This window comes from Actinomadura geliboluensis, assembly GCF_043197915.1.
In the GTDB taxonomy this organism is placed as follows: Bacteria; Actinomycetota; Actinomycetes; order Streptosporangiales; family Streptosporangiaceae; genus Spirillospora; species Spirillospora geliboluensis.
In genome coordinates this window covers 1-112938 of sequence record NZ_JBICUA010000010.1, presented here as the reverse complement: position 1 = coordinate 112938, position 112938 = coordinate 1, and the positions used below count along the sequence as shown (strand labels likewise).

The following is a 112938-nucleotide window of genomic DNA, read 5'->3' as shown; positions in this document are numbered from 1 at the left end:
TAGCGGTAACGGCAACCGGAACGGTGGACACCGGGCCACGCCGCGCCCCCTGCGCCCCGAGGTGATCGCGCACATGGCCGTCTACCCGGACACCGACTTCACGCCGGGTGAGATCGCGCGAGTGCTGGAGCGGTCATCCGGTGCGGTCGCCAACGCCCTGGCCACCATGGCCGAGCGGGGCGAGGCGGTCATGACGTTTGAGAAGCCTGTCCGCTACCGGGCCGCCGCCCCGGCGGTCCAGGATCGGGGTCAGGCCAGTGACGTGACCGCCTGACACGCCCGTCGGGTCGGTGAGCCCGACGATGGGTAGGCGACGGTGGCGTTCCCCTGATTGCGGGGCGAACGCCACCGTCGTCTTGTGCCCACAGGCGCGCCCCGTGACGAACCCCGCAACGGTGGCCACCAACCCGGCGTGCGTCGACGGAAGGTCAGGGCCGTCCCGGACGGCCGTGGGACGGGTCCCTGGACCGGGCGGCCGTCGTGCGGCCGGTAGGGGCCATCGTGCGGACGGCCGCCCGTCCCCACGGTGGCCACCGCGAACGGGCTGGGCAGGTGGCGGTCACACGGTGAACTCCCACGCGTCCGCCAACGTGGCGAGCCGTTGACGTGGACCGGTGATTCCGGCGGGAAGCCATACGATTCCGGCGGGGCCTTCGCGCGATGTGGCGGGCGTTTGAACGGCAGTGGCGACCGGGACGCCCGGAACGCTGAGGAGTCGGCGGAGGTTCGCCTCGCGAGCGGCACTCGGTAGCCAGAACAGAACGGGCCTGCTTGATCCCGTCTCACGGGCGAGTGTGGTGTAACCGTTGAGCTTGGCGGCGACGCGAGCGAGACGTTCGGTGCCAGTGTCGTGTTCAAGGAAGAACGCGACCTCAGCCGGTGACCCCTGCCTACCGGATTCCGACCATCGGCCGAAGGCATCGGGGCGAGCATGATCGCCCCAATGAGTGATACATCGTCGCTCCGACCACCACTGGTTCAGGCCGGTACCGTCGTCGCGGTTGCGGGCGTACGCGCGCAGGCGGACGAAGAAGTCATTGACGCCGACCTGATGACCGAGCCGTGGTGAGACGGCGATGCCCATCGCGGTCTCATGGCGGTAGCCAAGTTCCCGGAGACTGATCCCCTGCTCCACGGCCAGGACGTGGGCGCCTGCGGGACCGAGCACCCAGTGCTTGGCGGCCGTCCCGTTCGGGACCCACGGCCGGAACGACGACAGCGCGTGAAGCTCGTGGAGCTGGCGGAGCCGCTGGTGGGTGCGTTCGGAGGTGCGGAAGAACAGGGCGGTGATCTGCTCACTGGTCAGGACGCGGTGTTCCCAGAGCAGCGAGAGGAGAGCACGGTCCCGGTTGGTGAGCCGATGCGCCAACTCAGCGATCAGCGCGACGGTCACGCGGGGAGGGCGGGCTTCCCGTTCGCGTAGCCGGTGGATGGGCCTTCTCGGCTTGGTCATTCGTCGACCTCCCAGGCACGGTCCGTCCCAAAGACGTCCAGGTCGTCATCGTCGGCCGACTCTGAGCGGACGAGGGGCGGCTCGGCGAGTGCCCTTGGCCGGACGGTGGGTGCTGGCCTGTGATCGGCGGGCGTGAACGCCTCCCGAGATGCTTGCCTGATCGCCTCGGCACGCCCCGGAATGGGCGCGGGCAGCGGGCGGGTGCGCACGGTGAACGCAGGGACGGGCGAGCTGTTGTGGATGATGCGTGCGGTGGCCTGGAACGCACCCAGGTGGGACAGGCCGTGTTCGGTGACGTACGGCGCGGTGTGCTGTGTCAGCGCGTGGGCGTCCTCTGGTGAGACGGCGAAGTACATCTTGTTGCGCGCGTCGGCGGACACCGCGTCACGTAGGTCTCGAGGAAGCTGGGACAGGTGCTGATGAGCGATCATCAGCGAGAAGCGGTAGGCGCGGGCCTCGGCAAGGATGTCGGAGACAGAGCCAGGCAGGTTGAGGAAGTTGTGCGCCTCGTCGATGTAGGCGCTGGCGTCACGACGAGCGTGTTCGGGCAGGTGGGCACGGGGCGTGATGGCCTGCCACGTGTGCGCCAGCAGGAGCGAGCCCAGCAAGCGCGATGCGTCCTCGCCGAGCATCCCCTTGGCGGCGCGGGCGAGGATGAGACCACCGTCGTTGAGGATCTCGCCCAGGTCGACGGTGGAGACCGCCCCTGACAGCGCGTCGCGGACGAACGGGCGCATGAGCACGGCTCGCAGCTTGTTCATGATCGGTCCGGTCAGAGCGGCGCGTCCGCCGGATGAGAGCTCGTTGTAGTCGTTCCAGAACCCCTGTAGCAGTGCGTCGTGACCGAGCCTGGCGACGGTGCGGGCACGGTAGGCCGGATCGGAGAGCAGAGTCGGGACGTCGGAAAGGCTGGCGTTCGGCCCGTACACCTTGACCAGGGTCATGCAGGCCGACCGGAGCAGGTCGTCCATACGTGGCCCCCAGTTGGCGGCGAAACAGCGCCGGAAGGTCGTCACGATGGCCTCGACCGCGAACTCCGGGTCGGACCCGGCGAGCACATTGATGCACGGAGGCCGCCCCTCCTGCGCGGGATCGAACACCGCTGTCTTGCCGATGACCCGCTCGGGCAGCCGCTCCAGCAGATCGCTGATCAGGTCGCCTTTAGGATCGATGACCAGCGCGCCGCGCCCGGCATGGGCGTCGGCGAGGATCTGCCCCGCGAGGAAGGACGACTTGCCGGTGCCGGTCTGGCCGAGAACGTGCATGTGCTGCCGCGCGCCGGCGATGGTGAGCGCAAGGGGACGAGGCGTCCCGGCGTCGGAGTCCCCGAGAATCCTCACGGCCTGGGTGTGCTCATCACCGGAGAGCACGGCTGGCGAGGGCAGGGACGGTCGTGCTCCGGCGCGGGTGACTCCCGGTGCGTCCAGGTCCTGCGGGAGATGGGCGAGTGCGGCCAACTCGTCCACGGCCAGCAGGTAGCCGCGCCCGAAGTGCCGAGTGGCCATGTGCTGGGCCGGTGCGAGCAGGCGCCGGGTGCGCAGGTGCTGGTTCCCGGAGGAGTACAGGGCGAAGGTCGCGTAGATCTCGCGGGCGCGACTGCGGAGCTTGCCGCGCACATTGCGCTGGGCGTTCAGTTCGGCGATGCGTGCATCGGCGCCGGGAGCCCTGTGGAGCCGCACTCGATGAGTCGTCGCGGCGGCATACCTGATCTGAACCTCGAACCGCGGTTTTTCCGCCTTGGCGAGGAGGTCCTTCACCTGTCGGGCGCGCTCGGGGTACAACTGTGCGATCTCGCTGGGCGAGGGGCGGCCGTGACTATGCGGAGCACCGGGCGTGATGAAGTCGAAGAAGGCGCCCTGCAAGGTCTTGGACCGGCCGCCTCGTAGGTGAGCGGCGGTGCGGTTGGCTCGGCGGATACGACGGCCGGTGCACGGACGAGCGAGGATCTGCACGGCCGCATAGTCGCCTTTCCGTAGTCCCGCCATTGCGCCGAGCAACGGACGCAGCGGGTCGGCATCGTGGTCGTGATCGAGCGGCATGTGCTCGATGTTGCTCAGCACGAGACGTCCTCCGGCGGCCTCTGCATGGAGCGGAATCGGTGGTGCGGCGGGACGCGTGGTGATGGTGCTGCCTGGCCAGGCCGCCTGAACGGACTTTTCGATGACGCCGGACGCGATGGTTCCGGGAACCCACACCTGGAAGCGGGTGCCGTTCTCGTCGGCGACGTACTCGAACGCCAGATGCGGTTGCCCGTAGACCTGCCGTTTCCAGAAGGGACTGAGCTGGCCGGCCTGGTGCTTCCACCAGGCCTCGGCGCTGTCGCGCTCCACGGTCGGCGGTACGGCGATCTCGATCAGCCGCGTATTGCGTGAATGATGCAGATTGCGCCACCTCCTCACCGCCGTACGCGTACTGGCGACGGCCGCGTAGACGGTGATGACGAGGCCGAGGACCTCCAACCCGTGGCGGGCGATGAGGCCGAGCAGCAGCGTGGGCAGTTCCGGCAGCAGATGGACGTGTTCTTCGAGCCAGTCGACGATCGGGTCGGTCGGCAGGCTCGGTTCGGGCACCTCGGACATGTTCAGATTGATCTCCTCCAGGAGTGCGGACGGCGATGCCAGGCGGCCGTGGACTCTCAGCCATAAAGCACCGGCGGAGAGCGCGAGATTCACCCAGGGCTCGAAAAATTCGCCGAGAACTGATCGAACCCCTGTGCCTCTCTCACTAAGTAACTGGACTGCTCCAGGGGCATTTTTGGACGCCTCCCGCTCGTCTTTGCAACGATTTTTACTAGGAGCCGTTTTCTGTCGGTTCCGAGGGTTCAATGCCGATGAAGGTGGGGGCTGAGAGATCTGTGATGGTTTCGCTTCAAGTTCGGGAGCTTTGGTCGCCTCTTGACGTGCCCAGACGTCCAAAACCAGGGTCTCTCCGGTCCTTTATCAGGTGAGAGGGGGGAACGGGCGCCTGCCGATCCAGGCGAACCCGGCGCATGACCACGGACCAGCCCGATTCCACGAACAGTCGCTCGCGAAGGTCTTCGCGCCCACGTGGCCGATCGCCGGCCACGCGAAGGAGATCGCCTCGCCACTCGTCCCGGCGCGTCTATCGCCGTCCACCAGGTGCGGACTTGAACTCGGCCGACGAGTCGAGCGTTGATGACCACCGGTCCGCCACCGGGGCGGACCGCCCGTCATCCCGCACCCAGCCGGACAACGAGGGAACGGCAAGCGCGGAACCCGGCCGGTTGCGGCTGATCGCACCGGCCGAGCCGCCACGCCTCACGCCCTACGCGGCCCGCGCGCTCTTGAGTCTCATGCTCGAAGTCCGTGCGGGCCGCGCCGCCGATCACAGCGACGAGGAGACCGACCGGTGATCCCGCAGCGTTCCGGGGCACAGAAGCCCCCGCGATTCGCCTTCTACGGGCGAGTGTCCACGGAAGACAAGCAGGACCCGACCGCATCCAAGGCATGGCAACTCCGCCGAGCGGAGACGCTGATCGAGAGCAACGGCGGCTGCATCGTCGTCGAGTACTTCGACGTCGACCGCTCCCGCTCGATCCCGTGGGTACGGCGCCCGGAGGCCAGTCGGCTACTGGATGCGCTCAAGGACCCGATCCGGGGCTTCGACGCGGTCGTCATCGGGGAGCCGCACCGTGCCTTCTACGGAGGGCAGTACGGTCTGACGTTCCCCTTGTTCGACCACTACGGCGTACCGCTGTGGGTTCCGGAGATCGGCGGGGCGATCGATCCCGTCAACGAAGCCCACGACATGATCATGTCGATGTTCGGTGGCCTGTCCAAGGGTGAGCGCAACCGCGTCCGGACCCGAGTCCGCAGCAGTATGGCCGCCATCGCCGCCACCGAAGGCCGCTACCTCGGCGGTCGTCCTCCGTACGGCTACAGATTGGTGGACGGCGGGCCGCACCCGCACCCGGGAAAGGCGGCCGACGGCAAGCGCCTGTTCAAGCTGGACATCGACCCTGACTCGGCACCGGTCGTCCGACGCATCTACTGCGAGTACCTCGGCCTCGACGGCTCGCCAGAGAAGGGACTGTTCGCCATCGCCGAAGGACTGACACGAGACGGCATCCCCTGTCCATCGGCCCACGACCGGGCGCGGAACCGGCACCGGGAGGGACTGGCCTGGGCCAAGAGCGCCGTGAAGACCATCCTGACCAACCCGCGCTACACCGGCCACCAGGTCTGGAACCGCCAACGCAAGGACGAGGTCCTCATCGACGTCAACGACGTCTCCCTCGGTCACATCACCAAACTGCGCTGGAACGACCGCGACCAGTGGGTCTACTCCCAGAAGGTCGTCCACCCGGTCATCATCGACAAGAACATCTTCGACCGCATCGAGGGCAAGCTCGCCGCCCGCCGCTGCCAGACCGGTGGGACCAAGTCCCGTACGCAGACCAAGCGCGCCTACTCGCTACGCGGCGTCATGTACTGCGGCCTGTGCGACCGCAAGATGCAGGCCCACACTTACAAGGACTACGTCTACTTCCGGTGCCGCTACCCCGAGGAGTACGCGCTGGCCAACAAGGTCAAGCACCCGCGCAACATCTTCGTCCGCGAACACCAGGTCACGGCGCTGGTCGACCCCTGGCTCGCCAAGGTCCTGGCGCCGCACCGCATCAAGCAGACGATCGCCGACATCCACAGCGCGCAGGAGCCGCCGACCAACACCGCCGCGATACGCGCCAAGGCCCAAATCGCCGACTGCGAGACCAAACTCGCACGCCACCGCGCCGCTCTTGAGGCCGGGGCCAACCCGGCGACGATCGCCCAGTGGATGGCCGAGACCGAAGCCCACCTCACCGCGGCCCGGGCAGAACTTCGCACGGCCGACGTGCAACGCCCTCGGATCTTGACCGTCCGGCAGATCGACGAACTCATCGCCGGACTGGGTGATCTCGTGCGGGTGCTCAGGGACGCGAGTCCGGAGGCCCGTCAGGCCGTCTACCAGGCGCTCGGCGTCCGGCTCGTCTACCATCCGGACAAACAAGAAATCCGGGTCGAGGCTGACCTCGACCCGGATCGCGTCGTGACGTCCACGACCCCGAATTTGGGGAAACGGTACGTGTCCGAGGGGGGACTTGAACCCCCATGCCCCGTAAAGGGCACTAGCACCTCAAGCTAGCGCGTCTGCCTATTCCGCCACCCGGACCTGGTGTGCAGGCCGCAGCGGGGCTGCGGCGGGCTTCACTGTACCAAAGGAGACGAGTCGCGGCGAAGTCGATCGGCGGGCACCATGGGACGGGTACGCGAGGACGCGAGGTGATCACTGTGGTTCGGCAGCCGACCGCTGAGGACGAGGTCGTCCGGCTCTGCCAGGAGCTGATCCGGATCGACACCAGCAACCCGGGCGATCATTCGGGGCCGGGGGAGCGGGTGGCGGCGGAGTACGTCGCGGAGAAGCTCGGGGAGGTCGGCCTGGAGGCGCGGATCTTCGAGTCGCATCCGGGGCGGGCGAGCGTCGTGGCGCGGGTCGAGGGGGAGGATCCCGGGCGGGACGCGCTGTTGCTGCACGGGCATCTCGACGTGGTGCCGGCGCGCCGGGAGGACTGGACGCGGGACCCGTTCGGCGGCGAGATCGCCGACGGGTGCGTCTGGGGGCGCGGCGCCGTCGACATGAAGGACATGGACGCGATGATCCTCGCGGTGGTGCGGCAGCGCCTGCGGGAGGGGCGCAGGCCGCCCCGGGACGTCGTGCTGGCCTTCCTGGCCGACGAGGAGGCCGGCGGGACGTGGGGCGCGCAGTGGCTGGTGCGGGAGCATCCGGAGCTGTTCGAGGGGTGCACCGAGGCCGTGGGGGAGGTCGGCGGGTTCAGCCTGACGGTGCCCGGGGACCGGCGGATGTACCTGATCGAGACGGCGGAGAAGGGCATCGCGTGGATGAACCTGACCGCGCGGGGCACGGCCGGGCACGGGTCGATGGTGCATCCGGACAACGCGGTCACGGCGGTGGCGGCGGCGGTCGCGCGGCTGGGGTCGCACGAGTTCCCGGTGCGGCTCACGAAGTCCGTGCGGGCCTTCCTGGAGCGGGCGTGCATGGCGTACGGGGTGGAATTCGATCCGGAACGTCCGGAAAAGTGCCTTGATGAGATCGGGCCGCTGGCGCGGATGATCGGTGCGACGCTCCGCAACACGCTCAATCCGACGCGGCTGGACGCCGGGTACAAGACGAATGTCATTCCGCAGAGTGCCACGGCTCAGGTCGACGGGCGCTTTCTGCCCGGGCACGAGGCAGAGTTCTTCGCGGTCGTGGACGAACTTCTCGGACCGGACGTGCAGCGCGATTTCGTCCACCATGACCAGGCGGTCGAGACCGACTACGAGGGGGCGCTCGTCGCGGCCATGGAGGCGGCCCTGACCTCGGAGGACCCGGGAGCGCTGCCGGTGCCGTACTGCCTGAGCGGCGGGACGGACGCCAAGTCGTTCGCGCGGCTCGGCATGCGCTGCTTCGGCTTCGCGCCGCTGAAATTGCCCCCAGAGTTGGACTTTTCCGGAATGTTCCATGGGGTCGACGAGCGCGTTCCGGTGGACGGGCTCCGCTTCGGCGCCAGGGTCCTCGACAAATTCCTTGATCGCTCCTGAATTTGCCAACACCAATGCGTTCCGTGGTGCTAACGTCACTATTCGTTGAGGGTGGTTCGGGTGCAACGGAGGGTGTTCGGTGGCAGGGGATGCGGCACGGGTCGGGGCGGTCTCCGTCCGGCTGCGCCGCTTCCCCACCGGACGGGCCGTCCGGCGGCTGCTCGTCCTCGGCGGGCTGCTGATCGCGGGCTGGCTGCTCGGATGCGCGGCGCAGTCCGCGCACGCCGACAAGCTCCCGCCACCGGCGGCGCACCTCGTCGCCAAGGCCCCCGTGCTGGAGCGGGCGGCCGCGATCGTCCACGAGCACGAGCCGGTGAAACGGGCCGTGGCGCCCTTAACCGCGGACGTGCCGCCGGCGGCGGTCCCGGAGCTCCCGCCTCCGGTGCGGCAGGCACCGGTCCGGCCGGACGCGCGGCGCCCCGATGCGGTGCGGTCGAGCACCTCGGCCGTCCGGGTGGCGACGCGCCCACGGCCTGACGTGCACCTGCCCGCGCGGGGCCACCGCGCCCCCGCCGTCTCGAAGGTCGCGCACACACTGCCCGCCATCGCGCAGGCGCCCCGGCACGCCGTCCAGCACCCGGCGCCGCCCGCCCCCGAGCGGCACGGCGATCACTCGGACGCGGCCGGTATCGGCGGCGGCGTGACCGCAGGCTGCCCCGACACCTGGGTCCCGCCCCCGCCGCGCGCGCCGCTCGCGCGCGTCTCCGGCGCGCTTCCCCCGGCAGTCCGCACCGCCGCGGACGAGCCGTCCTTCGCGCCCGACTGACCCCTGCTCACAGGCTCCGGACGCGTGCCCGTGCGGCTCGGGCGCGCCGGTCCGGTCATCCGCCGTGCCCCCGGCGCGGCATGTCATCCCCCACGAGACCCACGGCACACGTGCGTCTCCACACATCCCCTGAACGGAGCATCATGCGAACGCGGGCAAAGGGCACATCGCGTGCCGCGGTGCTCGCCGCGGGCTTTGTCGCCCTCGGCGTCACCGTCCTCCCGTCCCACGCCTTCGCCGACGTCACGAGCGGCGACGGCGGAGTCCTGAGCGGCAACCAGATCGACGCGCCGGTCTCCGCGCCGGTCGACGTCAGCGGCAACAACGTCGCCGTGGCCGGCATCGGCGACGCCACCTCCCACGGCGGCGCCAAGGTCCACAAGCGGCACGCGGACGGACAGCGGACGTCCGGCGCGCACGGCATCGCGTCCGGCAACCAGGTCAACGCCCCCGTCTCGGCGCCGGTGAACGTCTGCGGCAACAGCGCCGCGGTCGTCGGCACGGCGGACGCCGGCTGCAAGGGCGGCGCCAAGGTCAACGGCGGCGGCGCCCACGGCGGGCAGACCACCGACGGGTCGGGCGGCGCCCTCGCGGGCAACCAGCTGAACGCGCCGATCTCCACACCCGTCAACGTGTGCGGCAACACCGCCGCGGTCGCCGGCATCGCGTCCGCCCATTGCCAGGACGGCAACGGCGGATACCCCGGCTATTCCTCGTCGCCCCGCCCGCTCGACCTCCTGCCCCGGACCGGGAGCCACCCCGTCCTCCCCAGGGTCGCGAACGACCTTCCTTCTGTGACCGACCTGCCGGGCCAGACGAACGTCCCTAGTTCCTACAGCCGGGCACAGAGCGGCACCCCCTCACCGGCCACTCTGCTCGACATGGCCGGAACGCCCAGCGCCAACAACCTGCTCCAGCCGCGCGAACTGCCCCAGACCCTGGGACGCCCGGCGGCGGACGGCCAGCGCACCAAGAACGGCCTGCCCGGCACGGAGGGCCTCCTTGGGGCGATCGGGCTGACCCAGGTCAATGATCTGGTGGTGCCGGTTGGCGTTGGGCAGCGGGCGCAGGGCGGTGTGTCCGGCGCGGAGGGTCTGCTCGGGGCGATCGGGCTCACCCAGGTCAACGGCCTCGTGCTGCCGGCTGCTGGGCAGCGTGTGCAGGGCGGTGTGCCGGGTGCGGAGGGTCTGCTCGGGGCGATCGGGCTCACTCAGGTCAACGGCCTCGTGCTGCCGGCTGCTGGGCAGCGTGTGCAGGGCGGTCTGCCGGGTGCGGAGGGCCTGCCTGGGGTGAATGGGTTGGCCCAGGTCAACGATCTCGTCGTGCCGGTGGCGGCTGGGCACCGGACGCAGGGCGGTCTGCCGGGTACGGACGGTGTTCCAGTGGGCGGTGAGCTGACCGAGGTGGGTGATCTCGTTCAGGCGGGCGGGCTGCCTGGGGTGTCGGTGGTGGGCACGCGGCGGGCCGGGGTGCCCGTTGCGGACGGGCTTCTGCCGGTGGACGCTCCGCTCGGGACGCTCGGACGGCCCGGGCTGAGCGGCGGCCTGCCCAGCATGGGCTTCTCCAAGCTGGTCAAGCCGCAGGGCGAGCGGGCGGAGGCCGTGCGGCCGGGGCTGCTCGACGTCGTCCTCCGGCAGGATCCGCTGGCCGCGGTGACCGGGCTCGTGACGGTCAACCCGCCGGTGCCGCTCGCCGGGGCGGGCGGCGGTGCCGTCCAGCAGCGGGCGGGCGCGGGGCAGGAGGGGCCGGTCGCGGTCTCCGTGCTCGACACGCGGGCCCTGCAGGACGGTACGGGCGAGCTCGGGGCCGTGCGGAACGTCGCGGCGGACGGGCCGATCATCGAGGACGGTGCCGGGTCGCTGTGGGCGCTCGGCGCGAGCGCGGTGCTGGGCGCCGTCGCCGGGGTGCTGGCGCTGGCGCGCCGGATGCTGCCGGGCGGGCGCCGCTGACCTGCGCGCACAGATCTTCGCCCGTCCCGGAGGCGCGGTCCGGGGCGGGCGAAGCCATGTTTTCGGGCAACGGTGCGTCAACGGAGTGCTACGCTCCGCCGAGGGCGGTGGGTCAGAAGGTGCGGACGGCGCGGATGACCTTGCGGCGAAGTTGAATACGGCGGCGGCCGTCCGGGTAGAGGCGCAACCGATCGATTTCCCAGCCGCCGCGTTCCGCGTGCTCGGTCAGGATCTGCCGGGCGGTATCCCGCGTGGTGCCGCGCGGCAGTGAGAGGACGAGGTAGGTGTACTCCGCCATTGCGACCATTATTACTTGGTCTACCGTGCGTCCGGCACCCTACGGTGGGGCGTCCCGGTCCGCGCGGCGTCCGGCGGCATGTCATCCTGTCGGAGGCGCGGGGCTACTGCACCGCAGGGGCGGCACGATGGTCGGGGAGCGCGCGGGCATGAACGCGCCGTCCTGCGACGTTGTATGAAGCCGGTAAGAAAGAGCCTGTGTTAGAGGACCAAGACAGCGAGGTTGGAGCGACTGTGCCAGCCAAGAACGGCACCGCGAGCAGTGGCCGGGGGAACGGCGCGGGGACGCGCCTGGTGATCGTCGAGTCGCCGGCGAAGGCGAAGACGATCGCGGGGTACCTGGGCCGCGGCTACATCGTGGAGTCCAGTATCGGCCACATCCGGGACCTGCCCGGGAGCGCCTCGGAGGTGCCGGCCAAGTACAAGGGCGAGCCGTGGGCGAAGCTCGGCGTGAACGTCGAGCGCGAGTTCGAGCCGCTGTACGTGGTCAACTCCGACAAGCGGCAGCAGGTCCAGAAGCTGAAGAAGCTGCTGGCCGAGGCCGACGAGCTCTACCTCGCGACGGACGAGGACCGGGAGGGCGAGGCGATCGCCTGGCACCTCCAGGAGGTCCTGAAGCCGAAGGTGCCGGTGCACCGGATGGTCTTCAACGAGATCACCAAGGACGCGATCCAGCGCGCCGCCGCGAACCCGCGCGAGCTGAACATGCCGCTGGTGGACGCGCAGGAGACGCGCCGCGTCCTGGACCGCCTCTACGGGTACGAGGTCAGCCCCGTCCTGTGGAAGAAGGTCATGCCGAAGCTGTCGGCGGGCCGGGTGCAGTCGGTGGCGACGCGGCTGGTGGTCGAGCGGGAGCGGGAGCGGATCGCGTTCGTCCCCGCCCACTACTGGGACATCGCGGGCCAGTTCGACACCGGGAAGGACGAGGAGCCGAAGGTCTTCAAGGCCGGGCTCGTCAGCGTCGACGGCAAGCGGGTGGCGCAGGGCCGCGACTTCGCGTCCGACGGCACCCTGAAGACGCGGGACGCGCTGCACCTGGACGAGACCGCGGCGCGTGCGCTGGCGGATCGGCTGCGCGGCAGGCCGTACGAGGTCAAGTCCGTCGAGCGGAAGCCGTACACGCGCAAGCCGTACCCCCCGTTCCGGACGACGACCCTCCAGCAGGAGGCCAGCCGCAAGCTGAACTTCTCCGCGAAGTACACGATGTCGGTGGCGCAGAAGCTGTACGAGAACGGCTTCATCACCTACATGCGAACCGACTCGATCACGCTGTCGGAGACGGCGATCACGGCGGCCCGGCGGCAGGCCGCGTCGCTGTTCGGCGGCGAGTACGTGCCGGACAAGCCGCGCGTCTACGCGTCCAAGGTCAAGAACGCGCAGGAGGCGCACGAGGCGATCCGCCCGGCGGGCGACACGTTCCGCACCCCGGCGGAGACGGGCCTCAGCGGCGACCAGTTCCGGCTGTACGAGCTGATCTGGAAGCGGACGATCGCGTCCCAGATGAAGGACGCGGCGGGCCAGTCGGTGTCGATCCGGGTGACCGGGCTGTCGACCGAGAACGAGCGCGCGGAGTTCGGCGCGACCGGTAAGACGATCACGTTCCACGGGTTCCTGAAGGCGTACGTGGAGAGCGCGGACGACCCGTCCACCGACCGGGACGACCAGGAGCGGCGGCTGCCGAACCTGGCGGAGGGCGACGCGCTGACCGCGAACGCGGTGGACGCCGAGGGCCACTCGACCCGCCCGCCGGCCCGCTACACCGAGGCCAGCCTGGTCAAGGAGCTGGAGGAGCGGGAGATCGGGCGGCCGTCGACGTACGCCTCGATCATCGGGACGATCCTGGCGCGCGAGTACGTGTTCAAGAAGGGCACGGCGCTGGTCCCGTCGTTCCTGGCGTTCGCCGTGACGAACCTGCTGGAGCAGCACTTCGGCAACCTGGTCGACTACGACTTCACGGCGCACATGGAGGACGGCCTCGACGAGATCGCGCGCGGCGACGCCGAGCGGGTCCCGTGGCTGAACCGGTTCTACTACGGCGACAACGGCGAGGAGGGCCTGCGGGAGCTGGTCGGTGACATCGGCGACATCGACGCCAAGGGCATCAGCTCGTTCCCGATCAAAGGCTCCGACATCGTGGTGCGGGTCGGCCGGTACGGCTCCTACCTGGACCGGGACGGCGAGCGGGTCAACATCCCCGACGACATCGCGCCGGACGAGCTGACCGCCGAGAAGGCGGAGGAGCTGCTCGCGCAGCCGTCCGGCGACCGGGAGCTCGGCACCGATCCGGCGACGGGGCACACGATCGTCGCGAAGTCGGGGCGGTTCGGCCCGTACGTCACGGAGATCCTGCCGGAGCCGGCGCCGCCCGCCGAGGGCGAGAAGAAGAAGCGGACGAAGAAGGCGGACGCCCCGAAGCCGCGCACCGGGTCGCTGTTCAAGTCGATGTCGCTGGACACGATCACCCTGGACGACGCGCTGAAGCTGCTGTCGCTGCCGCGCACGCTGGGCGAGCTGGACGGCGAGCCGGTGACCGCGCAGAACGGCCGGTTCGGCCCCTACATCAAGCGGGGGACGGACAGCCGGTCGCTCGGCTCCGAGGAGGAGCTGTTCACCGTCACGCTGGAGCAGGCGAAGGAGCTGTTCGCCCAGCCGAAGCAGCGCGGCCGCCGGGCGGCCGCCGCGGCGCCGCTGCGCGAGCTGGGCAAGGACCCGGCGAGCGAGAAGCCGGTGGTGGTGAAGGAGGGGCGGTTCGGCCCGTACGTGACCGACGGCGAGACGAACGCGAGCCTCCGCAAGGGGGACGAGGTGGAGTCGATCACGATCCAGCGGGCGGCGGAGCTGCTCGCGGAGCGCCGCGAGAAGGTCGCCGCGGGCGGCGGCAAGAAGAAGGCGGCGCCCCGCCGCCGAACCTCCGCGAAGTCCGGCTCCTAGGGACATCTACGCCGATACCCTGACCGACATGACCAGAACGGGCGCACCCCGGCCGCACCCCGCCGCGTCACAGCCGCCGGGCGTTTCGTCGCTTCCGCCGATCGGGCCGTTCCGGCGGCTCCGGACCGCGTTGTCGTTGTCCAGCCTCGCGCAGTGGCTCAGTGTCCCCGCACTGACCGCCATGGCCGCGCTGCTGACCCGCGACGACGACGTGTCCGTCCAGGCGCAGGCGGTCGGCGGCACGCTGGTGCTGATGCTGCTGCCGGCGGTGCTGCTCGCGCCGCTCGGCGGGATGCTCGCCGCGCGCGTCGACCGCCGCCTCATGCTGCTGATCGCGGACGTGCTGCGGCTGGTCGTCGTCGTGACGGTGCCGCTCGTCGGCATGCTCGCGTGGACGCTCGCCGCGGCGTTCCTCGTGTCGTGCCTGAGCCTGCTGTGGGTCGCGGCGGCGCGCGCGTCGCTGTCCGCCGCGCTGCCGGACGAGGAGCAGCCCCGCGCCGCCCGCGCCGCGACCCGCGTGAACTACGGCCCGGCGCCGGTCGCCGCCGTGCTGTTCGCCGTCCTCGCGCTGATCGCGGACGGGACGTTCGGCCGCGACTCGCGCGCCGACCTCGCGCTCTACGTGACGGCCGGGGTGTTCGCCGTCGCGACCGCCGCGGTCGCGCTGATCCGGGAGATCCCGGTCACGGCGATGCATCCGGTCCCGGCGCCGCTGAAGCTGCTGTTCCAGGGCCCCGGGACGGCCGCCGCGCGCGGGCTCGGGCTCGCGGTCGCCGGGGCGTCCCTCACGGCGGGCGCGGTCGTCGCCGTCGCCCGCGTCCACACGGCCGCGCTCGGCGGAGGGAACGCCGGGTACGGCACCGTCCTCGCCGGGCTGGCGGTCGGGCTCGGGTTCGGGGCGTTCCTCGGGCCGCGCGTCCTGGTGCCGTTCAGCCGCCGCCGGCTGCTCGGCCTCGCGCTGATCGCCGCCGCGCTGACGCTGGTGGGGCTGGCGCTCGTCCAGAACCTCGTCGTCGTGGTGTTCCTGGCGGCGTTCCTCGGGGTGTTCGCCGGGGCCGCGTGGTCGACGGCCGCGGGCGCGGTGACCGACCCCGACGCCCCGGAGGACGCCCGTCCCACCGCCTACCTGCGCTCCGTGGCGCTCGTCGCCGCGCTGGTCGCGTTCGTCGCGGTCCCGCTGATCGCGGGGGCGCTGGGCGAGCACCGGATCGATCTCGGCGGCGGCGTCTACGACTTCACCGGCTCCGGCGGCGGGCTGCTGGTCGCGGCGGTCGTGGCGCTGGTCGCCGCGCTCCCGGCGTACCGGCGGCTGGACGACCGGCGCGGCATCCCGCTGGTCCCCGACCTGCGCGCCGCCCTGCGCGGCGAGATCTACACGCCGCCGCAGCAGGCCCCCGACGTGCCGCAGCCCGCGCACCGCGAACGCGGCGTGTTCATCGCGTTCGAGGGCGGCGAGGGCGCCGGCAAGACCACCCAGTCGCGGCTCGCCGCGATCTGGCTGCGCGACCACGGCTACGACGTCGTCACCACGCACGAGCCCGGCGCCACCAAGATCGGCATGCGGCTGCGCGCGATGCTGCTCGACCGCGACACGACCGGCCTGTCCGACCGCGCCGAGACGCTGCTGTACGCGGCCGACCGCGCCGACCACGTGGCCAACGTGATCAAGCCGGCGGTGGAGCGCGGCGCGATCGTCGTCACCGACCGGTACGTCGACTCGTCCCTCGCCTACCAGGGGTTCGGGCGGCAGCAGGCGGTCGAGGACATCGTGCGCGTCAACGCCTGGGCGACCGGCGGTCTCGTCCCGGACCTGACCGTCCTGCTGGAGATCCCGCCGGAGGCGGGGCTGCGCCGGCTGCCCGCGCCCGCCGACCGCATCGAGTCCGAGCCGCAGGACTTCCACGAGCGCGTCCGCGCCGGGTTCCGCGCGCTCGCCGAGGCCGACCCCGACCGGTACCTGATCCTGGACGCGAGCCGCCCGCAGGGCGAGCTGAGCCGGGAGATCCAGTACCGCATCCGGGAGATCCTCCCCGACCCCGTCCCGGCGGGCACGGAGGACGCCACGAGCACCTTCCCGGCCATCCGCGACTTCTGATCCGCCCGGCCGGTTAGCCTCTATCCCATGAGCGTGTGGGATGACCTGGTCGGGCAGGAGCCCGTCGTCGCGCAGCTGTCGTCGGCCGCGGAGGGCAAGAGCGGCCTGGCGCACGCGTGGCTGTTCACCGGGCCTCCCGGGGCGGGACGGTCGGCGGCGGCGCGGGCGTTCGCGGCGGCGCTGCAGTGCGAGGAGGCGCCGCGCGGCTGCGGGCACTGCGCGTCCTGCCACCAGGTGCTCCAGGGCACGCACGCGGACGTGGAGGTCGTCCGGCCGCAGGGCCTGTCGTACGGGGTGAAGGAGGCGCGCGCGCTGGTGCTGCGGGCGTCGTCGTCCCCGACGGGCGGGCGCTGGCAGGTCGTGCTGTTCGAGGACGCCGACCGGGCGACGGAGGCGGCGGCGAACGCGCTGCTGAAGGCGATCGAGGAGCCCCCGGCCCGGACGGTGTGGCTGCTGTGCACGCCGTCCCCGGACGACCTGCTGGTGACGATCAGGTCGCGGTGCCGGCTGGTGACGTTGCGGACGCCGCCGATCAGCGCCGTCGCGGACGTCCTCGCCCTGCGCGACGGCGTCGACCGGGAGACGGCGGACGTCGTGGCGCGGGCCGCGCAGGGGCACATCAGCCGGGCGCGGCGCCTGGCGACGGACCCGCAGGCGCGGCGGCGGCGGGCCGAGGTGCTGGCGGTTCCGCGCCGGCTGTCGTCGGTGGGCCCGGCCGTGGCGGCGGCGGAGTCGCTGGTCGCGGCGGCGAAGGCGGAGGCGAAGGCGCAGACGGAGGAGCTGAACGAGTCGGAGACGTCCGCGCTGCGGCAGGCCCTCGGGGAGAGCGCGAAGGGCAGGATGCCGCGGGGCACGGCCGGCGCGCTGAAGGAGCTGGAGGCCCGGCAGAAGTCGCGCGCGACGCGGCTGGAGCGCGACGCCCTCGACCGGACGCTGCTCGACCTCGCGTCGTACTACCGGGACGTCCTGACGCTGCAGCTCGGGGCGGGCACGGAGCTGGTCAACACCGAGCTCGGGCCGGAGCTGCGGACGGCCGCGGCGCAGGGCCGTCCCGAGGACACGCTGAAGCGCCTCGACGCGATCATGGCGTGCCGGGAGCGGCTGGAGGCGAACGTCAACCCGCTGCTGGCCGTGGAGGCGCTCACGCTGGCGCTCCGCACCGGGTGATGACGTCTTACAAGGAATCTCCCTTTTCGTTACATAAACGTACGCAACTCTCAACAGCCGCACGCGTACCTTCGCCTGGTTTACCCCCAAATACCCGGGCTAGCTCCCCACGGCCAGGAGGTCAGCTTTGCGGCGAGCCTTGATTTCCGCCGCGTGCGCCGTCGCCACCATGGCGGCTCTCGCGGTCCCAGCGTCAGCGGAACCCACACCAGCGCAGGCGAAGGGTGAGGTGTCGGAGTACGTCGTCCTCTACAAGGAACGCGTATCCCCCGGACAGGCCCACCAGGCGGTGCGGGCGGCCGGCGGCAAGATCGTCCACGAGAACCGCGATGTGGGCGTCGCGACGGTCCGGTCCGACAACCCCGAGTTCATCCGCGCGGTGATGCGCCAGCGCGCCCTGGAGGGCGTCGCGCACAACCGGATCATCGGGCAGGCCCCGAAGGCCAAGAAGGCGGCCAAGAAGGTCGAGCGGATGACCGGCACCAAGAGCACGGTGTCGCTGAAGGGCGCCCCGTCCAAGGACGCCGAGCCGCTCGCGGACCTGCAGTGGGACATGAAGCAGATCCACGCGACGGCTGACGGCTCGTACAAGAAGGAGCCGGGCGACAAGCGCGTGTTGGTCGGCGTCCTCGACACCGGTGTGGACGGCGACCACCCGGACATCAAGCCGAACTTCAACCGCCAGCTGAGCCGCAACTTCACCACCGACATCCCGACGGACGCCAACGGCAACGAGGTCGACGGCCCCTGCGAGTTCAAGTCGTGCGTCGACCCCAACGACTGGGACGACAACGACCACGGCACGCACGTCGCGTCCACGATCGCCTCGCCCCGCAACGGGCTCGGCATGGCGGGCGTCGCGCCGAACGTGTCGATCGTGAACCTGCGCGTCGGCCAGGACTCCGGCTACTTCTTCCTGCAGCCGACCGTCGACGGCCTCACCTACGCGGCCAAGCACGGCATCGACGTGGTCAACATGTCGTACTACATCGACCCGTGGCTGTGGAACTGCGGCAACAACCCCGCCGACAGCCCCGAGGACCAGCTCGAGCAGCGCACCATCATCAAGGCCGCGCAGCGCGCCCTGGACTTCGCGCACGACCGCGGCGTCACGCTGATCTCGGCGGCGGGCAACGACCTCGTCGACTACACGAAGACCAACAAGGACGACTCCAGCCCCGACTTCCCGTCCACGCCGGGCGAGGAGCCGCACGACCGGACGGTCCCGGCGAGCTGCGTGTCGATGCCGTCCGAGGGCGAGCACGTCATCCCGGTCTCGGCGACCGGCCCGTCCACCCGCAAGTCGTACTACAGCAGCTTCGGCAACGGCTACGTCGCCGTGGCGGCGCCCGGCGGCGACAAGGTCGACAACGCCGAGCAGCGTCCGGACGACAAGGGCGGCATCTGGGCCGCCTACCCCGAGCGGCTCGCGAAGGAGCGCGGCGAGCTGAACGCGGACGGCACGCCGAAGGTGCCGTACATCATCCGCAGCTGCAAGGGCGACGACTGCGCCTACTACCAGTCGATCCAGGGCACCTCGATGGCGTCGCCGCACGCCGTCGGCGTCGCCGCGCTCATCGTCAGCCGGTACGGGCACCGGGACACCCGGAACGGCGGCCTGACGCTGAGCCCGAACACGGTCGAGCGCGTGCTGCGCGGCACGGCGACCGCCAAGGAATGCCCGAGCCCGCGGACCGTCGAGTACGTCTGGTACACCTCGGCGGGCAAGCAGACCTCGACGCAGACCTGTGAGGGCTCGAAGGAGCAGAACGGGTTCTTCGGCAACGGCATCGTGGACGCGCTGAACGCCGTCCGCAGCTGACGCCGCCGCTCGACCCACCCCAGGACGCGACCCCCGGCCCCCCGGCCGGGGGTCGTGTTCTGTCCGGGGGCGGTACGCGTTCGAGGACGGTGCGCGGGTGCCGCATATCCCCGACAATGGACGCCCCAGGACCGCAGCCGCACCGCACTGGAGGACGAACGGTGAGCGAACCCGGCGAACCCCGCCCGGACGCACCGCACAGCGGCGGGGGCGAGGGCGGCTTACCGCCGGTCCCGGCGGTCCCGCCGCGCCCGAGCGGGGCGTCCGCGCGCCCGGTCCTGGTCGTGGCCGCGGCGGCGGTGGCGCTTCTCCTGATCGTCGGCGCGGGTGTCGGCGGATGGTTCGTGATGCGCGACGACCCCGCGAAGGACGCCGCGCCCGCCGGCCAGGAGCGCGACGTGGCGGTGTTCCTCTGCGTCGTGACCTCCAGCAACCCCACCTGCGGCCACCAGGACGCCGAACAGGCCGAGAAGGACGCGCTCAAGCAGCGCCTCCAGGAGATGAACGGCGTCCTGAGTATCAAGTACGAGTCGAAGGAGCAGGCGTACGAGAACTTCAAGAAGGTGTTCGCGGACCGCAAGGACATGCTCAACGGCGTCTCCCCCGGCGACATCCCAGACTCCTTTCGCGTGCGCGTCGCCGACATCGGGGCGGCCAACGCGGTGAAGACGCGGTTCGAGGGCGCTCCCGGCGTGGACACCATCGTCATCCAGCCGCTCGGCAGGGCGTGAGCGGCGCCGCGACGCGTCCGGCGGTGAAGAATCCCGCGCGCCGGAGCAACCTCGGACGCGCGGCGGCGTCTCTGGGACATGACAGCTGAGAAGGCGCTCGCCGAAAGGGAGCTCCCGGCGGACGAGACTCCACCGGACAACGCGGCACGGGGCGACGCGTCACCAGGCGACGCCACAGCGGCGGTCACCGACCTGTACCGAGGGCACGCGCTCGGACTGACGCGGCTCGCCCTGCTGATGGTCGGGGACCGGGGGACCGCGGAGGACGTCGTCCAGGACGCGTTCGCGGGCCTGTACCGGCGGTGGCCGCGGCTGCGCGACCGCGAGCGCGCGCTCACGTACGTGCGCTCCGCCGTCCTCAACGGGTCGCGGACGGCGCTGCGGCGGCGCAGGCGGCCGTTCCGGGCGGTCCATGAGGCGCCCGTGTGGTCCGCCGAGGCGGAGGCGATGGTCGGGGAGGACCGGCGCGAGGTCATGGAGGCCCTGCACCGGCTCCCCGCCCGGCAGCGGGAGGCGCTGGTGCTGCGCTATTTCTGCGACCTCTCCGTGGAGGAGATCGCCGCCGCCATGGGGGTCGGCACCGGAACCGTCAAGTCGACCACGTCCCGGGCGGTCGCCGCGCTGGGCCGGATCCTGGGGAGCGAGCGGTGAACGCGACCGAAGAGCGTCTGAGGGACGCGTTGAAGACCGTCGGCGACACGATCGGCCCGGAGGACATGCCGGAGCCGCGGCTCGCCGCGGGGCGCCGGAGAGCGCGGCGCATCGCGCCGGCGGTGGTCGCCGTCGCCGCGTGCGCGGCGGTGGTCGCGGGAGGCGCGGTGGTCGGCGGTGCGCTCTCGTCCGGCGGAACGGTGCGCCCGCTGACCTCGATGTCGGCCTCGCCGTCCACCGCGCCGACGACCTTGGTCACGGTGTTCCTCTGCACGAAGGCGTCGCCCAATCCGTCCTGCCTCCACGAGAAGGCGACCGAGCCGCAGAAGCAGGCGCTCCGGCAGGGGCTGGAGGCGCTGCCCGGGGTGAGCGGCGTGGAGTACGAGAGCGACGGGCAGGCGTACGAGCGCCTCAAGCGGCGCTTCCCGGACTCCGAGCTGTTCCGCCGGTCGGTGGAGGTCGGCGACGTCCCCGATTCCTTCAGGGTCGTCGTGGGCACCCGCGCGGAGGCGAACTTCGTGCAGAGGTCCGTGCTGGGCTCCCCCGGGGTGGACACCGTCATCGTTGAAGGGCGCTGACCTCGGGCATGATGGGGTCATGCCGTACCGCGTCACGTTCGTCTGCACGGGTAACATCTGCCGCTCCCCGATGGCCGAGTGGGTCCTGCGCCACCACGTCGAGCAGGAGGGCCTGGACGTCGAGGTCGACAGCTCCGGCACCGGCAGCTGGCATGTGGGCGACGGGGCCGACGAGCGGACGGTCGCCACGCTGGAACGGGCCGGCTACCGGTCGGCGCACGTCGCGCGGCAGTTCGAGCCGTCCTGGTTCGGCCGGTACGACCTGATCCTGGCCCTCGACGAGGGGCACCTGCGGGCGCTGCGCTCGATGGCGCCGGACGAGGAGGCGCGCGGCAAGACCAGGCTGCTGCGCGAGTTCGACCCGGATGCGGCCGGCGACCTGGACGTCCCCGACCCGTACTACGGGAGGCCCGCCGACTTCGACCTGGTCATGGAGCAGGTCGAGGCGGCGATGCCCGGCCTCCTGGAGGAGATCCGCGCCGCGCTCAAGGAGCGCTGAGTGCGCGCCCGGCTGGAGCGCCTCCTCGGCACGGGGGTCGCGGACGTGCGCGGCCTCGGCTCCAGCCACTCCTGGACGCTGCACCGGGCATCCCTCGCCGACGGCCGCGAGGTGTTCGTGAAGGCCGCCGCCGACCGGGCCGGGGTGTTCGCGGCGGAGGCGGCGGGGCTCCGGTGGCTGGGCGAGGCGGGGCCGGGGACGCCCGTCCCGGAGGTGCTCGCGGCGGACGACCGCATGCTCGTCCTGCCGTGGCTGCCGTCGGCGTCGCCGTCCCGTGACGCCGCCGAGCGGCTCGGCCGGGAGTTGGCCGCGCTGCACACCGGGAATCGCCCGGACGCCTACGGTGCGCCCTGGGACGGCTTCATCGCCGACCTCCCGCTCGACAACACCCCGGACGGCGACGGATGGCCGCGCTGGTACGCCGAGCGCCGCCTGGAGCCGTTCCTCCGCCTCGGCGCCCGGCACCTGTCGGACGACGACGTCCGGCTGATCGAGCGCGTGATGGCGGAGATCGAGGAGCTGGCCGGGCCGCCGGAGCCGCCGAGCCGGATCCACGGCGACCTGTGGTCCGGGAACGTCCAGTGGACGGACGGCCGCGCGCTGCTCATCGACCCGGCCGCCCACGGCGGGCACCGGGAGACCGACCTCGCGATGATGGCGCTCTTCGGGACGCCGCACCTCGACACCGTCCTGGCCGCCTATGACGAGGCGGCGCCACTGGCGGACGGCTGGCGCGCCCGTGTCCCGCTGCACCAGCTGCATCCGCTGCTCGTCCATGTGGCGCTGTTCGGCGGCTCGTACCGGGCGTCGCTCGTGGACGCCGCACGCGCGTCTCTCGGCTGAGTAAGAAAGAACTCTCTGTAACCGTGTTGGCCATGCTGGTTACGCTTCGTGATGACGTTGCTCCGGAGAGGTGAGAGGAGGTCCGCCGCGCCCGCGCCGTCGTCCTGTAGCGCCGCGCTCTCCGGCGCCGCCGCGCACCCTTCGTTGTGCGTCGATGTGGTAACTCCCGCTTCATGGGTTTTTGTAGGCCCGTAGATGAGATAGAAACGACGCGGTAACCCATGCGTGGAGAGGCAGGTGCACGGCGTACCCATGGACGACGGCAGGCGCGACGACTCGGGGATGCGGCTCGGCTCATGGAAGAGCCTGGCTCCGCTCGCCGCGGCCGCGGCCGCGGCGCTGTTCATCGGCGGCGGTGTCGACCTGGTGCACAACCGCCAGGACGCCCCGGACGAGGAGCGCGAGGCCAAGCCCGCCGCCGCCGCGAAGGCCGACCGGAACGACCCCCGCTTCGTCGTCGGCGTCACCGCGGAGGGGACGGCGCTGCTCGTCCGCGACGTGCGCACCGGCGCGAACGTGGGCCTGCCGGTGGCCCCGCCGCCGGGCCGCGTCTTCCACCGCGTCGCCGCCGCGAAGGACGGCTCGTACATCGTCGCGTCCTACGGCGACCGCACCGTCACCTTCCAGCGCCTCCACCTGAACGACGACGGGCACCCGCACGACCTGAAGGACATCCCGAAGGCCACCGTCTCCGGCACCTCCACCGCCTGGTCGGACATCGCCGTCTCCGGCGACCACGTCGCCTACGTCACCTACACGGGCAAGCGGAGCCGCGTGACGGTGCTGTCCCTGAGCAGCGGCACCAGCAAGACCTGGACGACGAAGTCGCCTGGGCGCGTCGACAGCCTCTCCTGGTCCGGCGCCGGGCTGTCCTTTGTCTGGACGCCCGTCGGCTCTGCCAAGAGCCAACTCCGCATGCTCGACACCAAGGGCGCCGACGGCAACCTGAAGGTCAGCAAGGCCGTCATGACGCTGCCCAAGGGCAGCTCCAACGCCGTCGTCCACGGCAAGACCATCGTCGCCGGGACGGTCGCCAAGTCGCAGCTGACCGTCCAGTCGTTCACCCTGGCGGGCAAGCCGGTGAAGGTGCTGTGGCGGCAGAAGGTGGCGGGCCCGCTGACCGACATCGACCCGGCCGTCCCCGGCGGGACGATCATGGTCACCGCCGGCGACCTGTACGTGCTGGGCAGCCCCGCCGTCCCCGCGAAGGACCTCGCCGACGCCACCTGGTGAGCCGCGGCGCCATCTGCTGAGCCGGCGCCATCTGGTGAGCCGGCGCCATCTGGTGACGCACGCGCCCGGACGGCTAACGTGGAGCAACGGAACCGGGCGAACGGAGCGAAACCGTGGGCATGGTGATGGCCGTCAGCTTCACCCGTTACGGCCGCCTGTACTACCTCGACCCGGGCCCGCACACCCCGAAGGTCGGCGACAAGGTGCTCGTCCCGACCGACTCGGGCCCGGAGGTCGCCGAGTGCGTGTGGGCGCCCCAGTGGGTGTCCGACGACATCGACGGCCTGCCCGAGTGCGCGGGCCCCGCCACCGAGGAGCACCTCGCCCGCGACGAGACCAACCGCCGCCGCCGCGCCGAGGGCCGCTCGATCGCCAAGCGCCTCATCCGCAAGCACGAGCTGCCGATGAAGGTCATCGGCGTCGACTTCCTCGACCACGACAACGTCTTCAAGATCTACTTCACCGCGCCGCACCGCGTCGACTTCCGGGCCCTCGTCCGCGACCTGGCCCGCGGCATCAAGGCCCGCGTCGAGCTCCGCCAGGTCGGCCCCCGCGACGAGGCCCGCCTCCAGGGCGGCATCGGCCCCTGCGGCCGCGACCTGTGCTGCGCCACCTTCCTCAAGGACTTCGAACCCGTCTCCGTCCGCATGGCGAAGGAGCAGGACCTCCCCGTCAACCCGCTCCGCATAGCCGGCGCCTGCGGCCGCCTCATGTGCTGCCTCAAGTACGAGCACCCGCTCTACATGGAGTTCAAGGAGAAGGCGCCGCGGCTGGGGTCGCGCGTCAGTACTCCCGAGGGCGAGGGGCAGGTCATCGGGTACAACGTGCCCGGCGACCGCGTGACGGTGAAGGTGGGCTCGCGGCGGTGCTCCTGCCCGTCCGCGTCGGTGTGCTCGCCGCGCCAGCAGCACGACGCCATGTACAACGCCGACGAGGAGTCAGGAGCGTAGGGCGATGGCCTTGCGGGCCGTCTTGACGGCCGCGGAGAGGGCCGTGATGTCGTAGGCGCCGGTGTGGCGGCGGCCGTTGACGAAGAACGTCGGGGTGCCGGAGACGCCGCTCAGGTCGGCGGAGTCGACGTCCTCGGCGATGCGGTCGGTGCCCACGTTCGCGCGCAGGTCGGCGCGGAACCGGTCGACGTCGAGGCCCAGTTCGGCGGCGTAGCGGACGAGGTCCTTCGGCTGCAGCGCGTCCTGGCGGTCCAGGAGAAGGTCGTGCATCTCCCAGAACGCGTCCTGCTCGGCCGCCGCCTCCGCCGCCTGCGCCGCGAGCTGCGCCTGCGGGTGGACGTCGGTGAGCGGCAGGTGCCGCCACACGTACCGGACGTCCCCGTAGTCGGCGAGCAGCTCCCGGATGACGTCCTCGGCCTGCCCGCAGTACGGGCATTCGAAGTCGCCGTACTCGACCACGGTGACCGGGGCGCGGGCCGGGCCCCGGATGTGGTCGCGCTCGGAGTCGACGGGCGCGGCCAGGTCGATGATCGTCTCCGCCGTGCCGAGCAGGGCCCGCAGCCGCCAGACCGGCGGCAGCAGCCATGTCGCGCGGACGACGGCCCAGGTGAGGACCGTGGCGACCAGCGCCGCCGACAGGATGCCGATCTTCGCCTCCTCCAGCCGCGGCCCGGTGAAGGTGAGCGCCGCGATCAGCAGCGCCACGGTGAACCCGACGCCGGCGACGGTGCCGCCGCCGCCGACCGCCGCCCAGCCGACCGGCGGCCGCAGCCGGCCCCGGCTGAGCCGCGTCACCAGCCAGGAGAAGCCGAGGATGCCGACCGGCTTCCCCGCGACGTAGCCGACCAGGACGCCCAGCGTGACCGGGGACGTGAACGCGCGGCCGAGGAAGTCGCCGCTGATGGAGATCCCCGCGTTGGCCAGCGCGAACAGCGGGACGATCACGTAGCTCGTCCACGGGTGGATCAGCAGTTGCAGGCGGTCGTTCGGCGAGATCGCCGCCGCCACGTTCGTCTGCGCCGACCGCGCGTACTCCGGCGTCGGCTGCTCCCGGAACAGCCGGAAGACCTCCGACGCGCGCTCCAGGTCGCTGCGCGCGGCCGGATGCGCGTACGTCAGCAGGCCCATGGCCAGCCCGATGACCACCGGCTCCACCCCGGACGACTCCAGCGCCGCCCACGCGCCCACGCCCAGCAGCACGTACACGCCGAACTGCCGGACGCCGGCGGCGCGGATCGCGACGATGACCGCGAACACGCCGAGCGCCGCCAGCAGCGCCGGGGTGTGCACGTCCTCGCTGTAGTAGATCCCGATGACCGCGAGCGCGACGACGTCGTCCACCACGGTCGCCGTCAGCAGGTAGGCGCGCAGCCGGGCCGGGAAGCGCCGCCCGACCAGCGCCAGCACGCCGAGCGCGAACGCCGTGTCGGTCGACATCGCGATGCCCCAGCCGTGCGCGGTCGGCTGCCCCGCGTTGAACGCCAGGTAGATCGCGATCGGCGCCATCATGCCGCCGAGCCCGGCGGCCAGCGGCAGCGCGAGCCGCCGCCGGTCGCGCAGCTCGCCGACGTCGAACTCGCGGCGCGCCTCCAGCCCGACGACGAAGAAGAACACCGTCATCAGGCCGCCGTTGACCCAGTCGCGCAGGTCCTGCGAGATGCCGGTGCCGCCGAACGTGACGGACGCCTCCGTGCCCCACAACCGCTCGTACGAGCCTGCGTCCGCGTTCGCCCAGATGAGCGCGGCGAGCGTCGCGGCCAGCAGCACCGTCGCGCCGCCGGTCTCGGTGCGCAGGAACTGCCGCAGCGGGGTGCGCAGGCTGCGCGCCCAGGCGGTCCGCCCGGCGAACGGCCCGGACTCGTCCCGACTTTCGGTCATCCTGGAAGTCTCACCCGCCCCGGTTCCCGTCCGTCCCATGGAACGGTCTGGAGAACCCCCGCAGGGTCGCGGTCATTCCAAGACCGCCCTCCCACCTGGGGTGATCGTGATTCTGATATACGGCCCCCGCGAACCTTGGCACCTTCGTCCCCTTGCCGTGGCGGCCGGTCCTACGCACTATTCCGGGGAGTCGCCATCCTGGGCTCCCACAGGAGGTACGTGATGCGCCGCATCTTCACGCTGGCCGTGGTCGCCGCCGTTCTGGGCGTCCTCGCACCCGCCGCACCCGCCGCCCACGCCGCGCCCGCCGCCGCGCCGAGCGGGGAAGGCGGGCAGGCGGTCTACGGGGCCAACGGCGTCCGCTGCACGCTCGGCTTCAACGTCCGCCAGAACGGCACCTACTACTTCCTCACGGCGGGCGGCTGCGCGCAGGTCGGGCTGATCCTGTACGCCGACCCGGCGCTGACCACGGAACTCGGGACCGTCGTCGCGGTCAGCAATGTCGCCGTCGCGCTCGTCCGGTACGTCGAGCCGCAGGTGGAGCGGCCGGGCAGCGTGCGCCTCTACCCCGGCTCCCAGGACATCACGTCCGCGGGCAGCCCGGTCGTCGGCCAGCGTGTGTGCCGCAGCGGCCCCACCACCGGCGTCCGGTGCGGCAGCGTGACGGCGATCAACGTCACCGTCCGCTTCCCCGAGGGGACGATCACCGGCCTGGCCAGGACGACGCTCTGCACCGAACCGGGCGACACCCCGGGCGCGCCGTACTTCTCGGGCACCACCGCGGTCGGCCTGGGCATCGGCGGCATCGGCGACTGCGCCAGCGGCGGCACGTCCTTCTTCCAGCCGATCAGCCCGATCCTCTCCGCCTACGGCGTCTCCGTGTACTGAAGCCCATGACGCCGGTAAATCGGTTGTGGGGGCCGCTCGGGCCGATCTAGCGTCCGCCCATGGACGGGACTGTGCGGTTGCTAGGGATCGATGAGCTCGGGGCCTGCCAGCGGCTCGCGGCCGATCGCGAGTGGGGGCCGGAGGACCGCAAGTGGCGGTTCCTGTTCTCGGTGGGGGACGTCTACGGGATCGACGACGGCGAGGGAGGGCTCGCCGGGACGGTGGTGTCGACTCCCTACGGCAAGGACGTCGCGGCCATCAGCATGGTGCTGGTCGCCAAGCGTTTCGAGCGGCGCGGCCTGGGCGGGCGGCTGATGCGCCACGCGATGGACAACTCGGGCACGGCGAGCCTGTGCCTGACTGCCACGGAGTACGGGCGTCCTCTATATGAGCGTCTTGGGTTCCGTTCTGTGGGCGTGTGCACGACGTACAAGGGCGAGTGGGGAGGGACGTCCGGGCAGGGCGTGTCCGTCCCACTGGAGGCGGACGACCTGCCCGGTGTGCACCAGCTCGACACTGAGGTGTTCGGTGCCGACCGGTCGCAGTTGGTCGAGGGCCTGCCGGAGTTCTGCGAGACGCTACGGGTCGTCCGGGACGAGACCGGTGTAGTCGGCTACGGCGGCGCGTGGTGGAACGACGACCAGGCCGTCATCGGCCCCGTCATCGCGCAGGACGCCGAAACAGCGCTCGCGCTGGTGGAGGAGGTCGCTCCCAAGGGCCCGATACGGCTCGACATCGACCACCGGCACCCGGAACTGATCGCGTGGGCGGAGGACCACGGCCTCCGCCCCGCGTTCACCACCACGGTCATGGAGTACGGCGCCCCGATCGCGAACGACCCGTCCCGCCTCCACCTGCCGGTCGCCCAAGCCCTGGGCTGACGCCCGGACTCCGTCCCCGGCCTTGTTCGGACCTGGCCGTGTTCAGACCTTGGCCGGGGCGGGCCGCCCGCCGGGGAGGGCGTAGCGGAAGATTTTCTTCCAGGTGCTCGTGACCTGCTTCGACAGCGAGCCCGTGTGGTACGGCAGGTCGTACTTGTCGCACAGGGCGCGGATGCGCGGGGCGACCTCGGCGTAGCGGTTGCTCGGCATGTCGGGGAACAGGTGGTGCTCGATCTGGTGGCTGAGGTTCCCGGTCATCAGGTGGAACAGCGGCCCGCCGGTGATGTTGGCCGAGCCGCACAGCTGCCGGACGTACCACTCGCCCCTCGTCTCGCCGTCGAGGCGCTCCTCCTCGAAGACGTCGACGTCGCCGGGGAAGTGCCCGCAGAAGATGATCATGTGCGCCCAGACGTTGCGGGCGACGTTGGCGGTGAAGTTCGCGGCCAGCGTGGACAGGAACTGCGGGCCACTGAGCAGCGGGAACGCCAGGTAGTCCTTGCCCCACTGGCGGGCGATCTTGCGGCCGATCTGGCGCAGCTTCTCCCGGGTGGCCGCCGGGTCGGCCGTCCCCGCCCGGATCTTGTCGATCTCCAGGTCGTGCACCGCCACCCCGTACTCGAAGAACATCGCGAGCAGCAGGTTGTAGAGGGGCTGCGGGAGGTGCGCCGGGCTCCACCGCTGCTCGGGCGCGACGCGCAGGATGCCGTAGCCGACGTCGTTGTCCTTGCCGAGGACGTTCGTGAACGTGTGGTGGACGAAGTTGTGCGAGTGCTTCCACTGCTCGGCGGGCGAGACGTTGTCCCACTCCCAGGTCGTCGAGTGGATCTTCGGGTCGCGCATCCAGTCCCACTGGCCGTGCATGACGTTGTGCCCGATCTCCATGTTCTCCAGGATCTTCGCGACGGCGAGCGTCGCGGTCCCGGCGACCCAGGCGGGCGGCAGCGAGGACGCCAGCAGCAGCGCCCGCCCGGTGATCTCCAGGCCGCGCTGCCAGCGGATCACCCGGTGGATGTAGGACGCGTCGCGCTCGCCCAGCGCCGCCATGACCTCCTCGCGGAGGGCGTCCAGTTCGGCGGCGATCGTGTCGTAGTCCGCGGTCGTCAGATGGTCGGTCATGGTGGGTCCCCCAGAGCCTCAGAGGTCGATTTCCACGGGGCCGGCGGCGGCCGAGACGCAGGTCTGGACGATCTCGCCCTCCTCGCCGTGCACCCGGCCGGTGCGCAGGTCCCGGACCTTGCCGGAGCGCAGCGCGCCGACGCAGCCGTGGCAGATGCCCATCCGGCAGCCGCTCGGCAGCAGCGCGCCCGCATCCTCGCCGGCGACCAGGAGCGGCGTGCTCCCGTCGGCGTCCGCCTCGACGCCGCTCCTGGTGAACGTGACGCGTCCGCCCTCACCGCCGCCGTGCAGGACGGTCCGGAAGCGTTCGACGCGGAGCCGGTCGGCGATCCCGGCGGCGTCCCAGTGCGCGGCGAGATCGTCCAGCATCGCGCCGGGCCCGCAGGCCCAGGTGTCGCGTTCCGCCCAGTCGGGGCAGACGTCCGGTAGCTCGGACGGCTTGAGCCTGCCCTCGGCGGACGTGTGCCGCTCGTGCAGGGTCATGCCGGTCATCGCGCGGAGTTCGGCGCCGAAGATGACGTCTCCGGCCGTCCTATCGGAGTGCAGGACGACGATGTCGGCGCCGTCTCCGGCGTGGGCGCGGAGCATCGCCATGACCGGGGTGATCCCGCTGCCGGCCGTGATGAAGAGCAGCTTGCGGGGGAGCGGCGAGGGCAGCACGAACTCGCCGTCCGCCGGTGCCAGGTGGACGAGCGCGCCGGGCCGGATCTCGTTGACGAGGTGCGCGGAGACGAACCCGTCGCGGGCGGCCTTGACGGTGACGGTGATCCGCCCGTCCGGCCGGGGCGGGGACGACAGCGAGAACGTCCGCCAGTGCCGGACGCCGCCGATGTCCGCGCCGATCCTGACCCACTGGCCCGGCCGGTGCCCCCGCCACGCCCGGCCGGGCCTGATCACGAGCGTCGCGGCGGACGGTGCCTCGTGGCGGACGGCGTCGACGCGTCCGCGCAGGTCGGTGGCCGACCACAGCGGGTTGACCAGGCCGAGGTAGTCCTCGGGCAGGAGCGGGGTCGTGAGGACCCGGGCCGCCTCCGCGACCCGTCGCCGTCTGCGGGTGCCTGCCTTGGTGTCCGGGCGTGACCGCGCCGCACTGATCACCTTGCCTCCCTGCCGACCGGTAACTTACGTTTGCGTAACCTACGGTCGCGTAGGGAGGCGCGACCTTTCAAGGCGTCCAGCGCCAAAGCGACAGGCATCACACCATCGCAGGATGTTCCATTCGTTGGTGTAAAGACAGATGACAAAGACGGCGGCGGAGGTTGTCGCCGCCCGCCAACGCCGCGGACCCCCGGCGCCTCTCTCATCCGTTTCTCACTCACGGCTCACGAGAGCCACATGCGCGGCCAAGAGCATCACCTCCATGAATCGGCCGTTTCAGCGCCGGACGCTGCTCGTCAACGGCGCGCTCGGCGTGCTGCTCGTCGCGGGCGCCGGCGCCGCATACCTCACGCTCGGCGACGGGGGTGACGGCGCCGCCGCGTCCACCCGGGTCTCGCGCGTGGCGCGGGGGACCGTGGAGTCGTCGGTGTCGGCGTCCGGCTCGGTGGCGAGCGCCCGGAGCCGCGCCCTGTCGTTCGGCGCGTCCGGCACGGTCGCCAAGATCTACGTCAAGGCGGGCGAGAAGGTCTCGGGAGGCGAGGTCCTCGCCCGCCTCGACCAGACCGAGGCGCTGGAGAACGTCAACGCCGCCAAGGCGAACCTGGCCGTCGCCGCCCAGGGCGACACGTCGTCGGAGAAGGGCTACGCCGGCTACGTCCAGGCGAAGAACGCCTACAACTCCGCTCTGCGCGCCTATCAGGGCACTGTCTTGAAGGCCCCGTTCGCCGGGACGGTCACCGCCGTCAACGGGACGGTCGGCGGCAGCTCCAGCGGCTCTGGCTCCACCTCGGGCACTGGGGCGAGCTCCGGCGGGGGATCTTCGCCGGGGGGTTCGTCCACGTCCTCGTCTTCGTCGTCGTCCTCCTCCGGGGCGGGCTTCATCGAGATCGCCGACACCAAGCACCTGCAGATCGAGGGCAATTTCACCGAGGCGGACACGACCAAGCTGAAGGTCGGCCAGGCCGCGACGATCTCGTTCGACGCGCTGACCGGCACGACCGCCACCGGCAAGATCACCGCGATCGGGGTGTCGCCGACGACCACCGACAACGTGGTGAAATTCCCCGCCACGATCTCGCTGGGGGACGTCCCGTCCGGGGTCCGGCTCGGCCAGACCGCGACCGTCGAGATCACCGTGGCCAAGGCGGAGGACGTCCTCTACGTCCCGAGCGCGGCGGTCAGGACGGCCGGCGGGCAGAGCATGGTGACCGTCGTCCGCGACGGCGTGCAGAGCACCCTCACGGTCGAGATCGGCGTCAAGGGCGACCAGGGCACCGAGATCAAATCCGGTCTGGAGGAGGGCGACCAGGTCGTCGTCACGTCCTCCACGAGCGGCTCCGGGACGTCCGGCACCACCGGACGCCAGGGGTTCCCAGCCGGCGGGCCCGGAATGGGCGGCGGGGGCGGTCCCGGCGGGGGAGGCCGCCGATGACGCCCGCGGCCCCCGTGCTCGACCTCCGCGACGTGACGAAGGTGTACGGGACGGGCGAAACGGCCGTCCACGCGCTGCAAGGCGTCTCGCTGACCGTGGAACGCGGCGACTACGTGGCGGTCATGGGCGCGTCCGGCTCCGGCAAGTCCACGCTGATGAACATCATCGGCTGCCTGGACACGCCGAGCGGCGGCCGCTACCTCCTCGACGGCCGGGACGTCGCCGGGCTGGGCGAGCGGAGCCTCGCCATCCTGCGCAACCGCCGCATCGGGTTCGTCTTCCAGTCCTTCAACCTCATCCCGCGGATGACCGCGCAGGCCAACGTCGAACTCCCGCTCGCCTACGGCGGCGTCAAGGGACCCGACCGGCGGCGGCGCGCCCTCGCCGCGCTCCGCGAGGTCGGGCTCGCCGACCGGACCCGGCACGAGCCGAACGCGCTGTCCGGCGGACAGCAGCAACGCGTCGCCGTCGCCCGCGCCCTCGTCACCGCGCCCGCGCTGCTCCTCGCCGACGAGCCGACCGGCGCGCTCGACAGCGCCTCCACCGCCGACGTCCTCGGCGTCTTCGACCGGCTCGCCCTCGCCGGCCGCACCATCATCGTGATCACCCACGAGGACGACGTCGCCGCGCACGCCAAACGCGTCGTCCGCCTCGTGGACGGCCGGATCGTCGAGGACGCGCGCCGCGCCCCCGTCACCGGCCCGCCGCCCGGCGCCGCCTGGACGACGCCTGCGGGAGGCGCGCGTTGAGCGTCCTCGACATCCTGCGGTTCGCCGTGCGCGGGCTGTCGGCCAACAAGCTGCGCAGCTCCCTCACCACGCTGGGCATCCTGATCGGCGTCGCCGCGGTGATCCTGCTCGTCGCGGTCGGGAACGGCTCGTCCGAGCAGATCAAGAAGAGCATCCAGCGGCTCGGCGCCGACTCGCTGACCGTCAGCCCGTCCACGACCGGCCGCGGCGGCGGTTTCGGCGGCCCCGGCGGTTTCGGCGGTTTTGGCGGCGGTCCCGGCCAGAGCACCGACACCGGCCCGCGCACCCAGGCCCACGACCTCACCACGGCCGACGCGCAGGCCCTCGCCAAGGCGACGTCGGTGAAGAGCGCGTCCCCGGTCGTGACCAGCCAGTCGGTCACCGCCGGCTACGAGGGGACGAGCGTGACCATCGGCCAGTTCGTCGGCACCACACCGACCTACTTCGGCGCCGCGAACAAGACCGTCGCGTCCGGCGCCCTGTTCACCGACGGGGACGTGACCGCCGCGCGCAAGACCGTCGTGCTCGGCAGCACGGTCGCGTCCGACCTGTTCGGACGGGTGGACCCGCTCGGCAAGAAGATCGACGTCGGCGGGATCCGGTTCACTGTCGCCGGCGTCCTGAAGGCGACGGGCTCGTCCTCGTCCTCCTTCTCCGACCCGGACAGCATCGCCGTCGCGCCGCTGCCCGCCGTCCAGGAGACCCTCACCGGTTACGGCGGCCTCGACCAGATCATCGTCCAGGCGACCGGCAGCGACGCCGTCGACGCCGCCCAGGCCGAGATCACGATCCTGCTGGACCAGCGGCACGGCACCACGGACTTCACCGTGTCGAGCCAGGCCAGCGTCCAGTCGGCGGTCAGCGAGTCGAGCCGCACGTTCACCGTCCTGCTCGGCGCCGTCGCCGCGATCAGCCTGCTCGTCGGCGGCATCGGCATCACCAACATCATGCTGGTCACCGTCACCGAGCGGACCCGCGAGATCGGCATCCGCAAGGCCATCGGCGCGCCGCGCGGCGCCATCCTCGGCCAGTTCGTCGCGGAGGCCACCGTCCTCAGCCTGCTCGGCGGCCTCCTCGGCGTCCTGACCGGCGTTGTCGGCAGCCGCTTCACGATCGCGGGCGTCGAACCCGTCCTGGTGCCGTCGTCGATCGTCCTCGCCCTGGGCGTCTCCGTCGCGATCGGCCTGTTCTTCGGCGGCTACCCCGCCTCCCGCGCCGCCCGGCTCCGTCCCATCGAGGCGCTCCGCCATGACTGACGACCGAAGGAGAACCGTGAGCCCCGAACCGCCCGGCAAGCGCGTTGCCGGCCCGCGCGCACCCTCGGACGACGCGGAACTGCTGTCCAGCCCCCCGTTCGCCGACGACCTGGACGCCACGCTGGCGGCACGCCCGCAACGCCGCTCCCTGCCCGGACCGACGCTGTACCTCGCCGCCGGGATCATCCTGGTCGCGGGCTTCCTGGGCGGCGTCCAGGCGCAGAAGTGGTCATCGGACGGCTCCGAGCGCTCGGCCGGAGGCTTCACCGCCGGACGCCCCCAAGGCGGCTACGGCGGCATGCCCGGGGCGCAGCCACCCGGCAACGCCCCGGGCCCGGGCCCCGGAGGCTTCGCAGGGGGCGGCGACACCACGACAGGCACGGTCGTGAAGGTCACCGGCAACACGCTCTACCTGCGCACGACGTCCGGCCAGACGGTGAAGGTCGCGACCAGCGAGGAGACCAGGGTCCGCATCACCAAGGACGGCGACCTGAAGAACCTCGCCTCGGGCGCGAACGTCACCGTCCGGGGGACCAAGGCCGCGGACGGCACGCTCACCGCGACCACCGTGAACCAGGGCGTGGCCCGCTGACCCGAGGACTGAGGAGACCCATGAGACCGACCTACGCGCTGGGCGCAGCCTTGCTGCTGTTCACCGCCGCTTGCGGAGGCGGAGAGTCGGACAAGCCCGGCGCCGCCGACCCGATGGCCTCATTCCGCGCCTGCCTGGAGAAACAGGGCGTCAACCTCCCAGAAGGAGGCCGCCCCACCGACAGACCGACCACCCGCCCAACCAACGCACCGCCCACCCGTCCGAGCGGTGCACCCTCCAACCGTCCAACCCGATCGGCGGAGGAACAGAAGGCCATGCAGGCATGCGCATCCCTGGCTCCGCAACGTCCCGGCGATGGCCGAGGAGGACGACCACCCGGCAGCGGCCCAGAGGGACCGCCCGGCGGCGGCCCGGGTTAGAAACGTCCGGTCGGCCGCTCGGCCCGAACGACCGCCCGGACGCGCCGTGCCCGACCCCGCGGGGCATGGCGCACGGACGGGGCCCGCGCCGCGCCACGCGGGCCCCGTCTCGGCCCTATGGTGGCCCTTTGCCGCCGCGCCGACGTAGCGTAGGCGGCGGCGTACGTGCCGCTATGACGAGACGGGGACCAGGGTGCAGGCAGCGAGGTTCATCAGTGCGGCCACCGTGCTGGTACTGGCGATGGCCACCGGATGCAGCAGTAGCAGCAGCGACGCCGACGGCGAGAAGAAGACGGTGCCGGCCAGCGTCCCTGCGGACCTCAAGTCCTTCTACGGCCAGAAACCGTCCTGGAAGGCCTGCGACAACGGCTTCGAGTGCGCGACCGTCCAGGTGCCGCTGAACTACTCCGACCCGACCGGCGCGAAGATCGGCATCTCCGTGATCCGGCTCCCGGCCGAGGACAAATCAAAACGGATCGGCTCGCTCCTCACCAACCCGGGCGGGCCGGGCGGTTCCGGGGTCGACTTCGTCCGCCAGGCCGCCCGCACGTTCGGGGACGACCTGCGCCGCCGCTTCGACATCGTCGGCTTCGACCCCCGCGGCGTCGCCGCCAGCGATCCCGTCCGCTGCAACACGGGCCCCGAACTCGACAAGTTCTTCGCCACCGACGCGTCCCCGGACGACCAGCGGGAGACGAACGCCCTCGGCGTCCAGAGCGAGGAGTTCGCCCAGCGCTGCAGGACCAAGGACGCCTCGAAACTGCCCTACGTCGGCACCGCCAACGCCGCCCGCGACATGGACGTCCTCCGCGCCGCCCTCGGCGACGAGAAGCTCACCTACTACGGCGCCTCGTACGGCACCTACCTGGGAGCCTTCTACGCCGAGCAGTTCCCGAAGAACGTCCGCGCCCTCGTCCTGGACGGCGCCGTCGACCCCCGGCTCTCCTCGACCGACCTCCTGATCGAGCAGGCCAAGGGCTTCGAGACAGCCCTCCGCGCCTTCGCCGACAACTGCGTCAAGTCCGGCAACTGCCCGCTCGGCACCACCTCCGACGCCGTCATCGCGAAGATCGAGTCCTTCCTCGCCGCCACCGACAAGAAGCCGCTCAGCAACACCCGCGACTCCCGCAAGGTCACCGAGTCCCTGGCCGTGATGGGCATCGCCAGGGCGCTCTACGTCAAGGAGTACTGGCCCGTCCTCCGCCAGGCGCTCGTCCAGGCGCTGAGCGGCGACGGCACCGTCCTCCTGGCCCTCGCGGACGAGATGGTCGAACGCAAGCCCAACGGCACCTACAGCAACCAGACCGACGCCAACATGGCCGTCAACTGCATAGACAAGCCCAACCCGTCCAACCTCGCCGCCTACAAGAAGTCCGCCGACGAGGCCCAGAAGGTCGCCCCCCGCTTCGGCCCCTTCGTCGTCTGGGGCGGCCTCCCCTGCGTCTACTGGCCCTTCCAGACCAACCAGCAGCCGAAACCCATCACCGCCAAGGGCGCGGCCCCCATCGTCGTCATCGGAACCGTCCGCGACCCCGCCACGCCCTACAAGTGGGCACAGAACCTCTCCAGCCAGCTCTCCAGCGGCGTCCTCCTCACCTTCAACGGCGACGGCCACACCGCCTACCTCCAGGGCAACCCGTGCATCACCAAGGCCACCGACAACTACCTGATCACCACCGACCCGCCCAAGTCCGGAACCACCTGCGGCTGAAACCCGTGCACACCCACCCCTCGACACCCGGTAGACTTCATCCCGCCGTGCCCCGCACGGCACGCCGCCTTAGCTCAGTCGGCAGAGCGATTCACTCGTAATGAATAGGTCATCGGTTCGATTCCGATAGGCGGCTCCACCTCAAAGGCCCCTTCCGATCTTGGAAGGGGCCGTTTTGCCAACGGGCTTGCTAACAGCAGCGCTGTGGCCGCGTAGCGTGTGGCCCATGTCCAGTTCTGACGAGTTGATCCGGCTCTCACCGGATGAGGCTTTCGTGCTGTACGACTTCGCTCACCGCCTGGTCCTCGACATCAGCGCCAAGGAGGTCGAGGCGATTTTTGAGGACCGTGGCGAGTGGATGGCACTGTCAAGCGTGCTCGGCCAGCTGGAGACACGTCTGCCCCCAGATCTTCATGCCGGACTACCGCGAACGGCTTCATGCGGCGCGCGTGCGCCTGCGGCCTTTGGATGACCAGGCCGACGAGGAGCACGGCGCGGACGAGGGTCGCTAACGGCGGGGCTGGACGAGCCTGGACGGCGATGGGACCCACGGGCGTCCAGGAGGGCTGTCTAGCAGGTCGGCGGACGGGGCAGGTGACCGGCGGGATTTGTGTGTCTATCAACGGGTGCGTCGGAGGGCGAGGATGCCGGTGATCTCGGCGACGGCTTCGTCGCCGGGACGGGTGTAGCGCATGGCGCTGCGGGGGTTCTTGCGCCGGGTCTTGGCCGTGATGAGCTGCAGTGGCACTTTCTGCTCGCCGAGGTGGGTGGCGGCCGAGTGGCGAAGCTGGTGGGGCCGAGGCCGAGGCCGAGGTGGGTGTCCATCAGGACGCGGAGGCGGTCGTAGCCGAGGCGGGGCGAGGTGCTCGGCCTCGCCACCGCAGGCGTCCGTCTCGCCTGACCTCCTGAGCGTCAGTCCGGCAGCCAGTTCAGCTCGTGCGCCAGGGTTCTGGCGACGGTACGGATGCGGCGGTGCAGCGGCGACTGCTCGCGTGGGAGGACCAGGTGGATCGTCAGGCTGGGCGCGCCCCGCAGCGGTCGCCAGGTGAGGCCGGCCGGTTGTGCTGTGACCGCGGCTTCTCCGGCCGGGGCGAGGGTGACCCCGTCGAGCAGGTCGCGCTGAGACATGTCGAAAGAGACTGCCGGCGTGTGGAATCGGGGGCGTGGTCGGGTGTCTTGGAACAGTGCGGACAGCTGATCGTGAACCACGGGGTTGGCCGCACGGTCGGTGAGTCGCAGGGGATACGCGGCCGCGTCGGCGATCTCGATCTCCGGGTGTTCGGCCAGCGGATGGTGCTGCGCCAACTGAACCCCGATGCGCTCACGCCGCAGCAAGAACCGGCGCACGCCGCGGCCGGGCTGTTCACCGCGGGTGATCCCGGCATCGATGCGGCCGTCGGCCACCGCGGGGGAGATCTCCGGTGTCGCCATCGGGACCGCGCCGACCTCGAGTCCGCTGTTGCCGCGAATCAGCCTGTCCACCAGGGCCGGTGCCGTCTCGGCCCCGGTGCTGAGGCTGTATCCGATGCGCAGCGTGCCCAGTTCACCGGCCGCCGCGCTCCGGGCGGTGTCCCAGGCCCGGTCCAGCGCCGCCAGCGCGGGCGGCGCGGACTCCGCCAAAGCCGCACCGGCTGCGGTCAATACGACGCTACGCGTGTTGCGGACTAGCAGGGCCGTGCCGAGTTCCGCCTCCAATCGGCGCATCCGGGCGCTGAGCGCGGGCTGTGCGATACCAATCCGTGCGGCCGCGCGGGTGAAGTTCAACTCCTGCGCCAGCACCAGGAAGTACCGCAGGCTCACCGTATCCGGCGCCACGTGCCCTCCCCGTCGATTGATAACGATCCGTTCTGAGTCTATCCCGTAATGGTCTTTCCCTCGACCGCACATCGAGTCCTAACCTGCGCATATGACGATTCAGCCGACCGCAGTACCGGTCGCCGGGATCGATCGATCTGAGTGTCAATTCGAAGTCGGACGTGTCCGGCCGAACACTGGAGGTTTCCATGGCTAAGGGCTACTGGGTCAGTGTCTACCCCGCCATTTCCGACCTTGAGAGGCTGGCTGCCTACGACAAGCTGGCCGGTCCGGCTGTCCAGGCTGGGGGCGGGCGCAACCTGGCCCTCCTCCCGTCCCGTGGCGGTCGAGTCGTCGCCCACGAGGCCGGAATCACGCAACGCGTCGTCCTGATCGAGTTCGACAGCTTTGAACAGGCCGTCGCGGCATACGAGAGCGAGGCATACCAGAGGGCGCTGGTCGCCCTCCCCGACGGCGTCGAGCGCGACTTCCGCATCGTCGAAGGCATCGACTGACCAGCGGCACCGCCTCGGCGGCCGTGCGGGCTCGCCCATCGTGCCGGGTGTGGGCGTGCGGGAGGGGGGCGACGCTGGTCAGGAGGGATGTGAGGACGCTCCTGGGCGGACTGATCTCGTCGCACACCAGGAGGGCGGAGGTCTGAAGCCCTCTGACTGCCAGATGCGAGGTGGTTTAGCATCTCAAAATGACGGAGGCCCCCGAAGATCTGACGCTGCCCATCGCTCTGGCCGAAGTGGCCAAGGTGGGCTTCGAGTGGGAATGGGACGAAGAAACCGACGAGGCTCACGGCTGTGATTTCGAGCTGTATGAACGGTTCGAAGCGCCTGCGGAGACCGCGTGGTGGTTTCGCCTGTGGACCGGCAACGAAGAGGTCGATGGCAGCGAGTTCCGCTTCTTCGGCGCCACCGGGACCGGCGACTATGTCGGTTTCTGGCTTGCTCGGCCCGGTGCGCCCATCGTCGAGCAGCCTGTCGTCTACCTCGGTTCCGAGGGCGAGTGCGGCGTGATGGCCCGCGACCTCGGCGACCTGCTTTGGTTGTTCGCGGCAGGCTCGGGGCCGCATGAGGCGATCACGGATCCAGGTCGTAAAACGGAGCCGAGCGAGGTCTTTCGCGCGATCGCGGAGCAGTACGCGCCGGGTGGGCGCCGTTCCACGGCGGAGATCGTGGAAGCGGCGCGAGCGGAATTCCCGAACTTCACAGACCTGATCGACGCGATGTGCCGGTGAGTACAGGGCGCGGACGACGGCACCACGTTCGACGCCGCCGGCGTTCTTCCTCGACGCAGACGTGCTCAAGGTTGGCGGCTATGTCAGCGGGTGGTTGCGGTTGGGGTCAGGTTTGGCCTAGCTGCTGGCGGATGGTGTCTGCCTCCTGTTTCACGGCTTCCGCGTCGGTATGGCGGTTCAGCCTCTTCAAGGTGTTGCCGAGGTTGCTCAGGGATTGGGCGAGGCCAGGGCGGTAGCGGTCAGGGTTGGCGGTCGCCAAACGTCGGCGGATGGCGACTGCCTCCTGCTCCACAGTCAGCTCCTCGGCGAGACGGTCCAGTTTCCACAGCGTGAGGCCGAGGTTGTGGAGCGATAGGGCGAGGTCGGGGCGGTAGCGCTCTGGGTCGGCTTCGGCCAGCTGTCGGCGGATGGAGACCGCCTCTTGCTCTACAGCCAGCTCTTCGGTGAAGCGCTGTAGTTTCCACAGTGTGTTGCCGAGCTCGTGCAGCGATACGGCGAGGTCGGGGCGGTAACGGTCTGGCTCGGCTTCCGCCAACCGCCGGTAGAGGGCGATCGCCTCCTGCCTTACGGGGACCGCCTCGGCATGGCGGTCCAGTTTCCCCATGGTGAAGCTGAGGTTTTGGAGCGATAGGGCAAGGTTGGCGCGGTAGCGGTCTGGGTCAGTTTCGGCCAACTGTCGGCGGATGGCGACCGCCTCTTGTTCCACGGGCAGCTCTTCGGCGTAGCGCTGTAGTTTCCACAGCGTGTTGCCGAGCTCGTGGAGCGATTGAGCGAGGTTGGGGCGGTAGCGGTCTGGGTCGGCTTCGGCCAACTGCCGGTAGAGGGCGACCGCTTGCTGCTGCATGGGTGCCGCCTCGGCATGCCGGTCCAGCCGCTTCAGGGTGAAGCTGAGGTTGCGCAGAGTCTGGGCAAGGCTGGGGCGGTAGCGGCTTGGGTCGGCCTCCGCCAACTCCCGGCGGATGGCGACTGCCTCCTGCTCTACAGTCAGCTCCTCGGCGAGACGGTCCAGTTTCCACAGTGTGAGGCCGAGGTTGTGGAGCGTTAGGGCGAGGTCGGGGCGGTAGGGCTCAGGGTTGGTTTCTGCCAGCTGTCGGCGGATGGAGACTGCCTCTTGCTCTACAGCCAGCTCTTCGGTGAAGCGCTGTAGTTTCCACAGTGTGTTGCCGAGCTCGTGCAGCGATACGGCGAGGTCGGGGCGGTAACGGCTGGGTTCGGCCTCGGCGAGCTCCCGGTAGATGGCGATCGCCTGCTGCTGCATGGGTACCGCCTCGGCATGGCGGTCCAGTTTCCCCAAGGTGAAGCCGAGGTTGTGCAGCGCCAGGGCGAGGCTGGGGCGGTAGCGGCCGGGGTTGGCTTCGGCCAACCGCCGGTAGAGGGCGACCGTCTCCTGCCTGACGGTCGCCGCCTCGGCATGGCGGTTCAGCTTCTTCAGGGCGTTGCCGAGCTGCCTCAGAGATCGGGCGAGGTCGGGACGGTAGCGGCCTGGGTCGGCCTCGGCCAGCTCCCGGTACTTGGCGACCTCTGCATGCTCGGGCAGATCCTTGGCAGCACGGGCTGGCTGGGACCGTCCTTTGTCTTCTGGGGAGGATATGGGGCCACGGAGGAGCGTCACGTCGTCCGTAAAGCTGCGGGTGGGCGCGGATTTCTGGTCAGCAGATCGGCGGGACTGGGTGCCGGGCTCGGTGACGGTGGTGAGCAGGTCGCGGACCTGTGCGACGGATAGCCGGTCGGCGGGGTTCTTGCGCAGTAGCCCGTTCAGGACTTGCGCGAGTGGCCCGCCGCATTCGGGCGGTACGGGGTCCTGGGTGGCGATGGCGACGAACAGTGCCCCGAACGTGGGGGCGGCGAACGGTGGGCGCCCCTCCACCGCCGCGTACAAGGTCGCGGCGAGTGACCACAGGTCCGAGGCGGGAGTGACGGTCTGGCCGGCCACCTGCTCGGGGGACATATAGGTGGGAGTGCCCAGCGCGGCGCCAGGACGGGTGAGGGTGGCATCGCCCTCCACCGCGGCGATGCCGAAGTCGGTGAGGACGATCCGATCGCCCTCCAGCAGCACGTTGGCCGGTTTGACGTCGCGGTGCACGATCCGGTGCGCGTGCGCGGCCGACAGCGCCTCCAGCACCGCCAACCCGATCACGGCGACCTGCTGCTTGGGGAGGACTTGCCGTTCGGCCAGCAGGTGATCCAAGGACTGCCCCCGGATCAGCTCCATCACGATCCACGGACGGCCGTCCTCGCCCATCACCCGGTCGTAGACAGTGACGATCCCCGGGTGCCTCAGCCGGGCGGCGGCCCGGGCCTCCCGGCCCATTCGCGCGTACCACACGCGCCGTTCCTGCTCGCTGACCTGCTCGGGAACCCGCAGTTCCTTGATGGCCACCTCGCGTTCCAAATCGGTGTCATAAGCGCGCCACACCGCGCCCATCCCGCCCTGCCCGATCGGCCCGAGTTTCCGGTACCGGCCCGCCAGCACACCCTCGCTATCCCAACCCACGATCGGAAGATACCGTCGTCATCGCGAACGCCCTGCCTCTTAGGACGCTCAGGACCGGCCCGACCGCCTGCTTCAGCTCCGTGACCAGGTCTTCAACCGCCTGCCGGGCTCTGGGCACTTCCTGTGGTTAGCAAGACCGTCGGGAGCCCTCGACGGCCCGCCCCGCCAATCGAACGACCGGACCACCACCGCCGGCCAGGCTCGTCTGAGCGTCGCGGCTGAGGTTCTTTCCAGTGAACACTGGCATCTTTTTGGTGCAGACCGCATGATGTCGGGATGAGATCATTCCGCGTCCGGTTGGCCGCTGTGGCTGTTGCGGTCGTTGCGTTGGCTCCTGTGTCCGCCGTCCATGCCGAGACCCAGCCCGCCGCGCTGAGGGACGTCCCGCTGCCGTTCCTGTGGCCCAGGGCAGGGGTGCACAGCGTTGCCGCCGTTTCTGACACCGAGGCATGGGTTGCCGGACGGCAGGGGCAGGTCGGTGACAGCGTCGGCAACCCGGTGGTACGTCGCCGGATGGGCTCGCAGTGGAAGGAGTACCCGCTCAACGGCTGGTCCGGGAACGGGGGTATTTCGGAAGTCGTCGCGTACGGCGGGGAAGTCTGGGCCTGGGGCGTCCAGGGCGGGGAAAAGGTCTATCTGGCGCGGTTCGACGGCAGAGCGTTCCAGCCCGTCGCCCTGCCGGCCGATGCAACATACGCGTACGACACCCGTCTGTGGGCCGGTCCGGCCGGGGTGTGGCTTCAGATCACCGTGCGCGGCCCGAGCGAGCACCATTTCCTGCGCGCGCTGTACCGCCGCGTGGGCGATGTGTGGCAGGCCGACCCCGGTGCCAGTTCGTTGCCGGAAGGACTGGCGGACTTCCAAGCGCGCAGCGCCACCGAGGCATGGGCCGGTGGCTGCCGCTACAACGCCGCCGTCCAAAGCCAGGAATCGGTTGCCCTGCGCTGGAATGGCACTGCCTGGACGACGCTGCCCCCGCTCCCCACGCAGTATTGCGTCGCCAGCGTCGCGCCCGCTGCCGACGGAACGGTCTGGGCGCTCACCTGGGACACCCTGTACCGCTGGAACGGCCAGACGTGGACGGCGGCCCCCGCCGGTGCCTTTGACGGCTACGGCAAGAAGGTGCGGCTGGACGAGGATGGCAATCCGCTCGTGGTCCTTAGCCGCGCCTTCCTGTACGGCCCCGCGCCGCTGCTGCGATACGCGGGCGGTGCCTGGCAGACGTTCACCACTCCGATTGAGGCGTGGGCGCACGACGTCTCCGTCGCGCCGAGTGGACAGATCTGGGTGGCCGGCAACACGCAGATCAATTCGCCTCTCGTGCTTACGTCTCCCTGATGATTGGGTTCCGGTCGAGTTGGTGCGCTTGGCAGGGTCCTGAATGACCGTCTGCGGGTCATTGTGAGTAAGTAGCGCTGTGTCGCAAGGTGCGCTGCCTGGACGATCCTGGGCGGTGATCTTGTTCGGGTAGGGTGAGTGCATGCGTTGACGCCTGCCCGATGCTCGGGCACCTCCGTTGTCTCCTTCGTTCATCGCCTCTGGCTCTCATATGACGAAGGAGATTTCCGTGACCAGGTCGATTCATGTTCCGGACGCGTTCGCCGCGTCCTATGGTGCGCACGGCGCTGAGGAGCGTGCGTGGGTCGCCGAGCTGCCGCGACTGGGCGGTGAGTTCCTGGAGCGCTGGGACCTGCGGCTCGATGGTCCGTCCGCCTACGGCATGGCTTCATTGGTCCTGCCGGTGGTCCGATCGGACGGTACTCCGGCTGCGCTGAAGCTCCAGCAGCTTCGGGACGAGACCGCCGGTACTGCCGTTGGGCTTCGGGCATGGGACGGCAACGGGGTCGTGCGCCTGCTCGACCACGACGACGCGAGCGCCACGCAGTTGCTGGAGCGGCTGGACGCGGCTCGTCCCCTGTCCACGGTGGCCGACGACGTCGCGGCGGTGCAGATCCTGGCCGAGTTGATGGCCCGGCTGACCTCGGTGCCCGCTCCGAAGGGGCTGCGGCGGCTTTCCGACGTCGCTTCGGAGATGCTCGACCAGGTGCCGCATGCAGTGCCGCTACTGCGCGACCCTGACGATCGGCGGCTGGTGCGCACGTGCGCGGGGGCTGTGGCCGAGCTGGTCGGTGAGCCCGGCGACCGGCTGCTGCACTGGGACCTGCACTACGACAACGTCCTCGCCGGAGAGCGGGAACCATGGTTGGCGATCGACCCGGAACCGCTCGCGGGCGATCCGGGGTTCGAGCTGCTGCCCGCCCTGGACAACCGGTGGGACGAGGTGGAGGCCACCGGCAATGTGGCTCGGGCGGTCCTCCGGCGCTTCGACCTGCTGACCGAGGTCCTCGAACTCGACCGCCGCCGAGCGACCGGCTGGACGCTCGGCCGCGTCCTGCAGAACGCCCTGTGGGACATCGAGGACGGTAAGACGGCGCTGGAACCCGCCCAGGTCGCCATTGCCACGGCCCTGCTGAACCACCGGTAGGGGAATGAAGGAATGGCCGCTCCGGTGCTCGCCTCCTCGGAAGACATTCACCGCTACCTCGTTGAGAGGCTCAATTTCGCCTTGCGCAGGCCCGAAGTGCTGGGCGGGGAGTTGGGCATCCGCATGGTGCTCGACCATCTGTTGTTCCTGGAGCGGCAGCCGGACGGGCTTCTTGAGGAACAGCACCGGCTGGCAGAACGCGGGGCGTGGACGTCACGCGGAGTGATGGGTGCGTTCGACGGGGTGCTTCCGGGGAAAGACGCCAAGGCCGTGGCCTCTGTCTACGCGGAATTCGCGCATCGCAGGGGCTGGCTCAAAAGCGACCGCGTGCTGACCGGGTTCGAATACGACGCCCTGCGCGAGAGGGCGGGGCATTGGGCCGGTCGAGACCGCTTGTGGAGTGATGTCGTCGCCGAGTTCGGCCCGCCGTCGGTGTTGCTCGGCAGCACGAATCCTTGGTACGAGAAGACTCTCGGCTATCTCGGTGAGGACGCGGACGAGCCGATGGTGTTCTTCCATCTGTGGAACGGCGCCGACCCGGGGGACGAGTCGCGGTGGCCGGCTCACGACGAGCCTGTTCTCCTGGCGGTCCGGTGCGGCGGCGATGGGCCGTTCGCCGAAGCCTTCGTCTTCACCCCGAGTGGCAGGCGTTGGCGGGATACGCCCGCCACCTGAGGCTTCGACATCCCGCGTGGGTCAGGCTTGGGTGGTGGTTATCGGCTTGTGGAGGGCGCTGCCTTCGGTCCACTTGGGGAAGGAGAGCTGCCAGTAGCCCCAGCCGTTCGTCCACTGGAGGCTGCGCTCGGTGCCGGTGATCCTGACGATGTCGCCGCGGTAGGACCAGTGGAAGAACCACTGGGCGTCGGCGGCGGGGGAGCGGACGCAGCCGTGGCTGCAGTTGCGCTTGCCGAGGCAGGTCGGGTCGTCCATGTTCTGGTGGATGTACTCGCCGCTGTTGGAGATGCGGGTCGCCCACGGGACCTTCTCGTCGTACCAGCCGGGGTCGCCCTTCTTCTTGCCCGGCGGGCGCATGCGCTCCAGGCGGACGTGGTCCATGGTGAGGTGGACGCCGCTGGTGGTGAGCAGGTGGTCGACGCCGTCGCGCTGGACGTCGCCGCCGGCGCCGAGGCTGACGCCCCAGGTGCGGACGGTGCGGCCGTTCTTCTTGACGGCGAGCCGGTGCGTCCTGGCGTTGATGCTGATGACGTGGGAGTCGCCGACCTTGAAGGTGCGGGTGACGTCCCGGTCGCCGAACACGTCGTCGCCGATCTTCAGGCCGGCGTAGTGGACCTTGACGGTGACGCGCTGGCGGGGCTTCCACGGGTGCTTCGGGCGGAACACCATCGAGGGGAGGCCGTTGAAGGACTCGCCGGCGCTGAGCCAGCGCCAGGCGCCCTCGGTGGGGGTGGTCGAGGAGATCTCGGTGGCGCGCTCGATGGCGGGCTTGGCCTTCTCCGGGACGGCCTTGTTGAACTGGACGAAGACCGGCATGCCGGTGCCGACGGTCTCGTTCTCGCTGGGCACGACGTTGTTGACGCGGGTGGCGGCGGTGGCGCGGCTGGCGCGGAAGGCGCTGGTCGCGGTGGTGGACTTGCCCTTGGCGGACGTCGCCGTCGCCGACACCTGGTAGCGGCCGCCGGGCTGGAGCGTCCAGGTGGAGCGCCAGGTCGTCTTGTCGGGGGAGAGCTTGCCGGGGACGTCGGCGCCCTTCAGCTTGACCGAGACCGTGCCGAGCGTGCCGCCGGCGGCCTTCACCGTGACGCCCTGGTCGGGGCGGGCCTTGCCGTCGCCGTTCGCCGGGCTGATCGTCACCTGCGGCGAACCGTCGTCGCCGCCCTTCGCGGTCGCGCCGCCGGTCTGCCCGTCACCGCCGCCGCACGCGGTCGCCAGTCCCAGGACCAGCGCCAACACCAAGGCCTTACCTCGCACCGTGCTCCTTCATCCGGCCCGCCCGCGCGCCGCGGGACGGCAACAAGATCGCTTACGGAACGGCCCTTATTCCCGCCTCGCCCGCGGGGCGCGGCGGCCAGGTGGCGGCGTCCGATCAGTTAGGACGTCCATGGTCCCCCGAAGGTTCGCCTCCGGGGGCGCATTCGGCGGATCTTTCGTGTCCGCTGACGCTCGGGGCGCTCGGTCGATCTTCTCTTCAAGAGTGTGGTGCGGCCGGTTAAAAGCGGCGATCCGCGCCCTGACCAGTTGCGATGCTGAGCGTGGCCGCCCGCGACGGCCCCCGCAAAGTCACCTCCCGGTGAGTTCTTGTCTGGTGAAGGGACGTGCGATGAGCGCCCAGGGGCTGAGTCCGTCCATCGAATCGGGCGCCGGCCCCGCGGATCTCGCGCCGGCGGACCTCGCCGCGTTCGCCCCGTCGGGGCGCGGCGGCCGGACGCTGTCCGGGGTGGGGCCGGCGTGCGTCGCCGTGGTGGACGGTTGGGCGATGGCCGTCGGCGTCTCCATGACGCGGGGCGGCCTCGTGGCGGCGCTCGCCGCGCTGGCGGTCGTCGGGGCGAACGCGACCGGCGGCCTGTACCGGACGCGCCGCAGTCCGTCGCTGCTGGCCGACGGCCCGCCGCTGCTCGCCCGGATCCTCGCGGTCGGCGCCGTCGTGGCGGTGCTGCTGCCGCATCCGGTGGCGGCGCTGCTGTGGGCGGTGGCGGTGGCGGCGACGATGTCGCTCGGTTTCCGCGCGTTCGTGAACGCCGCTGTACGGACGTACCGGTGCCGCAGGGCGCGGCCGCGTCCGGCGCTCGTCGTCGGGACGGGCCCGACGGCCGCGCACCTGGTCGACATCCTGGGGGAGCGCGGCGAACTGGGTCTGGCGGCGGTCGGGCAGGTGGCGGCGGGGCGTCCCGCGGCGGCGCCGGTGCTCGGGGAGATCGCCGACCTGCCGGCGCTCGTCCAGGCGTACCGGGTCGGGACGCTGGTCGTCGTCGCCGAGGACGTCCACCCCGACCATCTCGGCGCGGTGCTGCGCGTCTCGTTCGGGCTGCCGTGCGAGACGCTGCTCGTCCGGCCCTCGTCGGACGTGGTGCCGGTGGCGGCGGCGCGGCGCGAGTACCTCGCCGGGCTGCCGTGCGCGCGGGTCGACTGGGGGCTGCGGGACCCGGCGGCGCGGCGCGCGAAGCGGGCGCTGGACGTCGTGCTGGGGTCGCTGCTGCTGGTCGTGGCGGCGCCGGTGCTCGCGGTGTGCGCGGTCGCCGTGCGGGTCGAGGGCGGTCCCGGGGTGCTGTTCCGGCAGCGGCGGATCGGGCTCGGCGGCGAGGAGTTCGTGCTGCTGAAGTTCCGGACGCTGAAGCCGGCGGACGAGACGGAGGCCGACACCCGCTGGACGGTCAAGAACGACGAGCGGATGGGGCGGGTCGGCCGGTTCCTGCGCAACACGTCGCTGGACGAGCTCCCGCAGCTGTGGAACGTGGTGCGCGGCGACATGAGCCTCGTCGGGCCGCGCCCGGAACGGCCCCACTTCGTGGAGCAGTTCGCCCGCACCTGCCCCGGCTACATGCTGCGGCACCGCGTCCCGGTCGGGATGACGGGCTGGGCTCAGGTCCACGGGTTCCGCGGCGACACCTCCATCGAACTGCGGGCGCGGCTCGACAACCACTACATCGACCACTGGTCGTTCGCCGGCGACCTGAAGATCCTGCTGCTGACGGCCCGCGCGATGCTCTGCCGGGACTCCGGATGACCGTCCTCGCCGCGCCGTTCCCGGCGACGTGGCCGCCCCGCCGGCCGAGCTGGCTGATCGCGGCGACGGTGGGGTGCGTCGGGATCCCGCCGGGCGTGCGGGGGGCGGGGGCCGACGTCCAGGTCACCGTGGGGGACGTGGCGAGCGGCGCCCTGGTGCTGGTCGCGGTGTTCCTGCTGGTCACGGGCCGGGTGGAGCTGCCGCGCGCGGCGTTCGCCGCGTTCGCGCCGCTGGTCGCGGCGCTCGGCATCAGCACCGTCCACTCCGCGGACATCGAGACCAGCATGGTCGGGTTCGTCCGCGACCTCCAGGTCTTCGCGCTGGTGCCGCTGGCGGTCGTGCTGCTCGTCCGGGACCGCCGCGACCTCGTGATCGTCCTGTCGGCGCTGGTCGGGCTCGGGCTGGCGGAGGCCGGGTACGGGATCTGGCAGTCGGCCACCGGCAACGGCGCGTCGATGGACGGGCGGAACATCCGGGCCGTCGGCACGTTCGGCGCGCTCGACGTGATGGCGATGTCGATCGTCGCCGGGTTCGCGTTCCTCATCCTGACCGCGTTCGCGCTGACCGCCCCTGGCCGCGCCCCGGTGCGGGTGCGCGGCCTCGCCGTCCCGGCCGCGCTGGCCGGGCTCGGCGTGCTGGCCGCCGCGCTCGCGCTCGCGCTGAGCCGCGGCACCTGGATCGCGCTCGGCGCCGCCGCCGTCCTCACCCTGGTGGTCTTCGACCGGTGGACGGCGGTCAAGGTGCTGACCTGCTGTGGCGCCCTCATGGTCGTGCTCGCGCTGGCGGGCGGCGGCGGGCAGGCCGTCGTCGAGCGGTCCAAGTCGATGGCCGCGTCGGTCACCCAGCCCGACCAGTCGGTGGACGACCGGTACAACCTGTGGGCCGCGGCCGTCCGGATCTGGGAGGACCACCCGGTCACCGGCGTCGGTGTGAAGAACTTCCCGGCCTACCGCGACGCCTACGCCGGCATCGAACTTTCGTCCGGGAGCGAGACCGCCGACCCGGTGAACGGCTACGTGCGGCAGCCGCTGCTGTCGCCGCACAACCAGTACCTGCTGTTCCTGTCCGAGCAGGGCGCGCTGGGCCTCGCCGGGTTCGGCGCGCTGCTCGCCGTGCTCGTCGCCGGGCTGTGGAGGCGCCGCGACGTCCGCGACCCGTGCTGGCTCGCGGGCACCGCGCTGCTGGCGTTCCTCCTGATCAACTTCGTGTACGCGGACATGGGCGGGCCGACGTGCGCGCTCACCGCCATCGTCGTCGGCGCCGTCGCCGCGCGCTCCCTCGGGACGGTCCGGGCATGACGGCGGGGGCCGGCTCCGTCGGACGCGCCGCCGCGCTGTCGGGCGTGCTCATCGGCGCGGGCACCGCGCTCGGGTTCGTCCGCGACCTGGTGATGGCGCACATGTTCGGCGCGAGCGGCAGCACCGACGCGTTCCTCGTCGCGTGGACGATCCCGGAGACGGTGTCGCCGCTGCTCATCGAGGACGCGATGGCGCTGCTCATGGTCCCCGTCGTCACCCGCCTGCTGGCGCGCGGCGACGGGCTGCGCCCCCTCGTCGGCTCGGCGCTGCCGCGGATCGTGCTCTGCCTCGCGCTGGTCACGCTGACGCTCGTGGTCGCGGCCCCGGTCGTGGTGGACGTCCTGGCGCCCGGCCTGGCCGAGGACGGGTCCGCCGTGATGTGCGTGCGGCTGACGGCGATCACCGTCGTGACGTTCGGCGTGGCGGGGTTCATGAGCGCCACCCTGCGCGCCCACCACCGGTTCGGCCCGCCCGCCGCGATCTACGCCGCGTACAACGTCGGCATCCTCGCGCTGATCGCGGGCCTGTCCGGGCTCGTCGGGATCACCAGCGCGGCCGTCGGCGTCGCCTGCGGCAGCCTGCTGATGATCGCGGTCCAGGCACCGGCCTTCGCGCGCTGCCTCCGCGACAGCCCCGCCGTCCCCGCCCCCATGGGCGGCGTCGAGTGGCGGCTCGGGGCCGCGGCGGTGGCGCCGGTCGTCGTCTACACGGTGACGCGGCAGGCGCAGGTGTTCGTCGAGCGGTTCCTCGGCTCCGAGCTGTCCGCCGGGTCGATCTCGCAGCTGAACTACGCGCAGAAGGTCGCGCAGGTGCCGATGGTCCTGTCGCTGCTGATCGTGACGGTGACGTTCCCGAGGCTGGCGCGGGCCTCCGCGGCCGGCGACACCCGGCGGGTCGCCCGCCGCATCCGGCAGGACCTCGTGGTCGCGAGCTCGATGGTGCTGGCGGCGACCGCGTTCCTCGTGGCGTTCGCGCCCACGGTCGTCCGGGTGCTGTTCGAGCACGGCGAGTTCACCGCCGCGGACACGGCGGGCACCGCGTCGATCATGCGGGTGTACGCGCTCGGCCTGTGGGGGCAGTCGGCGGTCGGCCTCGCGGCCCGCGCGTTCTTCGCGCAGCGGCGGCCGACGTGGCGGCCCGCCCGGGTGCTCGCGCTGGGCCTCGCCGTCACCGCCGCCGTCGGGAGCGCGTTCGCGGCGTCCGCCGGGACGCTCGCGCTCGCCGCCGCCAACGCCACCGGGATCACGCTCGCCGCCGTCCTGCTGCTCGGCGGGCTGCGGCGCGGCATCGCGCCGCTCGCGCCGCGCCGGATCGCCGCCGACGTGTCCCGGCTGATGCTCGCCGCCGCCGGGGCCTGCGCGGCGGGCGCGCTCGCCGCCCGCGGCCTCGCCGGGGCGCCGGCGCTCGTCCAGCTCGCCGCCGGCGGTGCCGTGGTCACCGCCGCGTTCGCGGTCCTGACCGTCCTGGCGGGACCCGACCTCGTTGCTCCATGGATCGCTTTGCGGTCGCGCCGCGGCGTGCGCGGCCGGACCGAATCGGGGGAGACCAGTGAGCCAGCCGACCGAACCAGCGAGACTGACCGGACCGGAGCGGCCGCCGGAGGTGATCAGGCCGGTACCGCTGGTGCTGATGTACCACTCGGTCGACCACTTCGATGAGGACCCGCACCTGGTCACGGTGTCGCCGGCCCGGTTCGAGCGCCAGCTCGCCTGGCTGCGCGCCCGCGGCCTGCGCGGCGTCGCGATGGCGGAGCTGCTGGACGCGCACGCCGCCGGCCGGTCCCGCGGCCTCGTCGGGCTGACCTTCGACGACGGCTACGCCGACTTCGCGACCCGGGCCGTCCCGGCGCTGCTGCGGTACGGGTTCGGCGCGACCGTGTACGTCGTGTCCGGCCGGATCGGCACCTACAACGCGTGGGACGACGGCCCCCGCAAGCCGCTGATGACGGCCGACCAGATCCGCACCGTGGCGGGCGCCGGCATGGAGGTCGCCTCGCACGGCCGCCACCACGTCTCCCTCCCCGGGACGGACGACACCGAGCTGCGCGAGGAGCTGGAGGAGAGCCGCGCCGCCCTGGAGGAGATCATCGAGGCGCCGGTCACCGGTTTCGCCTACCCCTACGGGCACGCCACCGCCCGCGAGGTCGAGGCGGTGCGCGCCGCCGGGTACGACCACGCGTGCGACATCCGGCCCGAGGAGCCGTCGCGGCACGCGCTGCCCCGCACCTACATCGGCGACCGGGACGGGCCGCTGCGGCTGCGGGTCAAGCTCGTCCGGCACGAGCTGCGCCGCCGGAGCCACGTGTGACCCGCGTGCTGCACGTCATCACCGGGCTGGAGCACGGCGGCGCGGAGCGCCAGCTCGCGCTGCTGCTGCGGTACCTGCCGGTCGCCTGCGAGGTCGCGACGCTCACCCGGACCGGGACGCTCGGCGCGGAGATCCGCCGCACCGGCGTGCCCGTCCACGAGATCGGGATGCGCGGCAACCGGGACCTCGCGGCGCTGCCCCGGCTCGCGCGGCTGATCCGGCGCGGCCGGTACGACGTCGTCCACACGCACCTGTACCGGGCGTGCGTCTACGGCCGCATCGCGGCGCGGCTCGCCGGGACGGCCCGCGTCATCGCCACCGAGCACTCGCTCGGCGACGGCCACATCGAGGGACGCCCGACGACGCGCGGCGTCCGGGCCCTGTACCGGGCGACGGAGCGGCTCGGGTCGGTGACCGTCGCGGTGTCGCCGACCGTCGCCGACCGGCTGCGCGGCTGGGGCGTGCGGCCCGGCCGGATCGTCGTGGTCCCGAACGGCATCGACGCCGCCGCGTTCGCGTTCGACGCGGCCCGCCGCGCCGCGACCCGCCGCCGCCTCGGCATCCTCCCGGACGAGCCCGTCGTCGGCGCCGTCGGGCGGCTCGTCCCGACCAAGCGGTTCGACCTGCTGGTCGACGCGGTCGCCCGGCTGGAGGGCGTCCGGCTGCTGCTCGTCGGTGCCGGGCCCGAGCGGGCCGCGCTGGAGCGCCGCGCCCGCGACCTGCGCGTCCCCGTCGTCTTCACCGGCGGGACGTCGGACGTGGCGGGCGCCCTCGCCGCGATGGACGTGCTCGCCGCGCCGTCCGCGCAGGAGACCTTCGGGCTCGGCGTGCTGGAGGCCCTCGCCGCCGGGCTGCCCGTCCGCTACACGGCCTGCCCCGCCCTCGACGACCTCCCGCCCGGTGACGCCCCCGGCGCGCGCCGCCTCCCCGCCGTCGCCCGCGCCGGGAGCTGGAGCGCGGAACTGCGCCGCGCCCTGCACGCGCACGCGGACCGGACGCGCGTGCCGCCCGCCGTCGCCCGCTACGCCGTCGCCGAGCAGGCCGCCGAGATCGCCCGGCTGTACCTGCCCGAGCCGTCCGCCCGCGGGGTCGTTCCGATACGAGAAAGGGCTCATGATGCCGCCACGTGACGCCAGGAGGCGGCCACTCGGCCGCCGGGAGACGCGAGCCGGCCGGAGCGGCGCGCTCGACGCCGCCGTCCGGCGGCTGCGCGGACCGCTCACCGCCGTCCTGCACCGGTTCGGCCTGTCGCTCGCGCTCGTGCTCGCCGGGTTCCTCGGCGGGCTCGGCTACGCGCTGCTCGCGCCGACCACCTACACCGCGACGGCGTTCGTCCTCGTCGTGAACGCCGGGGACGGCGACTCCGGCCCGGCGGCGGTCAGCTTCGCGCAGGCGTACGGCCGGCTCGCGCCGCTGCCGGAGACCCTCGAGTACTCCGCGCGCCCGCTGCCGCGGCACGCGCCGGGCGGCACCCGCGAGCACATCCAGGCGTCCACGTCGCCGGACACGCCGCTGATCAAGCTCGCGGGCAGCGCCCGCACGGCCCGCGACGCGGCCGCGTTCGCCAACGCCGCCGCCGACGCGCTCGTCCGGTACGGGACGTCGCACCGCGCCGACACCGGCGTCCGCGTCGCGCTGATGACGCTCGCGGAGCCGCCGGCGGCGCCGTCCTCGCCGAACCTGCCGCTGGGCGTCGCCGCCGGCACCGCGACCGGCGTGCTGCTCGCCGGGCTCACCGCCGCCGTCATGGCCGGCCGGCGCGGCGCCCGGCGCGGCGCGGCGCTCCCGCCCGCCGCCGTGCCCGCCCCCGCCGCCGCCGACCGCATGGAGGTGTCCTCATGACCGCCGTCGCACCCGTCCGGTCCGCCACCCCGGCCGTCGAATGGTCCGCGGAGGTGCACCGGGACGAGCAGGCGCTCGTCTCCTTCGCGGACGAGCTGCGCGACCTGTACGACCGCAGCCCCGCCGCGACGCCGTTCCAGACCTACGAGTGGCTGAAGTCGTGGTGGGGCTGGTACGGGACGCGGGGGCGGCTGCGGCTCGTCCTCGTCCGCTGCCGGGGCCGGCTCGTCGCGGCGGCGCCGCTGATGGCGGACACGCGGTACGGGTTCCCGGTGCTGGTCCCGCTGGCCTCCGGGCAGAGCGACTTCACCGACTTCCTCCTCGACCCCGTGTACGGCGACGGCGCCGTCCGGCACCTCACCCGGGCGCTGCTGGACGAGCGCGGCTGGTGCGCGATCGACCTGCGGGAGGTCCGCCCCGGGTCGGCGGCGCACGCGGTCGCCGCGCGGTGGCCGCGCCGGACGTGGCGGGCGCCGGCGTCGGTGTGCCTCGAACTCCCGGCCGCCGGCATGGACGACGTCCTCGCCCGGCTGCCGGGCCGCACCGCCGGGAAGATGCGCGCCAAGCTCCGCAAGATCGACGTGCGCGGCATCACGGCCGAGAGCGTCCCCGCCGAGCAGGCGGCGGAGGCCGTGCACGCCCTGCTGGACCTGCACGTCCGGCAGTGGCGGGGCCGCCCGATCAACCCCGAGCACACCCGGGAGCGGTTCCGCCGGCACCTGGCCGAGGCCGCGAGCGGGATGGTCCGGGACGGGCGCGCCGCCGTGCTGCGGTACCGGTGGGACGGCCGGCTCGTCGCCGGCGACCTCGTCCTCATCGGGCACCGGTACGTCGGCGCCTACCTGTACGGCGCGATCCCGGAGCTGCGCGACCGCGTGGACGTCTCGCTGATGATGCTGCGCGAGGACCTCGCCATCGCCCGGGACCGCCACCGCCAGGGCGTCAACCTGCTCCGCGGCGACGAGCCGTACAAGCTGAAGTGGCGGCCGACGCCGGTGCGGAACGAGCAGATCATCCTGGCGCGGACGGCCTCGGCCGCCGCGTTCGCCGGGGTCGTCCGGGCCCGCGCGCACCTGGCGTCCCGGCGGCACGCGAGCAGGCGGCGGGGAAGCGGGCAGGGCTCCCATGACTGAGCCGGAGTCGCCGCGCGTCCTGCACGTCAGCCAGCCCAACGCCGGCGGCGTCGCCGTCTACGTCGGGCAGGCCGCGTGCGACCAGCGCAGGCGCGGATGGGACGTGGCGGTGGCGTGCCCGGTGGGCGGCGACCTGCCGGAGCGCTGCATGGCGGCCGGGGTGCCGTGGCTGCGCTGGGACGCCGGGCGCGGCCCCGGGCCGGGGGTGCTGCGGGAGGCGCTGCGCCTGCGCGGGATCGTCCGGACGTTCGCGCCCGACGTCGTCCACCTGCACTCCTCGAAGGCGGGCCTGGCCGGGCGGCTGCTGCGCCGGCCCGGCGGCACGCCGACGATGTTCCAGCCGCACGGCTGGTCGTGGCTCGCCGCGACCGGGCGGCAGGCCGCCGTCAGCCGCCGCTGGGAGCGGTTCGCCGCCCGCTGGAGCGACGCCCTCGTCTGCGTCGGCGCGGGCGAGCTGAGCCACGGCGTGGACGCCGGCGTGCGCGGCCCGTACCGGCTCGTCCGCAACGGCGTCGACCTGCGCCGGTTCCTCCCGGCCGACGACACCGCGCGGCTCGCCGCGCGCATCCGGCTGGGCCTGCCGAGCGGCGCGCCGCTCGTCGTCTGCGTCGGCCGGGTGACCCGGCAGAAGGGGCAGGACGTCCTGGTCGACGCGTGGCCGGCCGTCGTCGAGCGGTGCCCGTCCGCGCTGCTCGCGATCGTCGGCGCCGGCGGCGACCCGGTGCGGACGCGGCGGGGCCGGACGCACGGCGTCCGGTTCGTCCCGGCGGTGGAGGACCCGCGCGACTGGCTGGCCGCGGCGAACGTCGTCGCCATGCCGTCCCGGTGGGAGGGGCTGCCGCTGATCGCGCTGGAGGCCCTCGCCATGGGGCGCCCCGTCGTCGGGACGGACATCCCGGGCATCACGGAGATCCTCCGGCCGGGGCTCGGCGCGCTGGTGCCCGCGGAGGACCCCGGCGCGCTCGCCGCGCAGCTCGCGATCCGGCTCCAGTGCCCGGAGCTCGCCGAACGGGAGGGGCGCGCGGGCGCCGAGGCGTCGGCCGCCTACGACGTCTCGGAGACGATGGCGTCGCTCGCCGCCGTCACCCGCGAGGTGGCGGCCGGGCTCGGTGGCGCACCCGACGAGGCGCCGCGCGAGGACGCCTGCGGCGAGAGGCGCGCGGTGGCGGGCGCGCTCGGCCGCACCGGCCTCGCCGGGACCGAGGTCTTCGGGCTCGCGGCGCCGGTGGGCTCGGCGGGCGCGGCCGGCGGGGTGAACGGCGCGTTCGACGGCGACGGCGGCGGTGCCGTCACCCCGCCGAACAGCTCCCGGTAGGCGGCGGACGAGCGGGGGTTGCCGCCGCACGACCACACCCCGTGCGGGCAGTAGTCGGTGATCGACTGGTAAACGACGTCGTGCGACATGATCCAGTTGTGCATTCCCCGCACATAATCGGGGTTGTCGGAATTGCGGAACAAGCCCCATTCGGGGAACGACAGCGGCTTGCCGTGCGCGGCCGCGAATTCGGCCTGCGCGCGCAGCCCGTACGGCTCTTCCACGAATTCGGCGAACGACTTGCCGGCGGGCTGGTCGTAGCTGTCGGAGCCGATGATGTCGACCGCGTCGTCCCCCGGATAGCACTCCGTCCACGGGATCGCGTCCCGGCCCCGCGTCGGGGCGAAATCGAACCGGAAACTCTGGCCCGGCACCGCGCGCATGGCCGCGACGATCCGCCGCCAGTACGCCTTCCACGCGGCGGGGTCGGGCGCGCACCGGCCGCCGTAGGACTCCCCGTTCATCTCCCAGCCGAGCACGATGACCGTGTCGCCGGCGCCCACCGAGACCAGCCGCCGGGCCAGCACCCGGTAGTGGCCGTCGAACGCGCCGGCCGCGCCGCCGCGCAGCAGCGAGCGCAGCACCGGCACCGGGAGCCACCCCTCGTTCGGCGCCATCATCGGCACGTTCACCACCAGCCGGCGCCGCGGATCGGCGGACTTCCAGCGCGCCCACGGCGCGAGCAGACCCCACGGGCCCTCGATCCCGCGCCAGTCGTCGCCCGGCAGGTAGGTGCGCCCGACCGTCACCGTCGAGCCGAGCCACCGCTGGAACCGGCCGACCCGCTCCACCCCCTCCGCCCCGGAGCCGAGGAACGCCCCGAGCGGCACGTACGACGGCGCCTTCTGCATCGACTGCGAACGCACCCACGGCACCGCGGCGGAGGTCGCCAGCAGCGCCAGGAAGGCGAAAACCGCCAGAACCGACGGGAGCGGACAGAAGGGAAACGGCCTTTTTCGGCGCGGTTCGAATGGTTGCCCGGCGGAATGGATATCGGCAGCTCGCATGCGTATCATATGCCCATGGAGGTCCGCCGCGGAAAAGCCGCCCGGACGAAAAGGGCAAAGAATTTACGTTAGGAAGGGTGTTGTGCGCATCAATCCCTGGGAATGCGGCTGACCGCATGTTCTTCGACACGCGGACTCCGCCGCGGACGCGCCTCGACCCCGGCCTGCCCGTCCTGCTGCTGCGCACCGACCGCAACTTCTTCCACCACGGCACGCTCGCGGCGATCCGCAGCCTCGGCCGCGCCGGGGTGCCCGTCCACGCGATCATGGAGGGACGGGCCAACCCCGCGTCCCGGTCCCGCTACCTGCACCGCGGGGAGCCGTGGGCGCCGCCCACCGAGCACCCGGCCGACCTGCTGGACCATCTGCGCGCGATCGGCGACCGGATCGGCCGCGGCACCCTCCTCGTCCCGATGGACGACGCCGGCGCGATCTTCACCGCCGAGCACGCGGACGAACTGCGGCCCCGCTTCGTCGTCCCCCGCCAGGACCCGGACGTCCCCCGCCGCGTCGCCGACAAGGCCCGGCTGCAGGAGGCGTGCGAGAAGTACGGGATCACCTGCCCGCCGAGCCGGACGCCCGAGTCCGCCGCCGACGTCGACGACGCCGCCGCCGCCCTCGGCCTGCCCCTGATCGCCAAATGGGCGCGGCCGTGGCGGCTCGGCCGGGGGCTGCGCAGCACCACCCTCGTCGGCACGCTCGGCGAACTGCACCGGCTGTTCGCCGCCACCCGGGACCGCGACCCCGACGGGGGCGCCGGGCCGCTGATCCTCCAGCGCCGCGTCCCGCCGAGCGGCGGCGACTGGTTCTTCCACGGCTACTTCGACGAGAACCTCGACTGCCTGTACGGCGCCACCGGCTTCAAGCACCTCGCGCACCCGCCGCAGGCCGGGCACACCGTGTCCGGCGAGTGGGTCGCCAACGCCGAGCTCGAACGGCTCGCCGTGCGGATCGTCCGGCTGCTCGGCTGCCGCGGCCTCGTCGACCTCGACTTCCGCCTCGACGCGGGCAGCGGCGGCTACCACCTGCTCGACTTCAACCCCCGGATCGGGGCGCAGTTCCGCCTGTTCACCGACCGCAACGGGCTCGACCTGGCCCGCGTCCTGCATCTCGACCAGTCCGGCCGCCGCGTCCCGGACGCGCGCCCGGCGTTCGGCCGCACCCTGCTGGTGGAGAACCACTACCTCCAGCAGTCCGCCGGACGGGCGCTGCTGCGCGCCGGGACCCTCCGCCCGCTGCGCGCGGCCGACGAGTTCGCCTGGTACGCCCGCGACGACCTGCCGCCCTTCCTCGCACTGGGCAGGCGCGGCGCGCTGCGGGCGGTCGAGCGGTTCCGCGCCAGGTAACACAACGAACACACGGGGGAAAGAGACATGAGCGACTCGGCCAGCGACGTCGTGATCGCCGGCGCCGGGCCCTACGGCCTGTCGACCGCCGCGCACCTGCAGAACCTCGGACTCGACGTCCGGATCATCGGCGAGCCGATGCGGTTCTGGGAGGCGGGCATGCCCGAGGGCATGTTCCTGAAATCGGAGCCGTTCGCGTCCAATCTGGGGGCGCCGCAACCGGGCCTGCGGTTCACCGACCGCCATCCGGACTGGCGGCTCGGCCGGCCGATCCCGCTGGACACCTTCATCGAGTACGGGCGCTGGTTCGCCGCGGCGGCCGTCCCGCAGCGCCCCGACGACCGGGACGCGCAGGTCGTGAACGTCGAGCGGGGCGGGGCGGCCGGCTACGCCGTCACGCTGTCCACCGGCGAGACGATCGCGGCGCGGGCCGTGGTGCTCGCGGTCGGCGTCGGCCCGTTCGCGCACCTGCCGGACGAGCTGGCGGGCATGCCGTCCTGGCTCGTCTCGCACAGCAGCGCCCACCGCGACCTCGCCCTGTTCGCGGGCAAGGAGGTCGCCGTCCTCGGCGCCGGGCAGTCGGCCCTGGAGACGGCGGTGCTGCTCGCCGACGCGGGCGCGCACCCGCACGTCATCGCCCGGCGGCCCCGGCTCGACTGGAACACCGTCCCCGAGGAGCACCGGTCGCCGCGCGACCGGCTGTTCGGCGGGCCCCGCTCCGGCCTCGGCACCGGCTACCGCACCTGGCTGTGGGCCGAGCGCCCCGGCCTCGTCCGCTACCTGCCGGAGGGGACGCGCCGCCGGATCGTCCGCGAGACGCTCCCGCCGGCCGGCTCCTGGTGGCTGCGCGACCGGCTGGACGACCGGGTCCGCGTCTCGACGGGCCACCGCCTCGCGAAGGCGGTGGAGCAGGAGGACGGCATCGCGCTCACCACCCTCGACCGCACCGGCCGCCGGGTGGTCACCGAGGTCGAGCACGTCATCGCCGCCACCGGGTTCGTCCCCGACGTCGGACGCCTCGGCATGCTCGCCCCGGCGCTGCGCGGCGCCGTCGCCACCCGCTTCGGCGCCCCGGTCCTCAGCCGCGACTTCGAGGCGTCCCTGCCGGGCCTCTACTTCGCGGGCCTGGCCGCGGCCCCGACGTTCGGCCCGGTCATGCGCTTCGTCCACGGCGCCGCCTTCACCGCGGGCCGCATCTCGCGGCACATCGTCCGCCGGGCCCCGCGCGTGCTCCCGCCCGCGAGCCGCCGGCCGGACGTCCTCGAATCGGACACGCCCCACCGCTGACCCCCGAGGACCCGCCCGCCTCCAGGAGCACCACCACCCTCCTGGAGGCGGGCGCTTCCACACCTCCGCCCTCACAGCGCGGGGACGTGCCCGGGTTGAGGATCTTCCACCGGTGGTGGTGCCTTTCCGCACCCGGTTCGCGGGCCGCGCCGTCAGTGGCCCGCCGGGCGGGCGCGGCGGCGGGCGCGGTCGGCTCTGGCGGTGGCGAGCGCCCATTGGCAGCGCCAGTAGAGCGTCCAGGCGAGCGAACGCACGCGGTGGGCGCCGGGGCTCTGAGCGGCGGGGACGGCGGCGAGCGCGACGCGGTCGAAGTCGGCGCGGGTGACGAAGCGGTGCGCCCGGCGGCGCGGCTGGCGGCGCCGCAGCAGCGGGCCGAGGCGGCCGATCGTGGACGAGGGGTCGAACATGGGAACTCCTCGGGGAGCGATCTCGTAACCGACCGTTCACCGACTGTAGCGCACCCGATACCGGGCGCCATGCTTCTCCCGGACGTGGAGGGCGGAGAGCGGCGGTAAAGGCGAGCCCCGGCAAAAACCGGCAAAGCGGGCGTCGATCGGCCGGAAAGCCGGGTCCGGTAAAAGGCGAATTCATGGCTCGGTAAATGATCCCGGGACACGCCGTGGAAAATGACGGCGGCTCCGCACGGCCATCGGCTCCGGTGTTACTTTCAGGCGAACCTCGATCCGGCGACAAGGGGAACCGGCAATGCATTCCGTACCGATCCAGTGCGGGGCGATTCGCCCGCAGGGTCGGCCGCGGCATGCTCTCCTGCCCGCTCTCCTGCGCCTCGCCGCCATCGCCGGCCTCGCGTTCGCCGGCTGGATCGCGCTCTCCGCGCTGTCCGGCGCCGCCGAGGCGGCCGAGCCGCCTGCGCGGCAGGCCGCCGTGCGGGCGGACGACGCGGGGTACGCCACGGTCCGGCACTTCACGTCCCGGCCCGGCTGGCGCGCGATGGCCGAGGACGTGCGCGAGGCCGGCGACCACCCGGTGCGGTACGTCGGGGCACGGCGGCACGACCTGTTCGACGACAAGGACAAGGTCGTCCGGCAGGTGCGCGAGCTCGCCGACGAGGCCGGGGTGCCGCGCCTCCGGCTCCCGGACATGCGGCCGCGGCGTCCCGTCAAGGAGTTCGTGCACCGGGTCACCGACCGGCGGCCCGCCCCGCGGCCGGCCGCCGACGAGCCGGCGCGGTCGGCCGAGCAGCCGGACGGGCGCACCGCCTCCCCGCACGCTGCGGCCCGCACGGCCGGGTACACCGCCGCCCCGGGCGCGTCCTCGTACCGGGCGGCCGACGGCTGCATGGGCTGCCGCACCGACCAGGAGGCTCCCGCGCACGCGCCCGTGGCGCCCGCGCCCGACGCCCCCTCGGGCGGCGGCTCGACGAGCGGGCACCCGCTCATCCCGGTCGCCGACCTGCCGAACCGCCGCACTCCCGCGGCACCGCCGGCCGTGGACGCGAGCACGTTCCACCGCACGGCGCTGACCGACGTGGCCGCGCCCGGCGGCCCGTCCGTCGTCCCCGACTAGCACTCCCGCACCGGCGCCTCCGCACGGGCGCCTCCGCACGGGCGGTCCCGGACCGACGCTCCCTTGACGAGCGCTCCCGGACCCGGCCCGCGGGCGCGAACCGGCCGCTGAGCCGGTCTCCACCGATCTTTCCTCAATGAGCGACGGCCGCGCACGGCCGCCGCCGGGCTGCGCCGCCCCCGCGGGCCGCGCAGCGATCACCACCGATGCAACAGACAGGAGCAACAGCATGCGCATGCGCGCAAGGAACACGAGCCGCGCGGCCCTGGTGGCCGCGGGCGCCGTCGCGATCGGGGCCGCCTTCGGCTCCGGCGCGGCCATCGCCGACACGACCATGCCGGGCGGCGGCCCTGCCACCGAGGCCGCCGCGTCGCAGGCCCCGGCGGAGCGCGCCGCCGGGGCCCGGTACCGCGGGGGCGGCGACATGCAGACCTCGGGCATCCTCTCGATCGGCGGGGGGAACCAGGTCTTCGCGCCGATCACCCTTCCGCTCGACATCTGCGGCAACTCGCTCGCGATCGTCGGGCTGAGCCGGGCGCAGTGCAAGGGCGGCGCCGGCGTCTCGTTCGGGGGCCACGGGCACCACGGCGGCCACCGGGCGGCCGAGCCCGCCCAGCGCGGCGGCGGCTGGGACGGCGGAGGCGGCTGGGACGGCTGGGACGGCGGGGGCGGCCACGGGGGCATGGAGACCTCGGGCATGTTCAGCGTCCTCGGCGGCAACCAGGTGTTCGCGCCGATCACCGCGCCCGTCAGTGTGTGCGGGAACTCGGTCGCGGTCTTCGGGATCTCCGAGGCGCAGTGCAAGGGCGGCGCGTTCGTCAAGCACGGCGGCAACCACCCGAAGATGCAGACCTCGGGCTTCTTCAGCGTCCTCGGCGGCAACCAGGTGTTCGCGCCGATCACCGCGCCCGTCAGCGTGTGCGGGAACTCGGTCGCGGTCTTCGGGATCTCCCAGGCCCAGTGCGAGGGCGGCGCGTTCGTCGGGGACGGGGGCGAGAAATGGACGCCGCCCGTGAAGAAGCACAAAAAGCACAAGAAGCACAAGAAGCACAAGAAGCACTGCAAGCCGTACAAGCCGTCCAAGCACCGCCCGGCGGTCAAGCACAAGAAGCTGCCCTCGACACTGCGGTCGGCCGACTCCCGCATGGCGGGACCCGTCCCCGGTTCCGGGGACAGTCTGGGCCCGGTGAAGCGGGTGCTCAACACGCTGAAGAGGGCGATGCCGGGCGTGGACGTCCCGCCCACGGAGGTCGGGCCGAACCTGCCGACCGGCGGCGGGATGCCGTTCCGGACCGGCTCGCCGGCCCTGCACTGAGCCCGGACCGGCGCGGATGACGATCCGCGCCCGGTGAAGCGCGGAGAGGGGGCGGCAGACGTGCCGTCCCTTCCCCATGGCAGAAGCACTCCAGACCGATTGGGGGCGAACCATGCTCGACCGAAAATCGTTCGGTGCGGTGGCCGTCGCCGTGTGCTGCGGCGCGTCCGTGCTGGGCGTCTCCCAGATGCCCGCGCAGGCCCAGACGCAGGCCCAGGCCCCGGTTCAGGGGGCCGCTCAGGCAGCGCCCGCGCGCGCCGCGTCGGCGGTGGCCCGCGCGCGACCGAAGAAGGGCGCGCTGATCGGGCAGATCCGGATCAAGCGGATGCGGCTGAAGGCGGCCGTCCGGCAGGGCGTCGGCCAGGCGATCCTGCGCCGCGGCGTCGGGCACTACCCGGGGACCGGGCTTCCGGGCCGCGACGGCAACACGGTGCTCCTCGGCCACCGCACGACCTGGCTGCACCCGTTCAACAAGCTCGACCGGATGCGGCGCGGTGACCGGATCGTCCTGCGCGTGGGCCGCGTGACCTACGTGTACAAGGTGCGCACCAAGCGCGTCATCAGGCCGCGCGACATGCGCGTCCTGGAGCCGGTGCCGTTCAAGCGGGCCAGTGCGCCGAACGGCCAGTACATCACGCTCATCACCTGCACGCCGAAGGGCTCGGACGCCCACCGCCTCGTCGTCGTGGGCACGCTCCAGTCGAAGCGCTGACCGGGACCCCGAAGCGCACGACCCAAGGCCGGACGCTGGACGGCGCGGTGCGTCTCCGCGCCGTTCAGCGGCCGCCGTAGAGGGCGATCAGCCCGTTGTAGTCGCCCCTGCCGAGGGTGGCGGGGCCGCGGTCGCAGGACGCGAGGGCCGGCGCCATCGTGAGGTTCTCGTGCTCGATCCCCTCGACGTGGGCCAGGCCGAAGACATGGCCGGCCTCGTGCGTGGCGACCGCCTCGGCGGAGTAGGCGCCCGCCGGGCACGTCCCGCCCGTCCACCACTTCTTGCCCCGCACCTGCAGCGCCATGTCGGTCTCGACCGTCGCCGACCCGAGGTACCAGGTGCAGGTGGCGGCGAGGACGTCGTTGTCCGCGCCCTGCATGGACAGCCAGCCGAACGTGTTGACGCGGTCCCGCTTCCCGCAGGCGGCGGCGCCGGTCACGTTCGGCGGCCGGTTCGCCTGCCCGGCGTAGTTCTCGCCCACGTCCGGCAGCAGGCTGAAGCGGCCGCCGTTGCAGTCGGTCCGGGCGTTCGCCATGTTGGACACGCCCGCCGCTATGGGCGCCCTGGACAGCCCGGCCGCGCCCGCGTAGTAGTGCCACTGGACGGCGGCGCCCTTCCGCCACTTGCTGGGCTCGGCGCGGTGGGTGCCGTCGGCGCAGGCCGCGGCGGGCGCCCGGAAGCCGCGCGGCCGGCCGTGCGGCGCCCGCCCGCCGCGCGTGTCGAGGGTGATCAGGCCGGCCCGCTCGTCCACCCGGATGCGCAGTTCGGCGCCGCCGTCGGTGCGCAGCGCGTGCGCGACCAGCGAGGTCCCGTCGGACGGGACGACCGCGGTGAGCCCGTTCGCGCCGCGCACCGCACGGCCGCGCAGGTCGCAGTCGGCGATCCGCACCCGCTGCGGCATCGTGCGGGCGGACAGCGTCCCGCCGGGCTTGCACCACGCGGGCGCGTGCCGCGCGCCGGTGGACGCCGGCTCGGCGAGCCCCGTGCCGGTGAAGGCCGTGCCGGTGAGCGTCGCGGCGGCGGCGACCGCGGCCCCCGTCCTCAGGGTCGCCCGTGGAAAGTCGCGCATGGCAGTTTCTCCGATGTTCGAGAGCGTGCTCTGGCAGTCTTTCGTGGGCGCGGGAAAGGGAAACGGGCGCATTTTAAAATGATCACCATGATGGGGCTTGGCGTGGCCCGTGCCGACCGCCTCGATGGACATTTATCGAGAAAATGCCGACGCCGCTCTCCGGTGGCGTCTGCCAGCTGTAGGTAAATCATCCCCCATAATCGTGTAAACGTGTTTATTGCGTCCCCATACGGAAAAGCCGTGAGTAATCCGGCAACTCGGGATCAAACAGAACACCGTTGCCGCGAGGCGGGTGCCGTACCGGCTCCCCCCGCAGTTCCCCCGTCCGCCCGGCAGCGTTCAGGAAGCAGAGGTGTTCAACGTGCAGACGCAGACACAGGTGCGGGAACTCATGGGCATGAGCGTGACCGACACCCACGGGACCAAGGTCGGCACGATCAAACAGGTCTACCTCAACGACGACTCCGGCTCCCCGGAGTGGGTGACCGTGCACACCGGCTGGTTCGGCATGCGGGAGAGCTTCGTCCCGCTGTCCGGCGCGCGGAAGAACCAGGACATGCTGCAGGTCCCGTACGACAAGGAGACCATCAAGGGCGCTCCGAACGTGGACGCGGACGAGCACCTGTCGCACGCGCAGATCGTTGACCTCTACCGCCACTACGGCGTACGTCCCCCGGGCGGGCGCCGGGAGGGGCGTGAGGGCGAGGACGCGTCCCGGACGGCCGGCGAGCGCGGGACGGCGGACGAGAGCAAGACCGGCACGGCGGACATGACCGACACGGGGACGGGCGACACGGGGACGACGGGCACGACCGAGTCGGCCGGTCCGGCCGCACCGGCGGGCAGCGCCGCGGGCACGGCGGGCGCCGCCGGGATGGCCGTCCGGCCGGACAGGGACAGGGAGAAGCAGCAGGCCCGGGGGCAGACCATGCCGCCGCAGTCGGCGCGCGAGGGCGCGGAGGCCCCGATGACCGAGATCACCCGGTCGGAGGAGCAGATGCGCATCGAGACCGAGCGGCACGAGGCCGGCCGCGTCCACGTGCACAAGTACGTGGACACGGAGATGGTCGAGCGCACGATCCCGGTCTCGCACGAGGAGGTCAGGATCGACCGCGAGCCGATCGTGGGCGGCGAGGCGAACCCGAAGATCACCATCGCCGAGGACGACCACGAGATCATCCTCTACGAGGAGCGCCCGGTCATCGCCAAGGAGACCGTCCCGGTCGAGCGCGTCCACGTCCGCACCGAGCAGGTGCAGGACGAGCAGACGGTGCGCGGCGAGCTCCGCAAGGAGCGCATCGAGGTCACCCGCGACGACGGTCCCCGCACCGAGGGCGAGCGGGGGACCGGCCGCCCGTCCACGTGAGCCCTCCGCCCGCGGTGGGCACGGTGGCGCGTCGCCGCCGCGCCCCGCCGGAGCGACGACTCGGTCCCGAGTACGGCACGCGCCACCACCGGATGGCGAGCGTCCGGGCCGGCTGATCACCCGCCAGCCGCCCGGGCGCTCGCGTGCGTCGTGCCGCGGCGGCGGCCGTTCGGCGGCGAGCGGTGCGGCGGCGAGCCGTGCGGCCCGGGTGGCCGGACGTGGCCATGGTGAGGAAGGTGCGGCCGCGCCCGCGCCGGCCGGGCAGCGCGGGAGGGGCGGTGGCGATCACGGCCGCCGCCCGTCCGACCGGCTTTGTTCGGCACATGATTCAACGTGTGAATTTAGTGGCCGTCAACCCCTCTTTCCCAGTTTTCACGGGGCTCCGGTGCCCAATAGGCAGGTTTGTTGACAGCTACAGGGGAGCCGGGGGAGGTTCCTGGGAGACGACGTCGCCGAGCGCGGAGGTCGTGGCCGATCCGGGCGTGCCGCGACCTCCGCGCCCGGCCGCGCGCGGTCCGCCGGGCCGCGCGGCGTCCTCGGAGCGACCCAGGAGGGACGACTTGCGACACCCCCACAGCCGCGTCATCGCCACCCGGATCGGGCGATCACTGGTCGCGCTCGCGACCATCGCCGCCCTCCCGTCCGCCATCGCGGCGCAGCCCGCGCGGGCCGGCGGGCCCCCGGCCTACCTCGACGCCCGCCTCTCCGCGTCCGCCCGCGTGAGCGACCTGCTCGGCCGGATGACGCTGGAGGAGAAGGTCGGCCAGATGACCCAGGCCGAGCGCGGCGCCATCGACGGCGACCGCGACCAGATCACCGCCCTGGCCCTCGGCTCGGTGCTCTCGGGCGGCGGGTCGGTGCCGGCCGACAACACCCCGTCCGGCTGGGCGGACATGGTGGACGCCTACCAGTCGAAGGCGCTCGCCACCCGGCTGAAGATCCCGCTGCTGTACGGGATCGACTCGGTCCACGGCCACAACAACCTCGTCGGCGCGACGGTCTTCCCGCACAACATCGGCCTGGGCGCGACCCGCGACCCCGGGCTCGTCAAGGAGGCGGAGCAGATCACGGCCGTCGAGACCAAGGCGACCGGCCCGCAGTGGGTGTTCGCGCCGTGCGTCTGCGTCAGCCGCGACCTCCGCTGGGGCCGGACGTACGAGTCCTTCGGCGAGGACCCCCGGCTCGTGAAGGAGATGGCGGTCGCCATCGAGGGCTTCCAGGGCCGCCGCAAGAGCGACATGGCCACGAACCGGCACGTCCTCGCGACGGCGAAGCACTTCGCGGGCGACGGCGACACGGTGTTCGGCTCGTCCACCAGCGGGACGTACACGATCGACCAGGGCGTCACCGTCACCGACCGGAAGACGTTCGCGAAGATCGACCTGTCGCCCTACGTCACCGCCGTCCACAAGTACGGCGTCGGCAGCATCATGCCGTCGTTCTCCAGCGTCGACTGGACGGAGGACGGCGTCGGCAACCCGGTCAAGATGAGCGCGCACAAGGAGCTGCTCACCGACGTCCTCAAGAAGAAGATCGGCTTCGACGGGTTCCTGATCAGCGACTGGGAGGCGATCCACCAGATCCCGGGCGACTACCCGACGCAGGTCCGGACGGCCGTCAACGCCGGCATGGACATGTTCATGGAGCCCTACAGCGCGCCGCAGTTCGTCCAGACGCTGATCGCCGAGGTGAAGGCGGGACGCGTGCCGATGGCGCGCATCGACGACGCCGTGCGGCGCATCCTCACCGCCAAGGTCGAGATGGGGCTGTTCGAGCACCCGTACACCGACCGCAGCCTGGCCCCGACGATCGGCTCGGCGCAGCACCGGGCGGTCGCGCGGGAGGCCGTCGCGAAGTCGCAGGTCCTGCTGAAGAACGCGGGGCACGCGCTGCCGCTGCGCAAGAACGAGCGGATCTACGTGGCGGGCGTGAACGCCGACGACATCGGCAACCAGGCGGGCGGATGGACGGTCACCTGGCAGGGGTCGTCCGGCGACATCATCCCCGGCACGACGATCCTGGACGGCATCAAGCAGAACTCGTCCCACGTCACCTACAGCGCGGACGCGTCGGCGCCCATGTCCGGCAGTGACGTCGGCGTGGTCGTGGTCGGCGAGACCCCGTACGCGGAGGGCGTCGGCGACGTCGGCAACGGGCACACGCTGAACCTGTCGGACGCCGACAAGGCCAACATCGACAAGGTGTGCGCCGCGATCCGGACCTGCGTCGTCCTCGACGTCGCGGGACGGCCGCAGATCGTCACCGACCAGCTGTCCGCGATGGACGCGTTCGTCATGTCGTGGCTGCCGGGCAGCGAGGGCGCGGGCGTCGCGGACGTCCTGTTCGGCAAGCGCCCCTTCACCGGCCGCCTGCCGGTGACGTGGCCGCGCAGCGAGGCCCAGGAGCCGATCAACGTCGGCGACCGCGCGTACAGGCCGCTGTTCCCCTACGGCTACGGCCTCCGCACCGGGCGCCACCACTGATCCGCCACCACTGATCCACGGCAGCCGCCACTGATCCACGGCAGCCACCAGACCGGCATCCCCGCCGAGGGCCGGCCGTCCACCACCCCTTGGACGGCCGGCCCTGCTGTTTTCGGTGGGCTCGTCCCATTTTGTTCGTCCCGCGCCGTTTATCGCGCACCGCCCGGGAGAGGCTGCCTCCGTGGAAGGGAGGCCCGAGTGGACCGGGAGCCGCGGACCGCGTTCGTGCTCGGCGGCGGCGGCGTCCTCGGCGCGCACGAGGTCGGCATGCTGCGGGCGCTGGCGGAGACCGGCGTCCGGCCGGACCTCGTCGTCGGGACGTCCATCGGCGCGCTGAACGGCGTGTTCGTCGCGGCGGAGCCGGACACGGCCGTCGAACGCCTCACCGCCCTGTGGTCGGACGACTCCGTCCGCGACGTGTTCGGCTCGCGGGTGTGGGCGCGGCTGTGGACGCTCGCCCGCTCCGGCACCCACCTGCACTCCAACGAGCCGCTGCGCCGCATGCTGGACGAGCTGCTCCCCGTCCGGACGTTCGAGGAGCTGGAGATCCCGTTCCAGTGCGTCGCCGCGGGGATCGAGACGGCGATGGCGCACTGGTTCAGGTCCGGGCCGCTGCCGCCCGCCGTGCTGGCCTCCTGCGCCGCGCCCGGCCTGCTGCCGCCCGTCCGGATCGGGGACCGGCACTACTTCGACGGCGGGCTCGTCCACAGCATCCCGGTCGGCCGGGCCGTGATGCTCGGCGCGACCACGGTCTACGTCCTGCACGTCGGGCGCATCGAGCGGGACCTGCCGCCGCCGCGCCGCCCGTGGGAGGTCGGCCTGGTCGCGTTCGAGATCGCGCGCCGGCACCGGTTCTTCGAGGAGATGGCGACCCTGCCGGACGGGCTGGCCGTGCACGTCCTGCCGGCGGGCGGGGCGCCGCGGAAGGCCGGCGTCGACCTCGCCCAGATGCGGTACAGGAACGTGTCCGGGATACGGGCTCACATCGAACGGGCCTACCAGGCATCCTTGGAGTACCTCAAAGAACGAGCATGACATGCCTCCCCTCCCCGTCCGCCGCCTCCTCCTCACGCCGCTGCTGTTCGCCCTGACCCTGCTGGTCGTCGTGCTTTTCCCGGTCGTCTTCGCGGTGACCTCGCTGATCGGGCGCGACCGGCGGCGGGCGCGCCGGCTGCTGTGGTTCGCGCTCGCCTGGGGCACCCGGGAGTCGGCGGCCGTGCTGGAGTGCGGCCTGCTGTGGCTCCGCCGCCGGACCCGCGACGACCGGCACTACGACGTCATCCGCCGCTACGTCGCCGGCCTGTACGGGACGGCCCGGCGGCACCTCGGGCTGCGCGTGGAGATCACCGGCGGCGGGGCGGAGCCGCCCGGCGACCGGCCGCTGATCGTCCTCAGCCGGCACGCCGGGCCGGGCGACGCGCTGCTGCTCGTCCACCACCTGCTGACCGACTACCGGCGGCGGCCCCGCGTGGTCATGAAGGCGCAGCTCCAGCTCGACCCGTGCATCGACATCGCCGCGAACCGCATGCCGAACGTCTTCGTCACGCCCGGCGGCGGCGCCGTCGAGGACATCGGCCGGCTCGCCGCCGGGCTCGGCCCCCGCGACGCGCTGCTGATCTTCCCGGAGGGCGGCAACTTCTCCCCGGCGCGGCGGCGCCGCGCGATCCGGCGGCTGGCCCGGCTCCGCCGCACGGACGAGGCGGTCCGCGCCGCCGCGATGCGCAACCTGATGCCGCCCCGCCCCGGCGGCGTGCTGGCCGCGCTCGACGCCGCCCCGGACGCCGACGTGGTGTTCGTCGCGCACACCGGCCTCGACGACATGGCCGCGGTCGGCGACATCTGGCGGCGCATCCCGCTCACCGCCCCCGTCCACGCCCGCTGGTGGCGGATCCCCGCCGAGGACGTCCCCGACGGCCGGGACGCCCGCGTCGACTGGCTGTACCGGGAGTGGGAGCGCGCCGACGCCTGGATCGGCGAGAACCGGGCACACGCGGCCGGGTGACATCATGGACACATGGGCGAAGAGGGGTCCGTGCGGGTCGATCTGTGGATCTGGTCCGTGCGGCTGCTGAAGACCCGCTCGATGGCGACGACGGCGTGCAGGGCGGGCCATGTCCGCGTGAACGACGAGCGCGCCAAGCCGTCCACGACGGTGAAGCCCGGCGACACGGTGCGGCTCCGCCACGACGGGCGGGAGCGCGTCGTCGTGGTGCAGAAGATCGTCCGCAAGCGGGTCGGGGCGCCGGTCGCGCAGGAGTGCCTGATCGACAAGAGCCCGCCCCCGCCGCCGCGCGAGGCGCTCATCCCGGTCGGCCGCCGCGAGCGCGGCGCGGGCCGTCCCACCAAGCGCGACCGGCGCGAGCTGGAGCGCATCCTCGACCGCTACCGCACCCTCAACAGCCCGCCGCCCCGCGACCACGACTGACCGGCGTGCCGCCGCCTAGACGACGCGCGGTTCGGAGCGGGCGAGGACGGTGCCGCCGGCGTCCAGGGCCTCGGCGGTGACGTTGGGGGAGCGCGCGAGCGTCACGGCGGTCTCGAAGCCCGTGCGCTCGACCGTCCGCGACACCACGGGACGGGTCTCGGAGCCGGTGCGGAAGCGCCACGCGGCCACCCCGGTCGCGCCGTTCCAGCTCGCGTGGACCCGCATCCGGTCGCCCGGCAGCGGCGCCACCGCGACGGCGGGCCGGTCGGCGGGCCGTCCCTCCCAGGCGGCGCGGTAGGCGCGGTACGAGCCGTCGCCGATGCCGGTGATCTCCAGGACGGGCGTCCCGTCGGCGGCGAACTCCGTCAGCGCCGGAGTCGACCCCCAGCCGACGAGCGCGTTGCCGTCCGGCAGCGTCTGCAGGTTGCCCATGTACTGCCCGTAGGTCGTGCCGTCGGCGTACTCGCGGACGAGCGACGCCCGCCGGCCCGCCTCGTCGACTTGGAGCACGATGCCGCGCGACGGGCCGTCGCCGACATCGGTGATGTGGTTGTCGAACAGCGTGATCGTCCCGTCCGGCTGCCGGCGGGCGTCGTGCTGCCAGGCGAACGCGGCGCCCGCCCCGAACGCGAAGTCGCCGCGCCGCCCGCCGAGCCGCCACCGGACGGCGCCGGTCCGCCGGTCGAGCGAGTAGACCGCGCAGGTGTTGCGGGCCGAGATCAGCAGCGCGTCGCCGTCGTCCTGCACGGAGTTGACGTGGACCGGGTCGAACACCTTGCCCGGCGTGCCGTTCGCGTCCTTCGTCAGCGGCGTCCGGGTCTCGGCGATGCCGATGTGGTCGAGCGCGCTCCAGTCGAGCAGCACCTCGCCCGTGCGGACGTCGATCTCCTGGACCCGCCCGTCGAGGACGCGGCCCCGGCGCGGGCCGCCGATCGGGCGCAGGTCGGCGGTCACCTCCGGATAGGCGATGATCAGCGCCGTTCCGCGGTCGGTGAGCGCGAACTCGTGCAGGTCGCCGGAGACCCCGTCGCCGGCCTGGACCTCGGCGACGCGCCGGTAGTCGGCGCCGAGGACCACCCCGGTGCCGGCGCCGTGGCCGCCCGTCCGGCGCTCGCCCTCCCAGAAGGTGAGGACGGGCGCGCCCTCGTACTCCTGCACGCGGACGTCGGTGACCAGCAGTTCCGACCGGTAGATCCAGACCGGCTCGCCGGCGTCGTCGACGATGAGGGCGTCGGCGGCGTCGGTGCCGCGGAACGGGGCGAGGAACAGCAGGCCGTCCGCGGTCCGGCCGAGGCGCCGCGCAGTCAGGCCGGGCGGCCGGACGTCGGGGAGGGTGAGGTAGCGGTCCGGCGCCGCGGGCTCCGCCGCCTTCGGCGGGCGCCCCGCCCCGGCGCCGCTGAGGAGCGCGGCCCCTCCGACCAGCCCCGCTGCAAGGAAACCGCGACGTGTCACGCTCATGCGCCCTGGTTTACCTGCGCTATCTGAAAACTCCATGAGAATCGCGCGGACGCGGCGGGCTCACTCCGGAGCACGCCGGATCGCGCGGTGTTACGCGGGTCCGTCGGCGAAGCGGCGCTCGGACTCCAGCGCGGACGCCACGTCCCGCGGGTAGGTGCGCCGCGCCCGCACCAGCAGCAGCCCGTTGACCAGCAGGGGGAGCAGCGCCAGGAGGAACGCGCGGTCCAGGCCGACCCCCGAGTCCCGGCCGTCGTCCAGCCGGCCCGACAGCCAGCCGAACAGCACGGGCGCCACCGCCTCCGCCGACATCCGGACGATCGTCCGGATCGCCTCCGCCCGGCCCCACAGCCGGAAGTGGACGACGTCCAGCCGCACCGCGTCCAGCGGCGGGTTCGCGGCGGCGAGCGCGGCGCCCGCGAGCGTGAACAGCGGCAGCGCGACCAGCGCCTCGCCGCTCAGCAGGCCCGGCAGGAACAGCAGCGCCGACGCGGCGAACGCCACCCCGGGCACGTTGACGCGCGCGCTGACCACGCCCCGGCGCACCAGGTGGTCGGCGATCCGGCCGCCGGCGAGCACTCCGCCGAGCGCGGCCAGCCCGATCACCGGGATGAACGCGGACAGCTCGCCGCGGCTCAGCGAGTACCGCTCCTCCACGAACACCATCGCGAACGTGCGCAGCCCCGCGAAGAAGAAGTAGCCGATGGCGGACGCCACGATGATCGTCACGTTCGTGCGGATGCGCAGGACGTGCCGTGCCGCCTGGAGCAGCGACATGGTCCCCGGGTCGGCGTCCAGGACGCTCCGCGGGTCCGGCCGCACGTCCGACCGGGCCACCTGCCGCTGGGCGGGCTCCGCGCCGCCCCGGCCGGCGGCGGACGCCTGCGCGCCGCGCGGCGGCTCCGGCAGCATCCGCCACAGCAGCACGGCCAGCACGAACCCGAGCACCGCGACGAACCAGAACGCGACCCGCCAGTTCAGCAGCGCGGCGATGTTGCCGCCCGCGATCAGCCCGAACCCGACCCCGACCAGCTCACCGGCCAGGATGCGCCCCCACGTCCCGGCCCGCTCCTCGGGCGGGAACAGGTCGCCGATCAGCGACGCGACCGTGGGCCCCGCCGTGGCCGTCACCGCGCCCAGCGCCACCCGCGACGCCAGCAGCCACTCGTACGAGCTCGCCAGCCCGCCGACGATCATCGCGAGGCTCCACAGCGCGATGCTGCCCGCGAGCAGCGGCACCCGCGGCACCCGGTCGGTCAGCTGCCCGACCGGCAGCGTCGCGATCGCGCCGACCGCCGCCGGCGCGGCCGTGAGGATCCCGACCTGGGTGTTGCCGATGTGCAGGGAACGGCGCAGTTCCTGGACGATCGCCCCGACGACCCCCGTGTCGGCCGTGTTCAGCGCGAGCACGCACGCGAGCAGCACCACGATGCGGGCCCGCCGTCTCCCGCCGAGCCGGTCCGCGAGGGCGCTGACGGCCCTTTTCCACGGCCGCGGGGTTCGCGCCGATGTCACCAACCACTACTGCCCCTGCACCGTCCGGGTATGTCGCGCCCCAACCAGCGCCTGAGCTGGAGCGATCCGGCGAGACGGGCGCTAGGACGCGGTTGGTGAGCCCGGTGCGCCCGGTGCGCGGTCGGCGCGGGCGACGATCGACTGGAGGAGGTCCAGTGCGGCCCGCGCCCGGTCCGGGGTGAAACCGAAGATGTCGCAGATCGCCTGGTAGATGCCGGGCGCGTGCTCCCGCATCGCGCCGCCCTCGGGCGTCAGGCTCACGATGACCGTGCGCTCGTCGTCGGGATTGCGCGCCCGGAGCAGCAGCTTCCTTTTCTCCAGCCGCTTCAGCAGCGGCGTCATGGTGCCGTAGTCGAGCTGGAGCCGCGCCACGAGCTCGCCGACGGGAAGGTCACCGTATTCCCACAAAGTCGCCATGACCAGGTATTGGGGATAGGTCAACCCGAGTGGTTCGAGGAGGGGGCGGTACACGGCCGTCATGGCCCGGGACGCCGCGTGCAGGTTGAAGCACACCATCTCGTTGAGGCGGACGGCGTCGTCCCCCTCGCCCGGCTCGCCCGGCGAACTGTTCACGTACAGAGCCTAGCAGGCGATTGCCTATGACACTATTTCCTCGTGCACAAGGTAAGTGTAGATTGACGGCAGGGGCATGATCCGGCGGCGGCGCCCCGCCCGCGGGGCGGGAGGCGGCCGGCTGACCAGGTGGCGGTGGTGACAGGTGTTGCGAGGCCGGCGTGGCGAGTGCACGGCGCTCGACGAGCTGCTGGAGGCCGTCCGGGGCGGGGAGAGCCGCGCCCTGGTGATGCTGGGCGAGACGGGCGTGGGCAAGACCGCCCTGCTGGACTACCTGGTCGACCGGGCGCCCGGGTTCCGGATCGTGCGCATCACCGGGGTGCAGTCCGAGATGGAGCTGGCCTTCGCCGGCCTGCACCAGCTGTGCGCGCCGATGGCGGACCGGTTCCAGCGGCTCCCCGACCCGCAGTGCGACGCGCTGCGCGCCGCGCTCGGGCTGAGCACCGGGCGCGCGCCCGACCGGTTCCTCGTCGGCCTCGCCGTCCTCGGCCTGCTCGCCGACGCCGCCCGCGAGCAGCCGCTGCTCTGCGCGGTCGACGACGCGCAGTGGCTGGACCGGGCCTCGGTGCAGGCGCTGGCGTTCGCCGCCCGCCGGCTGCAGGCGGAGTCGGTCGCGATGGCCTTCGCCGTCCGCGAGCCGGACGGGGCGCCGGAGCCGGCCGGCATGCCCGAACTGGCCGGTGTGCCGGAGATGGCGATCGGCGGCCTGCCCGACGAGGAGGCGCGGGCGCTGCTGCGCTCCGCCGTCACCGGGCCCTGGGACGAGCAGGTGCTGGACCGGGTCGTCGCCGAGGCGCGCGGCAACCCGCTGGCGCTGCTGGAGCTGCCGAAGGAGTTCGCCCCCGCCGAGCTGGCGGGCGGGTTCGGCGTGCCGAGCGCGGCGGGCCTCGCCGGCCGCATCCAGGAGATCTACGAGCGGCGCGTCGCGGGGCTCCCGCCCGCGGCGCGGCTGCTGCTGCTCGTCGCGGCGGCCGAGCCCGGCGGCGAGCCGGTGCTGCTGTGGCGGGCCGCCGACCGGCTCGGCATCGGCCTGGCGGCGGCGACGCCCGCCGCCGCGGCCGGGCTGGTCGAGATCGCCGACCGGGTCCGGTTCCACCATCCGCTCGTCCGCTCCGCCGTGTACTGGGCCGCGACGGCGGAGGACCGCCGCCGCGTGCACCGCGTCCTCGCCGAGGTCACCGACGCGGAGACCGACCCCGACCGCCGCGCCTGGCACGCGGCGCAGGGCGCGCGGGCCCCGGAGGAGGGCGTCGCGGCCGAGCTGGAGAGCTCCGCGGGCCGCGCGCGGGACCGCGGCGGGCTGGCGGCCGCGGCGGCGTTCCTCGCCCGCGCGGTGGAGCTGACGCCCGACCCCGTCCGGCGGCAGGAGCGGGCCCTCGCCGCCGCGTGGGCCGCGCACCGGGCGGGCACGCCCGACACGGCGCTGCGGCTGCTGTCGGTCGCCGAGGCGCTGACGCCGGACCGGCGGCTGCGCGGCGAGGTCGACCTGCTGCGCGCCGAGATCGCCTTCGCCGTCGACCGGGGCCGCGACGCGCCCGGCCTGCTGCTGCGCGCGGCCCGGCGGCTCACCCCGCACTCGGCGGCCATGGCGCGCGACACCTACCTGGAGGCGATCAGCGCGGCGCTGTTCGCGGGGCCGCTCGCCGACGGGGCCGGGCAACCGGAGACGGCCGCGGCGGCTCGGTCCGCCCCGCCGCCGCCCGGCGATCCGCGCCCGGCCGACCTGCTGCTGGACGGCCTGGCGCTGCGGATCGGCGAGGGCCTCGCCGCCGCGCTGCCGGCGCTGCGGCCCGCCCTGGAGGTCTTCCGCGGCCCGGACCTCGCCGAGGAGGACGGCCTGCGCTGGCTCTGGCTGGGCGGCGTGACCGCCGCGACGCTGTGGGACCACGAGGCGTGGGCGGTGCTCGCCGCCCGGCACGTCCGCCTCGCCAGGGAGTCCGGCCAGACCGCCGCGCTTCCGCTCGCGCTGACCCAGCACATCGCCGTGAACGTGTTCGCCGGCGAGCTGACGGCGGCGGCCGCGCTGGACGAGGAGGTCGCCACGGTGTCCGAGGCGATCGGGATACCCGTCCCGTCCTACGGGAGCATGCTGGTCACCGCCTGGCAGGGCCGGGAGGCCGAGTTCACCGCGCTGATGAAGAGGGTGGCGGTGGAGGCGCGGCGCCGGGGCGAGGGGAACGCGCTGACCGTCGGCGCCTGGGCGAAGGCCCTGCTCTGCAACAGCCTCGGCCGCTACGGCGACGCGCTGGCCGCCGTCCCCGAAGCCGCAGAGGACCGCCTGGCGCCAGTCGGCGCCGGGCCGTGGGCGCTGGTGGAGTACATCGAGGCGGCCGCCCGCACCGACCGGTTCGCGGACGCCGCGGTCGCCCTCCGGCGGCTCGGCGAGGCGACCCTTCCGGCCGGGACCGACTGGGCGCTCGGCGTCCACGCCCGCTCCCTGGCGCTGCTCAGCGAGGACACCGCCGCCGAGGACCGCTACCGCGAAGCGATCGAGCGGCTCGGCCGGGCCGGCGTCCGCGGCGAGCTGGCCCGCGCCCACCTGCTGTACGGCGAGTGGCTGCGCCGCACGCGGCGGCAGCGGGCGGCCCGGGAGCAGCTGCGCACCGCCCACGAGTCGTTCACCGCCATGGGCATGGAGGGCTTCGCCGGACGGGCCGCGAGCGAGCTGCAGGCCACCGGCGAGCACGTCCGCAGGCGCGCCACCGAGGCCGCCGGGGAACTGACACCGCAGGAGGCGCAGATCGTCCGGCTCGTCCGGGAAGGGCTGACCAACCCGGAGATCGGTGCCCGGCTGTTCATCAGCCCCCGCACCGTCGAATGGCACCTGCGTAAAACCTTCGGCAAGCTCGGCATCACCTCGCGCAGGCAGCTCCAGCGCACCCCCACCACCGGCAGGGCTTAGCCCCAGGGTCGGGGCCAGTAGTTCACCCTGGTCCCCGGGAGCGCCCTCACGGAGACAGTGGTCGAGAAGGGATCGACCACTGAGGAAGCGAGGACGCAATGAGCAACCCCGTATTGGAGCCGGCGGCCCGGGAGTTCGCCGAGGCGGTGTCCAAGCCGCCGTTCGTGTACGAACTGGACGTCGACGCCGCCCGCAAGGTCCTGGACGACGTCCAGGCCGCGCCGGTGCGCAAGCCCGACGTGGACGACAAGTGGATCACGGTGCCGGCCGAGGTCGGGGACGTGCGGGTGCGGATCGTCAAGCCCGTCGGCGCGTCCGGCATGCTGCCCGCCGTCCTCTACGTGCACGGCGGCGGCTGGGTGCTGGGCAACGCGGGCACCCACGACCGGCTCGTCCGCGAACTCGCCGTCGGCACGGGCGCGGCGATCGTCTTCGTCGAGTACGACCGGTCGCCCGAGGCCCGCTACCCCGTCGCGATCGAGCAGGCGTACGCCACCGCCCGCTGGATCACCGAGCACGGCGCCGGCGAGGGCCTCGACGCCTCCCGGCTGGCCGTCGCCGGCGACTCGGTCGGCGGCGACATGACCGCCGCGCTGGCGATCATGGCGAAGCGGCGCGGCGACGTCACGTTCGTGCACCAGTCGATGTACTACCCGGTGACGGACGCGGGGCAGGACACCGCCAGCTACCGCGAGTTCGCCGACGGCCCGCACCTGACCGCCAAGGCCATGGCGTGGTTCTGGGACGCCTACTGCCCCGACCCCGTCCAGCGGACGGAGATCACCGCGTCCCCGCTGCGCGCCACCCTCGACGACCTGCGCGGGCTCCCGCCCGCGTTCCTGATCGTCGACGAGAACGACGTGCTGCGGGACGAGGGTGAGGCGTACGCGCGCCGCCTCACCGAGGCCGGCGTCCCGACCACCAGCGTCCGCTACAACGGCACGCTGCACGACTTCATGATGCTCAACCCCGTGCGCGACACCCGCGCTACCCGGGCCGCCACGGCCCAGGCGATCGACGTCCTCAAGCACGTCCTCGGAAAGGCGGACTCATGAGCACCGACCGTCCCATCGTCGTCCTGGTCCACGGCGCCTTCGCTGAGTCTGCGAGCTGGAACGGCGTCATCAGCCGCCTGCGCGACCGCGGCCTGGACGCCGTCGCCGTCGGCAACCCGCTGCGCAGCATCCCCAGCGACGCCGCCTACGTCCGCGACGTGATCGCGAGCCTCGGCCGCCCGGTGATCCTCGTCGGCCACTCCTACGGGGGCATGGTCATCACCGAGGCGGCGTCCGGGAACCCGGCCGTCCGCTCCCTGGTCTACGTGGCGGGCTTCGCGCCCGAGCCGGGGGAGACCGCGTTCCTGCTGTCCGGCAAGTTCGAGGGCAGCACCCTCGGCGACGCGCTGAACGGCTACCCGCTCTCCGGCGGCGGCAACGAGCTCCGCATCGCCGACGAGAAGTTCCACCAGCAGTTCTGCGCCGACGTCGACCCGGCCGAGGCCGCGCTGATGGGCGCGACCCAGCGTCCGGTGACCGAGCGCGCGCTGACCGAGGGCCTCTCGGTGGACGAGCCGGCCTGGCGCACCGTCCCGTCCTGGTTCGTGTTCGGCTCCGACGACCGCAACATCCCGGCGGCCCTGATGCACTTCATGGCCGACCGCGCGGACGCGCGCGCCACCGAGGAGGTCACCGGCGCGTCCCACGCGCTCGCGGTCTCCCAGCCGGATGCTGTGGCCGCGATGATCGCCGAAGCCGCCGGCGCCGCCTGAGACGCCGCGGCCGGGCAGCCGCCCGATCAGACGCCGCACCATCCGGTGCGGCGCCTGACGGACGGTGTCTCAAGGTTTGCGGGCGAGGACGACCCGGTAGCGCGGGCTGCCGTCCTTCCGCCGGCCCACAGACGGCAAGGGCGCCGTCGTCACGTCGAACCCGGCCGCCGCCAGGTCGTCGCTCACCGCACCCAGGGGGCAGGTGCGGTAGTACATGACGAACGGCGGACGCCACACGGCGTTCCGGACCCGCATGGCCACATCGAACCCGAGCAGCGCCCAGTACCAGCCGGACGTGAAGGGCGGCGGCGCGCCGATCGGGAAGGCGAAGAGCCCGCCGGGCCGCAGCGCGCGGTGCACCCCGGCGAAGACGGCGGGCCGCTCGGCGGGCAGCAGATGCCCGAGCGCCCCGAAGGTCACCGCGAGGTCGAAGCCCCCGGCGAACGGCAGCGCCCGCGCGTCCGCCCGCACCCACTCGGCGTCCGGGTGCGCCTTCCGCGCCTGCGCGAGCATGCCGGCGCTGAAATCGACACCGGTGACCCGCCCCCGGCACAGGGGCCGGAGCACGCCCATCCCCGCGCCCGTGCCGCAGCACACGTCCAGCCCCTCGCCGAACGGCCCGAGCGGACGCAGCGCCTCGGCGGTCGCGTCAAGGATGCCGCCGGGCGTCCGGAACGGCGTGTGATCGAACTTCGGGGCGAGCAGGTCGTAGCCGTGCTCCACCGAAGAGAGGGCCTGGACCGCCAGCTCGCGCGCGGACGGGCCCCGGGGGGAGAACACCGGTCAGCCGGCCCGGGTGAGGGCGTCGATCGCGGCGACGTCCTCCGCGGTGAGGTCGAACCCCTCCAGGTCGAAGTTCGCGGCGATCCGCTCCCGGCGCGACGACCTCGGAAGAATGACGATCTCGTGCTCCAGATGCCACCGCAGGACCACCTGGGCGGGCGTGACCCCGAGCCGCTCCGCGATCCCGGTGAGGACCGGATCGCGCAGATCGGTGTTCTTCAGGCCGCTGTAGCCCTCGACCACGATGCCCCGGCGCCGGTGCTCGTCCAGCAGGGCCGGGTCGTGCTGCGCCGGACTCCACGGGATCTGGTTGACCGCCGGCTGCTCCCCGGTGGCCTCGGTCAGCTCGTCGATCTGCGCCGGGCTGTAGTTGCTGACCCCGACCGTGCGGACCAGCCCCGCGTCCCGCGCCGCCAGCAGCTCCCGCCACGTCGGGACGAGCTCGTCCGGCCCGGTCGGCCAGTGGATCAGCCACAGATCGACGTAGTCGGTGCCGAGCAGCCGGAGGCTCGACTCCAGCGTGGCGCGGGCCTTCCGCGCGTCCTTCGGCCGCAGCTTGGTGGTGATGAACACCTGCTCGCGGTCGACGCCGCCGTCCTTCACGGCCCTGCCGACGTCCGCCTCGTTCCGGTAGAGCGTCGCGGTGTCGATGTGCCGGTAGCCGACGTCGAGCGCCGCCCGTACCGACTCGTACGCCGTCTGGTGGTCGAGCTCCCAGGTCCCGAAGCCGATCAACGGCAGTGCGGCGCCACCGGGCAGGTTCACAGTCCGCGTCATGCCCGCCATTCTGCCCTCCCGATCGATCGGCATGCCCGCGCGGTCCGGGCGATGCCTAGAGGCCCGACGGGTGCGCGGACAGCCAATCCGCATGCCGACGCCTCAAGGCATCCCGGTCCTGGACGGTCGGGGCGATGACATCGGCGCCGCCGTCATAGGGGTGATAAAGCCATTTCAGGTCTGGAGGGGCGATGATCGCGTTGCCGAGATCGTCGTCGGCCACGCGTCGCAGCAGCGCATCCAGGCCGGGCCCGTCGAAGGACCCCCTGCCGACCCAGAGCGTCAGCGGTATCTCGAAGTAGGAGCGTTCACTCGGCTCGATCGTCAGCCACGGAACCGCGCCAGGATGGACACGAGGATCTGGCGAGGCACCAGCGCGCGCGTCGGCGAAGTATCCGGCGATCACATAGAGCCCCTGCCGAGCCCCGAGTTCGGCAAGGACGCAGCGGTGTCGACGGAGGACGACGCCGTACTCCTCTTCAGTCTCGGCATACCGCTTGGACTCCGGAAGGCTGTGAAACCTGACCCACCGTTCGGCATGCCGAGCCGGCAACTCGTTGGCGATCGGCGACCCACCCCACCGCGTCCGCCACAAGGCACTGAGCGCCTGTACTTCGTCCCCGGTCACGATCCCCCAACCTGCGAATAGCCCGGGTAGACGGCACGTTGCAGCAACCGCCCTCGCCTGGCGAAACCTCGCTGCTCGTTGTAAGCCAGGACCTGCGTGCCGTCATGGTCCCAAACCCGGACCTTCTTGCCTCGTCCGTAGTTCTCTACCAGAGTCCTGCCCGTGAACAGCCCATGGAGCGCTACCCGAAGCCGCTCCACGGATTTGCCACCGGAACCGAACTCCGGGCCGGACCCTCCGCCGTCTCCCACTATCAACATGACACTGCCGTCTCCGGAGGTGTGCATGGTGATAGGGGCGCCTTCCCCACGGGCGTCACTGACCTCAACGGCGAAGAGCCCGGGAGTTAGCTCCTCGACTTCGAGGTCGATGACAACGTTCAACGAGCACGCCATGTCTTGAAGCAGCTTCACTGCAGGTAGATCAATCTGGGACACGCTCGCAAGCGTGCCACATGCCGAATAATGATGGACGGGGCAGGCAGTGCATGATGCGAGGGAGAGTTCGAGCATATGTCGTGCTGCCTATCGCGATCATTCGGGAGCCCTTTGTTTTGACCGGCAGGACGCCGGTCAGGCAGGCGGGCGGTGCTGGGAAGGGAGTAATCAAAGCACGGTGATCATCTGCGCGGAGTCGCTATGCTCGGTCTCGGCGGCTTCATGGAGGCGAGGTTCCGATGCCCGCGGACAGGGTGGCGTACATCGCGATCTTCATGATCATTCCGGTGGCGTTGTTCCTGCCCAGGACGGGAAAGTACGGTCTGCGGATGTCGGTCGCCATCGCGTTCGTGGCGGTCGGCGAGGGGCTGCTGATGGGGGGTGCGGTGTCCAGGCCGCTGGAGGCCGCGCTGCTGTGTCTCAGCGGTGGGCTGCTGATCCTGGCCGAAATCGCCACGGGCAGCGAGAACCAGATGGTCTCCCTCCTCTGGATCGCCTGCGGTGCCATCGGGCTTTGGAAGCACGAGGACATCGCCGAATGGGTCGCCACCGCGCGGACGGAGGTGGCGTCCGCCGGGCTCGCCGGCACGGTCGTGCTGATCGCGCTGGCCGTGCGCGGGTGGCGGCGCGCCAAGCGCCCTGCCTATAAGTCGGACGACCTGACGGGCCTTTCCTGATGGGGCAGGCTCCTTCCACCGTCGTCCAAGCGGTCCTGCTCGTGCTTTTCGTCGTGCCCGGGGTCACCTACCAGTTCCTGCGGGAACGCATGCGCGGTCCCGTCGCCGGCGAGCGCAACATGGGGGAGCGGATACTCCGTGCGCTGCTCGCGTCCATCGTGCTGGACGCGCTTTATGCGATCGTGGCGGGCCCGGCTCTGATCCGCCTGGCGCGCGGCGGCAAGGAGAAGGGCTGGGACGGCCTGGTCCAGCATCCGCGCCTGATCGGCCTGCTGGCACTGCTCCTCTTCGTCGCCGTTCCGGCGGTGGCGGCATTCGCGGTTTCGGCGTGGCAGCGGCGCCGGCTGCCGACCCGGTACGACGCCGGAGCAACCGCATGGGACCACATGTTCCGCCACCGCGGTTCCTGCTTTGTCCGCGCCCGGCTGAAGGACGGTTCCTGGGTGGGCGGATGGTACGGCTCGAAGTCCTATGCGACGTCCTATCCCGAGCCCGCGGAAATGTACCTGGAATCTGCGTGGAGAATGAAACCGGACGGAAGCTTCGCCGATCGCGTCGCCGGCACCGCGGGCCTTCATGTCCGTGCGGCCGACGTCGATGTGGTCGAGTTGATCGATCCGCCCGGGTCGGCATCGTGAAGGAGAGGGCATGCCGGAACTGACGCCGCACGAGAAGGAACTGCTGGCGAACCCCGACCTGGTGCGCGGCCATGCCCCGCGCGACGGTGTCGGCGAACCGGCCGAGGCTCCGGAAGGGCCCGCCGCCGCGTCGCCGCCGAACCAGGCGCCGGCCGCCTCCGGCGGCTCCGCGGATCCGGCGGGACGGGCTCAGGGCCCGACGTGAACATGACCTGCCCACAGGGCCGGGAAGTTCGGATACATTTCGCGCGCTCTGCGGGTCGCCTGGTGAACGGCGGCCGCCGCGTCCGTCCGGCCCCCATTCCGGACTGATCCGCGAAGCCCCTCATAGATCTGCCCGGCGAATTCGAGCGCGACCCGGTCGCGCAGGGGCCACAGCGCCGCGATGACATGCGCGAAGCCGGCGATCTGGAACGACGACGCGAGATGTATCGCCTCGTCATGCAGCCGCGTGCCGGGACGGGCGGTGTCGCAGCACGACAGATAGGCCAGCTCCGCCCTGCGGAGGTCCAGCCGGGACACGTCGGCCACGGACAGCGGCCGCCGCTGGTGGTCGTGCAGCAGCAACCGTCCACGGGTCGGTGATTCCACATCCGTTACCGCGTGGCAGGCGAAATGCGCCCATGTCCGGTGACGCAGCGCGTCCAGCACGGCTCTGGAGTACGCCTTGTCGTCGGCCAGGATGCGCGTGGCGGGGAAAAGGCGGCGAAGCTCATCGGCTTCGGCACGCGCGTGCTCCAGCGGAGCCTCGCCGGACGTCTTCGACATGGCCACGGCGAGAGGGCGCGGCTTCCCGCCCGGACGGCGCCGGGCGCGCGCGTCCACGAGCGCGCGCAAAGTAGGCGCGTACGAGGAGATCGCCCGATCCAGCAATGCCGGAGGATCGGCCCGGCCGCCCGCGCCATGGTGCCCGGCGGCGTGGATCGGCAGCATGGCCAGTGGCCCGGTCGGAACCCACCACACACGCGGCCAGTCGCTTCCCCGCCTGGACAGGTCCAGGACGTTCACGACGGGCTCGACCAGCGCGTCCCACAACCATGCCAGCACATCGGCGAAGCGCTCCTGCTCGCCCTGGTCGAGCATCGCCTCCGGCCGCACTGCGTCCAGCAGGACGGCGGTCTGCTCGTTCACGAGACCCGGTGTGACGCCGTTCAGTTCGAGTGTCCGCACCCCTTCGGCGTCCAGGATGACGGCGTCCGACCGCTGCTCACTGACGTTGAGGAACACCAGCGGGCCCTCCCGGGTCTGGGCGAGCATCTCGCGGAGAGTCGGCTCCCGAGCGAAGTCCGCGAACCCCTCTTCCCGCCGGATCTCCTCCAGCAGGGAATCCCAACGCGCGATCAATGCGCGCCGCTCCTTGCGCTCCTGTTCCCGCCTGAGCCCGGTGGCCTCCGCTTCGAATTCCTGAGTGAGCGGGGGCTCGTAGGAACCCTCCAGCATGGTGCGCAGCTCCGTGAATTCGTCCGCCAAGGCCGGATTACGGGCGCGCAATGCCGAGAGGTCGGGGCGGACGCCGAGCGCCCGCGACAGCAGTACGCCGCGTCCCCGCTCCAGCAGCGTCACGGCCTTCTCGGGCCGCCCTGCGGCAATGGCGCAGGCGGCGGCCGTCACCGCGATTCCGGTCCACTGGCCGAGCCGGTACTCCTGGTCGGCGCGGCGCAACTCCCGCGACGCCACCTGGGGAAGCAGTTCGATGACGCCCTCGAACGCCTCCACCGCGTCCGCATACCGCTCGGCTGCGGCGGCGAGGTCACTCCAGACCAGCCCGGCCACCACCCGCGTGGAAAGGTCGGTCGCCGGATTGGCCGTCGCCTCCCGAGCCAGCGCGCACGCCCGCGCCAATTCGGCATGGTCGCCGCCGCGCCGATGCCGATGGTGCAGTGCACGCGCGAGATTAAGCAGGTGGACGGCCCGTTCGGGATCGTCCTCCGGCGTTCCGTCCACCGCCCGCCGAGCCAGCTCGACGGCCTCTTCGAGATTCGCGACGTCCTGCGTGTGCTCGTAGCGGGTGCGCAGCGCCAAGGCGAAATTGTTCTGGCAGGTCGTGTAAAGCCGCGAGGTCCGAGGCACGCGCTCCGCGGCCTGCCGCCCCAGGTCGAGCGCGCGATCGAGGTCGGACGGCTGCTTCGTCCCAGCGAACCGCTGGACCAGCAGGAAGCACAGGGTCGTCAAGTCCATGACCCGTACGAAGGGGCGGTCTCCCGACTCGGTGATGAGCAGCACCTTTCCCAGCGTCTCGATCGCCTCATCGAGATCCGCCATTTCCTGCGTGCGCTCGTACCGGCTTCGCAGGACGGCGCTCAACTCCCTGAGGCACAGGAGACGATCGGCCCCGAACTGAACGGGCACGATCGCCACCGCCTTCCGCACGGTCGCCAGCGCCTCCTCCAGATCCGCGAAGTCGCCGAAATGGTCGTACCGCACCCGGAGCGCACTGCCGAGTTGGGACAGCAGCGCCGCGCGGCGCACATCGTTCGCCGGCTCGTTGCGCGCCGCCCGCCGGCCGACCTCCACGGCCTCGTCCAAGTCGGCGACGTCGCGAAGCCGCTGATACCTGCCCCGCAGCGCCATGACGAGATTGGCGGCGTATTGGGTCCGCGTAGCCTCCCCTGGACTGGCCTCCAGGGCCGTCCGCAGCGAGTCGATCCCGCGGGACAGCGCCGCCACATCGCCGCTCCGGTCGAATCGCCGCAGCAGTTGAAGCCCATGGCCATGCGAATCCACGGCCCGGTCGAGGTCGAGCGAAGGGTGCTGGCGCTGCCTGCGGGAGAGCCGATTCTCGGCCAGGAGATTGGCCAGGCCCCCGAACACCAGCAGCGTGTGCACGGCCGGCTTGACCCACGGATGGACAGACTCCTCAGGGGTCGTGAGATCCCACTGGATGACGAACGCGCCGAGCGCCGCCACGGTCATACGACCGAACCGCGGCCCGATGAAGCCGGCGTCCTTCATTCTCGCCAGCCCGATGATCACTATCATCACGCTATTGAGGAGCGCGGCGAACTCCGGGAGCACAGTGCAGGAGTATAACTATCCCAATTCACTCACACGCAGATGAATGCAAAATATCCCATATGTAACGTCCGAATCCCCATCGGCATCAACACTCCAGCAACCAGCCGGTCGAACCGAGGGGCCCCAGCGAGCCGGACGCGTACTGCTTCCACGTCACCAGAGTCGAGCCGCTCTCGGCCGGGGCCAGTCTGGAGTTAGGCAGTGACCGCGTGACCCTTCGGATGAAGCAGACTCGGACAACGCGCACACGTCCTTCGACGACCAGCGCGAAGTGCTCCGGAAGTCGGGGGATGCGTTCGCACGCCGAGACGTGGAGCACCTCCGAGGATGAGGCTCGAAAAGGGAGACGGACCAGCGGCCGGGTCCCGGCCGCTGGTCACGCCCGTGCTCAGTGCTTCCGGGCCTTACGGAGTAGGCCGACGAGGCCGTGAGTCTCGTCGTCCGGGCCGGACGAGAACCAGACGGCGTCGGTGCCGCCGGTGGTCCGCGTCCCGCGGACGAGTGCCCACAGGCCGTCGATCTCGATCGGGCGGCCGTCGGGTCGGCGCAGCGCGCCCTTGAAACGGCCACGCGGGGTGAAGGCGTTGATCCGTCCGTCGCCGAAGTTGCCGACGAGGACGTCTCCGGCGAAGTCGCCGAACGATCGGGGCGCGATCACCAGGCCCCACGGCGCGTTCAGCGGACCGCGCGAGGCGAAGCGGTGATGGACGCGGCCGAACTGCCGGTACTTCACCACGAAGCCGAGCCCGGGGCCGGGGACGTCGTCCTCGGCGTCCGCATCCTGCTTGGCGTAGGTGACGAACACGGAGTCGCCGAGGACGGCGACGTTGAACGGCGCGAAGCCGCGCGGGATCGACGGGTCATGGAAGCGCCCGCTGGGCAGCCTGAGCCGCCGGAACCTACCGTCGAAGACGTCGATGCGCCCGTTGTGGAAGTCGGTCGCCAGCAGGAACGCCCCATGGCGGGTGTGCAGCAGCGCCAGTCCCTTGTAGATGGCGCCGGGCGCGCCCGCCACGCGGACCGCGGTGGTTCCCGTGTTGCGGTTCCATGCGGTGATCGCGCCGCTCTCGCTGCTGAAGATGAAGGTGGCCGGCGCGCCCTTCACCACGAACTCGCGGGTGTCGTTGAAGACCTCTCCGGTGGGCGCGCCGCCCTCGATGCTGACCTCCAGTGGCTGCTTCGTCACGCCTCTCGCCCCGCCGGCGTACACGGTGGCGACGCCGGTGCCGTTGTTGGCGACCCACAGCGGCCCGGTCGGGCCGAGCGCCAGGCCCCACGGGTTGACGAGCTTGGGGTCCTGAAGAGGAGCCCGTCCTGGGATGTCGGAGACCAGGTTGGTCTGGGTGAACCGGGTGTGCCGGCCCGATTCGTCGGCGTGGTTCGGGGTTCCGGCGGACGCGGGACTGACCGGGGCCATTCCCGCCAACAAGGCAAGGGCGGCCACGAGCATACTCAGGGTTCTTCGCATTCAGATCTCCCTTGAATCAATCAGCCGTTCTGGACGGACCGCGGCGATCATTACCCCGGGCAGGTTCGGCGAACCCGGCTGCCCCACCACGCGACGGAATCCTGACCAACAACGACGGCTGCTTTACGCCTGACCACCCAACCCGCGGGCTGACCTGCAGGAAGTCAGGGCAAAGGGAGGCCGTCCACGGTCAGACCACCAGAAGCCCCGCAGCAGCGATCACCCCGCTTTCGCCGCCAGGTCAAGCACGGCGATCATCCCGGTCCTCAGCCATCGCGTCGGCGCACGAGATCGCCACGCGAGCCAGCAGATCGATGCGCTCACACGAGCCTCGGCGGCCGCGTCAGATACCTACACCCTTGCAGTAACCCGCCGTTACTGAATTGGCGCGCCACTAGACACTGCGATCTGCTCCGCTATGGATCTGGCGAGATGGGTCAGCGTGATGCGCAAGGTTAAATACCCTGGGCATGTTCCCTCCTTGGCGGGCGCCAATGCGTTTCTGGCTTTGTGTAGCCCGGCTCGCGATTGATGTACTTGTATTCAAGGGGAACTGTCTCGGTCAGCGGCCCGGCGAGTTGTTCGGCCTGCCCTGGAAGACGTGCGGCTCGCAGGTTGCGGGGCTTGCGGCGAGGAGGGTGGAACCCTCGACGGCGACCCGTGCGGCCAGTGCGCTGGTCCGGTGTCGAGTCGGCCACGCTGGAAGTCGTCCAGACGCTCCAACGGGCCGGGGGAGCGCTACGGTTCGTCCGTCCCGAGACAGACGACTTCGAGCGAACCATCCCGCTGCCTCCCGTCTGCATCACGGCTGTGTGCGAACACAAGGTGAGGCAGGCGACCGAACGGGCGAACGCCTGGCAAGGACTACGGCCTCGTCTTCCCGCCCCGGCGTGGGACGCCCATGGAGCCGGAGAATCTTCGCCGTAGCTGGGGCCGTGTCCGTGCCGCCGCCGGCCTGGAGGGGATGCGGTTCCACGACATGCGGCACACCTGCGTCTCGCTGCTGCTCCACCTGGGCATCGCGCCCAACGTCGTCCGCGACATCGTCGGGCACAGCGACATCGAAGTGACCATGACGATCTACGCTCACACATCCCTCGACGACAAGCGCGCGGCGCTCCGCAAGCTTGGGGATGCGTTCGGCTGACGTCCGCTCACTCAAGAGGCCCAGACTCGTTGTCTGGGCCTCTTGGTCGTCCCGGAAGACTCGTAGGGTGATCTCGTGCGCTACCTGACGAAAACCTTTGCTGCTGGTGCTCTTCGGCGCGGCCGGGAGGTGGAGCAACTTCTTGAAGCCTTTGAGGACGAGGGACGGCGCGGACTTCGTTGGTGCTGCATCTCGCCGGCGAAGCGTTTCCGGGGGTTCGTCGTGCGGGGGTTCGTCGTTGAAGAGTGTGAGTGGCTGCCGGTCGATGAGTTCCCAGCCTTCTATAAGGCGGACGACGACGTAGACGGTGCCAGAACCGTGGGTGAGGCTGAGACGGCGGAAGCCGCCATCGCTCTTGCCGAACGGGAGTTGGACGCCGACAGCGGTCGGTGGGTGAACCAAGGCGTCCTGTTCGATGAGTATCGGGACTTCGTCGAGAGTGGCCGTCCGCTAGGCCGATGGAAGCCGTCATGAGGGGACGTTGCCGTCAGGGTTGCCGTCAAAAGGCCCGGAACCATGATTGGTTCCGGGCCTTTTGGCTGGTCATCTGTGGTGGGCAGGGGCGGGGTCGAACCGCCGACCTTCCGCTTTTCAGGCGGACGCTCGTACCGACTGAGCTACCTGCCCAGGACGCGCGTCGGCGCGTCTGGCGGTCCTGACGGGATTTGAACCCGCGGCCTCCACCTTGACAGGGTGGCGAGCACTCCTAACTGCTCCACAGGACCTTGCTGCTCCGAGCTTAGCGGCTCCGGAGAGTGTCTCGGCCGGTGGCGACCCGGCGTTTGGCACGTCCGAGAGCATACGCGATGGCCGAGTACAGCGCCAACTCGTTAAGGGGGGAGGCTGCGGGGGATAGAGCGGTAACGGAGAGGTACCGGGTGGATGCGGGTTGGTAGTGGCTGCTGTGAGTTTGCGACCTGGGGTCCTAGTCTGTCCGGGTTGCGCGACGGTGCGTGACCAGAGGGTTGCGCCGTTCCGATGGGACGGCCGTGGACGCGAAGGAGGTCGGCGTGGTCGCGAAGCTCCCAGACCAGAGCGCCGAGGGCTACCAACGGGGACTGGGCACCCGCCAGATCCAGATGCTGGCGATCGGCGGGACGATCGGAACCGGGTTGTTCCTGGGTGCCGGGGAGAACATCGCCAAGGCGGGGCCGAGTCTGATCCTCATGTACGCCGTGGCGGGGCTGGCGCTGTTCTTCGTCATGCGGGCGCTCGGCGAGTTGCTGACGTACCGGAGGGCGGAGGGCGGGTTCGCCGGGTATGCCCGGGAGTTCCTCGGTCCGTTCTGGGGATACGCCACGACCTGGACGTACTGGATCATCTGGGTGACGACCGGCATGGCGGAGCTCACGGCGGCCGGCACGTACATCCAGAAGTGGTGGCCGGGGGTCGAGCAGTGGCAGACGGCGCTGGTGGCGCTGCTGGTGCTGTTCGTCGTGAACCTGATCTCGGTGAAGCTCTTCGGCGAGCTGGAGTTCTGGTTCGCGATGATCAAGGTCGCGGCGATCGTGATGATGATCCTGGTCGGGATCGGGGTGCTGGCCTTCGGGTTCAGTGACGCGGGGGAGACCGCGCGGGTCGGGAACCTGTGGGATCACGGCGGCGTGTTCCCCGAGGGGTACGGCGCCACGCTCATGACGCTGCAGATGGTGATGTTCGCCTACCTGGGCGTCGAGCTGGTCGGTGTCACGGCGAGCGAGGCCAAGGACCCGGAGAAGAACATCCCGCGGGCGATCAACGCGCTGCCGCTGCGCTTCGCGCTGTTCTACCTCGGGTCGCTGCTGGTCATCCTGGCGGTGGTGCCGTGGACGGCGTTCAAGGGCGGGGCGAGCCCGTTCGTGCTGGCGTTCGACAAGATCGGCATTCCGGGCGGGGCGGACATCGTCAACTTCGTGGTGCTGACAGCGGCGCTGTCGTCCTGCAACGCGGGCGGGCTGTACTCGACGTCCCGGATGCTGCGGACGGCCGGGGTGAACGGTGACGGCCCGAAGATCCTCGGACGGCTGAACGGGCGCGGTGTGCCCGTTCTGACGGTCGTCATCTCGGCGCTCGTCATGGGCATCGGGGTCGTCATCAACGCGATCGTCCCGGAGAAGGCGTTCGAGTACATCACGTCGGTGTCGACCGGCGGTGCCCTGCTGGTGTGGACGGTCATCCTCGTCGCGCACATGATCTACCGGCGGCGCGCGGCGGCCGGGACGCTGGCGAAGTCGCCGTACCGGATGCCGTGGGCGCCCTACAGCAGCTGGGCGGTGCTGGCGTTCTTCGTGTTCGTCACGGTGACGATCGCGTGGGAGGCGGACACGCGGGTGGCGCTGTACGTGATGGCGGCCTGGGTGGCGCTGGTCGTGATCGGCTGGCCGTTCGTCCGGCGGAACTCGCAGGAGGCGGAGATGAAGGTCGCGGTGGAGACCAGCAGCGCCTGACCTCATGGGATGATCCCCCCAGGCGGTTCCATCCCTCCGGAGGCGCGCGTGACCAGCATGCTAGAGATCCGCGTGCGCTGGGTTCTGCTGGTGGTGGTGGGCGTGGCGAACGTCGTCGGCGCGCTGGTCGTGCTGCTGTTCGCGACGTTCGTGGTGCCGGATCCGCCCCTTGAGGACCGCGACTACGCCCACCATGTGAACGCGCTGGCGTTCTTCGGCTATCCGTTCGTGGCGGTTCCGGTGGCGCTGCTTCTGGGGTTGTGGCTGTGGCGGCCCGTCGTGACGTTCGTCCGGGACGGGGGAGACCCCGACCGGCAGCAGCGGCGGGCCGTCCTGCTGGGGCCGCTCCGGTTGACGCTGCTCATCGGCGCCATGTGGGCGGTCGGCGCGCTCGGCTGGGCGGTGCTGGACCTGGCCCTGTTCACCGGGCGGCTGGCGGTGAAGACGAGCCTGACGTGCCTGCTCGGCGCGGCGACGACGTGCACGATCGTGTACCTGCTGTCGGAGCGGCTGCTGCGGCCGGCGGCGGCGCTGGTGCTGGGCGCGGAGCGGCCGAAGAAGTTCCGGCTGCCCGGGGTGACGACGCGGGTGATGCTGGCGTGGGCGCTCGGGACGGCGATCCCGGTGTTCGGGCTGATCTGCGTCGCGATCGCCGCGCTGGCCGCGCCGGACATCAACGTGACGCAGCTCGCGATCACGATCCTCGGGCTCGGCGGCGTGGCGCTGCTGGCCGGCGTGTGCGTGATCTACATGGCGACGCAGGCGATCGCGGATCCGATCAAGTCGCTGCGGAAGGGGATGGCGCAGGTCGAGCGGGGTGATCTCGGCGCGCAGGTCCCGGTGTACGACGCGAGCGAGGTCGGGCAGCTGCAGGCCGGGTTCAACCACATGGTGGCGGGGCTGCGAGAGAACGAGCGGCTGCGCGACCTGTTCGGACGGCATGTCGGCGAGGAGGTCGCCGATCTGGCGCTGGAGCGCGGCGCCATCACGCTCGGCGGGGAGACGCGCGAGGTGGCGGTGCTGTTCGTCGACCTGACCGGCTCCACCAGGCTCGCCGACACGCGGGGTCCGGACGAGGTCGTCGGGCTGCTCAACCGGTTCTTCGGCGTGGTGGTCACGGTGGTGGCCAAGCACGGCGGCTGGATCAACAAGTTCGAGGGGGACGCGGCGCTCGCGATCTTCGGGGCGCCGACGCAGCTGGCGGACTCGGCGGGCGCGGTGCTCGGCGCGGCCCGCGAGCTGGCGGTGCGGCTGCGGGCCGAGGTGCCGATGCTGGACGCGGGGATCGGCGTGTCGGCGGGCCCGGTCGTCGCGGGCTACATCGGCGCGGAGGAGCGGTTCGAGTACACGGTGATCGGCGATCCGGTGAACGAGGCGGCCCGGCTCAGTGACCTGGCGAAGGGTGAGGACGGGCGGGTGCTCGCCTCGGCGGCCGTCCTGGAGCTGGCGCATCTGGCCGAGTCGCAGGAGTGGGACGTCGAGGGGGCGGTGACGCTGCGCGGCCGGAGCCGTCCGACCCGGCTCTGCAGGCCGCGCGCGGGTCTGCCCGCGCTCCTCGCGCCCGCGCCCGCAGGCGGGGAGCGGGCGCGGCGGCGTGTCCGGTTCCCGCGTCCGCTGCGGCGGAGCCGGCGGCTGGTGCTCGGGGCGCTGATCCTGTCGAAGGCGGCCAAGAGCGCCCGGACGCCGGACAAAACCGAAGAGTCCGGCTAGCGGAGAGCGCGGTTCGGCGGTGGGCGCCGTGTCCTCCGCATTGTGGACGGCTCGGCTGCGTATCGTCACTCTCCGTACACGGTCTGCTACCTGCCCGTAACGGGGGTGTCACCGGACGGTCCGAGGGTTGGGGCGGACAGCTCCGGCTCCCGAGAGGCTGACAGATGTACCGACGGACCCGTCTAGCGCTCATCGCCGTCACGGCCACCGCGGCGCTCGCCGCTCCGGCGGCGGCCTCCGCCGACCCGGCCCCGGCGGACCCGCTTCCCGCCGCTCCGCAGCCCCGTCCCCAGCGGCCGGACGCGCCACCGCCGAACGCCCCCCGCCCGGACGCGCCCCGGCCCGCCGCCCCGCATCCCGGGCAGATGGCGCAGCCGGGCGCGCCGGACCCGCGTCCGCGCGCCATGCCCGCACCGCAGGCAGCGCCGGGCCTCCCGGACGCCGAGGCCGCGCCGCGCGCCCGGACCGCCGCGCAGGCCCGGATCCTGGACGTCGCGCACCGGGGCGCGTCGGCGTACGCGCCGGAGAACACGCTCGCCGCGTTCAAGCTGGCCAGGGCCCAGAACGCGGACATGTTCGAGCTGGACGTCCAGGAGACCAAGGACCACAAGCTCGTGATCATGCACGACACCACGCTCGCCCGGACGACGAACGCCGAGCAGGTCTACCCGGACCGCAAACCGTGGAAGGTCGCCGACTTCACGCTCGCGGAGATCGAGAAACTCGACGCGGGGTCCTGGTTCGCGAAGAAGTACGCGGGCGAGCGCGTCCCGACGCTGCCCCGGGTGCTGACCGCGATGCGCGGCCAGGGGCTCGGCCTGCTGTTGGAGATCAAGAGCCCCGACCTCTATCCGGGCATCGAGAAGCGCATCGCCGCGGCGCTGCGGCGCTCGCCGTCCTGGCTCCGCTACGACCCGAACGAGCGGCGCCTCGTGGTGCAGTCGTTCGACTGGGGGTCGGTGCGCCGGTTCCACGCCGTCCTGCCCAAGGTCCCGACCGGGCTGATCGGGACGCCGAAGGCGGCGGAGCTCAAGAAGCTCGCCAAGTACGCCGACCAGATCAACCCGAAGTTCGGTGACGTGACGGCGTCCTTCGTGAAGAAGGTGCACGCGGCCCGAATGGACATGCTGACCTGGACGATCGACGACCGCGGCGACATGGAGAAGGCCGTCAAGCTCGGCGTGGACGGGATCATCACCAACAAGCCGGACGTCTTGCGGCATGTCCTCCAGACGTCCCGCACGGCGCAAGCGGGCCGCCTCGCCGTCGGGCCGGCCGTGCGGCCTGCGGCCTGATCAGGGAAGATGGCGGCGCGCGCGGGCGGTGAGCGCGCGCGCCGCCGGGCTGCGCGGGCCCTCCGCGCGCCACGCCAGCGCAATCCGCCCGCTCAGCCGAGGCCGGACGATCGGCATCGCGTGCAGCGCGTCCGGCACGCCTCGGGCGGCGGATTCGGGGAGGACGCCGACGCCGAGCCCGTGCGCCGCGATCTGCGCCACGACGGGCGGCTCGCCGGCCTCGAACGCGATCCGCGGGCGGAGCCCGGCGTCCGCGAAGGCCCGGTCCAGGACGGCGCGCACGCCGGTGCCCTTCGGCAGGCTGATCAGCGCCTCGTCGGCGAGCGCCCGCAGCGTGATCGTGGGCCGCCGGGCCAGCGGGTGGTCGTGGCTGACGGCGGCGTAGAGGTCCTGCTCGATGACGACCCGGGTCGCGATGCCCGCGGGCGCGTCGGCGCCGAGGCTGAGGAAGGCGAGGTCGACGCGGCCGGAGCGGAGGCCCTCGGTCAGCGTGTCCGTGTCCTCCTGGATGACCGTGACCTCCACATCCGGGTGGTCGCGGTGGAATTCGGCGATCAGGCCGGGCAGATCGAGCGACCGGATCCAGTCGATGGTGCCGACCGTGACGTGCCCGCGGAGCAGGCCGGTCAGCTCGTCCACCGCGAACCGCGCGCCGCTGACGGCCGCGAGCGCCGCCCGTGCGTAGGGGAGGACGGCGGCGCCGGCCTCGGTGAGCCGGACCGTCCGCCCGGAGCGGTCCAGCAGCGGCTGGCCCAGCTCGCGTTCCAGCTGCCGGATCTGGGCGCTGACGCCCGGCTGGGCGACGTGCAGCCGGGCGGCGGCCTTGGTGAAGCTCGCCTCTTCGGTCACCGCGACGAAGTACTCCAGCTGGCGCAGCTCCATAACCAGCCATGCTAGCCGCGCGTCCGTTCAGCGCTCCGGCTTCTGCCGAACCCCGTCGGGACGAGAGGCCCGGAAATCGCGCGGAAGGGGCGGCGGGGACGGCGGTGACGGGCGGGACCAGGCCGGTCGGCAACCATTTCTTTGTCCCTTCTTGGGTGCGTCGCGGCTGTTCAGAGGACTGATTCCGATCTGGACGGTGAAGACATCACCTGCGGGAGGTCGGGTGTACGGACGACGCACATGGTCTATTCGAGTGCGGATGACCGTAATTGCCGGAATGGTCACCGCCATGATCTGCGTCATCGTGACCACGCTGGTCCTGGTGGAGGTGCGCGGCTCCGAGACCGACTCGAAGCGCAGCGAGGCGACGGCGGCGGCGCTGCGGATCTCCTACGAGATGCGGCGCGGCCCGGTGCGCGGCGACCTCGACGCGCCGGAGGGCGTGGTCATCCAGGTCATGGACGAGAACCGGACGGTCATCGCGGGCAGCCGGGGCCCGTCGCTGGACGGACCGCCGATCGCCGACTTCCTCCCCTCCCAGGCCAAGGTGTACTCCACCCGGGACGTGTGCTCGGCGAGGGAACTGCCCGGCTGCGCGTGGGTGATCGGCTTCCGCGTCTACCAGCCGGGTGGTGACTGGCTCGTCTACGCCGCCGCCCCGGCCGTCCCCTGGTACGTCAACCCGGGCCTCATGATGCTGCTGGTCAGCGTCTCGCTGCTGGTGATCCTGCTGGCCTGCCTGCGCGCCTGGGGGACGGTGGACCAGACCCTCGCCCCGGTGGACGCGATCCGCGCCGAACTGGCGGAGATCACCGCGCTGCAGTCCGGCCGCCGGGTCACGGTCCCGGAGAACCGGGACGAGATCAGACGGCTCGCGGAGGCGGCGAACGCGACGCTCGACCGCCTCGACAGCGCCCTGGAGCGACAGCGCAGCTTCACCTCCGACGCGTCCCACGACCTGCGCAGCCCGATCGCCGCCGCCCGCACCCAGCTGGAGGAGGCGCTGCTCTTCCCCGACGACGTCGACTGGCCGCAGGTGGGACGGGGCGTCCTGCAGAGCCTGGAGCGGCTCCAGGCGATCGTCACGGACCTGCTGCAACTGGCCCGCCTGGACGCCGCCGCCTGGAAGGACGTCGAGACGATCGACCTCGGCGCGCTGGTCACCATCGAGGTGGCGAGGTCGAGCCGGACGAAGCGGGTCGTCCCGCACCTCCAGGAGGGGGTGACGGTGCGCGGGGACCGGCTCCGGCTCGTCCGGCTCTTCACGAACCTCCTGGACAACGCCGAGCGGCACGCCGAGTCGCAGGTCGACATCACGGTCCGGCGCACCGACGGCGAGGCCGTCCTGGAGGTGCTGGACGACGGGGCGGGGATCGCCGAGGAGCACCGGGACCTGGTCTTCCAGCGGTTCGCCCGGCTGGACGCCAGCAAGGCCCGCGACCCGTCGGGCACCGGTCTCGGTCTGCCCATCGCGCGGGAGATCGCCCGGCTGCACGGCGGGAGCCTCACCATCGAGGACAGCGCGCGCGGTGCCCGGTTCGTCCTGCGCATCCCTCGGAACGCTCCAGAGCGCCCCGACCACCCCTCCTGAGCGGGAGGAGGGGGATCCGGGGCGCGTCAGGCGGCGGAGCGCGCGGGGAGGCCGCGCAGGTGGATCCAGCCTTCGATGTCCGTTTCCTTCACCCGGCAGCTGACCGGCTCGTACTCGCCGGCGTTCACGCGGAGGGGGCCGTGGGCGATGGCGGAGTCGTGGACGAACCTCGACACGATCACGCCGAGGTCGGCGCGCGTCGCGGCGAGCCGCGCCCGCAGCGGCGCGGCGTCCAGCAGGCGCGCCGCGTTGATGATCGTCCAGCCGGACAGGCCGGGCGGGTCGGGCACCACCGGCCCGACGTCGACCGCGACCCGCAGCTGGATGCGGACCGCCTCGCTCGACCGGTGGTTGTGCCGCCGCAGCCGCGCCCCGAGCAGCGCGATCATCGGGTCGATGACGGCGGTGGTCGGGATCTCCGGCGGGACGACGATCAGCGCGCCGTCGCCGCGGTCCTCGCTGTAGCAGGTGTCCCACGGCACGCCGGACCCCTCGAAGGACTCCCGCAGGGCGGCGTACATGGCGCGGCGCACCTCGATGCGGTCGTGCTCGTCGCGGGCGCGCGAGCTGAAACCGGCGATATCGGTGTAAACCACAGTGCAGTTGCGCCCCGCCCACGCCGGGCCTGTGGCGGCGCGGCTCGCGGGCTGCACTACCGCTTGCCCGTGGGGCTGGACGCGCACGGTCGCGGCCGGATGCGCCCGCCAGGAGGGACGCTGCGGCCGCCCGACCAGGTCGGACGTCTCCGCGGCATACGTCCACGCACCGGTGCGTGACTTCGGCTGCGCACCCGCGCCGACCGACGCGTACCGGCCTGTCTCCGCCGCGTGGTCGGTCTCGGCGTACGGGACGGCCGCCCCAGGGAATGGAGCTGGCTCGAGGCATTCGCAGACCTCGGGGTACAGGTCGAACACGGTGTAGGGGTCGTACGGGTCCATGACGGTGTTCGGTTCCATCACGCCAAGCGGGGCGTTGTTGGGCCCCAGAAGAGGCAGAGGAATGAACGCGGTCGTGTAGGCGCGAGACAAGCCGTACTGGACGGTGGACTCGTACGCCTGCGCGCCGACCCCGTAAGGGTGCGTGCCTCCGGCACCGTAGGGCGGCCCGCCCGCAGCCCCGGCGCTCGCTCCATCCCCGTACGGCCGTCCCATACGAGGGTCGTGCTTGGGGCCCGCTGCGGTCTGTTCGGTGAGCCGCTCGTACATCTCGCGTTCCAGGACGGCGACCACGCGCGGATGGTTGCTCAGGTAGGTGACGAACTGCTGCGTGGTGAGGAGCAGCGCGCTCAAGGGCTCCATGGCGACGACGGTCGCCGAGCGGCGCCGCAGCAGCAGCGCGGCGCGCTCGCCGATGATGTCGCCAGGGCCGCGGAAGGCGATGATCCGCTCGCCGCCGTCCCGCCGCACGCTGACGCGCACCGTGCCGGTCTTGATCACGATGGTCTGGTCGGCGGCCTCGTCCTCCTCCCACAGCACCGCGCCGGCGGGGTACACGACCTCCTGGGCGGTCGCGAGGAACTCGGCCCGCTCGATGGTCGTGAGGGACGTCCAGAACCCGGGCCGCCGGGATTGGGCGCCCGGCCCCGGCCGGACGGCCACGGGCGGCCCGGCGGGCCGGCTCTCCAGGTCGGTGCTCTCGGCCGGGCGCTCGCCGTGGGGCCGCCGGGGGCGGACGACGGCGAGCGTCTCCGGGTGGACGATCTGGTCCGGGTCATGCCGGCGCGCGTGTGCGTCCATCAGCTCACCCGGCCCGCGACCGAGGGGGCGGAATTCGTGGGGTGGACGTCGAAGGTCGGGGGATGGATCTGCTGTCTTGACATGTCAGGGACCCCATGCCTCGAATCGCGACTCCGGCCCCGTGCGCGGTGCCCGGGATCGCCCGGCACCTATCGCCGTGGCCGAAGTCACATCACCTATAGCCCGTACCGCGTGATCGCGGTTAGACTGGGTGAGTCCGCAGAAAACGTTTTGGCAGGTCAGCCCGGATCTTTCTGCGTTTTCGCAGGGTTTCCGCACAGGCCCGCCGGCGCGCTTTCTCGCGGCTCAGGGAGTCGCTCTCCACTTTCCGCCGATCCTTCTGGCTGCCAACCGGTGATCAGCGGAAAGTGGCGGGCGACTCTGTTCTTGTGGCCGGTCGTGGTCATTTCCCGCCGGCGATGCCGAAGTCACGTGTGGTGGCTGACCTCCCCGTTCGCGTGTCCAGACCGTTCTTGGTGGGCCGCGCTGCCCCGTTGCCGCCCGTTCGCCCGTCGTGCCCGCCGTCGTGAGGTCCCGGCCGGGAGGACACGCGTGGCCCGTCCGGATCCCTCACCCTGCGTCAGGACCACCGGCTGCGTGGAGGTGGCGCCGAGTCCCGTCGCAAGTTGGCGTCTGCTAGTCTGCCATGTAGCACATTACAACATAGTCGAGCGGTATGCAGCAGTCTGGCGGCTTCCAATGCGACTTTTGGGCGTTATGGCGGCATCTGCGCGCGGAGCGAAGGTCGCATGGGCCCAGGCAGGTGGCGGAGTGGCGGCAAGCGGGGTGTCAAGTCCCGGAATGCCATGTAGCATCCAGGCTGGTAGCACCAACTACTTAGAGTGAGCGAAAACAGGATGTCCAGTGACCAGGGGCCGATCGTCCAGAGTGCGCTGCTTCGCGCGGAACTCGTCCGCCTGCGCAAGGGGAAGAAGCTGACGCAGGAGCAGGTGGCGCGCCAGCTCGAATGGTCCCCGTCGAAGCTCATCAGGGTCGAGGGCGGTAAGAACGCCATCACCCGGACGGACCTGCAGGCCCTGCTCCGCGTCTACGACGTCACCTCAGAGTCGCGCCAGGAGCGGCTACAGGCGCTCGCTCGCGGCGCCCGCGAGCCCGCCTGGTGGAACGCCTACCGCGGTGACCTCGACCCCACTTTCCTCAACTATGTCGGCTACTCCGCGGGCGCGGCGTTCATCCGCCAGTTCCACGGGACGGTCGTCCCGGGGCTGCTGCAAACGCCCGAGTACGCCGAAGTGCTCTCCACCGGAAAGGCGTCCGAGACGGCCCGGGTGCTGGCGGCCAAGCTGCGCATCCAGCGGCAGCAGGAATTCGCCAAGCGCGAGAACCCCCCGCGCCAGGACTACATCATCGACGAGGCGGTCATCCGCCGCCATGTCGGCATCAGGACCGACCCGGCGATCATGCCGGCCCAGCTCAACCACATCGCCGACGCCGCCGAGAACGACGACCTGCTGCGGGTGCGCGTCATCCCGTTCAGCACGGGCGCGCACCTGGGGCTGGACGGGCCCTTCACCATCCTGGAGTTCGACGGCGACCTCGACGACGTCCTCTACCTGGAGGGACGGTCCGGCGCCAGCATGATGATCAGCGGTGAGGACGACAAGATCACCGAGTACCGCGACACCTTCGAGCTCCTCGTGGAGCAGGCACTGCCGGCCGACCAGTCGATAGCGATGATCCGCCAGGCCGCCGACGACCTCATGTCCTGACCACCGCCCGCCTCGACGGCCGCCCGCCCGGGCGGCGGCCGGCCTGACAGGCGAATCGCAACTCGACCCGACCGGAGGTGAAGGCCGCGGCGAACATCCGACAAGGCGAGTGGCCGTCATAACACGCAGCGTGATCTTGTGTTCCCTTGTAGGCGGGATAACTAGAACCGTTTACACTCGTGATCGGGAAATTATCCACAAGGTCGTGGTTTGTCGTGCCCTGCTCGGTGCTCTCCGGTGGGTGTCCCCGGCCGATCGGTTGGCGAGACGGCACCCGCCGGCAATGGACGGAGGTCGCTGGATGGTCTACGGGTCGAATCGTGAAGCCGCGCTGAACTGGCGAAAGAGCAGTGCGAGCGGCGACGAGAACGCGTGCGTCGAGGTGGCGACGTTCGGCCCGTCGGTACTGGTTCGCGACTCCCGCGACCACTCCGCCGGTGTCATCGTCCTCGGCCGCGCCCAGTGGAATGCGTTCATGGACGCGCTCCGGGACGGAGCCGTCGACCTCCGCTGAGTCACGAGACTCATTTTCTCGGCTCCCCCCGAAAACTGTTGACCATTGCGTCCCCCCGCCCCCTTTACTGGCGATCTTTGACAAGAGGAGGGCGGGGCGGGCGGCGCCGCCGCTCGCCGGTGCGGCGGTCGTGGCCGCGGCAGTGGTCGTGGCGAGGCGTTGCGCGGGGTGCCCTCGAACGCCAACCGGGTCTCGCCCGCAACGCCGTCCCCTCGGCTGCGCCCCCGCTCGCTGATCGTCTACACGCCGCGACCTTGAACTCATCCCTGCGTCGTCGATTTCGCTAGCTATCTGGCGAAGTTAATGATCTCCCGGGGAAAGACGGAATTTAGGCCGATTGTCGTGGTTACTCGCGGGTGTAGGCCAAGTTGAGACTTCGCCCCTGTCATCATCGGCGGTGCCGTCCGCGTCACTATGAAGTGAGGGCGACGGGAATTCAAGATCGCGTCGGCGAAACGGGGGAAATGACCTATGGCACCGACCCTTTTGGTCGAAGTGTCCGAATGGAACGCCGATGTCGCGCGGCTGGACCAGTTGAGCCGCCGCCTCCTGGCTGACTTGCGAAGACAGGGCGTCCAGGTCGAACGTTCCGCCGGCGCGGCGCCGGCCGGCGCCAAATCCGCATCGGCGGTCGCGGTCGCGGGTCTCGTCGTCGCGCTGGCCAGGACACCTGCGGCACAGGCCTTCGTCAATGGGGTCTTCGCGTGGCTCGGGCCGCGCAAAGGCAGCGTGAAGATCAGTTGCGGCGATAATTCGATCGAGTTGTCCGCCGCCACCGCGGACGAACAACGACGACTCATCGAATGGCTGCAGACATGCAACGGGGAAACGCGGGAACAGACGCCGGGCGACCAAGAAGGCTAGCGCTTCTGATCGCCTCCGACCGCTATGAGGATCCGGACTTCAAGTCGTTGCGCTCGCCCGCCCACGACGTGTCGGCTCTCGCCAGGGTCCTGGCGAACCCGTCCATCGGCGGGTTCCAGGTGGACTGCGTGTTCAACAAGCCCGCCCACGAAGTCAACGCCGCGATCGAGGACTTCTTCTGCGAGAAGCAGCCTGATGACGTGCTCCTCCTCTATGTCTCCTGTCACGGGGTGAAGGACGACGGGGGACGGCTCTACTTCGCGACCTCGAACACGAGGGTCAGGAGGCTCGCGTCCACCGGGATCGCGTCGGTGTTCGTGGGCGAGCAGATGACGGGCAGCATGTCCCGCAACATCATCCTGCTCCTGGACTGCTGCTACAGCGGTGCGTTCATGGAGGGAATGGTGGCGCGCAGCGGCGGAAGCGTCGGTGTCAACGAAGGGTTGAGCGGCTCCGGTAGGGCGATCCTCTCCTCGTCCTCCGCGCTCGAGTACTCGTTCGAGCTCGACCGGCAGCGCGTGACCAAGGAGATCTCGCAAGTGGGAACGGGTGGCGGCAATGGCGCGGGCCCGTCGGTCTTCACCGATGCGCTGGTGCGCGGCCTCTCCACCGGCGAGGCCGACCGGAACCGTGACGGGCTGATCTCCATCGACGAGTTGTACGAGTACGCCTACACGAAGGTCACCGCCGCGAATCCGAACCAGACGCCGACCAAGTTCTCCGATGTCAGCGGAGAGTTGATCGTCGCGTACAGCCCCGCGACGGCCCGCCCGCCGCAGTTGCCGGACGAAGTGGCGTCGGCGACCGAGCATCCGCTGGCGCGGGTGCGCGCCGCTGCCGTCGACACGCTCAGGGATCTGGCGCTGAAGGGCGACGACGTGGGACGGCTGGCCTGGGAACGGCTGAAAACGCTGCTCAATGATGACAGTCGCATGGTGGCTGCCGGTGCGGCGGCGGCCATGGCGGAGATCGAACGTATCCGCCCCTTCTCGCGGGCTCGTTACGTGCCACCATCGCGGATGGCGGCAAGTTTTCCACAGCCTGTGGAAATGTGGCCGCCGCCGCCCGTACCGGGCCTCGCGAACCCGCGTCCGTCTCCCTCTGCGCCTCCGCCTCCGCCTCCGCTTCCGTGGCCGTCCGGGCCTCCTACCTCCTCAGCGGCTCGGCGTTCGGCTCCCGACCTGGACAGCGAACCGCTTTACGGGAGATCCGTGCTGGCGTACTTCATGCCGGCCTTCAGCAGCTTGCTGCTGTTGTTCAGCCGAAGCCGCGGCATCAAGTTCCACGCGGTTCAATGTGCGCTCATAGACGCCTTGGCCATGGCGTATCTGTTCATCATGGTGGTCCCTTTTGCGATCTACTCCAGTGCTCGCTACGGCTCTGAGGAGGTGCCGACTGGGGATGCCTTCCTCAACGTGTACATGGTGCTGTTCCTCGTGATGCCGCTCCTGCTGCGGATCTACTGCCTGGTCGAACTGGTCAGGAAGGGGACGGTGTGCCTGAAGTTCCTTGGGGCTTTGGCGCATCGCGCGGTGTTCAGGACGGGGCCGGGAGTGGTCGGCAGCCGCACGCCCGGACCGTCGCACCGTTGAACGGCCTCCTCCGCTCAGTAGAGGAAGGGGATGGCGATGTTGCCGGCGCCGGTCAGGTCGGTGCCGGGGGAGCGGCCCAGGAGCCAGGCCAGGAGGGACGCGGCGGGGCCGCTGACGAGCTGCTCGCCGGTGCCGTCCTCCTGGCCGGTGTCGGTGGCGCGAAGGTGCAGGTCAGGGGCGTCGGCTCGGCGCGCGAACGATGCGGTGACGCTGGTCAGCGAGCGGGCCGTGAAGTCGCCGGGGGTGAAGCCCGCGTCCAGGTCGACGTGGTGGACGAGGACCTCGGTGAGGCGCGCGTCGGCGGCGCGGGCGGCGGGGTGGCGGGCGCCGGTCGTCCATTGGACGGTCCTGTTCCACGCCTCGTCCGGCATGCGGGTGTAGGCGTCGGCGAACTGGTCCGCGCTCTGCCGGACGTCCGCCAGGAGGGTTGCGGCCGGACGGTCCGCGCCGGCCTCGATCTCGGCGGCGCGGGCCTCCAGGCTCGGGTACTCGTACGACTCCACGCCGGTGCGCGCCCAGGTGAGCAGGCGGGTGCCGCCGTCGGCGTTGCGGGCGACATGGGTGAGGACGTGCCCGCGCGTCCAGCCGGGGAGCAGGGACGGCGCGCGGACGTCCGCGTCATCGAGCCGCGCGGCGGTCGCCAGGAGGTCGCGGGTCGCGGCGGTGATCTCGGCGAGGCTGATCATGCGAGGGCGGCGGGGTCGGCCTCGGCCCACTGCCGGGACGCGCGCGGCGGCGCGCCGGGGACGTCCTGGACGGTGGAACGGACGACCGACTCGTCCAGCGAGCCGTTCACGTGGAAGTCGAAGAAGGCGTCGGCGTATTCGATCGGCATCTGCTCGCTCATCTCGGCGCGGGTGACGAGAAGGGGACAGGAAGGGGACAGGGGTGGTGTCTAGCGGACGCCGCGTGGGCGGAACTGGATGCTGATACGGGGGCCGGTCACGCGGGCGCTCTTCGGGATGGCGTGCTCCCACGTCCGCTGGCAGCTCCCGCCCATCACGATGAGGTCGCCGTGGCCCAGCTCATGGCGGATCGTCCGGCCGCCGCCACCGCGCGGGCGGAGCAGCAGGCTTCGCGGTGTGCCGACCGACAGGATCGCCACCATCGTGTCGTGCGTCGAGCCACGCCCGATGGTGTCGCCGTGCCACGCGACACTGTCGCGGCCGTCCCTGTACAGGCAGAGACCGGCGGTGCGGAACGGCTCTCCCAGTTCGTCGGCGTAGTGGTCGTCGAGCGCCGCTTTCGCCTCGTCCAAGACGGGATCCGGGAGCGGGGCACCCTCGTCGTAGAAGGCCAGTAGGCGCGGTACGTCCACGACGCGCTCGTACATGCGCCGCCTCTCCGCACGCCATGGGACGGACGTGAGCAGCCGCTCGAACAGGGCGTCCGCGCCGGGAATCCAGCCCGGCAGGACGTCCACCCAGGCGCCGTGGGCCAGCCGTGTCCGCCGCGCCGACGCCAGCGGGCGCGGGCCGCTCTCGTCGGTGCAGTCCAGCAGCGAACCTTGGAACATGCCGCCACTGTACCCTTTTCGCTCAAACATGTGTTCGATCATGATCGGCTAGCGTGTTCTGTCGGTGGCGGACCGTAGCCTGCGCGGCGTGATGAGAGACCTGCCGCGTTCGGCGAAGGCGCTCGTGTGCGTCCGAGTGATCAACCAGCTCGGCGCGTACGTGATGTCGTTCCTCGCCGTGCTCGCGGGCCCCGGTCTCGCGGCGGCGGCGCTGGCGGTCTTCGGGGTCGCGGCGCTGGTCTCGCGCTGGCTCGGCGGCGTCCTCCTCGACAGGTTCGCCCCGCGCACTCTCATCGTCCTCGGCCTGGCCTCGACGGGGTCGGCCCTGTTGCTCCTCGCCGCCGCGCGGGGCACCGGCCAGGTCTTGGCGGCGGTCGCGCTGGTCGGCCTGGCGTTCGAGATCTACGAGCCCGCGACGCAGGAGTCGCTCGCCCGGGTCGGCGGACGGCGTGACGACCTGTACGGGCTGCTCGGCACGTTCACGGTGGCGGCCGGGGCGATCGGCGGTCTGCTCGCCGCCGTGCTGCTGCCGCTGGGCGCACGCTGGCTGGCGGTCGTGGACGGCGCGACATGCCTGCTCGCGGCCGGGGTGGCGGCGTTCTTCCTGGCCCGGGACCCACCGGCGGTGAGGGAGGCCTGGGGCGTCCGATGGCGGCCGTCCCGTCGGCTGCTCCGGCTGACCGCGGCTAGCACGGCCTTCGGGTGCGGTTATCTGGCCGTGCTGATGTTCATGCCGCTCGTCCTGCTCCAGCGCGGTGCGCCGGCGTGGCTGCCCGGGCTGACGCTGACCGGAGCCGCCGTGCTCGCGCCGCTGACCGGGTTCCTCGGACGCCGCCGCTTGGACGCGTTCGAACACGAGCACGTCCTCGCCATCGGGTGTGCGGTGCTCGGCGCCCTCGCAGTCGTGCTCGCCGCCGCCGGGCGGTCCGTGCTGCTGACGGTGGCGGCGTATCTGGCCTGGGCGGTCACCGACAGTGCCCTGCAAGGGCGCTGGCAGGCGTTGATCGCCGACATCGCGCCGGAGCCGGAACGACCGCGCTGGTTCGCGTTCTTCGGCTCGTCGTGGGCGGTGGCCCAATCGGCCGTGCCGGGCCTGGTGGCGCTGGCGGGCGCGGCGATGCCGGTCGGCGCGGCCGCCTTCCTGCTGACCCCCGCCTTCTTGCACCGCCCCGGCCGCCGCCACTCGATCGACCCCCGCGCGAGAGACCCCGCCGCCACGGCCAACCAGGCCCCTGACCTGGACGACCCGGACGACGGGAGGACAGCCGGCATGACCGACCGACACCCTGACCAAAGCGCCATCGGCGAACGGTGACCTGCGGATGGAGGGGGAGTTGGGCCGTTGGACGTGCCCGCTTCCGCCGGCGTACCGGTGGCGCGCGGCGGCGGGACGGGGCCGCGGGCACCGGGGCGGGCTCAGAAGTCGTTGAGGAGGTCTTTGAGGAAGGTGGTGGTGCGGGCCGGGCGGGCGGCGCGGATCGCGAGGAGGTCCATGATCTGCTGGTAGCGGGCGGCCTCGTCGCCTTCGGGGTAGCGGGCGCCGGTCAGCTGCTCCAGGTAGACGACGTCGTCCAGGTCGTGCTCGGCGAACCGGACGATCGTGATGGGCCCGCCGAGGGCGACGTGCCCGCCGGCGGCGAACGGCAGCACCTGCAGCCGCACGTTGGGCATGCCCTCCGACATGGTGATCAGGTGCTCGATCTGGGCGCGCATGGTGTCCGGCCCGCCGATGGGCCTGCGCAGCGCCGCCTCGTCGAGGATCGCCCACAGCGTCGCCGCGCCGAGCGGGCGGTGCAAGATCTCCTGCCTGGTCATCCGGACGCTGAGCCGCCGTTCGAGCCCGTCGTACGGGGCGTCGTGGTGTTCGAGCCCGATGACGGCGCGCGCGTAGTCGCGCGTCTGTAAGAGGCCCGGGATGTACTGCACCTCGTAGGTGCGGATCGTCGCCGCCGACTGCTCCAGCCCGAGGTACTGCTCGAACCAGCTCGGTGTGACGTCGCCGTAGCTCTGCCACCAGCCGGGCTTCTTCGCCTCCCGGACGAGGTGGATGAAGCCCGCGCGCTCGTCCTCGTCGTGGACGCCGTACAGGTCGAGCAGGTCGAGGACGTCCCGGACCTTGAAGCCGTGCCGGCCCAGTTCGAGCCGGCTCATCTTGGACGCCGACGAGCGGATCGCGTCCCCCGCCTCGGCCCGTCCGATGCCCTTGTCCTCCCGCATCCGCCGGAGCCGTGCCCCGATCTGCATGCGCAGGGCCGTCGGTCCCGCCTGCCGATTGTCCAGCACAAGATCTCCAGGGGTCTCGTACGTCCTGACAACCCTCGGAGGTTCTCACAGGCGCCGACGGGCGTGCAGGAAACCTACGGACAGAGGTATGTAACTCAGTGACGCGATGGCCTGGGCATACAGGACCATTTCCGGTGCAACGTCATCGCGACGGAACCAGCAGGTCAAGGTCGCCCCGCGGCACCCGCGCCCGCTCGGCGACCCGGTCGCGGTCGGTGCCGGCCTGCCCGACGATCTCGATCGCGCGGGTCAGCATCGTGGGCTGCTCCAGCGCTCGCGCCGGCCCCGGCTCGTGCCGCCGCCAGCCCCGGGAGCTCATCGCGCTCATCGCGTTCCGGTACGCGGTCTCCTGCATGATGCCGAGCGTGCGGGACCGGTAGAGGAGCGCCGCGATGCTGACGCCCCACGTCGCCTTCAACCGGCCGAGGCGCTCCCAGTCGGCGGTGCCGGGCAGTTCGCCCGCGATGTCCTGCTCGGGCATCAGGAACTCGGCGGCGAACCGGTGCGCCTGGTCTTCGACGACCTTCTCGCCGGGTTCGGCGTCGGCGTGCATCACCAGGTGCCCGAGCTCGTGGGCGGCGTCGAACCGGTTGCGCCAGTAGTCGCCCTTCGCCGGGTTGAAGAACACCATCGGCCTCGGGTGCACGCCCACGCTGAACGCGTCGACGCGCTCCGCCGCCCGCGGCAGGACGAGGACGATCACACCGTGCTTCTCCAGCAGCCGGACGACGTGCGGCACCGGCCCCGCCTGCTCCAGCAGGGCTTTGCGCGTCAGCCGCGCGGCCTCGATGGGGCCGGGCCCGGCGATCTCGTCCGGCGACACCGGGTACTCCGGCAGGTCCACTTCGGGAAAGTCGACGAGGTCTTCGAGGGCGGCGACGACGTCCGTCGCGATGCGCCCGTAGGCGAGGGCCTGATCGCGCTCGATCTGGCTGGTCGACCGGAGCGACCGGAAGTGCGCGCCGTCCAGGGACACGGGGCTGCGCCCGCCGTGGAAGAACGCGACCGGAACGCCGAGCGCGATGGCGAGCCGTTTCAGCGTCATCTCGTCCGGCCGCTGGACCCCGGCCTCGTACCGCCCGATCGCTTTCGGTGTCGTTCCGACGGCGTCCGCGAGCTGGTTCTTGCGCAGTCCCCTGAGCCGCCGGGCCAGCGTCAGCCGCTCGCAGTCGAACAGCACCCTGCGCCACCCTTTGCTAAGCCGTCTTCGTCTCCCCGCGAAGCCGCATGGGGACGTCTTCCTGATCGTCCCGATCGTCCCAGAGCGGCAACGTTCGCTCGACGAGCTTACGACGTGGATCAGGCCCGAGGGTGTCGTCCACCTGCTTGATCCAGTGCCAGGCCGTGCCGCCGTCCGCGTTCCACCTGGGGCGGCCCAGGAAGAGCTCCATTTCGAGGGGCTCCTCACTCGCACTGTGCGCGAGTACCAGTGTCACGACGCCGGGCGTGTCGTGAACGTCCAGCCCGAGCGGCAGCGCCAACTGAGGGTCTTCGACATATCCCTGCCGCGCGACGGCCTGCTTGGTGGGGCTGGCCCGGTCCCACCGGATCGCCCGGACGTTGCCGAACTCGTGCCGCTTCAGCAGGACGCGGTAGCGGCCGTACCGCCACCCCGGCGAGCCGTTCAGATCGTCCCGGACGACGTATTTCGCCAGCTCCCCACGACCGAAGACGCTGTCGAGGGCACTCGCCAGCGTTTCGAACGCGCCGACGCCGTACGTCCGCTCCTTGAACCCCGCCGTCCGGCTCAACGCGTTGAACAGCGCAACCGTCGCGTCCCGGTGGGCTTCCCGCACCGCATGTAGGAAGCCCACCGCCAAGAGCTCGTCCCAAGCAACCCGGTCTTCAGCCACCCGTCCACTGTAGGCAGAGGCACTGACAGTCAGCCCCCGAGAAGGTGTCGCTATGAGCAGCCTTCGAACTGCGGCACTTCCTCGACCAGCTTCAGCCCGCTGGACCCGAACCACTTGCGCAGCAGCCAGCCGGCCGTCCCGTCCTGGTACATCGTGGTGATGGCCCGGTTCACCGCCTCGCACGCGTCGATGTCGCCTTTCCGCATCCCGATGCCGTAACGCTCATCGGTGAACGGCGCGTTGACGATCCGCAGATCCGGTGCCGCGAACCCCGCCAACACCAGGTCACCAGTGGAAACGGCGTCCACATCGCCTCGGCGCAGTTTCGCCACGCAGTCGCTATAGGACGACCCCGGAACCAGCCTGGTACGAATACCGAGCCCGCTGACCACCCGTTCGGTCGACACGGACCCGCTGGCCTGGCACATCTTCCGCCCGGCGAGGTCACGGACGCCGCGAATCCCCGTCTCGCCCCGCCGCACCATGACGTCCTGATGGGCGACGTAGTAGGGGCCGGCGAACGTGACGAGCGTGGCCCGGTCCGGCGTGATCGAGTACGAGGCGAGGACGAGGTCGACCGAATGCTCGTTGAGCTTCTCCTCGCGATTGTCCGACCTGACTTCCTTGAACGTCACACGCGAAGCCCCTAGTTGGCGGGCGATGTAGTACCCAACGTCCACCTCGAAACCGCGGAAGACACCGTTCTCCTTGCGGCCGAGTCCCGGCTGGTCAGCCTTGACGCCGACGACGATGACGTCCTTGCCGGGAATGGAGGCGCTCGCCGTGGCGCACCCGGCGAGGCCGATGACGAGGGCCGAACTCATCAGGATGTGGCGCACAGCCCATGGCTATCGCCGCGATTCGACCAGGAAATGAACGCGAGAAGGCCGAATCGCTGCCGGCGGATGGCCCTATCACCGCTTAATGGGCCGGTAAGTGGCGAAGAGTCGCACCTGTCGAAGCCGGGGCTCCGGACCGCTCCGCCCTTCCCGCACCCACAGGGCATGGACGGTCAGCAGCACGAGTTGCCGAGCCCCGAAGAAGAACACGGCGGCCAACGGCAGTTCACCGAACAACGCCGTGGCGACACTCAGCGCGAACTCGCCCGATCCCCATGAGAGCCATACGTCGAACCAGGCGTCGCAGACGAGCAGCGTCCCGCTGACTATCTGGCCGAAGATTGCGATCTGGAGCCGTTTCCAGAGAGCGAAGGCGGTGCCCGCGATCGCCAGCGTCAATCCGGCATCGAAGCCGATCCAGGCGACCGCCCACCGCTCGGCCGTGAAGTGCTGCGGGAGCGTGAAACCCAGAACGACCGTCCAGGGAATGAGCCAGGCACAGCAGCCGACCAGCAGTACCAGTGCGTACACGCGACGCCGCCGGTTCTGGGGCTCGTCCAGCGGATCGAGGTCTTCTGCCGCGATGAGCGCCCGCAGCAATTCGGTGCGCTGCTCAGCGGAAAGCTCCCGCACCTCCTCAGGCATCAACACCGCGCCCACCTCCATCCATGCGCGCACGTCACCCGAAGTTAGGCGTGCCTCCTATCCGTCGCCCTCAAGCAGTTCCTTCAAACGCTGATGGCTCGCAGGCGCGACCTTCGCCGCCATACGCCGCACCATGGGCACCGCGGCCGCGGCCATCCCGCGTCCGTCAAAGTCGAGACCGAAAGTCACCCGGCACCGCTCGGCCCCGAGCGGCTCGACGCTGACCGTCGCGTTCGGCCGAATCGGCCCGTCCACCCCCTTCGCCGCCCACCTGCGCGGCGGCACGCACTCGGTGATCTCCTGAGTCATGGACCTCTCCGCACCCCCGATCTTCCGGACGGTGGTGAACCGCGACCCCACCTGGTCGCCCTCGACCCGCACGTCCGTCACGTCCCGCTGCCACTCGGGGAACTTCGCGGGATCGACCACGTAGGCGAACACCTCGCCGGCCGGCCGCTCGATCTCGATGCTGTTCACGAAGGCTGACATCTCTCCTCCCGAGGCAGTCACATTCGTCCTTCGTACTCCGTCGTATCTATGACGGGCGCCAGGGGAAGGACGTGACGGTGGACGACGAGCAGCTCGCGGAACGTTTCGAGGCGAACCGGCCCCGCCTGGCGGCGCTCGCGTACCGGATGCTCGGCTCGCCGACCGATGCGAACGACGCCGTCCAGGAGGCGTGGCTGCGCCTGAGCAAGGCCAACGCCGACCGCATCGAGAACCTCAACGGCTGGCTGACGACGATCGTCGCCCACATCTGCATCGACATGCTCCGTACCCGCAGATCCCGCCGGGAAGACCCCTACGACGAGCGCCTCCCCGAACCCGTGATCACCCAGGACGGCACCGACCCCGAAGAACAGGCGCTCGTCGCGGACGCCGTGGGCGTCGCCATGCTCGTCGTCCTCGACCGGCTGACGCCCGCCGAGCGCCTGGCCTTCGTCCTGCACGACCTGTTCCAGATGCCGTTCGACGAGATCGCCCGCATCCTCGACCGCTCCTCGACGGCGACCCGCCAACTCGCCAGCCGCGCCCGCCGCCGCGTCCGCTCGGCCCCCGTCCCGGACCCCGACATGACCCGCCAACGCGCCGTCGTGGACGCGTTCCTCACGGCCGCCAAGACCGGCGACCTGGAGGCCCTGGTCGAGACCCTCGCCCCCGACATCGTCCTGCACGCGGAGGCCGACGGCGAGTTCATCCACCTCCGCGGCGCCAGGACGATCGCCCAACGCGCGATCGCCTTCTCCTTCCGCGCGGAGTTCGCCCACCCAGCCCTGATCAACGGCACCGCGGGCCTGGTGGTAGCCACGGAGGACGAACCGATCGCCGTCATGGCCTTCACCGTCGTCAACGACAAAATCGCCGAACTAGACATCTACGCCGACCCAACCCACCTAACCCACCTAGACCCAGCCCTCTTCACGACCGCCTGACCGAAGGCGCCACCCCACCGACAGCACTGGGCTGACCCATGCGACGCAAACGACCGCCTACAGGACGAGAGGAGGATCGCTGTACTCACCACCTACGTGGCCGGACCGCCCGCATATGCCCCCGCCTCACTTGGTGCCTGAGACCCAAACGGCCTCAGAAACTGCCGCAACTGTCGAGCGGAGCCGGCCTCGGCCAGATCGTCCATAAGCAGACGGTGGAGGACAGTCGTCTTCGGGTTAGGTTTCGCATCGCCTCTGGTTCGAGGGGGTGGACGAACGCAACGACCCAGGCCGAACCCACGGCAGCGAGACCTAATGGAGCCACCACTAGGGCATGGACGTTGCGCTCCGCTAGCAGCATGGCGTCCCAGTGCTGCCGGGTCAGGAAGGCGGCATCACTGCCAGTCCCTCGCCTGGATCCGGCTCACGGTGCGAGCCCACGAACCCCTAAGGCAGGCGGACAAAGCAGCCGCCACTGCCGCTGTGATCGGCCCGAATCTACGAGCGAGCGCCATGAGCGTTCATTCCAAGAGACGGCGGTGGATGTCCGTCGCCCTGATCGTTCGGGGCGTAGCCACCGGGCATGATCTCCGCAGGATTGACGCCGCCGCTGTAGCTCCAACGACCACACGATTCTCTGATCTTCCCTCGGACGAACCCGTCACCACACCGAACGTGTTGCAGCCGCGCGCACGCACGGAGGAGTAAGAGTAAGCAGCACGGAACGCAGTGCCCGCCAGTGGACTTGCCTAGGGCAGGCGCTTGATCCGGCGGACGAGTGTGGCGAACATCCGGGGGGAGAGGTCAAGGTGCCCGCCGTCCGGGTCCTTGCTGTCGCGGATGCCGATGGCGTGAGAGAGTGCAGCAACCTCGACGCATTCGCCACCCTGGTTGGTGCTCTTGCTGCTCTTGCGCCATACGGGGGGCATTACATGGCCTCCATGATCTGCTTGATCAAGTCTCGTGAAAGACCCTTGGGCAGCGCGTGTTGCCCGATCTGGTCATAACGTAGTGCATAGGACGCCACCTCGGCGGCGCTCGAGGCGAGCCGCCCACCACCCGGCGCCTCGACGTAGGCCACCTCCATGTGCGGCTCGGGCAGCGTCAGCAACATGAAGGCGCCGTCTAGTCCCGGATGATGTCCAACGGACTTCGGTACGACACGAACGCCGATATTCGGCCGGTGTGAAAGGTCGAGGATGTGGGCGAGTTGAGCCTTCATGGTCTCCACTCCCCCGCAGGGCAGCTCCAGAAGCGTCTGAGACAGGAGGAACCAGCAGGTTGGCGCTTCCGGTTTGTCCAGTATCGCCTGGCGAGAGAGCCGCTGTGCGAGCGCTGCCTCCACGTCCGGCAGGTTGCCGGTTGCCAGACCAGCTCTGGCGTAATCAGGTGTCTGTAGAAGACCGGGCACGAGGTCTACCTGCCATGTCTTGATAACGGACGCCCGGCACTCCAGATCGACATACTGCCTGGTCGGGTAGCGGGGACGCATTACTACGTCCCCGCCCCCTCAGAACCGTGCGTGCCATTCGTCACGGCACACGGCTCAAGCAGATCCAAGCGAC

Annotated in this window: 100 protein-coding genes, 4 tRNA genes and 2 pseudogenes (1 of these 106 only partly in view); 67 read left to right on the top strand and 39 right to left on the bottom strand. The window is 71.6% G+C overall.

Annotated features, from left to right (window positions below):
• Window positions 1–274 carry the end of a hypothetical protein gene (locus tag ACGFI1_RS29870; RefSeq protein ID WP_392790023.1) on the top strand. 677 nt of this gene lie to the left of the window's left edge, so the window shows 274 of its 951 coding nt (coding positions 678–951); its start codon lies off the left edge, out of view; it ends in the stop codon at window positions 272–274.
• A 285-nt stretch (window positions 275–559) separates the two neighbouring features.
• Here the strand turns inward: ACGFI1_RS29870 and ACGFI1_RS29865 are convergent, their stop codons facing one another.
• Window positions 560–1393, bottom strand: a complete 834-nt coding sequence (locus tag ACGFI1_RS29865; RefSeq protein ID WP_392790021.1) for a replication-relaxation family protein — start codon at window positions 1391–1393, stop codon at window positions 560–562.
• 56 nt (window positions 1394–1449) lie between these two features.
• Entirely contained in the window at window positions 1450–4125 is a 2676-nt protein-coding gene (locus ACGFI1_RS29860; protein WP_392790018.1) for a type IV secretory system conjugative DNA transfer family protein, read from the bottom strand.
• A 455-nt stretch (window positions 4126–4580) separates the two neighbouring features.
• On the opposite strand from ACGFI1_RS29860, the gene ACGFI1_RS29855 reads away from it, so the two are divergent.
• Window positions 4581–4826, top strand: coding sequence for a hypothetical protein (locus ACGFI1_RS29855; RefSeq protein ID WP_392790015.1), 246 nt, complete (start codon window positions 4581–4583; stop codon window positions 4824–4826).
• Window positions 4823–5992 (top strand): annotated as a pseudogene (locus ACGFI1_RS29850) (recombinase family protein); the annotation flags it as partial. The gene ACGFI1_RS29855 and the pseudogene ACGFI1_RS29850, both read left to right, overlap by 4 nt.
• On the opposite strand, the gene ACGFI1_RS29845 reads toward ACGFI1_RS29850, so the two are convergent.
• Window positions 5888–6451: a hypothetical protein gene (locus tag ACGFI1_RS29845; RefSeq protein ID WP_392790012.1), complete on the bottom strand. Its 564-nt coding sequence runs from the start codon at window positions 6449–6451 to the stop codon at window positions 5888–5890. The pseudogene ACGFI1_RS29850 and the gene ACGFI1_RS29845 overlap by 105 nt on opposite strands.
• A gap of 88 nt (window positions 6452–6539) precedes the next feature.
• A tRNA-Leu gene (locus ACGFI1_RS29840) sits at window positions 6540–6625 on the bottom strand.
• A 110-nt stretch (window positions 6626–6735) separates the two neighbouring features.
• Here ACGFI1_RS29840 and ACGFI1_RS29835 point away from each other — a divergent pair.
• From ACGFI1_RS29835 to ACGFI1_RS29825, 3 genes are all read left to right on the top strand, one after another.
• Window positions 6736–8055 carry a M20/M25/M40 family metallo-hydrolase gene (locus tag ACGFI1_RS29835; protein ID WP_392790009.1) on the top strand — a complete coding sequence of 440 codons (1320 nt, stop codon included), beginning with the start codon at window positions 6736–6738 and terminating at the stop codon, window positions 8053–8055.
• A 79-nt stretch (window positions 8056–8134) separates the two neighbouring features.
• On the top strand, window positions 8135–8821 hold the full coding sequence (locus ACGFI1_RS29830) for a hypothetical protein (protein ID WP_392790007.1): 687 nt from the start codon (window positions 8135–8137) through the stop codon (window positions 8819–8821).
• Between the two features lie 143 nt (window positions 8822–8964).
• Entirely contained in the window at window positions 8965–10770 is a 1806-nt protein-coding gene (locus tag ACGFI1_RS29825) for a chaplin family protein (protein ID WP_392790004.1), read from the top strand.
• A 112-nt stretch (window positions 10771–10882) separates the two neighbouring features.
• Here the strand turns inward: ACGFI1_RS29825 and ACGFI1_RS29820 are convergent, their stop codons facing one another.
• The gene (locus ACGFI1_RS29820) at window positions 10883–11068 is read right to left on the bottom strand and encodes a DUF5703 family protein (RefSeq protein WP_021596264.1); all 186 of its coding nucleotides are present in this window, start codon (window positions 11066–11068) and stop codon (window positions 10883–10885) included.
• A gap of 233 nt (window positions 11069–11301) precedes the next feature.
• Here ACGFI1_RS29820 and topA point away from each other — a divergent pair, with 233 nt between their 5' ends.
• From topA to ACGFI1_RS29765, 11 genes are all read left to right on the top strand, one after another.
• Entirely contained in the window at window positions 11302–13998 is a 2697-nt protein-coding gene (topA, locus tag ACGFI1_RS29815; protein ID WP_392790001.1) for a type I DNA topoisomerase, read from the top strand.
• 28 nt (window positions 13999–14026) lie between these two features.
• A complete protein-coding gene (tmk, locus tag ACGFI1_RS29810; protein ID WP_392789998.1) occupies window positions 14027–16093 on the top strand; it encodes a dTMP kinase in 2067 nt (688 codons plus the stop codon).
• Between the two features lie 27 nt (window positions 16094–16120).
• On the top strand, window positions 16121–17260 hold the full coding sequence (locus ACGFI1_RS29805; RefSeq protein WP_386870047.1) for a DNA polymerase III subunit delta': 1140 nt from the start codon (window positions 16121–16123) through the stop codon (window positions 17258–17260).
• Window positions 17261–17489: 229 nt separating this feature from the next.
• Window positions 17490–19082, top strand: a complete 1593-nt coding sequence (locus tag ACGFI1_RS29800) for a S8 family peptidase (protein WP_392789994.1) — start codon at window positions 17490–17492, stop codon at window positions 19080–19082.
• 161 nt (window positions 19083–19243) lie between these two features.
• Complete coding sequence (locus ACGFI1_RS29795) at window positions 19244–19813, top strand: permease-like cell division protein FtsX (RefSeq protein ID WP_392789992.1); 570 nt, start codon at window positions 19244–19246, stop codon at window positions 19811–19813.
• Between the two features lie 78 nt (window positions 19814–19891).
• Window positions 19892–20464 (top strand): SigE family RNA polymerase sigma factor, encoded by a 573-nt coding sequence (locus ACGFI1_RS29790; RefSeq protein ID WP_387074810.1) that lies wholly within the window; start codon window positions 19892–19894, stop codon window positions 20462–20464.
• On the top strand, window positions 20461–21042 hold the full coding sequence (locus tag ACGFI1_RS29785; protein ID WP_387074807.1) for a permease-like cell division protein FtsX: 582 nt from the start codon (window positions 20461–20463) through the stop codon (window positions 21040–21042). The genes ACGFI1_RS29790 and ACGFI1_RS29785 overlap by 4 nt, the downstream gene beginning before the upstream one ends.
• 19 nt (window positions 21043–21061) lie before the next feature.
• A complete protein-coding gene (locus ACGFI1_RS29780; protein WP_138636558.1) occupies window positions 21062–21541 on the top strand; it encodes a low molecular weight protein-tyrosine-phosphatase in 480 nt (159 codons plus the stop codon).
• Window positions 21542–22384, top strand: coding sequence for a fructosamine kinase family protein (locus tag ACGFI1_RS29775; RefSeq protein ID WP_392789989.1), 843 nt, complete (start codon window positions 21542–21544; stop codon window positions 22382–22384).
• Window positions 22385–22621: 237 nt separating this feature from the next.
• A complete protein-coding gene (locus ACGFI1_RS29770) occupies window positions 22622–23617 on the top strand; it encodes a hypothetical protein (protein ID WP_392789987.1) in 996 nt (331 codons plus the stop codon).
• 119 nt (window positions 23618–23736) lie between these two features.
• Window positions 23737–24567 carry a PSP1 domain-containing protein gene (locus ACGFI1_RS29765; RefSeq protein WP_386870872.1) on the top strand — a complete coding sequence of 277 codons (831 nt, stop codon included), beginning with the start codon at window positions 23737–23739 and terminating at the stop codon, window positions 24565–24567.
• Here ACGFI1_RS29765 and nhaA read toward each other — a convergent pair.
• Window positions 24556–26445, bottom strand: coding sequence for a Na+/H+ antiporter NhaA (gene nhaA / locus ACGFI1_RS29760; RefSeq protein WP_392789984.1), 1890 nt, complete (start codon window positions 26443–26445; stop codon window positions 24556–24558). The genes ACGFI1_RS29765 and nhaA overlap by 12 nt on opposite strands.
• Window positions 26446–26667: 222 nt before the next feature.
• Here nhaA and ACGFI1_RS29755 point away from each other — a divergent pair, with 222 nt between their 5' ends.
• Together ACGFI1_RS29755 and ACGFI1_RS29750 are read left to right on the top strand one after the other, a co-directional pair.
• On the top strand, window positions 26668–27333 hold the full coding sequence (locus tag ACGFI1_RS29755) for a S1 family peptidase (RefSeq protein ID WP_392789982.1): 666 nt from the start codon (window positions 26668–26670) through the stop codon (window positions 27331–27333).
• 59 nt (window positions 27334–27392) lie between these two features.
• On the top strand, window positions 27393–28214 hold the full coding sequence (locus ACGFI1_RS29750; RefSeq protein WP_392789979.1) for a GNAT family N-acetyltransferase: 822 nt from the start codon (window positions 27393–27395) through the stop codon (window positions 28212–28214).
• A 42-nt stretch (window positions 28215–28256) separates the two neighbouring features.
• On the opposite strand, the gene ACGFI1_RS29745 is transcribed toward ACGFI1_RS29750, so the two are convergent.
• Both ACGFI1_RS29745 and ACGFI1_RS29740 read right to left on the bottom strand, forming a co-directional pair.
• The gene (locus ACGFI1_RS29745; RefSeq protein ID WP_392789976.1) at window positions 28257–29330 is read right to left on the bottom strand and encodes a fatty acid desaturase family protein; all 1074 of its coding nucleotides are present in this window, start codon (window positions 29328–29330) and stop codon (window positions 28257–28259) included.
• Between the two features lie 18 nt (window positions 29331–29348).
• Window positions 29349–30428, bottom strand: coding sequence for a ferredoxin reductase (locus tag ACGFI1_RS29740; protein ID WP_392789973.1), 1080 nt, complete (start codon window positions 30426–30428; stop codon window positions 29349–29351).
• Between the two features lie 262 nt (window positions 30429–30690).
• Here ACGFI1_RS29740 and ACGFI1_RS29735 point away from each other — a divergent pair, with 262 nt between their 5' ends.
• The 7 genes from ACGFI1_RS29735 to ACGFI1_RS29705 all read left to right on the top strand — a co-directional run bounded on the left by ACGFI1_RS29735 (window position 30691) and on the right by ACGFI1_RS29705 (window position 37020).
• A complete protein-coding gene (locus tag ACGFI1_RS29735) occupies window positions 30691–31860 on the top strand; it encodes an efflux RND transporter periplasmic adaptor subunit (RefSeq protein WP_392789970.1) in 1170 nt (389 codons plus the stop codon).
• A complete protein-coding gene (locus ACGFI1_RS29730) occupies window positions 31857–32609 on the top strand; it encodes an ABC transporter ATP-binding protein (protein ID WP_392789968.1) in 753 nt (250 codons plus the stop codon). The genes ACGFI1_RS29735 and ACGFI1_RS29730 overlap by 4 nt, the downstream gene beginning before the upstream one ends.
• Window positions 32606–33865: an ABC transporter permease gene (locus ACGFI1_RS29725; protein WP_392789965.1), complete on the top strand. Its 1260-nt coding sequence runs from the start codon at window positions 32606–32608 to the stop codon at window positions 33863–33865. The genes ACGFI1_RS29730 and ACGFI1_RS29725 overlap by 4 nt, the downstream gene beginning before the upstream one ends.
• Before the next feature lie 16 nt (window positions 33866–33881).
• Window positions 33882–34457, top strand: a complete 576-nt coding sequence (locus ACGFI1_RS29720; RefSeq protein WP_392789963.1) for a hypothetical protein — start codon at window positions 33882–33884, stop codon at window positions 34455–34457.
• Between the two features lie 573 nt (window positions 34458–35030).
• On the top strand, window positions 35031–36548 hold the full coding sequence (locus tag ACGFI1_RS29715; RefSeq protein WP_392789960.1) for an alpha/beta hydrolase: 1518 nt from the start codon (window positions 35031–35033) through the stop codon (window positions 36546–36548).
• A 63-nt stretch (window positions 36549–36611) separates the two neighbouring features.
• Window positions 36612–36687: transfer RNA gene (locus ACGFI1_RS29710), tRNA-Thr, on the top strand.
• Window positions 36688–36774: 87 nt separating this feature from the next.
• Entirely contained in the window at window positions 36775–37020 is a 246-nt protein-coding gene (locus ACGFI1_RS29705; protein WP_392789957.1) for a hypothetical protein, read from the top strand.
• 147 nt (window positions 37021–37167) lie between these two features.
• On the opposite strand, the gene ACGFI1_RS29700 is transcribed toward ACGFI1_RS29705, so the two are convergent.
• Complete coding sequence (locus tag ACGFI1_RS29700; protein ID WP_392789954.1) at window positions 37168–37296, bottom strand: hypothetical protein; 129 nt, start codon at window positions 37294–37296, stop codon at window positions 37168–37170.
• Window positions 37297–37460: 164 nt separating this feature from the next.
• Window positions 37461–38363, bottom strand: coding sequence for a LysR family transcriptional regulator (locus ACGFI1_RS29695; RefSeq protein WP_392789951.1), 903 nt, complete (start codon window positions 38361–38363; stop codon window positions 37461–37463).
• 188 nt (window positions 38364–38551) lie between these two features.
• Between ACGFI1_RS29695 and ACGFI1_RS29690 the strand changes: the two genes are divergently transcribed.
• Both ACGFI1_RS29690 and ACGFI1_RS29685 read left to right on the top strand, forming a co-directional pair.
• The gene (locus ACGFI1_RS29690) at window positions 38552–38857 is read left to right on the top strand and encodes a DUF1330 domain-containing protein (protein WP_392789949.1); all 306 of its coding nucleotides are present in this window, start codon (window positions 38552–38554) and stop codon (window positions 38855–38857) included.
• Window positions 38858–39045: 188 nt separating this feature from the next.
• On the top strand, window positions 39046–39588 hold the full coding sequence (locus tag ACGFI1_RS29685) for an SMI1/KNR4 family protein (protein WP_392789948.1): 543 nt from the start codon (window positions 39046–39048) through the stop codon (window positions 39586–39588).
• 106 nt (window positions 39589–39694) lie between these two features.
• Here the strand turns inward: ACGFI1_RS29685 and ACGFI1_RS29680 are convergent, their stop codons facing one another.
• Complete coding sequence (locus tag ACGFI1_RS29680; protein ID WP_392789946.1) at window positions 39695–42082, bottom strand: tetratricopeptide repeat protein; 2388 nt, start codon at window positions 42080–42082, stop codon at window positions 39695–39697.
• A gap of 276 nt (window positions 42083–42358) precedes the next feature.
• Here ACGFI1_RS29680 and ACGFI1_RS29675 point away from each other — a divergent pair, with 276 nt between their 5' ends.
• The 3 genes from ACGFI1_RS29675 (at window position 42359) to ACGFI1_RS29665 (ending at window position 45242) form a co-directional block, all read left to right on the top strand.
• The gene (locus ACGFI1_RS29675; RefSeq protein WP_392789943.1) at window positions 42359–43420 is read left to right on the top strand and encodes a hypothetical protein; all 1062 of its coding nucleotides are present in this window, start codon (window positions 42359–42361) and stop codon (window positions 43418–43420) included.
• A 211-nt stretch (window positions 43421–43631) separates the two neighbouring features.
• Window positions 43632–44567: an aminoglycoside phosphotransferase family protein gene (locus ACGFI1_RS29670; RefSeq protein WP_392789941.1), complete on the top strand. Its 936-nt coding sequence runs from the start codon at window positions 43632–43634 to the stop codon at window positions 44565–44567.
• 12 nt (window positions 44568–44579) lie between these two features.
• Window positions 44580–45242 (top strand): hypothetical protein, encoded by a 663-nt coding sequence (locus tag ACGFI1_RS29665; protein ID WP_392789938.1) that lies wholly within the window; start codon window positions 44580–44582, stop codon window positions 45240–45242.
• Between the two features lie 21 nt (window positions 45243–45263).
• Here the strand turns inward: ACGFI1_RS29665 and ACGFI1_RS29660 are convergent, their stop codons facing one another.
• Window positions 45264–46496, bottom strand: a complete 1233-nt coding sequence (locus ACGFI1_RS29660) for a L,D-transpeptidase (protein ID WP_392789936.1) — start codon at window positions 46494–46496, stop codon at window positions 45264–45266.
• Between the two features lie 349 nt (window positions 46497–46845).
• Between ACGFI1_RS29660 and ACGFI1_RS29655 the strand changes: the two genes are divergently transcribed.
• The 8 genes from ACGFI1_RS29655 to ACGFI1_RS29620 are packed head-to-tail and all read left to right on the top strand — an operon-like array spanning window position 46846 to window position 56144.
• Window positions 46846–48249, top strand: a complete 1404-nt coding sequence (locus tag ACGFI1_RS29655; protein WP_392789933.1) for an exopolysaccharide biosynthesis polyprenyl glycosylphosphotransferase — start codon at window positions 46846–46848, stop codon at window positions 48247–48249.
• Entirely contained in the window at window positions 48246–49547 is a 1302-nt protein-coding gene (locus ACGFI1_RS29650; protein WP_392789928.1) for an O-antigen ligase family protein, read from the top strand. Before ACGFI1_RS29655 ends, ACGFI1_RS29650 begins: the two co-directional genes overlap by 4 nt.
• Entirely contained in the window at window positions 49544–51205 is a 1662-nt protein-coding gene (locus tag ACGFI1_RS29645) for a lipid II flippase MurJ (RefSeq protein ID WP_392789925.1), read from the top strand. Before ACGFI1_RS29650 ends, ACGFI1_RS29645 begins: the two co-directional genes overlap by 4 nt.
• Window positions 51150–51854 (top strand): polysaccharide deacetylase family protein, encoded by a 705-nt coding sequence (locus ACGFI1_RS29640; protein ID WP_392789922.1) that lies wholly within the window; start codon window positions 51150–51152, stop codon window positions 51852–51854. The genes ACGFI1_RS29645 and ACGFI1_RS29640 overlap by 56 nt, the downstream gene beginning before the upstream one ends.
• Window positions 51851–52984 (top strand): glycosyltransferase, encoded by a 1134-nt coding sequence (locus tag ACGFI1_RS29635; protein WP_392789920.1) that lies wholly within the window; start codon window positions 51851–51853, stop codon window positions 52982–52984. Before ACGFI1_RS29640 ends, ACGFI1_RS29635 begins: the two co-directional genes overlap by 4 nt.
• Window positions 52968–53696, top strand: a complete 729-nt coding sequence (locus ACGFI1_RS29630) for a hypothetical protein (RefSeq protein ID WP_364554123.1) — start codon at window positions 52968–52970, stop codon at window positions 53694–53696. The genes ACGFI1_RS29635 and ACGFI1_RS29630 overlap by 17 nt, the downstream gene beginning before the upstream one ends.
• Window positions 53693–54829, top strand: a complete 1137-nt coding sequence (locus ACGFI1_RS29625) for a GNAT family N-acetyltransferase (protein WP_392789917.1) — start codon at window positions 53693–53695, stop codon at window positions 54827–54829. The genes ACGFI1_RS29630 and ACGFI1_RS29625 overlap by 4 nt, the downstream gene beginning before the upstream one ends.
• Window positions 54822–56144: a glycosyltransferase gene (locus ACGFI1_RS29620; RefSeq protein ID WP_392789915.1), complete on the top strand. Its 1323-nt coding sequence runs from the start codon at window positions 54822–54824 to the stop codon at window positions 56142–56144. The genes ACGFI1_RS29625 and ACGFI1_RS29620 overlap by 8 nt, the downstream gene beginning before the upstream one ends.
• Window positions 56145–56446: 302 nt before the next feature.
• Here ACGFI1_RS29620 and ACGFI1_RS29615 read toward each other — a convergent pair.
• Window positions 56447–56608, bottom strand: a pseudogene (locus tag ACGFI1_RS29615) (glycosyl hydrolase family 26); the annotation flags it as partial.
• A 659-nt stretch (window positions 56609–57267) separates the two neighbouring features.
• Between ACGFI1_RS29615 and ACGFI1_RS29610 the strand changes: the two are divergent.
• Window positions 57268–58497 carry a carboxylate--amine ligase gene (locus ACGFI1_RS29610; protein ID WP_364554118.1) on the top strand — a complete coding sequence of 410 codons (1230 nt, stop codon included), beginning with the start codon at window positions 57268–57270 and terminating at the stop codon, window positions 58495–58497.
• 27 nt (window positions 58498–58524) lie between these two features.
• A complete protein-coding gene (locus tag ACGFI1_RS29605; RefSeq protein ID WP_392789912.1) occupies window positions 58525–59784 on the top strand; it encodes an FAD-dependent oxidoreductase in 1260 nt (419 codons plus the stop codon).
• Window positions 59785–59936: 152 nt separating this feature from the next.
• Here the strand turns inward: ACGFI1_RS29605 and ACGFI1_RS29600 are convergent, their stop codons facing one another.
• A complete protein-coding gene (locus ACGFI1_RS29600; RefSeq protein ID WP_386870102.1) occupies window positions 59937–60191 on the bottom strand; it encodes a hypothetical protein in 255 nt (84 codons plus the stop codon).
• 298 nt (window positions 60192–60489) lie between these two features.
• On the opposite strand from ACGFI1_RS29600, the gene ACGFI1_RS29595 reads away from it, so the two are divergent.
• From ACGFI1_RS29595 to ACGFI1_RS29585, 3 genes are all read left to right on the top strand, one after another.
• Window positions 60490–61311: a hypothetical protein gene (locus tag ACGFI1_RS29595; protein ID WP_392789909.1), complete on the top strand. Its 822-nt coding sequence runs from the start codon at window positions 60490–60492 to the stop codon at window positions 61309–61311.
• A gap of 229 nt (window positions 61312–61540) precedes the next feature.
• Entirely contained in the window at window positions 61541–62626 is a 1086-nt protein-coding gene (locus tag ACGFI1_RS29590; RefSeq protein WP_392789907.1) for a chaplin family protein, read from the top strand.
• Between the two features lie 112 nt (window positions 62627–62738).
• The gene (locus tag ACGFI1_RS29585) at window positions 62739–63338 is read left to right on the top strand and encodes a class E sortase (protein ID WP_392789904.1); all 600 of its coding nucleotides are present in this window, start codon (window positions 62739–62741) and stop codon (window positions 63336–63338) included.
• 64 nt (window positions 63339–63402) lie between these two features.
• On the opposite strand, the gene ACGFI1_RS29580 is transcribed toward ACGFI1_RS29585, so the two are convergent.
• Window positions 63403–64407, bottom strand: coding sequence for a matrixin family metalloprotease (locus ACGFI1_RS29580; RefSeq protein WP_392789902.1), 1005 nt, complete (start codon window positions 64405–64407; stop codon window positions 63403–63405).
• A gap of 361 nt (window positions 64408–64768) precedes the next feature.
• Between ACGFI1_RS29580 and ACGFI1_RS29575 the strand changes: the two genes are divergently transcribed.
• From ACGFI1_RS29575 to ACGFI1_RS29555, 5 genes are all read left to right on the top strand, one after another.
• Window positions 64769–65773 (top strand): DUF2382 domain-containing protein, encoded by a 1005-nt coding sequence (locus tag ACGFI1_RS29575; protein WP_392789900.1) that lies wholly within the window; start codon window positions 64769–64771, stop codon window positions 65771–65773.
• Between the two features lie 560 nt (window positions 65774–66333).
• Window positions 66334–68256, top strand: a complete 1923-nt coding sequence (locus ACGFI1_RS29570; protein WP_392789898.1) for a glycoside hydrolase family 3 protein — start codon at window positions 66334–66336, stop codon at window positions 68254–68256.
• 198 nt (window positions 68257–68454) lie between these two features.
• Window positions 68455–69291 (top strand): patatin-like phospholipase family protein, encoded by an 837-nt coding sequence (locus tag ACGFI1_RS29565; RefSeq protein WP_387074726.1) that lies wholly within the window; start codon window positions 68455–68457, stop codon window positions 69289–69291.
• 1 nt (window position 69292) lies between these two features.
• The gene (locus ACGFI1_RS29560) at window positions 69293–70258 is read left to right on the top strand and encodes a 1-acyl-sn-glycerol-3-phosphate acyltransferase (RefSeq protein ID WP_387074725.1); all 966 of its coding nucleotides are present in this window, start codon (window positions 69293–69295) and stop codon (window positions 70256–70258) included.
• A 12-nt stretch (window positions 70259–70270) separates the two neighbouring features.
• Entirely contained in the window at window positions 70271–70681 is a 411-nt protein-coding gene (locus ACGFI1_RS29555; protein WP_392789894.1) for an RNA-binding S4 domain-containing protein, read from the top strand.
• A 15-nt stretch (window positions 70682–70696) separates the two neighbouring features.
• On the opposite strand, the gene ACGFI1_RS29550 is transcribed toward ACGFI1_RS29555, so the two are convergent.
• From ACGFI1_RS29550 to ACGFI1_RS29540, 3 genes are all read right to left on the bottom strand, one after another.
• Complete coding sequence (locus tag ACGFI1_RS29550) at window positions 70697–72139, bottom strand: arylsulfotransferase family protein (RefSeq protein ID WP_392789892.1); 1443 nt, start codon at window positions 72137–72139, stop codon at window positions 70697–70699.
• Between the two features lie 90 nt (window positions 72140–72229).
• Window positions 72230–73651, bottom strand: coding sequence for an MFS transporter (locus ACGFI1_RS29545; RefSeq protein ID WP_392789887.1), 1422 nt, complete (start codon window positions 73649–73651; stop codon window positions 72230–72232).
• Between the two features lie 81 nt (window positions 73652–73732).
• Window positions 73733–74224, bottom strand: a complete 492-nt coding sequence (locus tag ACGFI1_RS29540) for a MarR family winged helix-turn-helix transcriptional regulator (protein WP_392738450.1) — start codon at window positions 74222–74224, stop codon at window positions 73733–73735.
• Window positions 74225–74372: 148 nt separating this feature from the next.
• On the opposite strand from ACGFI1_RS29540, the gene ACGFI1_RS29535 reads away from it, so the two are divergent.
• The 3 genes from ACGFI1_RS29535 (at window position 74373) to ACGFI1_RS29525 (ending at window position 78894) form a co-directional block, all read left to right on the top strand.
• Entirely contained in the window at window positions 74373–77126 is a 2754-nt protein-coding gene (locus tag ACGFI1_RS29535) for an AAA family ATPase (protein ID WP_392789884.1), read from the top strand.
• A gap of 98 nt (window positions 77127–77224) precedes the next feature.
• Window positions 77225–78181 carry an alpha/beta hydrolase gene (locus ACGFI1_RS29530; protein WP_392789882.1) on the top strand — a complete coding sequence of 319 codons (957 nt, stop codon included), beginning with the start codon at window positions 77225–77227 and terminating at the stop codon, window positions 78179–78181.
• Window positions 78178–78894, top strand: a complete 717-nt coding sequence (locus tag ACGFI1_RS29525) for an alpha/beta fold hydrolase (protein ID WP_392789880.1) — start codon at window positions 78178–78180, stop codon at window positions 78892–78894. The genes ACGFI1_RS29530 and ACGFI1_RS29525 overlap by 4 nt, the downstream gene beginning before the upstream one ends.
• Before the next feature lie 69 nt (window positions 78895–78963).
• On the opposite strand, the gene ACGFI1_RS29520 is transcribed toward ACGFI1_RS29525, so the two are convergent.
• From ACGFI1_RS29520 to ACGFI1_RS29505, 4 genes are read right to left on the bottom strand one after another with little or no spacing between them, the layout of a single operon-like run.
• Window positions 78964–79674 carry a class I SAM-dependent methyltransferase gene (locus tag ACGFI1_RS29520; RefSeq protein WP_392789878.1) on the bottom strand — a complete coding sequence of 237 codons (711 nt, stop codon included), beginning with the start codon at window positions 79672–79674 and terminating at the stop codon, window positions 78964–78966.
• A 3-nt stretch (window positions 79675–79677) separates the two neighbouring features.
• On the bottom strand, window positions 79678–80454 hold the full coding sequence (locus tag ACGFI1_RS29515; protein ID WP_205719369.1) for an aldo/keto reductase: 777 nt from the start codon (window positions 80452–80454) through the stop codon (window positions 79678–79680).
• Between the two features lie 55 nt (window positions 80455–80509).
• The gene (locus tag ACGFI1_RS29510) at window positions 80510–81082 is read right to left on the bottom strand and encodes a DUF3885 domain-containing protein (RefSeq protein WP_392789876.1); all 573 of its coding nucleotides are present in this window, start codon (window positions 81080–81082) and stop codon (window positions 80510–80512) included.
• A complete protein-coding gene (locus tag ACGFI1_RS29505; protein ID WP_392789874.1) occupies window positions 81079–81519 on the bottom strand; it encodes a hypothetical protein in 441 nt (146 codons plus the stop codon). Before ACGFI1_RS29505 ends, ACGFI1_RS29510 begins: the two co-directional genes overlap by 4 nt.
• A 239-nt stretch (window positions 81520–81758) precedes the next feature.
• On the opposite strand from ACGFI1_RS29505, the gene ACGFI1_RS29500 reads away from it, so the two are divergent.
• The 3 genes from ACGFI1_RS29500 to ACGFI1_RS29490 are packed head-to-tail and all read left to right on the top strand — an operon-like array spanning window position 81759 to window position 83039.
• Window positions 81759–82196 carry a hypothetical protein gene (locus ACGFI1_RS29500; protein ID WP_392789872.1) on the top strand — a complete coding sequence of 146 codons (438 nt, stop codon included), beginning with the start codon at window positions 81759–81761 and terminating at the stop codon, window positions 82194–82196.
• Window positions 82196–82834 carry a DUF6338 family protein gene (locus ACGFI1_RS29495; RefSeq protein ID WP_392789871.1) on the top strand — a complete coding sequence of 213 codons (639 nt, stop codon included), beginning with the start codon at window positions 82196–82198 and terminating at the stop codon, window positions 82832–82834. Before ACGFI1_RS29500 ends, ACGFI1_RS29495 begins: the two co-directional genes overlap by 1 nt.
• 10 nt (window positions 82835–82844) lie before the next feature.
• Window positions 82845–83039 carry a hypothetical protein gene (locus ACGFI1_RS29490; RefSeq protein WP_138637662.1) on the top strand — a complete coding sequence of 65 codons (195 nt, stop codon included), beginning with the start codon at window positions 82845–82847 and terminating at the stop codon, window positions 83037–83039.
• Here the strand turns inward: ACGFI1_RS29490 and ACGFI1_RS29485 are convergent.
• Both ACGFI1_RS29485 and ACGFI1_RS29480 read right to left on the bottom strand, forming a co-directional pair.
• Window positions 83024–85807 carry a CHAT domain-containing tetratricopeptide repeat protein gene (locus ACGFI1_RS29485; RefSeq protein WP_392789868.1) on the bottom strand — a complete coding sequence of 928 codons (2784 nt, stop codon included), beginning with the start codon at window positions 85805–85807 and terminating at the stop codon, window positions 83024–83026. The two genes, ACGFI1_RS29490 and ACGFI1_RS29485, sit on opposite strands and share 16 nt — an antisense overlap.
• 430 nt (window positions 85808–86237) lie before the next feature.
• A complete protein-coding gene (locus tag ACGFI1_RS29480; RefSeq protein ID WP_392789866.1) occupies window positions 86238–87266 on the bottom strand; it encodes a TIGR03118 family protein in 1029 nt (342 codons plus the stop codon).
• Window positions 87267–88218: 952 nt separating this feature from the next.
• On the opposite strand from ACGFI1_RS29480, the gene ACGFI1_RS29475 reads away from it, so the two are divergent.
• Window positions 88219–88464 (top strand): tyrosine-type recombinase/integrase, encoded by a 246-nt coding sequence (locus tag ACGFI1_RS29475; RefSeq protein ID WP_387074699.1) that lies wholly within the window; start codon window positions 88219–88221, stop codon window positions 88462–88464.
• Between the two features lie 75 nt (window positions 88465–88539).
• Entirely contained in the window at window positions 88540–88938 is a 399-nt protein-coding gene (locus tag ACGFI1_RS29470) for a hypothetical protein (RefSeq protein WP_392789863.1), read from the top strand.
• A gap of 76 nt (window positions 88939–89014) precedes the next feature.
• On the opposite strand, the gene ACGFI1_RS29465 is transcribed toward ACGFI1_RS29470, so the two are convergent.
• Together ACGFI1_RS29465 and ACGFI1_RS29460 are read right to left on the bottom strand one after the other, a co-directional pair.
• Window positions 89015–89091 (bottom strand) — tRNA-Phe (locus ACGFI1_RS29465).
• Window positions 89092–89111: 20 nt separating this feature from the next.
• A tRNA-Asp gene (locus ACGFI1_RS29460) sits at window positions 89112–89189 on the bottom strand.
• 264 nt (window positions 89190–89453) lie between these two features.
• Between ACGFI1_RS29460 and ACGFI1_RS29455 the strand changes: the two genes are divergently transcribed.
• The 3 genes from ACGFI1_RS29455 to ACGFI1_RS29445 all read left to right on the top strand — a co-directional run bounded on the left by ACGFI1_RS29455 (window position 89454) and on the right by ACGFI1_RS29445 (window position 93895).
• Window positions 89454–90890, top strand: coding sequence for an amino acid permease (locus ACGFI1_RS29455; protein WP_387077074.1), 1437 nt, complete (start codon window positions 89454–89456; stop codon window positions 90888–90890).
• A gap of 57 nt (window positions 90891–90947) precedes the next feature.
• Entirely contained in the window at window positions 90948–92600 is a 1653-nt protein-coding gene (locus ACGFI1_RS29450) for an adenylate/guanylate cyclase domain-containing protein (protein ID WP_392790598.1), read from the top strand.
• Window positions 92601–92764: 164 nt separating this feature from the next.
• Window positions 92765–93895 (top strand): glycerophosphodiester phosphodiesterase, encoded by a 1131-nt coding sequence (locus ACGFI1_RS29445; RefSeq protein ID WP_392789859.1) that lies wholly within the window; start codon window positions 92765–92767, stop codon window positions 93893–93895.
• Here the strand turns inward: ACGFI1_RS29445 and ACGFI1_RS29440 are convergent, their stop codons facing one another.
• Window positions 93896–94777: a LysR family transcriptional regulator gene (locus tag ACGFI1_RS29440; RefSeq protein ID WP_392739366.1), complete on the bottom strand. Its 882-nt coding sequence runs from the start codon at window positions 94775–94777 to the stop codon at window positions 93896–93898.
• A gap of 259 nt (window positions 94778–95036) precedes the next feature.
• Between ACGFI1_RS29440 and ACGFI1_RS29435 the strand changes: the two genes are divergently transcribed.
• A complete protein-coding gene (locus ACGFI1_RS29435; protein ID WP_392789857.1) occupies window positions 95037–96368 on the top strand; it encodes a sensor histidine kinase in 1332 nt (443 codons plus the stop codon).
• A gap of 26 nt (window positions 96369–96394) precedes the next feature.
• On the opposite strand, the gene ACGFI1_RS29430 is transcribed toward ACGFI1_RS29435, so the two are convergent.
• The gene (locus tag ACGFI1_RS29430; RefSeq protein WP_392789854.1) at window positions 96395–98104 is read right to left on the bottom strand and encodes a cyclic nucleotide-binding domain-containing protein; all 1710 of its coding nucleotides are present in this window, start codon (window positions 98102–98104) and stop codon (window positions 96395–96397) included.
• Window positions 98105–98961: 857 nt separating this feature from the next.
• Between ACGFI1_RS29430 and ACGFI1_RS29425 the strand changes: the two genes are divergently transcribed.
• The 4 genes from ACGFI1_RS29425 (at window position 98962) to ACGFI1_RS29410 (ending at window position 102804) form a co-directional block, all read left to right on the top strand.
• Window positions 98962–99834, top strand: a complete 873-nt coding sequence (locus tag ACGFI1_RS29425) for a helix-turn-helix domain-containing protein (protein ID WP_364546572.1) — start codon at window positions 98962–98964, stop codon at window positions 99832–99834.
• Between the two features lie 301 nt (window positions 99835–100135).
• Window positions 100136–100348: a DUF397 domain-containing protein gene (locus ACGFI1_RS29420; protein ID WP_364546569.1), complete on the top strand. Its 213-nt coding sequence runs from the start codon at window positions 100136–100138 to the stop codon at window positions 100346–100348.
• 471 nt (window positions 100349–100819) lie between these two features.
• A complete protein-coding gene (locus ACGFI1_RS29415; protein WP_364546566.1) occupies window positions 100820–101212 on the top strand; it encodes an effector-associated constant component EACC1 in 393 nt (130 codons plus the stop codon).
• Window positions 101152–102804 (top strand): caspase family protein, encoded by a 1653-nt coding sequence (locus tag ACGFI1_RS29410; protein WP_392789851.1) that lies wholly within the window; start codon window positions 101152–101154, stop codon window positions 102802–102804. The genes ACGFI1_RS29415 and ACGFI1_RS29410 overlap by 61 nt, the downstream gene beginning before the upstream one ends.
• A gap of 14 nt (window positions 102805–102818) precedes the next feature.
• Here ACGFI1_RS29410 and ACGFI1_RS29405 read toward each other — a convergent pair whose 3' ends face one another.
• From ACGFI1_RS29405 to ACGFI1_RS29395, 3 genes are read right to left on the bottom strand one after another with little or no spacing between them, the layout of a single operon-like run.
• Entirely contained in the window at window positions 102819–103490 is a 672-nt protein-coding gene (locus tag ACGFI1_RS29405; RefSeq protein WP_392789849.1) for a maleylpyruvate isomerase N-terminal domain-containing protein, read from the bottom strand.
• Entirely contained in the window at window positions 103487–103639 is a 153-nt protein-coding gene (locus ACGFI1_RS29400; protein ID WP_392789847.1) for a hypothetical protein, read from the bottom strand. Before ACGFI1_RS29400 ends, ACGFI1_RS29405 begins: the two co-directional genes overlap by 4 nt.
• Window positions 103640–103699: 60 nt before the next feature.
• Window positions 103700–104320 carry an alpha-ketoglutarate-dependent dioxygenase AlkB gene (locus ACGFI1_RS29395; protein WP_386870165.1) on the bottom strand — a complete coding sequence of 207 codons (621 nt, stop codon included), beginning with the start codon at window positions 104318–104320 and terminating at the stop codon, window positions 103700–103702.
• A 91-nt stretch (window positions 104321–104411) separates the two neighbouring features.
• Between ACGFI1_RS29395 and ACGFI1_RS29390 the strand changes: the two genes are divergently transcribed.
• Window positions 104412–105635 carry an MFS transporter gene (locus ACGFI1_RS29390; RefSeq protein WP_392790596.1) on the top strand — a complete coding sequence of 408 codons (1224 nt, stop codon included), beginning with the start codon at window positions 104412–104414 and terminating at the stop codon, window positions 105633–105635.
• Between the two features lie 101 nt (window positions 105636–105736).
• Here the strand turns inward: ACGFI1_RS29390 and ACGFI1_RS29385 are convergent, their stop codons facing one another.
• From ACGFI1_RS29385 to ACGFI1_RS29360, 6 genes are all read right to left on the bottom strand, one after another.
• Window positions 105737–106564 (bottom strand): helix-turn-helix domain-containing protein, encoded by an 828-nt coding sequence (locus tag ACGFI1_RS29385; RefSeq protein ID WP_392789844.1) that lies wholly within the window; start codon window positions 106562–106564, stop codon window positions 105737–105739.
• Between the two features lie 181 nt (window positions 106565–106745).
• Complete coding sequence (locus ACGFI1_RS29380) at window positions 106746–107783, bottom strand: helix-turn-helix domain-containing protein (RefSeq protein ID WP_387077051.1); 1038 nt, start codon at window positions 107781–107783, stop codon at window positions 106746–106748.
• A gap of 16 nt (window positions 107784–107799) precedes the next feature.
• Complete coding sequence (locus ACGFI1_RS29375; protein ID WP_386870171.1) at window positions 107800–108456, bottom strand: hypothetical protein; 657 nt, start codon at window positions 108454–108456, stop codon at window positions 107800–107802.
• Window positions 108457–108506: 50 nt separating this feature from the next.
• A complete protein-coding gene (locus ACGFI1_RS29370) occupies window positions 108507–109295 on the bottom strand; it encodes a glutamate ABC transporter substrate-binding protein (protein ID WP_387077048.1) in 789 nt (262 codons plus the stop codon).
• 75 nt (window positions 109296–109370) lie between these two features.
• On the bottom strand, window positions 109371–109973 hold the full coding sequence (locus ACGFI1_RS29365) for a hypothetical protein (protein ID WP_392789841.1): 603 nt from the start codon (window positions 109971–109973) through the stop codon (window positions 109371–109373).
• A gap of 24 nt (window positions 109974–109997) precedes the next feature.
• Window positions 109998–110429, bottom strand: coding sequence for an SRPBCC family protein (locus tag ACGFI1_RS29360; protein WP_392789838.1), 432 nt, complete (start codon window positions 110427–110429; stop codon window positions 109998–110000).
• 71 nt (window positions 110430–110500) lie between these two features.
• Here ACGFI1_RS29360 and ACGFI1_RS29355 point away from each other — a divergent pair, with 71 nt between their 5' ends.
• Entirely contained in the window at window positions 110501–111373 is an 873-nt protein-coding gene (locus tag ACGFI1_RS29355; protein ID WP_392789836.1) for a sigma-70 family RNA polymerase sigma factor, read from the top strand.
• A 749-nt stretch (window positions 111374–112122) separates the two neighbouring features.
• Here the strand turns inward: ACGFI1_RS29355 and ACGFI1_RS29350 are convergent.
• Both ACGFI1_RS29350 and ACGFI1_RS29345 read right to left on the bottom strand, forming a co-directional pair.
• Window positions 112123–112302 carry a DUF397 domain-containing protein gene (locus ACGFI1_RS29350; protein ID WP_392789833.1) on the bottom strand — a complete coding sequence of 60 codons (180 nt, stop codon included), beginning with the start codon at window positions 112300–112302 and terminating at the stop codon, window positions 112123–112125.
• Window positions 112302–112865 carry a DUF5753 domain-containing protein gene (locus tag ACGFI1_RS29345; RefSeq protein ID WP_392789831.1) on the bottom strand — a complete coding sequence of 188 codons (564 nt, stop codon included), beginning with the start codon at window positions 112863–112865 and terminating at the stop codon, window positions 112302–112304. The genes ACGFI1_RS29350 and ACGFI1_RS29345 overlap by 1 nt, the downstream gene beginning before the upstream one ends.
• Between the last annotated feature and the right edge of the window lie 73 nt (window positions 112866–112938).

Excerpts from the sequence above, each read along its gene's own strand:
- ACGFI1_RS29845 (WP_392790012.1), bottom strand. The coding sequence starts at position 6,451 with ATGGTAGACGAGCCGGACGCCGAGCGCCTGGTAGACGGCCTGACGGGC.
- ACGFI1_RS29825 (WP_392790004.1), top strand. The coding sequence starts at position 8,965 with ATGCGAACGCGGGCAAAGGGCACATCGCGTGCCGCGGTGCTCGCCGCG.
- ACGFI1_RS29820 (WP_021596264.1), bottom strand. The coding sequence starts at position 11,068 with ATGGCGGAGTACACCTACCTCGTCCTCTCACTGCCGCGCGGCACCACG.
- tmk (WP_392789998.1), top strand. The coding sequence starts at position 14,027 with ATGACCAGAACGGGCGCACCCCGGCCGCACCCCGCCGCGTCACAGCCG.
- ACGFI1_RS29805 (WP_386870047.1), top strand. The coding sequence starts at position 16,121 with ATGAGCGTGTGGGATGACCTGGTCGGGCAGGAGCCCGTCGTCGCGCAG.
- ACGFI1_RS29790 (WP_387074810.1), top strand. The coding sequence starts at position 19,892 with ATGACAGCTGAGAAGGCGCTCGCCGAAAGGGAGCTCCCGGCGGACGAG.
- ACGFI1_RS29780 (WP_138636558.1), top strand. The coding sequence starts at position 21,062 with ATGCCGTACCGCGTCACGTTCGTCTGCACGGGTAACATCTGCCGCTCC.
- ACGFI1_RS29765 (WP_386870872.1), top strand. The coding sequence starts at position 23,737 with ATGGTGATGGCCGTCAGCTTCACCCGTTACGGCCGCCTGTACTACCTC.
- nhaA (WP_392789984.1), bottom strand. The coding sequence starts at position 26,445 with ATGACCGAAAGTCGGGACGAGTCCGGGCCGTTCGCCGGGCGGACCGCC.
- ACGFI1_RS29755 (WP_392789982.1), top strand. The coding sequence starts at position 26,668 with ATGCGCCGCATCTTCACGCTGGCCGTGGTCGCCGCCGTTCTGGGCGTC.
- ACGFI1_RS29750 (WP_392789979.1), top strand. The coding sequence starts at position 27,393 with ATGGACGGGACTGTGCGGTTGCTAGGGATCGATGAGCTCGGGGCCTGC.
- ACGFI1_RS29745 (WP_392789976.1), bottom strand. The coding sequence starts at position 29,330 with ATGACCGACCATCTGACGACCGCGGACTACGACACGATCGCCGCCGAA.
- ACGFI1_RS29735 (WP_392789970.1), top strand. The coding sequence starts at position 30,691 with ATGAATCGGCCGTTTCAGCGCCGGACGCTGCTCGTCAACGGCGCGCTC.
- ACGFI1_RS29730 (WP_392789968.1), top strand. The coding sequence starts at position 31,857 with ATGACGCCCGCGGCCCCCGTGCTCGACCTCCGCGACGTGACGAAGGTG.
- ACGFI1_RS29705 (WP_392789957.1), top strand. The coding sequence starts at position 36,775 with ATGTCCAGTTCTGACGAGTTGATCCGGCTCTCACCGGATGAGGCTTTC.
- ACGFI1_RS29690 (WP_392789949.1), top strand. The coding sequence starts at position 38,552 with ATGGCTAAGGGCTACTGGGTCAGTGTCTACCCCGCCATTTCCGACCTT.
- ACGFI1_RS29685 (WP_392789948.1), top strand. The coding sequence starts at position 39,046 with ATGACGGAGGCCCCCGAAGATCTGACGCTGCCCATCGCTCTGGCCGAA.
- ACGFI1_RS29675 (WP_392789943.1), top strand. The coding sequence starts at position 42,359 with ATGAGATCATTCCGCGTCCGGTTGGCCGCTGTGGCTGTTGCGGTCGTT.
- ACGFI1_RS29670 (WP_392789941.1), top strand. The coding sequence starts at position 43,632 with ATGACGAAGGAGATTTCCGTGACCAGGTCGATTCATGTTCCGGACGCG.
- ACGFI1_RS29665 (WP_392789938.1), top strand. The coding sequence starts at position 44,580 with ATGGCCGCTCCGGTGCTCGCCTCCTCGGAAGACATTCACCGCTACCTC.
- ACGFI1_RS29655 (WP_392789933.1), top strand. The coding sequence starts at position 46,846 with ATGAGCGCCCAGGGGCTGAGTCCGTCCATCGAATCGGGCGCCGGCCCC.
- ACGFI1_RS29650 (WP_392789928.1), top strand. The coding sequence starts at position 48,246 with ATGACCGTCCTCGCCGCGCCGTTCCCGGCGACGTGGCCGCCCCGCCGG.
- ACGFI1_RS29645 (WP_392789925.1), top strand. The coding sequence starts at position 49,544 with ATGACGGCGGGGGCCGGCTCCGTCGGACGCGCCGCCGCGCTGTCGGGC.
- ACGFI1_RS29630 (WP_364554123.1), top strand. The coding sequence starts at position 52,968 with ATGATGCCGCCACGTGACGCCAGGAGGCGGCCACTCGGCCGCCGGGAG.
- ACGFI1_RS29625 (WP_392789917.1), top strand. The coding sequence starts at position 53,693 with ATGACCGCCGTCGCACCCGTCCGGTCCGCCACCCCGGCCGTCGAATGG.
- ACGFI1_RS29620 (WP_392789915.1), top strand. The coding sequence starts at position 54,822 with ATGACTGAGCCGGAGTCGCCGCGCGTCCTGCACGTCAGCCAGCCCAAC.
- ACGFI1_RS29610 (WP_364554118.1), top strand. The coding sequence starts at position 57,268 with ATGTTCTTCGACACGCGGACTCCGCCGCGGACGCGCCTCGACCCCGGC.
- ACGFI1_RS29605 (WP_392789912.1), top strand. The coding sequence starts at position 58,525 with ATGAGCGACTCGGCCAGCGACGTCGTGATCGCCGGCGCCGGGCCCTAC.
- ACGFI1_RS29600 (WP_386870102.1), bottom strand. The coding sequence starts at position 60,191 with ATGTTCGACCCCTCGTCCACGATCGGCCGCCTCGGCCCGCTGCTGCGG.
- ACGFI1_RS29595 (WP_392789909.1), top strand. The coding sequence starts at position 60,490 with ATGCATTCCGTACCGATCCAGTGCGGGGCGATTCGCCCGCAGGGTCGG.
- ACGFI1_RS29590 (WP_392789907.1), top strand. The coding sequence starts at position 61,541 with ATGCGCATGCGCGCAAGGAACACGAGCCGCGCGGCCCTGGTGGCCGCG.
- ACGFI1_RS29585 (WP_392789904.1), top strand. The coding sequence starts at position 62,739 with ATGCTCGACCGAAAATCGTTCGGTGCGGTGGCCGTCGCCGTGTGCTGC.
- ACGFI1_RS29580 (WP_392789902.1), bottom strand. The coding sequence starts at position 64,407 with ATGCGCGACTTTCCACGGGCGACCCTGAGGACGGGGGCCGCGGTCGCC.
- ACGFI1_RS29560 (WP_387074725.1), top strand. The coding sequence starts at position 69,293 with ATGCCTCCCCTCCCCGTCCGCCGCCTCCTCCTCACGCCGCTGCTGTTC.
- ACGFI1_RS29555 (WP_392789894.1), top strand. The coding sequence starts at position 70,271 with ATGGGCGAAGAGGGGTCCGTGCGGGTCGATCTGTGGATCTGGTCCGTG.
- ACGFI1_RS29550 (WP_392789892.1), bottom strand. The coding sequence starts at position 72,139 with ATGAGCGTGACACGTCGCGGTTTCCTTGCAGCGGGGCTGGTCGGAGGG.
- ACGFI1_RS29530 (WP_392789882.1), top strand. The coding sequence starts at position 77,225 with ATGAGCAACCCCGTATTGGAGCCGGCGGCCCGGGAGTTCGCCGAGGCG.
- ACGFI1_RS29525 (WP_392789880.1), top strand. The coding sequence starts at position 78,178 with ATGAGCACCGACCGTCCCATCGTCGTCCTGGTCCACGGCGCCTTCGCT.
- ACGFI1_RS29515 (WP_205719369.1), bottom strand. The coding sequence starts at position 80,454 with ATGACGCGGACTGTGAACCTGCCCGGTGGCGCCGCACTGCCGTTGATC.
- ACGFI1_RS29500 (WP_392789872.1), top strand. The coding sequence starts at position 81,759 with ATGCCCGCGGACAGGGTGGCGTACATCGCGATCTTCATGATCATTCCG.
- ACGFI1_RS29495 (WP_392789871.1), top strand. The coding sequence starts at position 82,196 with ATGGGGCAGGCTCCTTCCACCGTCGTCCAAGCGGTCCTGCTCGTGCTT.
- ACGFI1_RS29490 (WP_138637662.1), top strand. The coding sequence starts at position 82,845 with ATGCCGGAACTGACGCCGCACGAGAAGGAACTGCTGGCGAACCCCGAC.
- ACGFI1_RS29480 (WP_392789866.1), bottom strand. The coding sequence starts at position 87,266 with ATGGCCCCGGTCAGTCCCGCGTCCGCCGGAACCCCGAACCACGCCGAC.
- ACGFI1_RS29475 (WP_387074699.1), top strand. The coding sequence starts at position 88,219 with ATGGAGCCGGAGAATCTTCGCCGTAGCTGGGGCCGTGTCCGTGCCGCC.
- ACGFI1_RS29450 (WP_392790598.1), top strand. The coding sequence starts at position 90,948 with ATGCTAGAGATCCGCGTGCGCTGGGTTCTGCTGGTGGTGGTGGGCGTG.
- ACGFI1_RS29445 (WP_392789859.1), top strand. The coding sequence starts at position 92,765 with ATGTACCGACGGACCCGTCTAGCGCTCATCGCCGTCACGGCCACCGCG.
- ACGFI1_RS29440 (WP_392739366.1), bottom strand. The coding sequence starts at position 94,777 with ATGGAGCTGCGCCAGCTGGAGTACTTCGTCGCGGTGACCGAAGAGGCG.
- ACGFI1_RS29435 (WP_392789857.1), top strand. The coding sequence starts at position 95,037 with ATGACCGTAATTGCCGGAATGGTCACCGCCATGATCTGCGTCATCGTG.
- ACGFI1_RS29430 (WP_392789854.1), bottom strand. The coding sequence starts at position 98,104 with ATGGACGCACACGCGCGCCGGCATGACCCGGACCAGATCGTCCACCCG.
- ACGFI1_RS29425 (WP_364546572.1), top strand. The coding sequence starts at position 98,962 with ATGTCCAGTGACCAGGGGCCGATCGTCCAGAGTGCGCTGCTTCGCGCG.
- ACGFI1_RS29420 (WP_364546569.1), top strand. The coding sequence starts at position 100,136 with ATGGTCTACGGGTCGAATCGTGAAGCCGCGCTGAACTGGCGAAAGAGC.
- ACGFI1_RS29415 (WP_364546566.1), top strand. The coding sequence starts at position 100,820 with ATGGCACCGACCCTTTTGGTCGAAGTGTCCGAATGGAACGCCGATGTC.
- ACGFI1_RS29410 (WP_392789851.1), top strand. The coding sequence starts at position 101,152 with ATGGCTGCAGACATGCAACGGGGAAACGCGGGAACAGACGCCGGGCGA.
- ACGFI1_RS29405 (WP_392789849.1), bottom strand. The coding sequence starts at position 103,490 with ATGATCAGCCTCGCCGAGATCACCGCCGCGACCCGCGACCTCCTGGCG.
- ACGFI1_RS29400 (WP_392789847.1), bottom strand. The coding sequence starts at position 103,639 with ATGCCGATCGAATACGCCGACGCCTTCTTCGACTTCCACGTGAACGGC.
- ACGFI1_RS29395 (WP_386870165.1), bottom strand. The coding sequence starts at position 104,320 with ATGTTCCAAGGTTCGCTGCTGGACTGCACCGACGAGAGCGGCCCGCGC.
- ACGFI1_RS29390 (WP_392790596.1), top strand. The coding sequence starts at position 104,412 with ATGAGAGACCTGCCGCGTTCGGCGAAGGCGCTCGTGTGCGTCCGAGTG.
- ACGFI1_RS29385 (WP_392789844.1), bottom strand. The coding sequence starts at position 106,564 with ATGCAGATCGGGGCACGGCTCCGGCGGATGCGGGAGGACAAGGGCATC.
- ACGFI1_RS29360 (WP_392789838.1), bottom strand. The coding sequence starts at position 110,429 with ATGTCAGCCTTCGTGAACAGCATCGAGATCGAGCGGCCGGCCGGCGAG.
- ACGFI1_RS29350 (WP_392789833.1), bottom strand. The coding sequence starts at position 112,302 with ATGCCCCCCGTATGGCGCAAGAGCAGCAAGAGCACCAACCAGGGTGGC.
- ACGFI1_RS29345 (WP_392789831.1), bottom strand. The coding sequence starts at position 112,865 with ATGCGTCCCCGCTACCCGACCAGGCAGTATGTCGATCTGGAGTGCCGG.